At 54.2% G+C, this 115,343-nt stretch carries 108 protein-coding genes, 4 tRNA genes and 1 riboswitch (2 of these 113 only partly in view); of the genes, 29 read left to right on the top strand and 83 right to left on the bottom strand.

Annotation, left to right across the window (positions count from 1 at the left end; all coding sequences use genetic code 11):
- The 14 genes from LDN04_RS12520 to LDN04_RS12455 all read left to right on the top strand — a co-directional run.
- Window positions 1-147, top strand: the 3' portion of a protein-coding gene (locus tag LDN04_RS12520; RefSeq protein ID WP_223911022.1) for a Wzz/FepE/Etk N-terminal domain-containing protein. The gene continues 1,032 nt to the left of window position 1, outside the view; 147 of the gene's 1,179 nt are visible here — the last part of the coding sequence; its start codon lies off the left edge, out of view; its stop codon occupies window positions 145-147.
- A gap of 92 nt (window positions 148-239) precedes the next feature.
- Entirely contained in the window at window positions 240-1,544 is a 1,305-nt protein-coding gene (locus LDN04_RS12515; RefSeq protein WP_223911019.1) for an oligosaccharide flippase family protein, read from the top strand.
- Window positions 1,545-2,558 carry a bifunctional 2-polyprenyl-6-hydroxyphenol methylase/3-demethylubiquinol 3-O-methyltransferase UbiG gene (locus LDN04_RS12510; RefSeq protein ID WP_223911016.1) on the top strand — a complete coding sequence of 338 codons (1,014 nt, stop codon included), beginning with the start codon at window positions 1,545-1,547 and terminating at the stop codon, window positions 2,556-2,558.
- A 4-nt stretch (window positions 2,559-2,562) separates the two neighbouring features.
- Entirely contained in the window at window positions 2,563-3,516 is a 954-nt protein-coding gene (locus tag LDN04_RS12505; RefSeq protein ID WP_223911014.1) for a class I SAM-dependent methyltransferase, read from the top strand.
- Complete coding sequence (locus LDN04_RS12500) at window positions 3,464-4,495, top strand: glycosyltransferase family 2 protein (RefSeq protein WP_223911012.1); 1,032 nt, start codon at window positions 3,464-3,466, stop codon at window positions 4,493-4,495. The genes LDN04_RS12505 and LDN04_RS12500 overlap by 53 nt, the downstream gene beginning before the upstream one ends.
- 17 nt (window positions 4,496-4,512) lie before the next feature.
- Window positions 4,513-6,024 carry a hypothetical protein gene (locus LDN04_RS12495; protein WP_223911010.1) on the top strand — a complete coding sequence of 504 codons (1,512 nt, stop codon included), beginning with the start codon at window positions 4,513-4,515 and terminating at the stop codon, window positions 6,022-6,024.
- Between the two features lie 58 nt (window positions 6,025-6,082).
- Window positions 6,083-6,880, top strand: coding sequence for an FkbM family methyltransferase (locus LDN04_RS12490; protein WP_223911008.1), 798 nt, complete (start codon window positions 6,083-6,085; stop codon window positions 6,878-6,880).
- Between the two features lie 18 nt (window positions 6,881-6,898).
- The gene (locus tag LDN04_RS12485) at window positions 6,899-7,996 is read left to right on the top strand and encodes a glycosyltransferase family 9 protein (RefSeq protein WP_223911006.1); all 1,098 of its coding nucleotides are present in this window, start codon (window positions 6,899-6,901) and stop codon (window positions 7,994-7,996) included.
- Window positions 7,993-9,741 (top strand): hypothetical protein, encoded by a 1,749-nt coding sequence (locus tag LDN04_RS12480; RefSeq protein ID WP_223911004.1) that lies wholly within the window; start codon window positions 7,993-7,995, stop codon window positions 9,739-9,741. The genes LDN04_RS12485 and LDN04_RS12480 overlap by 4 nt, the downstream gene beginning before the upstream one ends.
- Window positions 9,742-9,835: 94 nt before the next feature.
- Window positions 9,836-10,396, top strand: coding sequence for a hypothetical protein (locus LDN04_RS12475; RefSeq protein ID WP_223911001.1), 561 nt, complete (start codon window positions 9,836-9,838; stop codon window positions 10,394-10,396).
- On the top strand, window positions 10,393-11,511 hold the full coding sequence (locus tag LDN04_RS12470) for a glycosyltransferase (RefSeq protein WP_223910998.1): 1,119 nt from the start codon (window positions 10,393-10,395) through the stop codon (window positions 11,509-11,511). The genes LDN04_RS12475 and LDN04_RS12470 overlap by 4 nt, the downstream gene beginning before the upstream one ends.
- Before the next feature lie 100 nt (window positions 11,512-11,611).
- On the top strand, window positions 11,612-12,370 hold the full coding sequence (locus LDN04_RS12465) for a methyltransferase domain-containing protein (RefSeq protein WP_223910994.1): 759 nt from the start codon (window positions 11,612-11,614) through the stop codon (window positions 12,368-12,370).
- A 78-nt stretch (window positions 12,371-12,448) separates the two neighbouring features.
- Entirely contained in the window at window positions 12,449-13,222 is a 774-nt protein-coding gene (locus LDN04_RS12460) for a glycosyltransferase family 2 protein (RefSeq protein ID WP_223910990.1), read from the top strand.
- Between the two features lie 64 nt (window positions 13,223-13,286).
- Window positions 13,287-14,918, top strand: coding sequence for a capsule assembly Wzi family protein (locus tag LDN04_RS12455; RefSeq protein WP_223910987.1), 1,632 nt, complete (start codon window positions 13,287-13,289; stop codon window positions 14,916-14,918).
- A gap of 124 nt (window positions 14,919-15,042) precedes the next feature.
- On the opposite strand, the gene LDN04_RS12450 is transcribed toward LDN04_RS12455, so the two are convergent.
- The 13 genes from LDN04_RS12450 to iorA form a co-directional block, all read right to left on the bottom strand.
- Window positions 15,043-16,323: a hypothetical protein gene (locus LDN04_RS12450; RefSeq protein WP_223910984.1), complete on the bottom strand. Its 1,281-nt coding sequence runs from the start codon at window positions 16,321-16,323 to the stop codon at window positions 15,043-15,045.
- Window positions 16,324-16,390: 67 nt separating this feature from the next.
- Window positions 16,391-16,467, bottom strand: a riboswitch (cyclic di-GMP riboswitch).
- A gap of 275 nt (window positions 16,468-16,742) precedes the next feature.
- The gene (locus LDN04_RS12445; RefSeq protein WP_223910981.1) at window positions 16,743-19,001 is read right to left on the bottom strand and encodes a fibronectin type III domain-containing protein; all 2,259 of its coding nucleotides are present in this window, start codon (window positions 18,999-19,001) and stop codon (window positions 16,743-16,745) included.
- A 316-nt stretch (window positions 19,002-19,317) separates the two neighbouring features.
- Window positions 19,318-20,625, bottom strand: coding sequence for a phenylacetate--CoA ligase family protein (locus tag LDN04_RS12440; RefSeq protein WP_223910978.1), 1,308 nt, complete (start codon window positions 20,623-20,625; stop codon window positions 19,318-19,320).
- A gap of 57 nt (window positions 20,626-20,682) precedes the next feature.
- The gene (locus tag LDN04_RS12435; protein ID WP_223910976.1) at window positions 20,683-21,426 is read right to left on the bottom strand and encodes an ABC transporter ATP-binding protein; all 744 of its coding nucleotides are present in this window, start codon (window positions 21,424-21,426) and stop codon (window positions 20,683-20,685) included.
- A gap of 84 nt (window positions 21,427-21,510) precedes the next feature.
- Window positions 21,511-22,263, bottom strand: a complete 753-nt coding sequence (locus LDN04_RS12430; protein ID WP_223910972.1) for an ABC transporter ATP-binding protein — start codon at window positions 22,261-22,263, stop codon at window positions 21,511-21,513.
- Window positions 22,264-22,267: 4 nt separating this feature from the next.
- On the bottom strand, window positions 22,268-23,221 hold the full coding sequence (locus LDN04_RS12425) for a branched-chain amino acid ABC transporter permease (RefSeq protein ID WP_223910969.1): 954 nt from the start codon (window positions 23,219-23,221) through the stop codon (window positions 22,268-22,270).
- A gap of 82 nt (window positions 23,222-23,303) precedes the next feature.
- Entirely contained in the window at window positions 23,304-24,188 is an 885-nt protein-coding gene (locus tag LDN04_RS12420; RefSeq protein ID WP_223910966.1) for a branched-chain amino acid ABC transporter permease, read from the bottom strand.
- Between the two features lie 2 nt (window positions 24,189-24,190).
- Window positions 24,191-25,330, bottom strand: coding sequence for an ABC transporter substrate-binding protein (locus tag LDN04_RS12415; RefSeq protein WP_223913388.1), 1,140 nt, complete (start codon window positions 25,328-25,330; stop codon window positions 24,191-24,193).
- Between the two features lie 53 nt (window positions 25,331-25,383).
- The gene (locus LDN04_RS12410; protein ID WP_223910963.1) at window positions 25,384-26,523 is read right to left on the bottom strand and encodes an ABC transporter substrate-binding protein; all 1,140 of its coding nucleotides are present in this window, start codon (window positions 26,521-26,523) and stop codon (window positions 25,384-25,386) included.
- An 85-nt stretch (window positions 26,524-26,608) separates the two neighbouring features.
- On the bottom strand, window positions 26,609-27,040 hold the full coding sequence (locus tag LDN04_RS12405; protein WP_223910960.1) for an ACT domain-containing protein: 432 nt from the start codon (window positions 27,038-27,040) through the stop codon (window positions 26,609-26,611).
- Between the two features lie 65 nt (window positions 27,041-27,105).
- The gene (locus tag LDN04_RS12400; RefSeq protein ID WP_223910958.1) at window positions 27,106-28,410 is read right to left on the bottom strand and encodes a phenylacetate--CoA ligase family protein; all 1,305 of its coding nucleotides are present in this window, start codon (window positions 28,408-28,410) and stop codon (window positions 27,106-27,108) included.
- 104 nt (window positions 28,411-28,514) lie between these two features.
- Window positions 28,515-29,093 (bottom strand): indolepyruvate oxidoreductase subunit beta, encoded by a 579-nt coding sequence (locus LDN04_RS12395; protein ID WP_223910955.1) that lies wholly within the window; start codon window positions 29,091-29,093, stop codon window positions 28,515-28,517.
- The gene (iorA, locus tag LDN04_RS12390; RefSeq protein ID WP_223910952.1) at window positions 29,090-30,844 is read right to left on the bottom strand and encodes an indolepyruvate ferredoxin oxidoreductase subunit alpha; all 1,755 of its coding nucleotides are present in this window, start codon (window positions 30,842-30,844) and stop codon (window positions 29,090-29,092) included. The genes LDN04_RS12395 and iorA overlap by 4 nt, the downstream gene beginning before the upstream one ends.
- 264 nt (window positions 30,845-31,108) lie before the next feature.
- On the opposite strand from iorA, the gene LDN04_RS12385 reads away from it, so the two are divergent.
- A complete protein-coding gene (locus LDN04_RS12385) occupies window positions 31,109-31,426 on the top strand; it encodes a cytochrome C (protein WP_223910948.1) in 318 nt (105 codons plus the stop codon).
- A 39-nt stretch (window positions 31,427-31,465) separates the two neighbouring features.
- Here the strand turns inward: LDN04_RS12385 and LDN04_RS12380 are convergent, their stop codons facing one another.
- The 9 genes from LDN04_RS12380 to LDN04_RS12340 all read right to left on the bottom strand — a co-directional run bounded on the left by LDN04_RS12380 (window position 31,466) and on the right by LDN04_RS12340 (window position 40,111).
- A complete protein-coding gene (locus LDN04_RS12380) occupies window positions 31,466-32,386 on the bottom strand; it encodes an exopolyphosphatase (RefSeq protein WP_223910945.1) in 921 nt (306 codons plus the stop codon).
- Window positions 32,361-34,061, bottom strand: coding sequence for a Na/Pi cotransporter family protein (locus tag LDN04_RS12375; protein WP_223910942.1), 1,701 nt, complete (start codon window positions 34,059-34,061; stop codon window positions 32,361-32,363). Before LDN04_RS12375 ends, LDN04_RS12380 begins: the two co-directional genes overlap by 26 nt.
- 18 nt (window positions 34,062-34,079) lie before the next feature.
- Window positions 34,080-34,724, bottom strand: a complete 645-nt coding sequence (locus LDN04_RS12370; protein WP_223910938.1) for a hypothetical protein — start codon at window positions 34,722-34,724, stop codon at window positions 34,080-34,082.
- A gap of 29 nt (window positions 34,725-34,753) precedes the next feature.
- Window positions 34,754-35,119 (bottom strand): hypothetical protein, encoded by a 366-nt coding sequence (locus tag LDN04_RS12365; protein WP_223910935.1) that lies wholly within the window; start codon window positions 35,117-35,119, stop codon window positions 34,754-34,756.
- A gap of 104 nt (window positions 35,120-35,223) precedes the next feature.
- Window positions 35,224-36,804 carry an OmpA family protein gene (locus LDN04_RS12360; RefSeq protein WP_223910932.1) on the bottom strand — a complete coding sequence of 527 codons (1,581 nt, stop codon included), beginning with the start codon at window positions 36,802-36,804 and terminating at the stop codon, window positions 35,224-35,226.
- 154 nt (window positions 36,805-36,958) lie between these two features.
- On the bottom strand, window positions 36,959-37,234 hold the full coding sequence (locus tag LDN04_RS12355; protein WP_223910929.1) for an HU family DNA-binding protein: 276 nt from the start codon (window positions 37,232-37,234) through the stop codon (window positions 36,959-36,961).
- A 99-nt stretch (window positions 37,235-37,333) separates the two neighbouring features.
- Complete coding sequence (locus LDN04_RS12350; RefSeq protein WP_223910926.1) at window positions 37,334-38,353, bottom strand: lipopolysaccharide assembly protein LapB; 1,020 nt, start codon at window positions 38,351-38,353, stop codon at window positions 37,334-37,336.
- A gap of 41 nt (window positions 38,354-38,394) precedes the next feature.
- Window positions 38,395-39,720: a 23S rRNA (uracil(1939)-C(5))-methyltransferase RlmD gene (rlmD, locus tag LDN04_RS12345; RefSeq protein WP_223910923.1), complete on the bottom strand. Its 1,326-nt coding sequence runs from the start codon at window positions 39,718-39,720 to the stop codon at window positions 38,395-38,397.
- On the bottom strand, window positions 39,713-40,111 hold the full coding sequence (locus LDN04_RS12340; RefSeq protein WP_223910920.1) for a hypothetical protein: 399 nt from the start codon (window positions 40,109-40,111) through the stop codon (window positions 39,713-39,715). The genes rlmD and LDN04_RS12340 overlap by 8 nt, the downstream gene beginning before the upstream one ends.
- 188 nt (window positions 40,112-40,299) lie before the next feature.
- On the opposite strand from LDN04_RS12340, the gene infA reads away from it, so the two are divergent.
- Window positions 40,300-40,518: a translation initiation factor IF-1 gene (gene infA / locus LDN04_RS12335; protein ID WP_041974344.1), complete on the top strand. Its 219-nt coding sequence runs from the start codon at window positions 40,300-40,302 to the stop codon at window positions 40,516-40,518.
- 70 nt (window positions 40,519-40,588) lie between these two features.
- On the opposite strand, the gene LDN04_RS12330 is transcribed toward infA, so the two are convergent.
- The 13 genes from LDN04_RS12330 to LDN04_RS12270 form a co-directional block, all read right to left on the bottom strand.
- On the bottom strand, window positions 40,589-41,647 hold the full coding sequence (locus tag LDN04_RS12330) for a chemotaxis response regulator protein-glutamate methylesterase (RefSeq protein WP_223910916.1): 1,059 nt from the start codon (window positions 41,645-41,647) through the stop codon (window positions 40,589-40,591).
- A complete protein-coding gene (locus LDN04_RS12325; protein ID WP_223910913.1) occupies window positions 41,644-42,498 on the bottom strand; it encodes a protein-glutamate O-methyltransferase CheR in 855 nt (284 codons plus the stop codon). The genes LDN04_RS12330 and LDN04_RS12325 overlap by 4 nt, the downstream gene beginning before the upstream one ends.
- Window positions 42,498-44,315 carry a HEAT repeat domain-containing protein gene (locus tag LDN04_RS12320; RefSeq protein WP_223910911.1) on the bottom strand — a complete coding sequence of 606 codons (1,818 nt, stop codon included), beginning with the start codon at window positions 44,313-44,315 and terminating at the stop codon, window positions 42,498-42,500. The genes LDN04_RS12325 and LDN04_RS12320 overlap by 1 nt, the downstream gene beginning before the upstream one ends.
- Window positions 44,299-45,201, bottom strand: a complete 903-nt coding sequence (locus LDN04_RS12315; protein WP_223910909.1) for a protein-glutamate O-methyltransferase CheR — start codon at window positions 45,199-45,201, stop codon at window positions 44,299-44,301. Before LDN04_RS12315 ends, LDN04_RS12320 begins: the two co-directional genes overlap by 17 nt.
- A gap of 64 nt (window positions 45,202-45,265) precedes the next feature.
- A complete protein-coding gene (locus tag LDN04_RS12310; protein ID WP_223910906.1) occupies window positions 45,266-47,980 on the bottom strand; it encodes a Cache 3/Cache 2 fusion domain-containing protein in 2,715 nt (904 codons plus the stop codon).
- Window positions 47,981-48,078: 98 nt separating this feature from the next.
- Window positions 48,079-50,385: a methyl-accepting chemotaxis protein gene (locus LDN04_RS12305; RefSeq protein ID WP_223910903.1), complete on the bottom strand. Its 2,307-nt coding sequence runs from the start codon at window positions 50,383-50,385 to the stop codon at window positions 48,079-48,081.
- 47 nt (window positions 50,386-50,432) lie between these two features.
- Window positions 50,433-50,993: a chemotaxis protein CheW gene (locus tag LDN04_RS12300; protein WP_223910900.1), complete on the bottom strand. Its 561-nt coding sequence runs from the start codon at window positions 50,991-50,993 to the stop codon at window positions 50,433-50,435.
- Complete coding sequence (locus LDN04_RS12295; protein ID WP_223910897.1) at window positions 50,980-52,647, bottom strand: chemotaxis protein CheA; 1,668 nt, start codon at window positions 52,645-52,647, stop codon at window positions 50,980-50,982. The genes LDN04_RS12300 and LDN04_RS12295 overlap by 14 nt, the downstream gene beginning before the upstream one ends.
- Before the next feature lie 12 nt (window positions 52,648-52,659).
- Window positions 52,660-53,058 (bottom strand): response regulator, encoded by a 399-nt coding sequence (locus tag LDN04_RS12290; protein WP_223910894.1) that lies wholly within the window; start codon window positions 53,056-53,058, stop codon window positions 52,660-52,662.
- 38 nt (window positions 53,059-53,096) lie between these two features.
- A complete protein-coding gene (locus tag LDN04_RS12285) occupies window positions 53,097-53,471 on the bottom strand; it encodes a response regulator (RefSeq protein WP_223910891.1) in 375 nt (124 codons plus the stop codon).
- A gap of 280 nt (window positions 53,472-53,751) precedes the next feature.
- Window positions 53,752-55,101, bottom strand: coding sequence for a sigma-54 dependent transcriptional regulator (locus tag LDN04_RS12280; protein WP_223910888.1), 1,350 nt, complete (start codon window positions 55,099-55,101; stop codon window positions 53,752-53,754).
- Window positions 55,098-56,420: a PAS domain-containing sensor histidine kinase gene (locus LDN04_RS12275; RefSeq protein WP_223910886.1), complete on the bottom strand. Its 1,323-nt coding sequence runs from the start codon at window positions 56,418-56,420 to the stop codon at window positions 55,098-55,100. The genes LDN04_RS12280 and LDN04_RS12275 overlap by 4 nt, the downstream gene beginning before the upstream one ends.
- Window positions 56,421-56,435: 15 nt before the next feature.
- Window positions 56,436-57,095: a response regulator gene (locus LDN04_RS12270; RefSeq protein ID WP_223910883.1), complete on the bottom strand. Its 660-nt coding sequence runs from the start codon at window positions 57,093-57,095 to the stop codon at window positions 56,436-56,438.
- A 221-nt stretch (window positions 57,096-57,316) separates the two neighbouring features.
- Here LDN04_RS12270 and efp point away from each other — a divergent pair, with 221 nt between their 5' ends.
- Both efp and epmA read left to right on the top strand, forming a co-directional pair.
- Window positions 57,317-57,880: an elongation factor P gene (gene efp, locus LDN04_RS12265; RefSeq protein ID WP_223910880.1), complete on the top strand. Its 564-nt coding sequence runs from the start codon at window positions 57,317-57,319 to the stop codon at window positions 57,878-57,880.
- A 3-nt stretch (window positions 57,881-57,883) separates the two neighbouring features.
- Entirely contained in the window at window positions 57,884-58,807 is a 924-nt protein-coding gene (epmA, locus tag LDN04_RS12260; protein WP_223910878.1) for an EF-P lysine aminoacylase EpmA, read from the top strand.
- 33 nt (window positions 58,808-58,840) lie between these two features.
- On the opposite strand, the gene LDN04_RS12255 is transcribed toward epmA, so the two are convergent.
- From LDN04_RS12255 to rimI, 4 genes are read right to left on the bottom strand one after another with little or no spacing between them, the layout of a single operon-like run.
- A complete protein-coding gene (locus tag LDN04_RS12255; protein ID WP_223910875.1) occupies window positions 58,841-59,881 on the bottom strand; it encodes a KamA family radical SAM protein in 1,041 nt (346 codons plus the stop codon).
- A 4-nt stretch (window positions 59,882-59,885) separates the two neighbouring features.
- Complete coding sequence (locus tag LDN04_RS12250) at window positions 59,886-60,803, bottom strand: dihydroorotate dehydrogenase (RefSeq protein ID WP_223910872.1); 918 nt, start codon at window positions 60,801-60,803, stop codon at window positions 59,886-59,888.
- A gap of 25 nt (window positions 60,804-60,828) precedes the next feature.
- On the bottom strand, window positions 60,829-61,653 hold the full coding sequence (locus LDN04_RS12245) for a dihydroorotate dehydrogenase electron transfer subunit (protein WP_223910869.1): 825 nt from the start codon (window positions 61,651-61,653) through the stop codon (window positions 60,829-60,831).
- On the bottom strand, window positions 61,650-62,123 hold the full coding sequence (gene rimI, locus LDN04_RS12240; RefSeq protein ID WP_223910866.1) for a ribosomal protein S18-alanine N-acetyltransferase: 474 nt from the start codon (window positions 62,121-62,123) through the stop codon (window positions 61,650-61,652). Before rimI ends, LDN04_RS12245 begins: the two co-directional genes overlap by 4 nt.
- Before the next feature lie 121 nt (window positions 62,124-62,244).
- On the opposite strand from rimI, the gene purM reads away from it, so the two are divergent.
- Both purM and purN read left to right on the top strand, forming a co-directional pair.
- Window positions 62,245-63,291 carry a phosphoribosylformylglycinamidine cyclo-ligase gene (purM, locus tag LDN04_RS12235; RefSeq protein ID WP_223910863.1) on the top strand — a complete coding sequence of 349 codons (1,047 nt, stop codon included), beginning with the start codon at window positions 62,245-62,247 and terminating at the stop codon, window positions 63,289-63,291.
- A gap of 11 nt (window positions 63,292-63,302) precedes the next feature.
- Window positions 63,303-63,959: a phosphoribosylglycinamide formyltransferase gene (purN, locus tag LDN04_RS12230; RefSeq protein WP_223910860.1), complete on the top strand. Its 657-nt coding sequence runs from the start codon at window positions 63,303-63,305 to the stop codon at window positions 63,957-63,959.
- A 24-nt stretch (window positions 63,960-63,983) separates the two neighbouring features.
- On the opposite strand, the gene LDN04_RS12225 is transcribed toward purN, so the two are convergent.
- The 9 genes from LDN04_RS12225 to LDN04_RS12185 form a co-directional block, all read right to left on the bottom strand.
- Complete coding sequence (locus LDN04_RS12225) at window positions 63,984-64,667, bottom strand: YkgJ family cysteine cluster protein (RefSeq protein WP_223910857.1); 684 nt, start codon at window positions 64,665-64,667, stop codon at window positions 63,984-63,986.
- 73 nt (window positions 64,668-64,740) lie between these two features.
- Window positions 64,741-65,289, bottom strand: coding sequence for an orotate phosphoribosyltransferase (gene pyrE, locus LDN04_RS12220; RefSeq protein ID WP_223910854.1), 549 nt, complete (start codon window positions 65,287-65,289; stop codon window positions 64,741-64,743).
- Window position 65,290: 1 nt separating this feature from the next.
- Complete coding sequence (gene purF / locus LDN04_RS12215) at window positions 65,291-66,703, bottom strand: amidophosphoribosyltransferase (protein WP_223910851.1); 1,413 nt, start codon at window positions 66,701-66,703, stop codon at window positions 65,291-65,293.
- An 83-nt stretch (window positions 66,704-66,786) separates the two neighbouring features.
- Window positions 66,787-67,614: a phosphoribosylformylglycinamidine synthase subunit PurQ gene (locus LDN04_RS12210; protein ID WP_223910848.1), complete on the bottom strand. Its 828-nt coding sequence runs from the start codon at window positions 67,612-67,614 to the stop codon at window positions 66,787-66,789.
- Between the two features lie 40 nt (window positions 67,615-67,654).
- A complete protein-coding gene (locus tag LDN04_RS12205) occupies window positions 67,655-70,645 on the bottom strand; it encodes a phosphoribosylformylglycinamidine synthase subunit PurS (RefSeq protein ID WP_223910845.1) in 2,991 nt (996 codons plus the stop codon).
- Window positions 70,645-71,727 (bottom strand): mechanosensitive ion channel family protein, encoded by a 1,083-nt coding sequence (locus tag LDN04_RS12200; protein WP_223910842.1) that lies wholly within the window; start codon window positions 71,725-71,727, stop codon window positions 70,645-70,647. Before LDN04_RS12200 ends, LDN04_RS12205 begins: the two co-directional genes overlap by 1 nt.
- Window positions 71,720-73,015, bottom strand: coding sequence for an adenylosuccinate lyase (purB, locus tag LDN04_RS12195; RefSeq protein ID WP_223910839.1), 1,296 nt, complete (start codon window positions 73,013-73,015; stop codon window positions 71,720-71,722). Before purB ends, LDN04_RS12200 begins: the two co-directional genes overlap by 8 nt.
- A 31-nt stretch (window positions 73,016-73,046) precedes the next feature.
- A complete protein-coding gene (locus LDN04_RS12190; RefSeq protein WP_223910836.1) occupies window positions 73,047-73,817 on the bottom strand; it encodes an MBL fold metallo-hydrolase in 771 nt (256 codons plus the stop codon).
- 157 nt (window positions 73,818-73,974) lie between these two features.
- Window positions 73,975-76,047: an ATP-binding protein gene (locus tag LDN04_RS12185; RefSeq protein ID WP_223910833.1), complete on the bottom strand. Its 2,073-nt coding sequence runs from the start codon at window positions 76,045-76,047 to the stop codon at window positions 73,975-73,977.
- 260 nt (window positions 76,048-76,307) lie between these two features.
- Here LDN04_RS12185 and gap point away from each other — a divergent pair, with 260 nt between their 5' ends.
- The 5 genes from gap (at window position 76,308) to LDN04_RS12160 (ending at window position 80,084) form a co-directional block, all read left to right on the top strand.
- Window positions 76,308-77,306, top strand: coding sequence for a type I glyceraldehyde-3-phosphate dehydrogenase (gene gap, locus LDN04_RS12180; RefSeq protein ID WP_223910829.1), 999 nt, complete (start codon window positions 76,308-76,310; stop codon window positions 77,304-77,306).
- A gap of 112 nt (window positions 77,307-77,418) precedes the next feature.
- Window positions 77,419-78,618 (top strand): phosphoglycerate kinase, encoded by a 1,200-nt coding sequence (gene pgk / locus LDN04_RS12175; protein ID WP_223910825.1) that lies wholly within the window; start codon window positions 77,419-77,421, stop codon window positions 78,616-78,618.
- Between the two features lie 73 nt (window positions 78,619-78,691).
- Entirely contained in the window at window positions 78,692-79,447 is a 756-nt protein-coding gene (tpiA, locus tag LDN04_RS12170) for a triose-phosphate isomerase (protein WP_223910822.1), read from the top strand.
- A gap of 70 nt (window positions 79,448-79,517) precedes the next feature.
- Window positions 79,518-79,919, top strand: a complete 402-nt coding sequence (gene secG / locus LDN04_RS12165) for a preprotein translocase subunit SecG (RefSeq protein ID WP_223910819.1) — start codon at window positions 79,518-79,520, stop codon at window positions 79,917-79,919.
- A 78-nt stretch (window positions 79,920-79,997) separates the two neighbouring features.
- Window positions 79,998-80,084 (top strand) — tRNA-Leu (locus tag LDN04_RS12160).
- Between the two features lie 94 nt (window positions 80,085-80,178).
- On the opposite strand, the gene LDN04_RS12155 is transcribed toward LDN04_RS12160, so the two are convergent.
- From LDN04_RS12155 to LDN04_RS12145, 3 genes are all read right to left on the bottom strand, one after another.
- Window positions 80,179-81,684 carry a TolC family protein gene (locus LDN04_RS12155; RefSeq protein ID WP_223910816.1) on the bottom strand — a complete coding sequence of 502 codons (1,506 nt, stop codon included), beginning with the start codon at window positions 81,682-81,684 and terminating at the stop codon, window positions 80,179-80,181.
- A gap of 284 nt (window positions 81,685-81,968) precedes the next feature.
- A complete protein-coding gene (locus LDN04_RS12150) occupies window positions 81,969-82,232 on the bottom strand; it encodes a hypothetical protein (protein ID WP_223910813.1) in 264 nt (87 codons plus the stop codon).
- Window positions 82,233-82,250: 18 nt separating this feature from the next.
- On the bottom strand, window positions 82,251-83,195 hold the full coding sequence (locus tag LDN04_RS12145; RefSeq protein ID WP_223910810.1) for a class 1 fructose-bisphosphatase: 945 nt from the start codon (window positions 83,193-83,195) through the stop codon (window positions 82,251-82,253).
- A 192-nt stretch (window positions 83,196-83,387) separates the two neighbouring features.
- On the opposite strand from LDN04_RS12145, the gene LDN04_RS12140 reads away from it, so the two are divergent.
- From LDN04_RS12140 to LDN04_RS12130, 3 genes are read left to right on the top strand one after another with little or no spacing between them, the layout of a single operon-like run.
- Window positions 83,388-83,807 (top strand): ubiquinol-cytochrome c reductase iron-sulfur subunit, encoded by a 420-nt coding sequence (locus tag LDN04_RS12140; RefSeq protein ID WP_223910808.1) that lies wholly within the window; start codon window positions 83,388-83,390, stop codon window positions 83,805-83,807.
- A 26-nt stretch (window positions 83,808-83,833) separates the two neighbouring features.
- Complete coding sequence (locus LDN04_RS12135; protein ID WP_223910806.1) at window positions 83,834-84,937, top strand: cytochrome bc complex cytochrome b subunit; 1,104 nt, start codon at window positions 83,834-83,836, stop codon at window positions 84,935-84,937.
- On the top strand, window positions 84,934-85,755 hold the full coding sequence (locus LDN04_RS12130) for a cytochrome c3 family protein (protein ID WP_223910803.1): 822 nt from the start codon (window positions 84,934-84,936) through the stop codon (window positions 85,753-85,755). The genes LDN04_RS12135 and LDN04_RS12130 overlap by 4 nt, the downstream gene beginning before the upstream one ends.
- A 78-nt stretch (window positions 85,756-85,833) precedes the next feature.
- On the opposite strand, the gene LDN04_RS12125 is transcribed toward LDN04_RS12130, so the two are convergent.
- The 24 genes from LDN04_RS12125 to LDN04_RS12015 form a co-directional block, all read right to left on the bottom strand.
- Window positions 85,834-87,582, bottom strand: a complete 1,749-nt coding sequence (locus LDN04_RS12125; protein WP_223910799.1) for a CBS domain-containing protein — start codon at window positions 87,580-87,582, stop codon at window positions 85,834-85,836.
- Between the two features lie 176 nt (window positions 87,583-87,758).
- Window positions 87,759-88,232, bottom strand: a complete 474-nt coding sequence (locus tag LDN04_RS12120) for a DUF3124 domain-containing protein (RefSeq protein ID WP_223913387.1) — start codon at window positions 88,230-88,232, stop codon at window positions 87,759-87,761.
- Window positions 88,233-88,384: 152 nt separating this feature from the next.
- Window positions 88,385-88,891: a glutaredoxin domain-containing protein gene (locus tag LDN04_RS12115; RefSeq protein WP_223910783.1), complete on the bottom strand. Its 507-nt coding sequence runs from the start codon at window positions 88,889-88,891 to the stop codon at window positions 88,385-88,387.
- A 650-nt stretch (window positions 88,892-89,541) separates the two neighbouring features.
- Entirely contained in the window at window positions 89,542-89,667 is a 126-nt protein-coding gene (locus LDN04_RS16845; RefSeq protein WP_255573406.1) for a hypothetical protein, read from the bottom strand.
- A gap of 63 nt (window positions 89,668-89,730) precedes the next feature.
- The gene (locus LDN04_RS12110) at window positions 89,731-90,396 is read right to left on the bottom strand and encodes an NAD-dependent epimerase/dehydratase family protein (RefSeq protein ID WP_223910780.1); all 666 of its coding nucleotides are present in this window, start codon (window positions 90,394-90,396) and stop codon (window positions 89,731-89,733) included.
- Window positions 90,397-90,449: 53 nt separating this feature from the next.
- Window positions 90,450-91,289, bottom strand: coding sequence for an SDR family NAD(P)-dependent oxidoreductase (locus tag LDN04_RS12105; protein WP_223910777.1), 840 nt, complete (start codon window positions 91,287-91,289; stop codon window positions 90,450-90,452).
- Between the two features lie 62 nt (window positions 91,290-91,351).
- Window positions 91,352-91,924 carry a TetR/AcrR family transcriptional regulator gene (locus tag LDN04_RS12100; protein ID WP_223910774.1) on the bottom strand — a complete coding sequence of 191 codons (573 nt, stop codon included), beginning with the start codon at window positions 91,922-91,924 and terminating at the stop codon, window positions 91,352-91,354.
- Window positions 91,925-92,592: 668 nt separating this feature from the next.
- Window positions 92,593-92,669: transfer RNA gene (locus tag LDN04_RS12095), tRNA-Arg, on the bottom strand.
- 101 nt (window positions 92,670-92,770) lie between these two features.
- The gene (locus LDN04_RS12090) at window positions 92,771-93,286 is read right to left on the bottom strand and encodes an adenine phosphoribosyltransferase (RefSeq protein ID WP_223910771.1); all 516 of its coding nucleotides are present in this window, start codon (window positions 93,284-93,286) and stop codon (window positions 92,771-92,773) included.
- 23 nt (window positions 93,287-93,309) lie between these two features.
- Window positions 93,310-94,296, bottom strand: a complete 987-nt coding sequence (locus LDN04_RS12085; RefSeq protein WP_223913386.1) for an RNA polymerase sigma factor RpoD/SigA — start codon at window positions 94,294-94,296, stop codon at window positions 93,310-93,312.
- A 142-nt stretch (window positions 94,297-94,438) separates the two neighbouring features.
- On the bottom strand, window positions 94,439-95,089 hold the full coding sequence (locus LDN04_RS12080; RefSeq protein WP_223913385.1) for a protein-L-isoaspartate(D-aspartate) O-methyltransferase: 651 nt from the start codon (window positions 95,087-95,089) through the stop codon (window positions 94,439-94,441).
- Between the two features lie 108 nt (window positions 95,090-95,197).
- Complete coding sequence (gene surE / locus LDN04_RS12075) at window positions 95,198-95,944, bottom strand: 5'/3'-nucleotidase SurE (RefSeq protein WP_223910768.1); 747 nt, start codon at window positions 95,942-95,944, stop codon at window positions 95,198-95,200.
- 67 nt (window positions 95,945-96,011) lie between these two features.
- Window positions 96,012-96,088: transfer RNA gene (locus tag LDN04_RS12070), tRNA-Pro, on the bottom strand.
- A gap of 25 nt (window positions 96,089-96,113) precedes the next feature.
- Window positions 96,114-96,464 carry a MerR family transcriptional regulator gene (locus tag LDN04_RS12065; RefSeq protein ID WP_223910764.1) on the bottom strand — a complete coding sequence of 117 codons (351 nt, stop codon included), beginning with the start codon at window positions 96,462-96,464 and terminating at the stop codon, window positions 96,114-96,116.
- 20 nt (window positions 96,465-96,484) lie between these two features.
- A complete protein-coding gene (locus LDN04_RS12060) occupies window positions 96,485-96,763 on the bottom strand; it encodes an integration host factor subunit alpha (protein WP_214175028.1) in 279 nt (92 codons plus the stop codon).
- A gap of 92 nt (window positions 96,764-96,855) precedes the next feature.
- On the bottom strand, window positions 96,856-99,261 hold the full coding sequence (gene pheT, locus LDN04_RS12055; RefSeq protein WP_223910761.1) for a phenylalanine--tRNA ligase subunit beta: 2,406 nt from the start codon (window positions 99,259-99,261) through the stop codon (window positions 96,856-96,858).
- Window positions 99,262-99,299: 38 nt separating this feature from the next.
- On the bottom strand, window positions 99,300-100,316 hold the full coding sequence (gene pheS, locus LDN04_RS12050) for a phenylalanine--tRNA ligase subunit alpha (protein ID WP_223910758.1): 1,017 nt from the start codon (window positions 100,314-100,316) through the stop codon (window positions 99,300-99,302).
- 76 nt (window positions 100,317-100,392) lie between these two features.
- Window positions 100,393-100,746 carry a 50S ribosomal protein L20 gene (rplT, locus tag LDN04_RS12045; RefSeq protein WP_223910755.1) on the bottom strand — a complete coding sequence of 118 codons (354 nt, stop codon included), beginning with the start codon at window positions 100,744-100,746 and terminating at the stop codon, window positions 100,393-100,395.
- Window positions 100,747-100,887: 141 nt separating this feature from the next.
- A complete protein-coding gene (rpmI, locus tag LDN04_RS12040; protein ID WP_223910752.1) occupies window positions 100,888-101,085 on the bottom strand; it encodes a 50S ribosomal protein L35 in 198 nt (65 codons plus the stop codon).
- 25 nt (window positions 101,086-101,110) lie between these two features.
- Window positions 101,111-101,635 carry a translation initiation factor IF-3 gene (gene infC / locus LDN04_RS12035; RefSeq protein ID WP_223913384.1) on the bottom strand — a complete coding sequence of 175 codons (525 nt, stop codon included), beginning with the start codon at window positions 101,633-101,635 and terminating at the stop codon, window positions 101,111-101,113.
- A gap of 11 nt (window positions 101,636-101,646) precedes the next feature.
- Window positions 101,647-103,557 carry a threonine--tRNA ligase gene (gene thrS / locus LDN04_RS12030; protein ID WP_223910749.1) on the bottom strand — a complete coding sequence of 637 codons (1,911 nt, stop codon included), beginning with the start codon at window positions 103,555-103,557 and terminating at the stop codon, window positions 101,647-101,649.
- Between the two features lie 72 nt (window positions 103,558-103,629).
- Window positions 103,630-103,704 (bottom strand) — tRNA-Val (locus tag LDN04_RS12025).
- A gap of 150 nt (window positions 103,705-103,854) precedes the next feature.
- Window positions 103,855-105,552 (bottom strand): NAD-dependent DNA ligase LigA, encoded by a 1,698-nt coding sequence (ligA, locus tag LDN04_RS12020; RefSeq protein ID WP_223910746.1) that lies wholly within the window; start codon window positions 105,550-105,552, stop codon window positions 103,855-103,857.
- Between the two features lie 157 nt (window positions 105,553-105,709).
- The gene (locus tag LDN04_RS12015) at window positions 105,710-106,498 is read right to left on the bottom strand and encodes a glycosyltransferase family 9 protein (protein WP_374045170.1); all 789 of its coding nucleotides are present in this window, start codon (window positions 106,496-106,498) and stop codon (window positions 105,710-105,712) included.
- A 12-nt stretch (window positions 106,499-106,510) separates the two neighbouring features.
- Between LDN04_RS12015 and LDN04_RS12010 the strand changes: the two genes are divergently transcribed.
- The gene (locus LDN04_RS12010; RefSeq protein WP_223913412.1) at window positions 106,511-106,807 is read left to right on the top strand and encodes a hypothetical protein; all 297 of its coding nucleotides are present in this window, start codon (window positions 106,511-106,513) and stop codon (window positions 106,805-106,807) included.
- Between the two features lie 117 nt (window positions 106,808-106,924).
- Here LDN04_RS12010 and LDN04_RS12005 read toward each other — a convergent pair whose 3' ends face one another.
- From LDN04_RS12005 to LDN04_RS11970, 8 genes are all read right to left on the bottom strand, one after another.
- The gene (locus tag LDN04_RS12005) at window positions 106,925-108,082 is read right to left on the bottom strand and encodes a glycosyltransferase family 1 protein (RefSeq protein WP_223910742.1); all 1,158 of its coding nucleotides are present in this window, start codon (window positions 108,080-108,082) and stop codon (window positions 106,925-106,927) included.
- Window positions 108,066-108,812: a class I SAM-dependent methyltransferase gene (locus LDN04_RS12000; RefSeq protein WP_223910739.1), complete on the bottom strand. Its 747-nt coding sequence runs from the start codon at window positions 108,810-108,812 to the stop codon at window positions 108,066-108,068. Before LDN04_RS12000 ends, LDN04_RS12005 begins: the two co-directional genes overlap by 17 nt.
- 53 nt (window positions 108,813-108,865) lie before the next feature.
- A complete protein-coding gene (locus LDN04_RS11995; protein WP_223910736.1) occupies window positions 108,866-109,825 on the bottom strand; it encodes a glycosyltransferase family A protein in 960 nt (319 codons plus the stop codon).
- The gene (locus LDN04_RS11990) at window positions 109,822-111,258 is read right to left on the bottom strand and encodes a DUF6056 family protein (protein WP_223910733.1); all 1,437 of its coding nucleotides are present in this window, start codon (window positions 111,256-111,258) and stop codon (window positions 109,822-109,824) included. The genes LDN04_RS11995 and LDN04_RS11990 overlap by 4 nt, the downstream gene beginning before the upstream one ends.
- 151 nt (window positions 111,259-111,409) lie before the next feature.
- Window positions 111,410-112,249 (bottom strand): bifunctional 2-polyprenyl-6-hydroxyphenol methylase/3-demethylubiquinol 3-O-methyltransferase UbiG, encoded by an 840-nt coding sequence (locus LDN04_RS11985; RefSeq protein WP_223910731.1) that lies wholly within the window; start codon window positions 112,247-112,249, stop codon window positions 111,410-111,412.
- A gap of 10 nt (window positions 112,250-112,259) precedes the next feature.
- Complete coding sequence (locus LDN04_RS11980) at window positions 112,260-113,486, bottom strand: glycosyltransferase family 4 protein (RefSeq protein WP_223910728.1); 1,227 nt, start codon at window positions 113,484-113,486, stop codon at window positions 112,260-112,262.
- A gap of 13 nt (window positions 113,487-113,499) precedes the next feature.
- A complete protein-coding gene (locus LDN04_RS11975; protein ID WP_223910725.1) occupies window positions 113,500-114,510 on the bottom strand; it encodes a glycosyltransferase family 2 protein in 1,011 nt (336 codons plus the stop codon).
- Window positions 114,511-114,570: 60 nt separating this feature from the next.
- Window positions 114,571-115,343, bottom strand: the 3' portion of a protein-coding gene (locus tag LDN04_RS11970; protein ID WP_223910721.1) for a glycosyltransferase. It continues 154 nt past the right edge of the window; only the last 773 of its 927 coding nucleotides appear in the window; the start codon falls outside the window, past its right edge; the stop codon is at window positions 114,571-114,573.

Raw genomic sequence — 115,343 nt, 5'->3', positions numbered from 1 at the left:
CCGAACCGGTTGAACTTGATTGCCACTACAGCTTTCATGAGCTTCTTTTTAGCCATCCTCGCGGCTTTCTTTATGGAGTATCGTAATAAAACTATTAATGACCCCGGAAACAGAGAAAAGCTCGACCTATTAAAAAATTACGTATAGATCCGAGTATGTAGAGGCACAATAGCTCTTGCAGATTGGTAAGGCGCCTTTTTATAACCTTCCTATATTTTACAGGGTTCACACGCAAACCCATGATTTTCACTCACGCGATTAAAAATTCCGGTGTATATGCAACCATAAAATCTCTGCTTGCAGACAGACGGATCAGATCTGGACTTTTTTGGAACTTATTGACAACTATCGCGGGACGCTCTGCCGGACTCATTATTTCGATCATCATTTCAAGAGCGCTTGGCAAAGAGTCGTTTGGCGAATTCAGCATTATCCAGAGTACGATCCTGACCTTTGGTGTCTTTGCCGGTTTTGGCGCCGGTCTGACAGCGACAAAACATGTTGCCGAGACATTCCGGACCGATCCTACCCGCACGGGAAGAATTCTTGCCCTGGCAATCATTCTTGCAATTGCCTTTGGCAGCTTGATGACGGTAACACTGCTGCTCGGTTCTTCGTTGATAGCGACACATATTCTATCGGCACCGCATTTGACGACCTTCTTGCAGGTAGCCTCAATCAGCCTTGTGGCAAGCTCATTGAGTGGTGCCCAAAGCGGAGCGCTGGCCGGCTTCGAAGCGTTCCAGGGGCTGTCCAAGGTAAATATTTATTCAGGCATTGTCAGCATACTTACCGTTACAGCCGGTGTCACGCTGAACGGCATGACGGGAGCGTTGTGGGGTTACAACATAGCCGCAGTCATTTCCTGCTATCTGGGCGCACGCGCTCTGGGCGTAGTAACCAGGGACAAGGGAATCATGCCTGATTACCGTAACAGTGTGCGTGAATGGTCCGTTCTCTGGCGGTTCAGCTTGCCGACCATGCTGGCTAACACCCTGGTTACGCCAGCTGCATGGGCATGCAATGCAATGTTGGTGAATCAACCGGGCGGCTTCTCCGAGATGGCCACCTACAATATTGTTACCCAGTGGCGACAATTACTGCTCTTTTTACCCGGCATCGCGGCACAGGTCTTTCTCCCGATCATGTCATCACGCACATCGAGCGACCGGCAAGAATCCGCTAAATTGCTTTACCTGAAAACAAATATCATCATCGCGGTGCCTTTTTTAATGGGTATGACGGTTTTGAGTCCGCTCATCATGGCTCTCTATGGGAAAAGTTACATGGCCCAGTGGCCGGTGTTTGTTGTAGTACAGTTGGCAACGTTTGCACAGATCATACAGGCACCCGTTATAACATCGTGGACAGCGGACGGTCGCATGTGGACCAATCTCCTTGCAAACGGTTTCTGGGGTGTTGCCCTGGTCATTTTGAGCTGGATGTTGATCGAGCTGGGGGCGCTAGGTCTCGGGTTGGCGCTACTGATAAGCTTCCTGCTCTATTTTGTGGTAATTATGATACTAAATCGACGGAAGGCTTGAATGGCGCCAACGGCAAAGATGAGCGAGAATTGTTCCCTATGTGGACATGCTGTTCATGTAGTCACGGAATCCGCGCCTGGTTATCAGGAAGGCCCAAAATACACCATCTACGAATGCGAAGGCTGTTTCTCCTCTTTTGCATCTCCACTCGCAGTCGAAGATGCTATCTATGGACATATTTACGATAACATCCAACATGTGCCGGGTTATAACCGCTACTATCACTATGCCCATGAAGTGCTCAACCAGAAACGGGCGCTGGATTATTTGAGCCGACAGGAAGAATCCTACTGGGCGGTGGCCCGACACCTCCGGGAAAGAAGGAATGCTGAGGGGAGACTTACTATTCTTGAGGTTGGCTGCGGCATGGGGTACTTTACCTACGCTCTGTCCCAAGATGGCTTCAGCGTCACTGGGGTCGACATCTCTCCCCAGGCAGTGGCCTGGGCGCTTGAGAACTACGGCCCCTACTATGCCAACAAAACGCTGGAAGAACTAAAGGCTCAATCACAGCGGTATGATGCGATAATAATGAACCAGCTGATCGAGCACCTACCTGACGTCCATGCATTCATTTCCGAGGTCCTATCGCTTCTTACGCCGAATGGCGAGCTAATCGTTACGACTCCGAATAAATCTGCGTATCCCGATGGGACCTGGGAGACAGAACTGCCGCCCGTGCATCTCTGGTGGTTTGGCGAGGAAGCCATGAAATGTCTGGCAAAACGGCACAACTGTACTATTGCATTTGTCGACTTTGAACCGTTTTATACTACCTTTTACCGGCGGAAAATACCGGGTAGCCCCCTACTCAGCAGACAATCGATCTTCGACGCAGATGGTAAGTTATCCGTCAGTCAATGCCTACGGCCCGTCACTCCTTTACAGAGAATTATGGAACAATCAGGCTTCCTGGCTTTACTTCGCAAGATCAGGTCGGTTATGGTCACAAATGACAGATGGCTTGGTGCACAGGGGCCGATTTGCGCAGCCGTGCTGCGGCCCATAAGGTAGCGTTATGGATGCCTGCAGGGTTTGCGGCAATACGCAGAATAATCAGCGTCATGTTTTTCAGGAGAAATACTTTGGCCTGGGGGATGAGTTTGAGTACATCGAGTGCAGCGTGTGCAGGAGCCTTTCGATTGTCGACTTGCCGGATAATATGGAGCGCTATTATCCGGAAACATATTATTCCTATACAGTAAGGACTTACAACCGGCTCTACGGATACCTTAAGGGCAAGCGGGACCTCTACTACCTGGGGCAGCCTGGCATTGTCGGTTATTTCCTTTCCAGGATTCTTCCAGCGCCGCCATACATCGAATGGTTGCAAAATCTGTCATTACCCTTTGGCGCCAGTATTCTTGAGGTCGGCAGTGGCGGTGGAGCTCTTGTTGTCAATCTCCAGGGGGCCGGTTTTCTGGCAACCGGTATTGACCCGTATATCAGGAAATCGCTCACCTTCCCCAACGGCGCACGGGTATTAAAGCAGTCGCTTGAGGAAACCAGCGGTAGTTACGACTGTATCATGCTGCATCATTGCCTGGAACATATGGCTGCACCACGGGACGCCTTCGGTCATTTCAGCAGGTTACTGAAACCGGGCGGAAAACTATTGGTCAGGGTCCCATTGGCAGGTTCCCATGCTTGGCTAACATACGGGAGGAATTGGTTCCAACTGGACGCCCCGCGCCATTTCGTAATATTTTCCGAAGAAGGTCTGTGCAGACTGGCTGCGGAGCAGGGATACGAAACCAGCAAGATCGTCTACGACTCCACAGCAAGCCAATTCTGGGCAAGCGAACAATACGTGCGCGACATAACATTGGCTAGTGAGAGATCACATGCCGTTCACCCGGAGAAGTCGATATTTTCTGTGGAACAGATTGCGGAATATAGCAGGCAGGCAGCGTTACTGAATGCGCGACATGCTGGAGACCAGGCGTCGTATTATTTTCACAAGGTTGCTTAACATGAACATGCAATCAGCCAAAACAACTCGGACGGTCGGTGTCGTGCTGGTCAACTGGAACGGAGCGGAGCTTACGATCCCCTGTATTGAGTCGCTTTATGCCGGGACCGTCAAACCTGACCGCATCGTTGTCGTGGACAATGCATCACGCGATCATTCGGTTGCTCTCATCGCGGACAGGTTCCCCGACCTCGAGCTCATCCGTAACCAGGAGAATGCCGGCTTTACCGGGGCCAACAACATCGGCATCAGCAGGCTCATGTCATCCGGCTGCGATTACATCTGGATATTGAACAACGACACAACGATCGACGAAAATTGTTTGTCAACTCTGAAGAGCTATATGGACATTCATCCCGATGTGTCCGCCTGCTCCGGCAAGATTCTGTATGCAGAGACTGACAGACTTATCTGGTACGCCGGTGCAACGTATAGCACGTGGACGTTTCAAAGCCGGCACCGGGGTGAGGGGGAAGAGGATGCTGGACAGTATGATATGATCGAAGATGTACCCTTTATCTCGGGGTGTTGCATGTTTGTCCGTCGGGCTGCTATTGAGCGCATTGGCTTGTTCGACAACCATTTTTTTGCATACGGCGAAGACAGCGACTGGTGCATTCGTGCCCAAAAAGAAAAATTACGGCTGCATTACCTGCCCCAGGCTGTCATCCGGCATCATCTTTCGGCTACGGTGAACAAACTGAAAAATCAAAAAACACGGGGTACAACTTCCCCATTCAGCATATACATAACCAGCCGCAACAGGCTGTACCTGATACGTAAACATTCGACAAATGTCCTCCAGACATGCATTGCGTCTTTGGCTGTTGTTGCAGGTCTGGCTTATCATGCTGCAGGGTTGCTGGCTCTCGGCCGGTTCGAAAAAATTGGCGCCCTGGTCATGGCTGTTTACGATGGCATTACTGCACCGCTTGGCGCAGCAGGTAATCATACCTTTATGCCACGCTACTTACGGTGAATACTAATGGCACCGGTATGAATGATTATCAACTGATAAAAAACAATCTGGAATTCAGCCGGGGCGTGGATGAATTAGCCCAACCCTGGGTTTTCCGCTGGTACATTATTGCCTTTTGCTTCGCACCGGCATTCCTGATTCTGTTCCTGGGCAGAATCGCCGATGATGCAAACTTCCTGGTGCTTTCCGGTCAGTACGCTCTTGCCTACGGGACGTATCTTGCCCTCTTCCAACTGAGAGACAAACCCCTTCTTAACCCCATTCAGGCAGTTGTTTTGCTGTTTCATTGGTGGTTCGCCGTCGGTCCGAGCCTGGCGGTCTTTTTCGCAGTGAAGAGAAGTGATCCGGATATGCTTTCAAGGTACGTAGCTTCAGGTGGTGAAGCGCTCTGGGTCGTTGCGCTTGGCATACAAGTATATGCATTCAGCGCAAATAGAACGATGCACTGGTGCCGCGGCAGAATCAACCACGCATCCTTTCTCATGCCCGACGGACTTCTCTACCGGCAGAAGACCCTGCTTGCCTACTGGCTTGTCGGTGGGGTACTGGCACTCGTTATTGCCGTTCTTGCGCGATTTGGGATCGTCGGCAATCAGACCATCAGCTATCTTGGCGGGACAGTCAGTGAGAACTGGTTTGTCTCGGCCCTTGAGGCTATAGGCGCAATTGCGATTTTTGCAACAGTCGGCGTCATGGGTTATCTTGCAGGGCCTGTTCTACCGCATACTCTCAAATTCAAGATGATTGCGGTTGGCTTGATAATTTTCAACACTATCACCGCATTTACTTCCGGTTGGAAAGGCGCGATTGTTCAAGGATTCGCTCTCATTTTCATCGTCATGTTTGTCTGGAGACAGAAGGTACCGTACATCCTTGTCGCCGTTCTTGCCCTATCCTACCTCTTTATCATCGAGCCATTCGTCAACAACATGCGATACGTGGCAGAAATTGCAAAAATATCAACAACGGAAGAGCGTGCCGAATTATTTAAAATAGGGCTGGACAGTGGCATAGTGATGGATGAGATGAGAGATCATGAAGTGAACATCGAGTCGCCGTTCAGAGGAATATTTCTATTAGCTAATGGTATTGCTGAGGAGAGTTCGTTGTTTAACGGGCCATGGGACAACACCATTTCCGAGGGGATGCTGTCTCTTGTGCCGCGTGCGATCTACCCCGACAAACCGGACATGAACATGGGCAACTTCTTCGGCCGCTATCTCGGGGCAGTCGATCCTGACGATTATATGACGAATATGGGGGTCAGCATTCCCTTCGAATTTGTGGGGAATTATGGCTATATGGCAGGCATCCTGTCGTTTGGACTCATTGGTATAGTATGGACACTGTTTTGCGTTTGGCTGCTTTCTGCGGATCGTCTGGCCACGCATCCGCTGGCGCCGCTGTGCATCATCTTTGCATTGGGACTGGAAGCGAGTGTGGGTCAATTCCTGGCTAAATTCCGGGATTTGCCGCTTGTTTTCGGTGCTGCCTTTATTGTGTGGATCGCACTGAAAAAGCGCTTATAAATTGACTGGCAGCATACTTCAAACAAGACATGGTCTTGGTAGGGAAAAGGTTAATGTAATGAGCATTGCAACTAAAATATCAGGCTTGAGAGCTATGATGGCTTTTACCAATAGATGGCAGCTGATAGTGAATCGATTGCTGTTTCGCTGCACCGAGGACTTGTATGTAATGAACGATACCAGGTTTATCGTAGACTATGCAGGAGGTGATGCTACCGGTACAAGAGAATGCATCGTCTCGGACATGTACCGACAGTATTTACCCGTTATCAAGTTGACTGGGGATATCACGTTATTGGATATAGGTGCCAACGGAGGCGGTTTCCCTCTACTTTTTAAAATAGAAGGGTATGAATTCAAAAAGATTGTTTGTGTTGAAATGAATCCTAATACGTTCAATCGTCTTAGATATAACATATTTTCAAATTTCAACTGTACTTGTGAATGTATAAATGTTGCATTAACAAATTCAGTTGGCACAATCGATTTGCTGCTTGGTGCCGGAAGTACATCCGATTCAATATACCAAGGAGAACAGCCTGTTAACGGTAAAAAAATAAAATATAAAATACCTACGGTGACCTTGGATACTTTATTTGAAGCGCAATTTGTTTCTGTAGTAGATATTTTGAAAATGGACATAGAAGGCGCGGAATACGACGTATTGTTACATAAAGGATGTGATAATCTATCCATGGTTAGGTATTTAGTGATGGAAATCCATGATAATCCAAAAATCCAGAAAGGTCTTTTAATCGATAAAATCAATTCACTTGGATTTACAGAGTTGCTCGCGGACAGTAAAAAGTATACGGATGTCTATTGTTTTGCGAATAAACTTCACGTCAATGGTTAACATCTTTAGAGCAAAAGCATGTCTTATAGAAAAATATTGATTTACCATATCGGATCTCTCGGCGACACGCTAGTTGCGTTGCCCGCTTTTAAGGCTGTTCGTGATAATTACCCGCATGCCCGTATTACCTTGCTTACGGATATCCAAAACGGGGAAAAGCGTGTGCAGTGCGAAGAAATCCTGCGGGGGAGCGACCTGGTAGATGAATATATTTATTACCTCTATGACCGCTCATTTCTTGGCAAGGCCTTGCGTTCAATTCGAATGATCGAACTGCTTGTTCTGTTGAGGAGACAAAGGTTTGATGCCTTGATGTACTTATTCCCATCGGGAGCTAATAATCCTCGACTTAAACGTGATAGATTATTTTTCAAGAGTGCCGGGATAAAGAACATTTTCGGCATGTCAGGCTTTGTTATGAAACAGCAAAGCGTTCTTAGTCATCCACTGCCGATGGTTACGCATGTAAGCGACCAGTTGCTGGCTCGACTTGCTGACTCAGGGTTAGTAGTGCCCGCTTCAGGAGAAAGTGGCAGATATTTAAATATATCTGCCAGCGAGAGGGCTGCGGTTGACAGGTTTGCAAAGAATGAACCGGCAGACGGAGGACGTACGTGGATCGCGATCGGTCCAGGATCAAAAATGCCGGCGAAGGTCTGGCCGAAAGAACGATTCAAGGAGCTCGTGCAGCGATTGATTGATACCCATGATGTCTGGCCGGTTGTTTTTGGCGGGCCCGAAGATGCCGCCATAGGGCAGGAATTGATCTCCCAATGGGGACGCGGGTATGTAGCAGCCGGAAACCTCGGTGTTCGCGAAGCACTGGCTGCTTTGGAGCGATGCGCTTTGTATATAGGGAATGACACCGGCACATTACATATGGCGGTGTCCGTTGGTGTGAAGTGCATCGGTCTTTATTCAGCGCGGGATTATCCCGGATTATGGTATCCCTACGGACCGGGCCATACGGTGTTCAGATATTCATTGCCATGCGAAGGATGCATGAAGGAGATCTGCATTGATAACAAGATGGCCTGTATTCTGTCTATTGGCGTTGACGAGGTCTATGAAGCTGCGGTCGGCTATTTTCCTGCCAGGAAAGGGCTTACCGTATGAGAAATAGCCTGTTCGCGTTTAACACCGACTTCAGAGGAGCAGCAATGATCGATGGGGCGTTCCGCCGGAGACTTACTCTCGTTGCCATGGTCTGTCTTTCTATATTGTGCCAGTATGGTGAACTGCATGCGGAAACTGGCTGGGTTGACGTCCGCGATCATAAGGGCGATCTCACTGCCGCGGTAACTGCCGCGCGGGGGAGAAAGATACTGATTTCCATCCCCACGAACACCATTAATGGATCGCTTAATCTGCCTGCAGACGTCCAGATAGAGGTTGTTCAGGGTGGTGTGATCGTGCTGGCCCCGTCGGCCACAATTACGATCAGCGGTCCCTTTTCAGCAGGTCTGCACCAGGTGTTCCGGGGAGGAGGACGGACTCTATTCGGAGCGGGCAGTCTGAAAGAAGTATACCCCGAATGGTGGGGGGTAGCGGGAAAGAACGACGAAAATGCGATCAATGCCGCCATTGATGCAGTCAGTGCCGGCGATGTAGTTCTGACCAGAACCTATTACATCGAGAGCGCTCCCGTTAAGATGAAATCAGGCATCACCCTTAAGGGAGCAGGTCGTGCGATATCGTCTGCTGGTATCGGCGCCATCCTGTATAATCGCCGGGCGAGCGGTGCAGCACTATTCATCGGTGAGTACGTAAAACACATCACTATCGAGAACATCGGTTTTTGTGCGGCAACAACGAAGGCCGGTCAATATGGGATTGAGATGGCTGGCGACGCACCGCGGTATTCCAAGGACATGCTGATCAAGGCAAATGATTTTTATCGACTCGATAAGGGTATCTATGCACATGAGCTTACCTATGCGAACGGATGGGAGTGCGACCACGTAGAGGTCAGCCAGAATGTGTTCAACGAATGCAACATCGACATCCATCTCGTCTCGCAGAACACCGACTTCTGGAGGATAGCGAACAATAGCTTTAACTACCTAGATACAGGCGTTTATCTTGAACGGTCGGGGACTGTTTCGCTCGACACAAATGCCGGGGGCGGCGTGAGCGGCAAGCCCGATAATACGTTCGTCAAAATACACATTTTTGGCCCGCTTACCATGATCAATAACCAGGCCGAACAGACGGATTGGTTCCTGCGCAATACGGCGGACACCGGCAATCCTTACCCGATCAACATGCTCGGGAACTCGGCAAATGCTCCGTGCAAGATAATCGGGGGGGGGCTCATTATAAACAGCATGGGCAATTTCTTCAGTGAAGACGTCATTATCGACTCAGGGAACACCAACATTACCTCTACGCAGGACAGTTTTGTTAAAGGGAAGAAATTCGTACTCAAGAACTACAGCCAGATCGCGTCTCTTACTTCGGGGGCGACTATCAAAAACCGCGTGAACGCGGCGGATGACCAGACCGCCAATAGCGTAAGGGAGATGCCGATAGCCACGACCAGGGACACACAGGTGGCTTATCTTAAGCCATGGAATGTACGTGGAGAGCACCTCATCCTCTATAAGGTCCACTATTATTACCGTGTCGTCAAGGCTGCCACGGACGTGAGGCTGCATCTTGAGTATAACGATGGCACGGGACATCAGGACATCGACCTTGTCCCGAGTGGAATGAAGGGGGTGGGGTCCTATGCGGGAAACGATGTAACCATCGGGGCAACGAGCGGGACGGGAACGGGAGGCGGCATCGCGTTAAAGGTCAAGGCAGGATCTCCGAATCAGGTGTATATATCCGCAACGATCGAACCGATAACCTATTAGCCTTCCGGTTGGATGTTTTAACCTGGATTCACACGACAGGATTATTATGACTCTATTAGAGAGATACGGACTTAGCGGGATTGTCAGATTGGCAATGGATGTGCTGATTACTCGTATTGATGCAATGCTCTATTGGAAGAACAAAATAAGAATTATACGACGTCCCGTATATATCCGTGGCAAGAAGTATATTGCATTAGGGAATAACTTCACTTCGGGCGTTGGCATGCGCCTGGATGCCTTTTCGATTCATGGAAAAGTGTGTCTTGAGATTGGAGATAATGTAGAAGTTAACGACTATGTCCATATTGGCGCAACCAACTCCGTAAAAATCGGTAATAATGTGCTCATTGCGAGCAAAGTGTTTATCTCTGACCACAGTCATGGTTTCTATGGTCTCAACGATCGCCACGATAGCCCCCTAACGATCCCTAAAGATCGAGAGCTTTCGTTTTCATCGGTGACCATTGAAGACAATGTGTGGATCGGTGAGTTTGTTTCCGTGTTGCCGGGTGTTACCATCGGAAGCGGATCAATCATAGGAACGATGTCGGTCGTCACAAAGAGTATTCCCGCAAATTCCATCGCTGTCGGTTCACCTGCAAAGGTGGTCAAATGCTATAACTTTGAAACAGCCAAGTGGGAATCTGTATGAAAAAAACCATCGTGGTGTCGGCCGTTAATTTTTTTGAAGGCGGTCCTTTAACCATACTGAAAGAATGCCTCGAATATCTATCTGAAAATATGTCGGATCACTATAGAATCATCGCGTTGGTACATGATAAATCCTTACTGAATGTATGCAATATTGAATATGTGGACTATAAGAAATCGAGAAAAAACTGGGCTTATCGCCTGTATTATGAATATATCCACTTCTTTTTCGTATCACGTCGCCTAAAGCCGTATCTATGGCTATCATTGCACGACATCACTCCTAATGTAGACGCCGACATCCGTGCGGTTTATTGCCATAACCCGTCTCCGTTCTATCCATTTTCACTTCGTTCCTTCTTGTTTAGTTATCAAGTAGCCCTTTTCAGCCTGTTTTATAAGTATCTTTACCGCATAAATATTCGCAAAAACACCTTCGTTATTGTTCAACAGAATTGGATCAGGGATGCATTTCAAAAGATGTACGGTATCAGAAATGTGGTGGTAGCGTACCCGAGTGCACAGCAGATTACATCTGCCCCTTCCTGCCCGGCAAATAACGCCAAAACAATTTTTTTCTATCCGGCCTTTCCCCGGGTCTTCAAGAATATCGAGACAGTGGCTGAAGCTGCAAAGCTACTGTATGTTCAGGGTCGGACAGACTTTGAGGTTATCTTGACGGTCAATGGAGAAGAAAACAAATATGCACGCCATGTCGTTGCCAACTACAAAGATATTCCGACGATTTCTTTCGTTGGGCTCAAATCGAGAGACGAAGTCATCACAATGTATCGACAGGTCGATGCGCTGATCTTTTCCTCCAAGCTGGAAACATGGGGACTGCCGATCAGTGAGTTCAAAGCATTCAACAAGCCGATGCTGCTGCCTGATCTGCCCTATGCCCACGAAACGATCGGCGATTTCGACCAGGTGAAATTCTACGATCCGGATGATTCTCTCCAGCTTGCGGCCTGCATGCAGGGGTTCATGGACCGGTTGCTTGTCTACGACGGGAATCGCAGGGTGGAGGTGCAAGAGCCGTTTGCCCAAGACTGGAAGCAGTTGTTCGATTTGCTGTTGGGAGGAAAACTGATGGCCAATGCTCCAAATGCTTGATTCGTTCTGAACTATCAATCGCCGGAATACCAGAGCTTCTTTTATCCCTATGCCAGAGTTACAACTTTTAGGGATTTGCAAGTGAGGAAAGGATTGTGTAATGATCACCCGGTTACAGTTGGGCACTTCACGGCTTGAGAATCTAAAACCGGAAATCCGCAAAATATTCCTTGATAAGAGCTGGCTCCACTTTGGTGATCCGGAAAACGAGAGGGTAACTTCAAGGGGGTATACCCTTTCCTATCTTTGTGAGGTCTTCAAGAGAAACAGCTTGTCCTTCATAATGACAAAAGCGTTTCAACTGCTAATCGGCAAGAGGAACAAGACGTCTGACTGGAATGCAAAGATCAATGATCTCTATAGTGCAACCAACTTCAGGGAGTTCTATTATACTAAGGGAGACCGTCTGCCTTTCGATGACAATTCCCTGGATTTCATCTATTCGGAACATTTTTTTGAGCACCTGTTCTTCGATGAGGCGTTATCCTTAATGCAGGAATGTTATCGAGTCCTCAAGCCGTTCGGGGTCATCAGGACATGCGTACCCGATGCGGACCTGCGAACGTATGAATTGCCCGAGGATGTGGGTTTCCCTGACTCAAAATTGCCATTTAACGATCCCGGCAAGCACAAGACGCGCTGGTCGGTATATTCCTTTGGAGAACTGCTCAGATTCGCCGGGTTTGAACCAATCCCTCTGCGTTACTGCGACAAGTTGGGCCAGTATATAAAGAACGATCCGTCATCGATTCCGGACAGCTATAAACAGTGCCCTGAGCAAGAGCTTATTTCAGACCTGAGTTATATAGACAGAATAGACTCCTTGATCGTGGATGGACTCAAAAAAACAGCACTTTGATACATGTTCCCTTGCCTGCCATCGCAAGGCATTCCGGAAAAATGATAATGATTCATGGTATTGCGGAGTGGGGATACAATGCTCGACTGCACAGCTTCAATTGTTGTTTATAACAACCGGCCTGACATGCTCAGAAGAGCAGTAGAGAGTATATTGTCGTGCTCATTGGATATTGAACTTCACATTGTGGATAACTCACCAACGCAAGAGCTGAAGCATTATGTAAACGACTTGCCGGTTAAATACCATTTTTATGGTTGTAACGCAGGTTATGGTCGAGGGCATAACAAGGCGATTCAAGAATGTTCCGAAAGCAGATATCACGTTGTAATTAATCCGGATGTCATAGCCCCATCTACAGCCATAGAATCACTCTTTTCTTTCATGGACCAGAATCCGGACATAGGTATCGTCTGTCCCAAGATATTGAACGAAGATGGAACGATTCAGTTTTTGAACAAAAGGTATCCCAATGTGTTTGACCTAGTTGCCCGTCGCTTCATACCTCAGGCGATGCATCGCTTCGTGCGGCGCAGACTTGATCGCTACGAGATGAAAGATGTGGGTTATGAGGAAATTTGTGAGGTAGAGTTCCTATCCGGCAGTTTCATGTTCTGTCGTACCGAGGCACTTGAGGCGGTTGGCGGTTTCGATGACCGATACTTCATGTATTTGGAGGATGCGGATTTAAGTAGAAAGATCCAACAGGCCGGCTACCGGACCGTCTACTATCCCAAGACCGCCATAACTCACTTATGGGAACGGGCTTCATACAAAAGCATGGAAATGACATTGGTCCACATACGAAGTGCTATTGTGTATTTCAACAAGTGGGGCTGGAAATTTTTTTGAGATGTACACGACTCTGGTCAACGTAGACATATCTCAGCCTTAAGGGCCATGAGGAAGGAATTGCATGAGTTACCTTCGCCAACCACTGATTATCGCATTGACCGTGGCCATAATTACAACTGCCTGCTGCATCGATGATTGTGCCGCCCTTTCTTCTACCAATATTTCCCTGGACAGCCCACTCTATGCTTATCTGGACAAGCTGGCCGGCATGGGACTGATTCACTCGGATGTCAGGGGAATCAAGCCCTATTCGAAGGCCGAAGCCACGCGACTCCTTCTGGAAGCCGAAGGGAATGTTCAGGCGCATGGTGACGCACCGGTTTTCGCCGTCGACCTGATTGAGAGGGGACGGGAACTGCTCAAGCGCGAGGTGGCCCTGAAGCAGGAACCCGCGAAAGAAGCTCCGCTGTTCGATTTCAACCCCGCGTCATCTGTCCTTCTCCGCTACGTCTATCTCGACGGCAAACCACGCAGTTATGAGCGGCAGGTCCATGACCCCGGAAACGACGGTGTATTCGGCATCGGCCAGGGTCTGCGGCCAGCATACCCCTACCCTTCCCCTGTCCAGCTCCATGGCACGGAAGGCACGCCACTTTTCGAGAACAACGATGGCGTCGTCTACCGCAAAGGGAACAACGGTGAGGTGCGGTGGGCTGCCGAGGGGTATGTGCTGGACAAGATGGCGGCGCTCCTGGAGCCATCGTTGCTGATTACCCGGTCCGATGCAACTCTGAGGCTCAACCGGGGATACCTCAAGGTGGGGGGGCAAAGCCTGGAACTGGAAGTGGGGAGGGACGAAAACTGGCTGGGGTTGGGATACCGGGGGGCGATAACCCTGACCAATAATGCCCGTAACCTCGATTTCGTAAAATTGTCGAGCCCCGAGCCGTTTCGCGTCGACTGGCTGTCGTGGCTCGGAGACATGAAGTATGCTTTCATTTTTTCACGGCTGGACAGAACTTTTGTCGACGGGCAGGAACATCAGCCGTGGTTCTATGCCCTGAAGCTCAGTATGAAGCCGACTGAGAACTTTGAAATCGGATTGAATCTGGGGAGGATGCAGGGGGGACCCGGTACGGATAACAGCCTGTCTGCCTGGATGAAAGGGCTCGTGGGTGGAACGTCTTCGGATAATTCGAAGGCTAATGCCGGTTTCGAGGCCCGTTACCGCATTCCGTGGCTGCGCAACACCGAACTGTACGGAGAGCTTTCCGGTTGCGATGCCGCTACGTTCTGGCCCATCGTGGAGAGCTACCTTGCCGGCGTCCATATCCCCATGCTGACGGCAGACGGCAGGAACGAATTCCGTTTCGAATATTTCAGAGGTAACAATATCCTCTATTGGAGCGACAAGAACAAGTTTCCGGAAGGGTTTCTCTACCACAACATGACCTTCGGTCACTCACAGGGGGGTGCTGTTGAAGATTATTTCTTCCGCTACGCCCACTGGTTCGATGCGAGGAACAACGTGGCACTTGAATATTTCTTCACGGAACGCGGCACATTCGGCCTGCTACCCGGGCAGGCAGTGGAGAGGAAGAACGCGGGGAGAGTATTCTGGACAGTGCCGGTGTACGGCGATTTTGACGCCCAGATGATGTACGGGGTGGAACACATCGATAATATGGACCTGGTGGGGAACCAGGATCGTACAAATCATCTGGCGAAGTTCGAACTCCGCTACCGGTACTGAAATTAAGACGACCTGCCCGGAGGACTAACGGAGCAGAGTTTTAGTACTACATAAAAAACAGGGTGTGCTGCAAACGCAACACACCCTGTACTTGTTAAGCAGTTTTCAACTATTCAACTAAAGCTTACCATTTCCCCGCTACCGGAGTTCCGGTACCGAAGCTGTAAGTGACGTCGGTCGGCGTTCCATTCCAGGTACCGTCGCCATTCAGGTCAAGATACCATACCCCGTTGTTGAAGGTACCGATCTCCGTTTTGCCGTCCGCGTTCCAGTCGCCTGTCACCGGCAACGCTCCATTAAAGCCGAAGTAGTACTGACGGTCAGCAGAGGGGCCGTCCCATACCTTGTTGTTGTTATAATCGAGGTACCAGACGCCGTTCACATACACGCCGATCTTTGTCGTGCCATCTCCGGTCCAGTCGCCGGTTACGGGAACGGCACCCGCGAGACCATCCCCGAAGGTATAGAGTCCGTCAACCGTTTCACCGTCCCAGACACCATTGCCGTTAAGATCGAGGTACCATTTACCGTTAACATACACGCCGACCTTGGTGGTACCGGTTCCGGTCCAGTCGCCGGTTACGGGAACCGCCCCGGCGAGTCCGGCGCCGAAAATAATGTTTTTGTCAGACGGCGCGCCATCCCAGACACCATTGCCGTTCAGGTCGAGATACCATGTCCCCTTGTCGAAAACGCCGATTTTGGAAGTGCCGCTCCCGTTCCAGTCGCCTGTTACCGGAATCGCACCAGGGAAGCCGAAGACCAGTTGCCGATCAGTGGTCGAGCCGTCCCACGCGCCATTGCCATTCCCATCGAGGAACCATGTTCCATTGTTGAAGACCCCGATCTTTGCAGGAGTAATCACTGTGCCTACGGTAAAGGCGTTGGTGCTGACGATCTCTTGTCCGTGGTCAGGGTTGTTTGCATCGGGGGTCCAGCGGGAGCCGAAGGTGGCAGTGGCAATGTCATACTGATTGCCGTACCAGGAGACGTTCCAGGTATAGGTACCGGGCGTCGTCGGCGCCGGGGCAGTCAGGGTAATCGGGAAACTTGCGCCACCGCCTTCTCCGGTAGGTCCGGTGCTTCGTGCCTTCTCTACCATGTTTTGATCATAGAGAATCGCGCGCACCCATCCGGAACGGTAGCCGCCGTTGATGGTGACGCTTACCGTCTCTCCGGGGGCATAGGTTGTCTTGTTTGTCACGCCGGTCAGGTTGATTCCGGTTTTTGCGCTGCTTGAGTGGACACCGTGTGCATGACACCCCGCGCAGGTAGTAGGTGTCGTACCATGGCACCCTGAGCAGTTGGTGGAATACAGGGTGGACGTCGCATCGGCTTTCGGAATCCAGGTAAACAATGCGGCAAGGGCGAACGAAAAACAAAAAAACGCTGCTATCTTCCTCATTTTTTCTCCTTTTTCTCGCAGATAGCGGACACAAAAAAGCCGGGTCCGAACATCTGGTTTGAGATATTTCGGTAACCCGGCTGTCTCGGTGAGACCCTGTGGGCTTTCCGCCCTATCCTCGCGGATAGTTTAGTATTATCGTGTATCTAGTGATGATTTTGTAGACAATGTAAGTAGTGCTACCTTACTCGTTCCACAAAATAATTTCAAGAAAAAAACATTTGAATAACACTAATAAAACAGATTCTATATGAATCTGCCACTGCAACAGGTTACCGTCGCCAGGCAGGCTTCGCGTTACAAACGAGCGTCGGGTAATGAAGTCGGAGGAAAGTTAAGAGGTGGGATGGACAATAAAGATGCTGCCGGAAGGGGCCTGGGAGGACCCGCTTCCGGCAGTGTAATGCAGACGGAGGAGATCAGAGGATGCTGGCAATCGCCTGGATCTGGGCAGGAGTCAGAAATGACAGGAATCCCATCCCACCGATATTAGAGTTGATCGCAGCCTGTATCTGGGCTGCGGTCCTGCCCGGCAGCGCGGATGGCGGTCCATGGCAGCCTGAACAGTTTGTGTTATACAGGGTCAGTCCATCCAGGGCCGGTGCAGCAGTCGTAGCCGAAACCTGGGCCGACGGTGCACTTTCACCGACAGCATTCACGGCTGTAACCACGTAATAGTAAGTGGTCGATGCGGCAAGACCGGTCTGGATATAGGGTGACGTAACACCGGTTATTTTGGTTCCCGTAGCGGGAGTTACTCCCGATGTGGTTGACCAGTAGATATTATATGATGTTGCACCGGTGACTACAGCCCAGGAAACGGTCACCTGGTTTGTTCCTCCCACAGCAGTGACACCTGTCGGCGCGGCCGGCGGCTGAGGCGCTGCGGCAGTGGTTGCCGAAGCCTGGGCGGAGGGGGCGCTTTCGCCGGCGGCGTTAACCGCCGTAACGACGTAGTAGTACGTTGTCGATGCAGTCCGTCCCGTTTGCATATAGGGAGAGGTTGCGTTGGCAATCAGTGTACCGGTAAGAGGAGTTACCCCTGTGGTCGTTGACCAGTAGATGTTGTACGAGGTCGCGCCGGTGACGGGACTCCAGGTAATGGTCACTTGGCCGGTACCGCCGACGGCGGTTACCCCGGTCGGCGCCGGCAACACCGCGGCTGAAGCTGTGGTCGCCGAAACCTGGGCCGAGGGAGCGCTTTCTCCGGCGGCATTAACTGCTGTGACGACATAGTAGTATGCAGTAGCAGCGGTCAGGCCGGTCTGTACATAGGGGGACGCAGCACCGGTTATTTTGGTTCCCGTAGCAGGGGTCACTCCCGAGGTCGTTGACCAGTAAATATTATATGATGTCGCACCGGCAACGGCAGCCCAGGAGACAGTCACCTGGTTGGCCCCGCCGACAGCTGACACTCCGATGGGAGCCGCCGGTACGGTCGGAGCACTGGTCGGTATCGCAGAAACCTGGGCCGACGGAGCGCTCTCGCCAACGCTGTTTACCGCTGTCACCACGTAATAATAGGTGGTGCCGGCGGTCAGCCCTGTCTGCACGTAGGGAGAAGTTGCATTGGCTATTTTGGTCCCTGTGGCCGGGGTTACCCCTGCAGTCGTCGACCAGTAGATGTTGTACGATGTCGCTCCGCTGACGCCATTCCAGGAGACAGTCACCTGGTTCATGCCGGCGACGGCACTGACGACAGGGGCGGCGGGAACGGTCGTCGGGACGACGGCACCCTCGATGGTTATTTTACTCGCGATCAGGACACCGTTGGCGAACACGCCTTCCACTTCCACCTTCACACCGTTGGCAATCCCGGCAAGGGAAAGAGTCCCTGCGTTGACGAGTGTGCCACCCACCATGAACGTGGTGCCCGAAAGGTTCCGGACGTACCCTTCCACATCCATATGATTCCTGGTCCCCCCCTCGGTCTCGATCCCATCATTGTATGATGAGACGCTTGTCGCCTTGAGGGTTGTACTGCTAAACGCCAACAGTTTCCCCTCGGCCTTAACGAACGAGCCTGCCACGGTTCCGGCCGGCAGGGTCAGACCGGTAGCATCGACAGTCATCCCCCCAATGGTAAATACAGCCCCATTCATGGTGCCTATGGTCCCCTTCAGTTCAACGGTCGTCGTCTGCGTCCAATCGGGCGTATGACGCTCGATGCGGGTCGCCTGAATTGAGCCGTCCGCATTGGTAAACCCGCTCACCTGGACCATCTGCCCCGGGAGGACACTGCTTGTCCCCTGTGTCGGGAAGTTGTCGAAGACGGTCGACGAATCGAATTTGACCGTCTGCCCCAGAACCGTCATGGTGCCGGCAGTTCCATCAAAGGAAGCTATCGGTCCCGTCAGGTTATCGGCAAACGTGACGCTGGTCGCCTTGGCGTGGGTACTGTCACTTAATGTCCCCTTGACGGTCACGACCATGCCGACTTTAAGACCGCCAGCGGAATCATCAGGATTTTCCATGGTGACGGTGGTGCCGGTGGTATCGTATTCGACCCCGTTGACAAAGATGCTCCCCAGCTTGGTAATGGCCCCTTTGCTGACCACCTGGGTACTGGCGGCTGGGGCCGTGCCGCCTCCGCCTCCGCCGCCGCAACCGGCCATGGCCATCACCGATATCGCGAGTACGGCAACAAACAGCTGATACAACAGTACGCACTTTTTCATTTCATCCTCCTTGCCCGATGGTTGTGAAGCGAATCGACTTCTGCAGACTGCTCGGGTTGACGCAGTGGGGCAAACCTTATGAAATGATAGCAACCTATTCGGGAAGCGAAGGTGGGCGTCTGTCTGTTTTTACCGTCGGATGTTCAGGAAGAATTTAAGAGGTGTCACCGGAAGAGGTGGTACGACGTGGTCCTACGAGGATGGTGAAGGGTTTGCAAACGCAGAACTGGCTCGGCGTAACCAGGTTCACCAGGTGGAATCGGCAGAGCGGACATCCGTTATATGGCAGAATCAGAAATTGTCAGTAACTTTTCGGTCACAGCGTCCGTTTGTCGATCACCCGGTCAGCCTTCCCTTCATGGCGCGGAATGCTGTTCGGCTCCACCAGTTTGACCGTGGCACTGACCCCCAGGGTCGATTCGATCCGTTTTTCAATCGTCTCCAGGAACGTTTTCTGTTTTTTCATCTCGTCGAAGAAGATATTTTCCGTTACCTCGATGCGCACTTCGAGAATATCAAGCGCCCCCTGCCGATCCACTACCAGTTGGTAATGGGGCTCGCACCCTTCGATGGCGAAGAGGACCTCCTCGATCTGGGACGGGAAGACGTTGACCCCTTTGATGATGAGCATGTCGTCGGAACGCCCCATGGTTTTCTTCATCCTCACCATGGTTCTGCCACAACTGCACGGAGTATAGTCGAGAGAGGTGATGTCCCGGGTACGGTAGCGGATCATGGGAAATGCTTCCTTGTTGATGGTGGTGAGGACCAGTTCACCGACGCTCCCCGGAGGGAGGATCTGGCAGGTCTCCGGGTCGATGATTTCGGGGATGAAGGCATCCTCGAAGATATGCATGCCGCACTTTTCCTGGCACTCTCCGGCAACCCCCGGGCCAATGACCTCCGACAACCCGTAGTTGTCCGTTGCGCTGATATGGAGACGCTCCTCGATCTCGCGGCGCATGGCGTCGGACCAAGGCTCGCCGCCGAACAGACCGATCTTGAGAGAAAGCGTTTTAGGATCGATCCCCATCTTCTCCATCCGGTCCGCGAGCGTAATGGCGTAACTGGGGGTACAGACGAGAGCGGTTGATCGGTAATCCTGCATGATCATGATCTGTTTTTCGGTATTGCCGGAACTCATGGGGATGACCGAGGCACCGATGGTCTCGGCAGCGTAATGAAGCCCGAAGGCACCGGTGAACAGGCCGTAGCCGAAGGCGATCTGCACCACGTCGTCGTGGGTCACACCGGCTGCGGTCATGAACCGGGCGACCAGGTTCGACCAGGTCTTGATGTCATGGCGCGTATAGCCGACCACCGTCGGTTTGCCCGTGGTGCCGGAGGATGAATGAATGCGCACCACTTCACGCAGGGGGACGGCGAACATGCCATAGGGGTAGTTGAGACGCAGGTCCTCCTTGGTGGTGAAGGGGAGTTTCCGAAGATCGTCAAGGGACTGCACGTCCTCGGGGACAATCCCCAACTCGTTGAACTTGTTCCGGTAACAGGTGACATTTTTGTAGGCACGGTTAAGGGTTGCCTGCAAACGCTCCAGCTGGAGTTGAGCCAGGTCTTCCCGCGGCATGCACTCGTATTCGGCTTCCCAGATCAGTTGCTGCATATGTGTACCTCACGAAATTAAGTTACTCGTGCCTCGTGTCATCCATTGCCTACAGTATCATCGTTCCCACACTTCTTTTTTGTCCCTGCCGAGATAGGCACGCTGTACTTCCTTATTTTCCAGCAACTCAGAAGCACTTCCTTCGAGTATCACTTTACCTGTTTCCAGCACGTATCCACGGTCCGCCATCTTCAAGGCTGCTTTTGCATTCTGCTCCACAAGGAGCACGGTTGTTCCCTTTTCCCGGCGCAGCTTGTCGATTACTCCGAAGATCTCCTGTACCACCAGCGGTGCGAGTCCCATGGAGGGTTCGTCGAGAAGAAGCAGTTTCGGCCTTGCCATGAGTGCCCTGCCGATGGCCAGCATCTGTTGTTCGCCCCCGGACAGAGTCCCGGCCATCTGGCGGCGGCGCTCCTTCAGGCGCGGAAAGAGGGTGTATATCTCCTCCAGGTCGTGGCGGATAGCCCCCCTCCCCTCCCGGGCACGGAAACGGAGATAGGCACCGAGTTCCAGATTGTCTTCCACCGACAGCGGCTTGAATACCTGCCTGCCTTCCGGTACCTGAGAGATGCCGAGGCTGACAACCCGGTCGGGGGGCAATCCCTGGATTGGGGTGCCGGCAAAGTGTATCTCTCCCCCTTTCACCGGCGTCACGGCCGAGATGGAGTTGAGAATAGTGGTTTTCCCCGCACCGTTGGCACCGATGAGAGTCACGATCTCACCCGCGGTAAGGTGGAGAGAGATGTTCTTCAGGGCGTGAACCTGCCCGTAGAAGGTATTGATGTTCGTTATCTTGAGCATAAATCCGTTCAATGTTCAATGTTCAATGTTCGATGTTTCAAGTAGTTAACTTGGAACCTTGAACGTAGAACGTTGAACCAGTTTTCAGCCTTCTCCCAAGTATGCCGCGATCACTGCCTGATTCTCCTGGATTTCCCGCGGTGTACCCTCGGCCAGCTTCTCGCCGAGATTGAGCACCAGGATGCGGTCGCACACATCCATAACCAGTTCCATATCATGTTCAACCAGCACAACGGTGGTGCCCGCCTCCCGGATCTTCCGGATGAGGGTTGCGAGATCCTGAGTTTCGCGGCTATTGAGCCCAGCGGCCGGTTCGTCCATGAACATTATCTGCGGTTCCGAAGCCAAGGCACGGGCGATTTCCAGAAGGCGTCCCTTGCCAAAGGGGAGGCTGTCGGCACGCTGGTCGGCAAGGTCGCTTATGCCGCAAAAATCGAGCCAGTGGCGGGCGGATTCCGTTATCCGTTTTTCCTCGACCACGTGCCACGGGAGCTTGAACGAGCAGGAGAATATACCGCAGCCGCTTTTCGTATGGAGCCCCACCTTGACGTTTTCCAGAACGGTCATCTGGCCGAATAGCTCAATGTTCTGGAATGTGCGCACGATTCCGAGCCGCGCGAGCCGTTCGGGGGGGAATCCCGAAATATTCTTGTCTTTCAGGAGAATCTGTCCGGATGTCTGCCGGTAGATTCCGCTTATGATGTTGAACAGGGTGGTCTTACCCGCGCCGTTGGGCCCGATGACGCCGGTTATCTCCCCCTGCCGGAGGGTAAAGGAAACGTCCAGCAGGGCGGTGAGGCCGCCGAAAACCTGGGTGATTGACCGTATCTCCAGCATCTCCCTACCCTTCCTGCTTTCCGGCAGGCCGGAGTCTGGCCAGAAGGCCCGGAATGCCCCGTACGAGCCCGCCAGGGAGATACATGGTCATGAGAATCAGAATGAGTCCGTAGATGATGATGTCGTAATCCTGGAATGTTCGCAGCGCTTCCGGGAGGATGGTCAGGATGAAGGCACCGATGAGGGAACCGTAGATGCTCCCCAGTCCCCCGATGATTACCATGGTGACGAGTTCGATGGAAAAATTGAACCCGAAGGACGTGGGAGATATGAACCCCATGGTGTGGGCGTAGAGACTGCCGGCAATGGTGGAGATACAGGCGGAAAGGGCAAAAATCTGAACCTTCAGGAGTCGGGCATTGACTCCCATGACACGTGCGGCGACCTCCGAATCGTGGATTGCCCGCAGTGCCCGCCCGATGCGGGAGTTGGCGAGGTTTACCGACAGAAGGATGGTTCCGAGGGTAAACAGCCAGATGAGGCCGTAGTTCTTCAGGTCATTGTCGAAGGTCAGGCCTCCCACCTTCAAATTCGGTATGCCGGAAAGGCCCGATGGGCCACCCGTCAGGTTTACCGCTTCGTTAAATACGATAAAGAATATGATGCCGAGGCCGAGGGTAGCCATGGCCAGGTAGTGACCCTTCAGTTTCAGGATCGGGAACCCGACGGCGAAGGCCAGTAAGGTAACGGCCGCAGCTGCAGTTGCCATGGCAATCCAGGGGTTGATGCCGTAAGTGGAGGTCAGGATCCCCGATGCATACGCGCCCAGTCCGAAGAAACCGGCGTGCCCGAGGGATATCTGGCCGGCAAAACCGAGAAGAAGATTCAGTGCAACCGCCAGCATGGTGTGGATGCCGACGAAAATCAGAACATTCAGCAGATAGCTTCCGGAAAGAAGCACGGGGAGAATGGCTGCCAGCAGGGCAAGTATAAGGAGTTTTAACAGTTCGCGCTTCACGATACCTCTGCAAGTCGGGCTAGGGACTTCAGGTAAAAGGTCACTTTTTACCCTCACTCCTCACCATTCACTTTTACGGGGGTTACACCCTTTCCGTTTCGGCTTTTTTGAAGAGCCCCTGGGGACGGATAAAAAGGATCAGGAGCAGTATGACAAAGGCTATGGCATCCTTGTACCCCGAGGAGATCAGGCCGGCACCAAGCGATTCCAGTATACCCAGGAGGAGCCCGCCGAGCACTGTACCGAATCCGCTGCTCATGCCGCCGATGATGGCGGCGCAGAACCCCTTGAGACCGAGCATGATGCCTACGTCGTAAGCGGTCATGGTCAGGGGGGCGATAATGATGCCCGCCAGGGATCCCATGGCAGAGCTGATGATAAAGGAAAACAGGACCATCCGCCGCACGTCGATACCGATAAGACTGGCAGCACGACTGTTGTAGGAGCAGGCCCGCATCGCCTTGCCGCTGATGGTATAGTTGAAGAAAAGCTTGCTGCCGCCGATGACGACAAAGGTGACGGCAAATATCCAGAGGTGCTGCGGCAGGAGGGATGCGCCAAATACCACAATCGGCACATCCCCGCTGAACCCCGGCAGGGCGTGGGTGTTCTTGTCCCAGCCAAGCATGGCGATGCCGCGGATCAGGATACTGCCGCCGATGGTTATGATAACCAGGCTCAGGGGAGTAGCCGATTTGAGAGGTCTGATGGCCAGCCGTTCGAACACCACCCCCACAACGGTGGTGAGGAGAATGGCTCCGGGGATTGCCATCGCCAGGGGGAGCCCAGCCACGCCCAGGAGTGACAGGGTAAACATCCCCCCCAGCATGACAAACTCCCCCTGGGCAAAGTTAATAATGCCAGTGGCATTGTAGATAATTGCGAAACCCAGGCCGATCAGGGCATAGATCGCACCGGTGGCAAAACCGGAAAAGAGATACTGGGTCAGTTGGTCAAAAATCGGCATCGTTACTCGATTCCGGGTTGTCTGACGAGCGACCAGTCCCTCTTCTTGATCTCGACGAGGACGAAAGCGTCCTTGGTCAACCCGGCATGATCGGTTGTCGAGAAATTGAAAACCCCTCCGATCCCCGGGAAATTGGTCGTCTTTTCCAAGGCGTCACGAATAGCGGCAGGTTTATCGCCACCACGCTCTATTGCCCCCTTCAGCAGCATGACGGCATCCCAGGCGTGACCACCGAAATGATCCCCTTCGACTTTGAAATGCTTCTGATAATCCTTGACAAAGGCGATGAGCGACTTTTTCTGCTTGTCATGGTGGGGCAGCACATCGGAGACGATCACCCGACCGGACGGCAGGATAATGCCCTCGGCGGCGTCCCCGGCAAGCTCGATGAACTTTTTGGAGGAAACACCATGACTCATGAAGAGAGGCAGTTTTATACCCAACTGTTTGACATTGCGGGCGACAACCGCGGGGCCAGGGTTGGTCCCCCAGCAGACAATAGCCTGGGCCTGGCTGGAACGGACCTTGGTCAACTGGGGAGTCATGTCCGTATCCTTAGGATTGTACGTGTCATCGACAACGATCTGAATGCCGAATTTCGCCGCATTGGCCTTGAGCTGCTCCCGTCCCGAGGAACCGAAGCCGTCGGAGACTGTCAGGATGGCAACTTTTGTTATCTTCTTTTTGTTCAGATAGTCGAAGATCTTCTCAACTGCGAGGCTGTCGTTCTGGGCCGTCTTGAATACCCATTTCTTCACCGGTTCGGTAATCTTGCTACCGGCGGCGCAGGAAACGAGCGGGATGCCGGCCCGCTGCACGTCCTCGATAACCGCCATGGTATCACCGGTCGTGCTGGGGCCGATAATGGCCACGACCTTGTCGTTCTTGATCAGCTTGTTCACCAGCTGCTTGGCCTTGGTGCTGTCCCCCTGGGTGTCGTAGGCGATCAGCTGCAGCTTGCGCCCCTTGATCCCGCCGGCGGCGTTGATCTCGTCGACTACCATCTGGGCTGTATTACGTTCCGGTTCCCCCAGAAATGAGGCAGGGCCGGTAATGGCGAACAGGCCGCCGATCTTGATCGGTTCTGCAGCAAAGACCACCGAACCGCCGATAAGGATTGTTGCGAGGACTGCAACGAACATCCCCGGAATTGATCTCAGATTCATGACGTTCTCCCGTGAAAATGTTGAAATGATTACTTGGCCAGTTCCCAGTCCCCTTTGGTGATGCGGACCATCTCGAAGGCGGAGAGGTCAAGGCCGTTGTGGTCGGTGTGGGACATGTTGAAGACACCGGAGATACCCACCAGTTTCTTGCCCTGTTCAATACTGGCGCGAATCTGCTCGGGAGTGGTCGCCCCTTTCCTTATCGCTTCCGTGATCATCAGGAACGCGTCATAGGCATAGCCGCCAAAGGTGGATGCCTCCACATTGTACGCCTTGCGGTAGGCGTTGTCATACTCCCTGAGCACTTTCTGCTGCGGGTCGGAATGTTTCAGCTTATCGTAGATGGCCAGTTTTCCAGCGGGGAGCAGGACCCCTTCGGCATTGTCGGCGCCAGCCAGCTCGATGTATTTCTTGGAGGCGACACCATGGCTCTGGTAAAGCGGTATTTTTATTCCCAGCTGCTTGACGTTACGGGTTACCACGGCGGGACCGGGGTTGGTCCCCCAGCAGATGATGGCATCGGGCTTCGCCCCTTTGATTTTGGTCAACTGGGGGGTCATGTCCGTATCCTTAGGCCCGTAGACTTCATCAGCCACAATCGCAAAACCCTTCTGCTTTGCCAGGGTCTTCAACTGCTCGCGGCCGGAGGAGCCGAAGGCGTCGGACACGGTCAAAAGAGCGATGTTTTTCTGTTTTTTTGCGGCCATGTAGTTGAATATCTTTTCTGCTGCCACATGGTCGTTTGCGGGGGTCTTGAAGACCCATTTCTTCACCGGCTCAGTGATCTTGATGCCGGCCGCGCAGGAGACAAGGGGGATGCCAGCCTTTTCCACATCCTCTATGATGGCCATGGTGTCACCGGTGGTGCTGGGACCGACAATGGCCACGACCTTGTCGTTCTTGATCAGCTTGTTCACCAACTGTTTGGCCTTGGTGCTGTCCCCCTGGGTGTCGTAGACTACCAGTTCGATCTTCGTCCCCTTGATCCCACCCTTGCCGTTGATCTCTTTGACGAGCATTTCCAGGGTATTCTTCTCGGGTTCGCCGAGGAACGAAGCGGGACCGGTCACTGAGAACAGGGCGCCGATTCTGACCGTTCCGGCAGCCAGCGCCAGGCCGGCATGCATCATTGTCACGCAACCAACCATTACCGCAATAAGCTTTTTCATCCTGTCCCCCTTAGAAAAAAGTTCAAAGTTCAAAGTTCCGGGTTTACCGGTCCCCAGTCCCCGGTCCCGGATTTCCAAAGCAGGTTCACATCCCGTAGAGACGTTCGCCTTCCAGTACATTAAAGCCCTTTGCCAGCAAGGTTGTTATTGCCCGATCGGTTTCGTCGAAACGGAAAATGATCACCGCGTTCTCGCCACACCGCTCCACAAAAGCGTACATGTACTCGACGTTGATGTTCTCACCATCCAGTGTCTGCAGTATCAGGGAGAGACCGCCAGGCCGGTCGGGCACTTCTACCGCAACCACGTCGGTCTTGCTGACAGTGAATCCTTTCTCCTTGAGGACTGACTGGGCCTTCTCCCGATCATTGACGATGAGTCTCAGGATGCCGAAGTCAGAGGTGTCGGCCAGGGACAGCGCACGGATATTGACCCCCGCTTCCCCAAGGATACGAGTGACTTCCGCCAGACGACCCGATTTGTTTTCGATGAAGATGGATATCTGCTCTACGTGCATGGTGTTCTCCTTCGTAGGGGCGATCCTTGTGACCGCACGTTAGATAGGCGATGTCGAGATTCGCCCTACACCAGTTTCCGGTTGTCGATCACCCGCGTAGCCTTACCTTCGCTCCGCTGAATGGTTTTGGGTTCCACAAGCTTGACCCGGGAGGTGACTCCCAGCATATCCTTGATCTCTTTCTCGATACTACGGGAAAGTGCCTGGAGTACTTTGATCTCGTCGGAGAAGAGCCGTTCGTCGACCTCGACATGCACTTCCAGGGTGTCCAGATTGTCCTGACGGTCGACAATGAGCAGGTAGTGGGGCTCCACCCCTTCGATTCCGACCAGAATCGATTCTATCTGCGACGGGAAGACGTTGACGCCGCGAATGATGATCATGTCATCGCTGCGACCGCTCAACCGGGCGAGGCGGGCATGGGTACGTCCGCAGGCGCACGGTTCGTAGGTAATACTCGTGATGTCCCGCGTCCGGTAGCGAACAAGGGGGATTCCCTGCTTGGTGATGGTCGTGATGACCAGTTCCCCTTTTACCCCTTCCGGCACTACCTCGCACGTCTCGGGATCGATGATCTCCGGGATGAAGTGGTCTTCCCAGATATGGAGCCCCGATTTTGCCACGTAACATTCCTGGGCCACGCCGGGGCCCATGATTTCGGACAGGCCGTAGATATCGAGGGCCGTGAGGTTAAGTTTTTCCTCGATCTCCGCCCGCATCGCCTCGGACCAGGGCTCTGCACCGAAAATGCCGATCCGTAGCTTGAGGTTCCTGAAATCGACCCCTTCGGACTTGGCCTCTTCGGCCAAGAAAAGGGCATAGGAGGGGGTGCAGGTGAGAACCGTGGAACCGAAGTCCTGCATGATCATGATCTGACGCTTGGTATTACCGCCGGAGATGGGAATGACCGAGGCCCCCAGACGCTCGGCTCCGTAATGGGCTCCGAGCCCTCCCGTGAAGAGCCCGTAACCATAGGCATTGTGGATGATGTCACCCTTGTGGGCACCGGCGGTCACGAAGGTTCGGGCCATGAGTTCGGTCCAGGTCTCGATATCCTTCTGGGTATACCCTACCACCGTCGGTTTGCCGGTCGTCCCCGAGGAAGCATGGATGCGGACGATCTCCTCCAGGGGTGCCGCAAACAGGCCGTAAGGATAACTGTCGCGCATGTTCTGCTTGGTGGTGAAGGGGAGACGCTGCAGATCGTGGAGGGACCGGACGTCATCCGGACGGATACCGGCACGGTCGAGGGCAGTCCGGTAAAAGGGGACATTGGCGTACACTCGCGCCAGCATCGATTGCAGCCGCTTCAACTGGAGCGCCTCCAACGCCGGACGCGGGAGCGTTTCGAACTCTTCGTTGAACATCATGGCGATCACTCCTCACCCTTCTTTTATTCCGATTCCAGATCAAGGATGATATCAAGGCGGCGAGGATTGAGGTTCCGAGGCAGCGCCTTGATATGGAATTGGAATTACAGGTTTCTACCGAGCATGAATGCCTTCCGGTTCACTTCCAGCGCCTTTTTCGGCACCAGTTTCTCCAAGGCTTTGAGCCAGTAATCTTCGGCGATATCGATCCGTTTAGAAACAGCTCCCAACAGAACCGTGTTGGCGACACGGGGATTTCCTGCGTCCATGGCAAGTTGCTGGCCATCCACCAGCAGCAAGTCGGGGAATTCCGTTCTGATCCGATCTGCAAGCCCCTCGGGATAGGTTTCCTGTCCCATCAGCACCGACGGAGGTGGGATGCGCAGGTCATTGGCAACGACCTTTCCCCCTTTCTTCAGGAGGGGAAGTGCCCGGCAGGTCTCCATCAGTTCGAAACCGAAAAGAATGTCCCCCTCCCCTTCGGGAACGATGGGGGAAAACACCTCCCTGCCGTAGCGAACATGGGAAACAACGCTCCCCCCCCGTTGGGACATGCCGTGGATTTCGCTCTTTTTTACGTCAAATCCCGCCAGCATGAAGGTTTCGGACAGAATCTCCGAGGCGAGCAGGATACCCTGCCCCCCCACGCCGACGAGGAGGATATTGGTGATTTGGCCGCTCATTTTGACCTCCCGATGGCGTCGAATTTACACAACTGGCGGCAGACATCACAGCCGGTGCAAAGAAGCGGGTCGATGAACGCCTTCCCCTGCTTCCCTTCCCCGGGCTGCCATTCGATGGCAGGGCAACCGATCTTGAGGCAGGCGCGGCACCCGGTGCACTGTTCCGCATCCACCTGGTACACCGGGCCTTTTGTGAAGACCCCTTCCCGCTTGATCAGAACGCATGGCTTGTCGGTGATGATGACCGATGGCTCAGGTCGTGCCATCTCCTCCTTAAGTACCCGTTTGGTTTCCTCCAGGTCGAGAGGATTGACGACCCGGATATGTTTTACCCCGAGTGCCTTGCAAAGGAGGGGAAAGTCGATCCGTTGGGCAGGCTCGTCCGTAAGGGTAAAGCCCGATGCAGGGTTTTCCTGGCGCCCCGTCATGGCAGTGATCCGGTTGTCGAGAATGACCACCGTCGCCGGCGCATTGTTGTAGACCATGTCCATGAGACCGTTGATGCCGGTGTGCAGGAACGTCGAATCTCCGATGACAGCAACTACCTTCTTCCGCTCCTCCTCACTCACGACCTTTACCACGCCGGTGGCGGTGCCGATGGAGGCCCCCATGCAGACACAGGTATCCATGGCTGAAAGGGGGGGCATGAAGCCGAGGGTGTAACAACCGATGTCGCCGGTGACGTAAGCCTTGAGCTGGTTGAGGGCAAAGAAGACGCCGCGATGGGGACAGCCGGGGCACATGTTAGGGGGGCGTCCCGGAAGTTTCTCAACAACGGAGTTTTCGACACCCGGCAGGCCGAAGGCTTTCCGGATGCGCCCCGGTGTCAGTTCACCGCAGAGGGAGAAAATTTCCTTGCCGGTGACGGCAATCCCCATGGCCTTGACCTGTTCCTCGATGAAGGGGTCGAGTTCCTCCACCACGTAGAGAGTGTCGACCTGTGCTGCGAATTTGCGGATGAGATCGCGGGGCAAGGGGTGGACCATCCCCAGCTTGAGGGTCGAGGCGTCGGGGAGAACCTCGCGTACATACTGGTAGCACACGCCAGAGGTGATGATCCCTATGCTCGTGTCCCGCAGTTCCAGACGGTTGATGGCAAGGGTCGATCCATCTCGTGACAGTTTTGCCATCCGCTCCTCGACGAGGGGGTGACGGACCTTGGCATTACCGGGAAGCATGACCAGTTTGGCGGAATTTCTCACGAGTCTCGGCTCGGGGAGGCCGGTCACCGGCTCATCGAGCTCGACTATGGACTTGCCGTGGGAGATACGGGTGGTGCTCCGGAGTATCACTGGCGTGTCATACCGTTCTGAAAGTTCAAAGGCGAGACGGGTGAATTCCTTGCATTCCCGTGAATCGGAAGGCTCCAACAGGGGGACCTTTGCAAACTTGGCGTAGTTGCGGCTGTCCTGCTCGTTCTGGGAAGAATGCATCTCCGGGTCGTCGGCCACCACCAGCAGCAGGCCGCCGTTGACCCCGGTGTAAGAAAGGGTGAAGAGCGGGTCGGCAGCCACGTTGACCCCGACGTGTTTCATGGCAACCAGTGCCCTACCGCCACCGAAAGAGGCGCCGATTGCAACTTCGAGGGCAACTTTTTCGTTGGGCGCCCAGGAGGCGTCGATTTCCTTGTACTGGATGATGGTCTCGAGAATTTCGGTGGAGGGTGTGCCGGGGTAGGCGCTTGCGACTTTGACACCCGCTTCGTGGGCACCGCGGGCTATGGCCTCGTTGCCGGAAAGAATTTCATGCATGGGATACGGTCCTTGGAATCGAGAGTAACTGTGTGATTACCGGCAGACAGGCGGTGCGGGGATTATCGGAAGCGCCAGCGGGACAGCAACTGCACGGAAAAAACAGGGAACTGGTCCCCGTAACGGTGCCGAAACTATACAAAATACGGGCTGTTATGTCAACTGCTTTGTAGAACGGGTTTCTAAATCAGGATAGCGGCAAAGGGTTGACAGGTGCGGATTTTCAGATACTCTTCAACGAAACGTCACATGAGGGAGGAACCCATGAAAAAGCGATCCTGGATAACCGCATTTCTGATGTCTGCTGCCGTTGCTGCACAGGCGGCAGATGGTCCCACACTGGAACGGGGGAGGGAGTTGTTCGAGAGTACGAAACTCGGAACCAATGGCAAAAGCTGCGCAAGCTGCCATCCCGGTGGACGGAAACTGGAGTGGGCAGCGACCTTCGACGACGGGAAACTGGCCGGTATTGCAAACAAGTGCATCGAAAAGGCGCTCAAGGGGAAACCCCTCGATTCCGCAGGAATCGACATGCAATCCCTTCTCATGTACATGAAGACCTTTGCCGGGCCAGGGAATTAGGCAGGTGAAAACAGAAAGGGGGAACTGTCGCTCCCCCTTTTATTGCTCGTGCACCGACATCAGAACCCCTTCCAGCAGTCCGAAATCGCTCACTTTCATCCGGTCGAAACAGAACAGTTCCATGGTCCTGAGAGTGAGAAGGCAACCGGCAATGATCAGGTCTTCCCTCCCCTTTTCCATGCCGGGCACCATGAGCCGCTCCGCCGGTGACAAGGGGAGCAGCTGTTGGAAGATGGAACTGATTTCCGCCCGGGTCAGGACGTGGTTGTTCACCCGGCGATAGTCGTAGTCGACCATCCCCATACTAATTGCAGCAAGGGTCGTGGCCGTGCCAGCGGTCCCCACGAGCACCGCCTTGTCCAGATGATCCAATAGCGACCGCCTCTCCATTTCCCCTCGCAGTGTTGCCAGTTCACGATCGATCTTGTCGGTCATAGCACCGCTCTCCCCCTTCCCCTCGGTGAGCCTGACCACGCCGAGGGGAAGACTCCGGGTAAACAACGCCGTTTCTCCATGGGACAGGGTATATTCGGTGCTCCCCCCTCCCACGTCGAAGACGAAAAGCGATGCCGGACGCTCGTCGATTCCTGCCAGGACGCCCCGCAGGGTAAGACGCCCCTCTTCTTCACCGTCGATTACATCAAGTTTGATTCCTGTAGTGTCAAAGACCTCACGGCAGAAGTCCGGGCCATTGATGGCATCCCGTACGGCACTGGTCGCCACGGCTCGCGACCGTTGCACGTCGTGGCGTCTCATCTCGGTGGCAAAGTCGCGGAGTGCTGCCAAGGTACGCGACCGTGCTTCGTTCGAAATACCTGATTCGCGGGTGAAGCCGCCACCGAGGCGCGTTATCTGCCGACTGATGTATACCGGTTGCACGGTGCCGTCGGGCTGAAGTCTCCCGATGAGGAGCCGGGCGGTATTCGTTCCCAGGTCAATGGCTGCCAGAAGATGCTGCATCGAAAAACTCCCGTTCACTTTTGAGTATCTGTATACAGGCATCGGCGATTTTCGTGAAACCTCCCACGATGTCACTGTAGATCAAACCTGCCATAACCGTGCAATCCCCGTCGGTAAGACGTTTGATGTGGTTATCAAGCATAGTGCCCTGGAGCTGGGTTACCTTGTCGCGAAGATCGATACCAGTCGTCAGACCATTGCCTGTCGCCTCCGGCACGGAGGCGACGGCACTATTCACCAGGTCACCGACGACCGCGGCAAGGTTACGCAATTCCGTCATGGCAGATGCGGAAAAGATGATCTTGTCCTCCTTCTTACGGCGGAGATAATCGAGCACCGCCTCGTTCTGGTCACCGATATGTTCAAGGCTGCTGATTATCTGGAGCAGAAGCGATATGTCGCTAAACGTGTCCCGTCCCACGGACTGCTTCGACAGGGATACGAGGAAATTGGAAATGTCGCGCTGCAGGACATCGAGGGCTTCTTCTTTCTGCCTGATCCGCATCGTCCGTCGTGCATCGTATTTGTAAAACTGCTTGACTACATCCTCGAACATGGATTCGGCAATTGCCGCCATGCGCCTGGTTTCGTTCTTTGCCTGCAGGAGAGCTATGGATGGGGTGTTGAGAATACGGGTATCTATGAACTTCGGACGGGGTTCGTAATCGAGCCCCCCCTCGACGCCGGGGAGGATACGACCGGCGGACCGGGCAAAAAACCCGAGAAGTGGAAGAAAAACCAGGACGCTGAAAACGCTAAAGATCGTATGGGCATTGGCAAGGTGACGCGCTATGTTAGGGCGGCTGAGTGCAGAGTGCGGGTCAGCGTTGCCGATGATGGAGACGGTAAATTCCGCTTCACCGGGGGAAAGGGCATGAATCACCTTAAGGAATAGAGGGAACCCGATGAGAACTAGGATAATGGCCACGACATTGATGAGGCAGTAGATGATGGCACTGCGCCTGGCGGCTATTGTGCCACCGATGGTTGAAACCAGGGTTATGAGGGAGGTACCGAGCACCTCGCCGATGACCATTGCGACGCCGCTTTCGAATCCTATGAGTCCACTGCCGGCAAGGGCAATGACAATTCCGATAACTGCACTGCCGGACTGGATGAGAAAGGTCAGGAGTGCACCAAGCAAAACGGAACTGATATGCCAGCTGAACAGGGGGTGCTGTATCCCCTCGAACAGAGCGCTCTGCTTGACGGGAGCAAAGCCCGATTCCATGAGCTGGAGGCCAAAGAATATAAGTCCCGCACCAAGCAGCAACTCCCCTACGTAGACGACACGTCTCCGCTTACAGAAATATTTCAGGAGTACGCCAAGGGCAATTGCCGGCAGAGCGATCTGGGAAATTTTGAAGGCAATGAACTGGATAGCGAGGGTTGTGCCGATGCCGGTCCCCATAAGGACGCCGAGGGCCTGGTACACGGAGAGCAGGCCGGCATTGAGAAGTCCGACGATGATAATGGAGGCGGCGCTGCTGGACTGAAGCAGGGAGGCGAGGCAGCTCCCCATGAGAGCTGCGGTAAGGCGATTGCCGGTGATTTTTTCCAGGGTCTGGCGTAGCCGTTCCCCTGCGATCCTCTGCAAACCCTCGGACATGGACTTCATTCCGAGGATGAACAGACCGAGCCCCCCCAGTGCTTGCCAGAGAAACGTCAGAGGCATCGGTATAACTCTCCCAGATTACTTGCTGATTTTGAACGGAAACGTGAAATCGGGTACGGCTGAACGGGAGGTCCCCTTCTTGAACACGAGCAGTTTTACACCCTGAACAGTGGAGAGATCGATCTTGAAGTAGACGAGGCCGGCCACCTTGGCTTTCGGAATGATGGACTCACCGCTCAAAGCCTTGGTGTAGATATCCTGGGGATAGAGATCGTAGAAATAGGGAGCACTGGAGTTAAATGTATTGTAGGACGAGGATTTCTCGTAGTCTTCCAGGTAGTAGAAGCCCACATAGGGATAGGGAATCAGGTAGTAGGAATCTTTGGAGAGGATTTCCTTGACTTTCTCGGGGGTAAGGGGGAGATACTGGCGGTTATCATTGTCCAGAAGAACGAACGAGTCATTCCCGAAACTCACTTCGTGGTCGGTACGGTTGTCGATAAGCACCGAAAATGCCGATACCGTCCCCTCCAAATTATAGTTGCGCAGATCGACGTCGGATGCTTTTACCGTGATCAACACTCCATCCTTGTCAATAGCCTGGGAGTTTTCAGCGGTGTTTATGACTCCCGCCCCTGCCTGCTCGGGAAGGACCTTCAAGGAGGAGCACCCACCCAGAATCGTCGCCACTATCATTCCCATGAAAAAAGCGGAAATTTTCATTTTTTGTGACCTCCCGGAGAGTAAGCCCCTCACTTAGCAGAGACTGATGAGTCGAAATCACGTTTGCTGTCGGTGATATTTCGTGGCAGATCGAGATTTTCCTCAACGAACTGCTTCGGGCAGACATATATGCGGACAGTCCGTCCCTTGTCCGAATCGGCAGCGGTGGCAAGGTAGACATCGAGGTCGATAGTATGCCGGGAAGCCAGATATATCTGCACGTTCTTGGCAAGCATGAGCGAGTTGGAGAGTGACTCTTCCGCGTTTCTGTCGGTACCATCGTGGCCTTCAATGCGGAGCAGTCTATCCTTGCCAACTGTTCGGAGTTTTGGTGCCATGGCATCCAGCGCTTTTTTGGCTCTTACATCGAGCCCCTTGGCTGTTGTTACACGCACCGTCCCTACCGGCCGACAATCCGTCATGACGCCACGGTCTTCAGACCGGACAACAGTGGGGCACGTCATGAGGCCAATAACAACCGGAACAAGTACCCGTTGCATCATTTTCCCTTGGGAACCAGAAACAGTATTTCAAAGCGGCGGTTGATCCGGCGCCCTTCCGTGGTCACGTTGTCGGCGAGGAGCTTTGTCTTCCCCATCCCCTTGACGAACAACATTCTGGGGTCAATTCCTTCCCGGGTAATCAGATAGTTTGCCACGGCAATGGCGCGCTTAAGAGAAAGGTCCATATTGTACTTGTCGGAGCCAACACTGTCGGTGTGGCCGTCAATCCTGACATATGCTGTCTTTTTGTCGGCGCGGATCTGCTCCGCAACCTCGGAGAGAGACCTCTTCACCTCGTCGGACAGGTCCATCTGTCCAAATTCGAACATGACATCGGGGAACCGGAATTTACGATAGACATTCACGGTTTCCGGAAGCTTCGGCGTACCACCGGAAAGGACCTCGACTTTCTCTCCCCTGACCTCTACGGCTAGAAGGGGGGTTTGCCCTTCCACCTGATCGCTGTTCGTCGTGACAACTTCCTGGGGTGTGACGCGCACTTCCTCCTTGCGCGGAGAAACGGGAACCTGCTGGGTTAGAACCGGCATGGTCTGCAATACGGGCATGACGGGTAGTGATGCTTGTGCTCGTTGGGGCTGCGGGGGAATCACTACCTGACCAAACGGCTTGATCACAATCTCTTCGCGGTCGGGATCGACGGGTAATTCGAGTTTGCTAACCGGCGTCACGGCCGTGGATTTCAGTAGCAGTGAAGAAATGGGCGCGATTTTGGCCACCTTCGCCGTTTCCAGGGGTTTTGCCTCTGGTTCCTGCACCAGGCGAGGCACCGGCTTTATATAGGTGCCAACACCCTGACAGGTTGTGAAACCGACGATAGCGCGCCAGTCCGGACCCACTGAATTGACCCGCGATCCAGCACCGGCATTGAAGGTAAGATGGGGTGAAACGTAATACTGGAAACCGACCAGACCCTCTACGGGGGCGTCTTTCGAGGAGGTGCCCGATTTACTGTTCTGGCTGCCGGTCAGTTCCACGGTGAGCTTGGTCCTGGACGTGGGGGAAAACTCGATGCCCCCTCCGAAAAGAATCTGATTATCAGATGTTTTTCCCGGTTGACTGCCCGGCGAAAGATAACCGCCATAACCGTGTACGGCAAACCGCGAAGTGATGAACGATGCGATCAACCTTCCCCCGACGTCCGTGACTCCGTTAATGACAGGATCGTCCGATACGTGACGCATGGCGAAGAAATCGGTTGCCACTTTGAAATTCGCGTTCCGCTTACCGTAGAGACGAAGCTTGGTCCCCAGGTTGGCGGTTCCCTTGTTTGCCAACTCCTGTTGATCGTTGAACAGAAGATTGGGATATGAACCGTAGACCTCCCAGAACGAGCCGATACCAAGAGTCAAGGCGGCTGGCATGACCACGGCGTGCTTGCCAGAATCCTTATTCTTGCTCAGGTCTCCCCACAACCCGATGCACAGGTTGCCGGAATCGAGTGTGTCGGCTGACGGTACGGTGATTAAGCCGGACACGCCACTTTGCGTGGGGTTGGCAAACGCACACGATGCGGACAAGAGAACCGCACCTATGCTAATAAAAAGAATTTTTTTCATGAAGTTGTCGATCTGCCTAGATGTTTTCTGCTTACTGTTAGCAGATTGCGAAGGAGAGTTCAAGGAGTTTTAGCACACTAATTTTAATTAACCGCACACGTTGGAGAAACGTTTTATGATGAATCGACGGGATGCACATTGATTGATATTTAAGTTATTCGGCAACCCTTTCTTTCAGTTCCTTACCAACCTTGAAAAACGGCAGTTTTTTGGGGCTTACGGCAATGGCTTCACCGGTTTTCGGGTTTCTCCCCGTATAGGCCTTGTATTCCTTGACGACAAAACTGCCAAATCCACGGATTTCGATCCGTTCATCCGCCAGCATGGCAGACGACATCGAATCGAATATGGTGTTGATTATTTCTTCCGCTTTTTTGAAAGAAATGTTCTTCTTAACCGCCAGCGCCTCGATGAGTTCAGACTTATTCATATACCCTCCCGGTAGTATCTCCACCGGCACCAGGAATCTCCCTGCGTGACCGGTCCGTGAACTGAGGCGGGACCGTATCACGCGGATCGGTCTCGTTTTTCAGCAGCAGCCCTTCAGATATTTCTTGAACAGGAACTCAGCCTCGTCGCTGCGCCCCTGACTTTCCAGAAGCGGCACCAGCCTTTCCGCCGCAATTCGTGCCGTACCCGGCGATGCCAGGAGTTCGGTATAACAGTCGATGGATCTATCGACTGCTCCCATACTCTGATAGACATCACCTTGCAGGGTTCGCGCCTGGTCAGACAGGAACCCTTCCAGCACCATATGGTCCAGTACCCCCAGTGCTTCCTGAAAGCGTCCGGCATCCACATAGAGCTGAGCCAGCGCCAACCAGCAGAGAGGATTTGTCCCGTTCAACTCCAGAGCACGCTGCAGATGCAACTCGCAGCGTGCTAAATCTCCCTGCCGATAATGGATAAGAGAAATTTCATAGTGATAAATATCGTTTTCACCTGCTTCATTGAGTTCCTGAAACAGGCTTAACGCACTGTCATCGTTCTCTCCGTGTGCGGACAGGTATGCGCATGCAAATTTCTCTCCCAAAACCATATATCGCTGATGCAACTCTCCGGGGAGCGTCTGTACCGCCAGAAAAAATCTGTCTGCCGGCGAAAGGTGTTCTTCGCTAACATCGCTATTTTCAACTGTTTTATGAGAAATGCCATTGCAACTGGCACACCCTGGAGAAGTTTCGGCGACAATGGCAGCCGGGCTGTTCACCGTCATATGCTGGAGTAATATTTCAGCCTTTTCCCTAGCGGTTACGTCTTCTGCCAGATGCATGACCAGCTGAATGTGTTCATGTGCTTTGACCATATTGCCGCTCTGGATGGCGTGTTCCGCCTCAGCCAGATTAACAAACCCCAATCTGTTTCCCGCCAGGGCAATTTTACTTTTGACGTCCGCTATCAGCGCGGCATTATCCACAGTCTCACCGCCCATTTTAGCAAGGGCCTCGTTAAAAGCGGTGCGAGCATCGGCGTAGTGTTCGGCAGCCAGGTACTTTTCACCCTCGCTAATATAGTATCGATAATCCCTCTTGAAAAACCTGCCAAACATTTCGCACCACCTTTCTGCCAATGCATTGCAGCACTATTGTGCTATTTCGTGCACGGCTCGAACAATGTAACACTTTCTATATGATACGTCTGGGGAAACATATCGATGGGCCGGCTCTTCGTGACGGTATAACCGTGGGCACGCAGGAGACCAATATCCCTGGCAAGGGTCGCAGGGTCGCAGGAGACGTAGGCTATGGCACGGGGAGACAACGCGTGCAAATGGGCAATTATGTCGGCCGCACCGGACCGGGGTGGGTCAAGCAGTACGAGGTCAAAGGATTCACCGGCAGCAACCAGGGCCTGGATACCGGCCATGGCCGCCTGGCATCGAAATAGGGCATTGTCGATCCCGTTGGCCAAGGCATTCCAGCGCGCGTCGTCAATGGAGGGTTCATATTCCTCGATGCCGACAACACTGGACACGTAACGGGCAAGGGGAAGGGAAAAGTTGCCGTTGCCACAGTAAATATCCAGCAACCGCTCCGTACCGCTCGGCGCGAGCCATGCCGCCACGGTGGAAAGGAGTGCCAGGTTCTGACGGTAATTTACCTGGGAAAAACCTCCCCTACTGAACGACAGAACCGTCTCCGGGAGGTCCGGCAAAAACCCGGACGGAACCCTGTAGGAGAGCTTTTCGATCCCTGCCACACGAGTAAGGGTCGATTTTCTGCCTGACTGGAGAAAGATGCCTGCGGCTGACGGGAGCATGGACAGTCGTTGAACGAGGAAATCATGGAGTTCGGCAGGATGGTCGCCTATGAAGTGGAAAATAAGAATTGCCAAGCCATCGTCGCCTACTGCAATGTCGATCTGTGGGAGCCTGTCGGCTGACGGAAATTCCCGCAGGAGCAGGCGCAGTTCGGTGATGAGGCGGTTGATGACGGGATCGGCAATGGCGCATTTCCCGGGAATGGCAACGACGTAGTGGGTGCCACCACGGTAGAAGCCCATGTGTAATGTGCCTGCCGCAAGTCGCAGCTTGAGTTGTACCCGGGAGCGATACCCATAGGGATTTGGCGCTGCGAGCGCCGGCAGGATCACGCCACGCTCCACCTTCCCCCCCCTCCAGAGGAGATCGGCAAAAATGTCCCCCTTGGCAGCAATCTGGGCAGGGTATTCCAGGTGCTGCCAGTTGCAACCGCCGCACGAGCCGAAAACCGGGCAGGGTGGTGGTGCCCTGAGGGTGGATGGCTGAAGCAGTTCGAGAACCTCGCCTTCGAGGTAGGAGCGTTTCGCCTTGGTTATCCTGATACGCGCTTCGTCTCCAGGGGCCGTGAACGGCACGAAGCAGGCCTGGCCGTCCAGCCGGCCGAGTCCGGCTCCTCCGAAGGTCAATTTCTCGATGGCAAGTAACGCCTCACGCATCGGCTTTTGAGGGAGGGATTGCGAGTCGTGTTCCCTTTCGCTGGGATTTTCTCAATTCGCCAACCACAAGTTTTTTAGGAAACTCAGGGGCGGCGAAATAGGGAAGAGAATGGCCGATGAAGTTATTGATAAGTTTTTCCCTGACGTGCTCTATTTCGCTGGCTGGTACGCCCATCTGCTCGACGTCGCGACGATAAGACACCGCATCTCCCAGGATGCGGCGTGCATCGTCAAATGCCTGCCGATCGGTAAAGTATGCGTCAAGAAGTTGCACGGTACAGGAAAATTCCAGCCCAACCTTGTAGAAATCGCCATAATAGTGACGGGTGTGATCGAATACGTAGACGGTAAGACCGTTGGCAAGGGGGATACTCCTGAGGAGTTCAGTCATGAAACCACGTCCTTTCCACTGAATGTCCGTGGAAAATAATACGGTTTGCCTCTGCTTGTAAAGGGTTTTTCCCCGGAAAACACAGCTCTTGCAGATTAATTCCGGCTTGCAATTTTATCCGAATACTTGTAGAGTGGCGAAGTTTGAGAGGACTTTACGGACACACTATCACGCGAGGAGCACTATAAATGAGTAAAGAAGAAGCTATTGAAGTTGAAGGAACGGTCATAGAGCCCCTTCCCAATGCCATGTTCCGGGTAAAACTTGAAAACGATCACATCGTGCTGGCCCACATTTCCGGCAAGATGCGAAAATACTTCATCAAGATCCTTCCCGGTGACAAGGTCACCGTTGAACTTTCACCCTACGACTTGTCGAGAGGGCGCATCACCTATCGCGTAAAATAACCCGCCAACCCCACCGGCTTACGGTGCCCAACGACGAAAGGCGCGTTGGGCATTTGTCCAGGCAACTCCCTCACACCATATCCATCAACGTCATTGCCACCTTGTGCAATGGCACTACGGTGGCCGATTTCACCGTTTCCAGTACAGCCTTCGGCATACCGAACACGATGGCCGATTCCTCCGATTCCACCACAATCCGCCCCCCTACCCCGGCCAGCGCGGCAGCGCCGACCGCTCCATCTCTTCCCATCCCCGTGAGAACCGCAGCCAGGCATTTTTCGCCACAGGCTGCAGCAGCCGTTTCCAGCAATGTGTCGACCGACGGCCTGTGGAGAGCCCCCTTGGGCTCCAGGTCAAGCTTTGCCCGTAACACGCCACCCTCCCTGGTCACCTTGAGGTGCTGGCCTGCCGGTGCAAGGTAGGCGGTACCCCTCACGAGAGATTCACCATTCTCCGCTTCCTTCACGTTGAGGGCACAGAGTCTATCGAGCCTTTCCGCAAGCGAGGCAGTAAATCCCACCGGCATATGCTGGACGATGAGTATGGGACAGGGAAACCCGGCGGGAAGAGCGGTCAAAACCTGCTGTAGCGCGGGGGGACCACCGGTAGAAGTGCCTATGAGGACGAGTTCCGTCCCGGCCGAGGCGACATGTGGACGGCTAGAGCGCTCAGACCGGATTTCCCGCGGGGACGCTTGCAACTTGCGCAACTCGACCTTCGCGGCAACCATTATTTTGGCGACAAGCTCGTTGGTGATCCCCGTTATATCCATGGGACCGCCAGCCGCCGACTTGTCGATGAAATCGACCGCCCCAAGTTCAAGGGCTCTCAGGGTGTTCTCTCCTCCTTTTTCCGTCAGGGAACTGAGCATGATCACCGGCGTCGGGCATTCCGCCATGATCCGTTCCAGGGCCGATAAACCGTCCAGTATCGGCATCCTTATGTCGAGAGTCACTACGTCAGGGCGGAGCTTCTTAACCAGTCTGATGGCCATTTCTCCGTCGGACGCGACATCGACAATCTGGATGAGAGGGTGATTATCGAGCATCCTTATGAGCGCCCGCCTGACAAAGGCCGAGTCATCGACGACCAGTACCTGGATTTTTTGTTGCTCTCTGGAAGAGTTCATCTGTCCCTCATTTTGTAGATAACGGCTCCGGGGAAGCGAAGCGGTTCGTAAATCTTAGTGATTCTGGCCAGTGATTCGGAGTGACCGAGAAAAAGATACCCATCGGGGCGGAGTGCCCGGGCGAAACCCTCGACCGTTTTTTGCACGGTGCTGTCATTGAAATAGATGATAACATTGCGGCAGAAGATGATGTCGAGGGAATCTTCGGCAAAGTGGTCCCCGAATTCGAGGAGATTCCCCTGACGGAAACTGGTTATGCGCTGCAGCACTTCCTTGACACGATAGCAGTCACCCTCTTTTCTGAAATAGCGCTCCAGCAGTTGGGGTGGAGTTACGGAAAGAGCCCGACCGCCATAGAGCCCCGCCTCGGCCTTGGCAATGACAGCCGGGTCGATATCTATACCGACAATCTGCACATCCCACTCCCAGACGAACTGCCCCGACTCCAGGAGCAGCATGGCCAGGGTATAGGCCTCTTCCCCGCTGGAACATCCGGCTGAAACAATCCGTATGCGCCGGTCCTTTTGCCGCATTCTGTTTTCTTTCAGAAAGGAAAGTATGGAGTCGGAAAAGACCTTGAGTTGTGCGTCCTCCCGGAAAAAGTAGGTTTCATTGTTCGTCAGCAACGAGATGAAATTGAGATGCTCCGTCCTGTTATCGGGGGAGAACTTCAGGTGATAATAATAATCGGCAATGGTGCCAAGGTGCAAATCATCGAGACGGGGCGCGAGTTTAATCGCCAGAGAGCCCGCCTTGTTTTCGTCCAGGACCAGGCCGAAGCGTTCATTGACGAACTCCTGGATAAGCCGGAATTCCTCCGGATTCATGGCACTCTTGGTAGGAAGTGTCATTACCGTTCCGTTTCCCGGTCAAGCCCCGATTTGACGACCATTGCAGCATGACGCACATCCGGATCTGGATCGTTGTCGTGCAGACGGGAAAGTACGGGCAAAACCGACGAATCGTGGCAGTTCCAGAATGCGTGGATTACGGCAAGCCTTATGGCGGGATGGGAATCGTTCGCTAGTTCGCCCAAAACGGGTATGCTTGATTTCGAACCATATCTGCCGACGAGGTCAATGACCCGTTCGCGCACCTCCAGCGAACCTTTTCCTGCATAAGCGTGAAGTTCAGGCAATGCCGTTTCCCCGAGTGCCAGGAGGGCATCGAACGCCCCGCGACCGACTTCCTTGTCGCACAGCAAATTCACCAGAGGGACGACGGCTTTCATGCTCCCCAGTTTCCCCAGTCCGGCAACAGCGTTTTTGCGTACAAGAACGTCAGTATCGACAAGTGCTGCCAGCAAACAATCCACGGCTTCATCACCACCAATACCCGTCAGCAATTTCAGCGCTTCAATCCTTACGCTCCAGTGGGGATCGTTAACCGCACGGAAAACCGCTGGGAGCGCCTCGCCAGGGTCGAGGCTGGTCAACGCCTGCAGGGTAAGGCGGCGCATGTCAGGGTCCGGGTGATTTGCAAATGGTCTAAGGCCATTTCCGGCAATGTGACCGCAGGGCGTTGCCGCCGCAAGCGCATGTACAATGGCGAATTCCACATGTCGCGGGTTATCGAACCTTTCCAGCAAAGCAAGTAGGGCCTCGACAGCATCGCTTGTCCCTTTCCGACCCAATGCATCGATAATTGCCTGCTCAAGACTCGCGCCAGCGGAGTGAGCCCGATTCAGCACCACTTCGAGAGGTACCCCTGAGTCCAAATCCGCAAGGGAGGCCTGTACTTGTACGTTATTCACGATGCCTGGGCCGACACCTTGCTCACCACCGACGATCGCACCCGCAGAGATCGAACTGTCGGCCGGTGGGTTATGAATCCCATCGCGTAAATCCAGGAGGGCTCGCGCCGCTGTTGCAGTCGCCTCATCTTCAGCTCCGGCAAGTTGGCGCAGTTTCTCCACAACTGTCACCGGCTCCAGCGACTGGTGCAACGTGAAAGCACCCGCTCCCCTTTCCGCTTCACCGGTACAGATGGAATAAATGGCCCGTACAGCCGCTGCGGATCGTAAAGACGACGCTGTCGTAAGGAGAGCAACAAGGGATGGCACTGCCCGAGGGTCTCCTATGGTTGCCAGCGCCTCAATGGCCGGTTCACCCAGCATTTCGTCGTTCACCAGCGGCAACAGGTAGGGAACTGCCCGATTGTCACGCATTTCGCGGATGGCGGCCAAAGCGGGATACTGTTGCCAGAAGTCTTCCCTGAGAAGCTTGAGCAGCGGCAGCAGGGCCGAACGGTCGCCGATTCTCCCGAGCGCTTCGGCAGCGCCATGCCGAACATTGGCATCGGGGTCATTGAGTGCGGCGATAAGAGGCTCTACAGCATCCCGGCTGGCAATGTCACCCAGCATGACCGTGCTGAAATTGCGGACTTCTTCGTCCTTGTCATGCAGCAGCTCAACGAGCCGGGGGACTGATTGCCGGCCGAAATGAACCAGCACTTCCATGGCTCCGTTACGCAGGTCGGCAAGAGCATTGTTCCGGACGCCATGTTCCAGTGTGGGATAGATGGTATCGAAATCACGGAGCAGGAGCATGTCGAGAGCTTCCTGTTTGCACCCCTTCGATTCGTCTCCGACGAGGAGGAGGAGTTCGATCACCGGCCGACCCTCCAGGATTGCAACGTTGGAACGGAACCGATCAGACAGCTTGGTCATGCGCGTTGGACCCCGTTTTTCGATAAATTAGGCAACCGGCTTCACGAACCGGCGTGAAGTCATGCCTGAACAGATGGAGCGGCTCTGCATCACCGGTGAGCAGGTATCCGCCGGGGGCAATGATACGATACAGAGAATTTACCAATTGCTGCTGACAGGCCGATGAAAAATATATCATGACATTTCGACAGAGGACAATATCAAAGGCGCCCGCTGGAAGCGTATCGCCTCCACCATCACTTTGCATGACATCGTTGAGATTGAGGTGCATGAATCTGATAAGCCGCCTGACATCCTCCCTGAAGGTAGCTCCGTCATCGGAAGCATCCATATATTTTTTTTGCAACATCTTAGGGATTCCCTTCAGGCGGGCAGTCTCGTAGGAGCCGCGCCTGGCGATTTCAAGGCAGCTTTCGCTCAGGTCACCGGCCACGATGTCGATTTCCCACGCCCGGGGATAGCGCAGCCCTTCAAGAACCGTCATGGCAACGGTATATGGCTCTTCACCCGTGGAGCACCCGGCACTGAGGATCCGGAGCCGCATGTCGTTCAACTGCCCCGGTTGCTCGCCCGTTGCAAACCGGCGGAAACTGGCACTCCCCCTCTCCTCTTCGAGAGCCGGCAGGATATGGTCGCGCAGATAGTCGAACTGGCGCGGGTTGCGAAAGAAGCAGGTTTCGTTAGTGGTGATTAGGTCGAGGAGCACTACTTCCTCGGAGTGGGAGTTGAGCAGGATGTCCCTGTATGCTGACATGTCCGGCAACGCAAGTGCATCCACACGCTGCTGCAGCTTGCTTCCCAGCAGGCTACGCTTGTGTCCGGAGAAACAGAGACGGGTTCTCTCCTGTACATACTGCCGAATTTCATCGAATACTGCATCAGCCATGGGCTACCTTTTTGGGTACATCTTTAGATATCTCCCGATGGAGTGTTACCATCGGGAGATTGTATCATGCCACCTTGAACTCGGCGACCATGCCGGCCAGGTCGACTGCCTGCTGGGACAGGTTCTGGGCCGAACGGGAAAGCTGTTCCACCGAGGCCAGGTTTTCCCGGGAGCTGTCGCTGATGCTTTCCACCGCCTGCACCACCATCTCCCCGCCCTTCTTCTGCTCCGCCGTGGCGTTGGCCACCGTCAGGGTCATGGCGTTCATGCTGTTGATCGCCTCCACGATCTGCCGCGCCGACAGCGCCTGCTCCCGGGTGGCGATGTTCACCTGCTGGGTCACGTTGTTCATGTTCTCCACCGCAATCCGGATCTGCTTGCTCCCCTGGGCTTGCTCTCGGGTCGCTCCCGTTACCTCCTGGGTGACGGTGTTCATCCGCTCCACGGCAATCCGGATCTGCTTCCCGCCCTGGGCCTGCTCACGTGCCGCATTGGCCACCTGGGCCGTGGACAGGGTCATTCGCTCCACCGACTTCAGCACCTGCCCGGAGGCGTTGGCCTGTTCACCCGTCATCAGGGATATGTCGGACATGAGAGTGCTCGTCTTTTCTATGCTCTTGACGATGTTCGCCAGGGCGTTACCCGCCACGCCGGACAGCTCCATGGAGGAACGGGCTTCCTGGGCCGCCAGTTCGCCGTACTTCACCGAGTCGCCGGTGTCGGCCTGGACCTGCTTGATTACCTCGCCGATCTCCTTGGTTGCGTTGACGCTCCGCTCCGCCAGCTTTCTTACCTCTTCCGCGACTACCGCAAAACCCCGGCCCGCGTCTCCAGCCCGCGCCGCCTCGATGGCCGCGTTCAGCGCCAGGAGGTTCGTCTGGTCAGCAATCTCGTTGATCACCTTGACGATGCTGCCGATCTCCTCGGAGCGTTTCCCCAGGTTGGCGATGGAGGCGGCCGTCTTCTCGATGACGTTCCCCACGCGTTCCATGGCCATCAGCGCCTGCTGCACCGCCTCCTGTCCCGCCGAGCCTTCCTTGGCCGCAGCCTTGGCCACATCATCCGCAGCGGTAACGTTCTTGGCCGACTCCCGGATGGAAACGGCCAGCTGTTCGATGATAGCCGCCGTGTCGGTCGCCACCTGCTGCAGTTCCTGGGTGTTCCCCGCCACCTGGTCGATGGAGACGGTCATCTGCTCGATGGTGGAGGAGGTCTCGGATACGGACGACGCCAGCTCTTCGGCGCTCTGGGCCACCCGGTCGATGGAAACCGTCATCTGCTCGATGGTGGCCGAGGTCTCGGCAACCGACGACGCCATCACTTCGGCACTCTTGGATACCTGCTCGCTGGACGCCCCCAGTTCCTGCACCGACGAGGAAACCTCGTCCACGTTGGAGGCCAGGGAGTCTGCGTTGGCTGCCACGGTCTGGATGGAGGCCGCCATCTGCACCATGGTCGCCGATGTTTCCTCCGCAGCCGACGCCTGGCTGCTGGCTGCACGGTTCAGTTGCTCAGAACCGCCGGATATCTCGTTGGCCGCCGATGCCACCTGGTCAGACGTGGAGCGTATCCGGCCGATCATGCTCCGCAGACTGACGACCATCTGATTAAGGGCATTGCTGAGCGTCCCTATTTCATCGTTACTCTGCACTTGAATGGAATTAGTGAGGTCACCCCCTGCCACCATGCTTGCAAAGTCAACCGCACTCCGGAGAGGCTTGATAACCATGCGAGTTGCGGCATAATTCAAAATCCCTATCATGATCAAGATGATAAGAATGGTCGCGGCAAAGAGGACGACATACAACGTGCGCACATCCGCAGATAGCTCTTCCTCGTAAGCGCCCGCTGCAATCACCATTTTCCAGTCATCAAACGCCGTGTATACCACCATCTTTTCACGTGGGGTCGACTCCCCCTTGTTCTGCCAGTAGTAATGGGTCACTCCTTCACGGTTCTTGAGAATCTCCTTGATGAATTCGCGCCCATCCGCGGCCTTGGAGTCGAGGATGTTTTTCCCCTCTTCAAACGGGTGAATAACCAGCGTCCCCTGCTGTTCACCCTGGTCGGCATTCAAGGCGTAGATATAGCCGGTCTTGCCGATCTTGATCTCCTTGATCTGTTCTTTCATGAATTTCAATGCATCTGTCGTATCCATGCCGACGAACAGCAGTCCGATGATCATGCCGCCGCCATCCTTGATCGGCACATATTTTGTCGAATAGTCCCGGCCAAAGAGATTGGCGCGGCCGAGGTAACTTTCCCCTTTCATGACAAAACCATAGGCAGGATGGTTCTTGCCGAGCATGGTTCCTATCGCCCGCGAACCATCCTGCTTTTTTACCGACGTGGTGATCCGAACGAAGTCGTCACCTGTTTTCGCAAACACCGTCGCTACCGCGCCGGTCATCTTCGTAAAACGGTCTATCGTATCAAAATCCATATTGAGTACGCTGGTGCCATGCAGCAGCACCGGGGTATCTACCGTTCCTATTTTCACTGTACGGCGGGTGTCAAGCTGAAACCTCTCGGGGAAATAGGACGTGAATACGTTTGCAAATTTTTCCGTACTTTGGGTGACACTGTGGTCATACACTTCAAGCATGCTTTTAACTAGATTCACCTGGCGCTTGAGATCGGTGATTGCATTTTTCTCCAGCATATTGCCAGTATACGTGCCGATATAGGTGGAGAATATACTGAGTAAAACAAGTACCAGCAAGGCTTCGGCAACGACCAGTTTCTTTCCGAGCGACCAGTTCATGATTCTCGTTTTCATATCAATTCCTTTCTGTAAGGAATAACCGATTGAATCACATTACCAATTAATGCGGGATTCCACTGCTCAGCAAAGAAACTGTATTTCCTCCTTTGGCGTCATGCCACCTTGAACTCCGCCACCATGCCGGCCAGGTCGATCGCCTGCTGGGACAGGTTTTGGGCCGAACGGGAAAGCTGTTCCACCGACGAGAGGTTTTCCCGGGAACTGTCGCTGATGGTCTCCACCGCCTGTACCACCATCTCCCCACCCTTCTTCTGTTCTGCAGTCGCATTGGCTACCGACATGGTCATGCTGTTCATGCTGTTGACCGCCTCCACGATCTGCCGCGCCGATAACGCCTGCTCCTTAGTGGCGATGCTTACCTGCTGGGTCACGTTGTTCATGTTCTCCACCGCTATCCGAATCTGCTTGCTCCCTAACGTCTGTTCCCTGGTCGCTCCCGTCACTTCCTGGGTGACAGTGTTCATCCGCTCCACGGCGATCCGGATCTGCTTCCCGCCCTGGGCCTGTTCACGTGCCGCATTGGCCACCTGGGCCGTCGCCTGGGTCATCCGCTCCACCGACTTCAGCACCTGCCCGGAGGCGTTGGCTTGTTCATTGGTCATCAGGGATATCTCGGACATGAGATTGCTCGTCTGCTCGATGCTCTTGACGATATTCGCCAACGCGTTCCCCGCCGCACCGGACAGTTCCATGGAGGAACGGGCTTCCTGGGCCGCCAGTTCGCCGTACTTCACCGAGTCCCCGGTGTCGGCCTGGACCTGCTTGATTACTTCGCCGATCTCCTTGGTGGCGTTGACGCTCCGCTCCGCCAGCTTTCTTACCTCTTCCGCGACCACAGCAAAGCCCCGGCCCGCATCCCCCGCCCGCGCCGCCTCGATGGCCGCGTTCAGCGCCAGGAGGTTCGTCTGGTCGGCAATCTCGTTGATCACCTTGACGATGCTGCCGATCTCCTCGGAGCGTTTCCCCAGGTTGGCGATGGAGGCGGCGGTCTTGTCGATGACGCTTCCCACCCGCTCCATGGCCGCCAGCGCCTGCTGCACCGCTTCCTGACCCGCCGAGCCTTCCTTGGCCGCAGCCTTGGCCACATCGTCCGCCGACTCTATGTTCTTGGCCGATTCCCGGATGGAGATGGCCAGCTGCTCGACGGTTGCTGCTGTGTCGGTCGCCACCTGCTGCAGTTCCTGGGTGTTCCCCGCCACCTGGTCGATGGAGACGGTCATCTGCTCAATGGTGGAGGAGGTCTCGGATACGGACGACGCCAGTTCTTCGGCGCTCTGGGCCACCCGGTCGATGGAGACCGTCATCTGCTCGATGGTGGCCGAGGTCTCGGCAACCGACGACGCCATCACTTCGGCACTCTTGGATACCTGCTCACTGGAGGCTCCCAGTTCCTGCACCGACGAGGAAACCTCGTCCACGTTGGAGGCTAGGGAATCGGCGTTGGCCGCCACGGTCTGGATGGAGGCCGCCATCTGCACCATGGTCGCCGATGTTTCCTCCGCAGCCGACGCCTGGCTGTGCGCGGCACGATTCAACTGGACGGAACCGCTGGATATCTCGTTCGCCGCCGATGCCACCTGGTCCGACGTGGAACGTATCCGCCCGATCATGCTCCGCAGACTGTCCGCCATCTTGTCCATGGCGGCCAGCAGCTGTCCCACCTCATCGCGGGTAGTGGCCTCTATGGTGACGGTCAGATCGCCATCAGCAATTTTGTTGGCGACTCCCAAGGCCGTATTGACCGGCGTTGTAATACTCCGCGTGATGACCACGCCGAGGATAACGCAGAGAATTATGGCCACAACGATGCAGACGGTGAGTATAGTAAATGTACGCGCAGCCAGCGCCCTGAAGTGTGGCTCGGTGTCATCCATCCGCTTGTTGGCTTCATCGGACATGTCTTTGACTGCTGCTTCCAGGCGGTGCATCTCGTCCTTGTACTGGGTGATCGCCTTGTTCGCCTCCTCGGGGGTCTTTATGCGGCCAGCAAGGATTTCATCGTGAGTCTTATCAAACCCTTTTACATAATCCGCGATATCGGCTTTCATCGCTTTCATCGTTTCCTTTTCCTTAGGAAGTACGACAATTTTATCGAGATCTGCCATACGGGTATTCAGATGCTCGAGCTGTTCCCGCCACTTCTTGTCGTATTCTGCCACCTTATCCGGCTGGGTGATATTGAGATACATATCCTTCTCGTAGCGCCTGAGCCCGACGACATTGGCCCGGGCCCGTGCGGCATGCTCGGATATGGAGGCATCCCCCCTGAGAATGTCGATTGTCTTCTCCGTGCTGGTCCTGACCCCCCAGAACCCCGCCCCACCCACCACGAGCATGAGCAGAAGCATCAAGGCAAACCCGAATGTCAACCGTCCACCGATTTTCATGTTCTTAAGCATGGCACTGTGTCTCCTTTTTCAATCCTGCAATATTAGGTATCAACAGGTTAATTCCCGTCAGTCAGCAGAAGTGCCCGGTTCAGGTCGAGAATGATGATCAGCCGTCCCTCCAGCTTCCCGACACCTTTGATGTAGTTCTGGTCCAGGGTGATCGCCTCCTCCGGTATCTCTTCGATAATGGCCGATGATATCTTGATCACCTGGGAGACCGCATCCACCAGCATCCCGAGGCGCTTCCCCTTCAGCTCGATGACGATGATCCGCTGGGCATCCGTAGTCTCCCCAGCCGCCATCCGGAACCGGCTCCGCAGGTCCACCACCGGGATGATCTTTCCCCGCAGGTTGATAACTCCCCGCACATGGACGGGTGCACCGGGAACCGGTGTTATGTCCGTCGCCCGGATAATTTCCTGGACGCTGCTGATATCGACCCCGTACTCCTCGCGCCCCAGGCTGAAGGTGACCAGGTGATGGAGTTGTTCCTCCTGCTGCGCCGCAACAGCTGTGGCGGTTGCATCCAGTTCCTGCTGGGCCTTTCCCACGAACTGGGACAGGATATCCTCCGCCAGCCCCGATTGGGGGAGTGTTATCTCGCTATTCTCCGGCATGTGTTCCTCCTCTCCTGGTTTTCACTATGAGTGATGCGATATCGAGTATCAGGGCCACCCGGCCGTCACCCAGGACGGTTCCCCCGGAAATGCCCGGCAGTTCTCCCAGATATTCGTCCATCCCCTTGATGACCACTTCCTGCTGACCGATGAGCCGGTCCACCACCAGGCCACCCCGCTTTTCGCCGGTGCCGACCACCACTACATACTCTTCAACCTCGCTCCTGGTTCGCCCAAGACCGAAGAAACGATCGAGACGAATAACCGGCAAGAGCCTCTCCCGCAATTGGATGATCTCGCCGTCGGACACCTGATGTATTTCGTCGTTAGCAATCTTGATGCTCTCCAGGACACCGGAAAGCGGAATGGCAAAGGTTTCCCCTGCCACCTCGATCATGAGGGCGTTGATGATGGCCAGGGTCAGGGGGAGCTTGATGGTGAAGGTAGTCCCCTTTCCCGGCGTGCTGTCGATATCGATCAGCCCGTTGAAGGAGTTGACCGTGTTCTTGACCACGTCGAGACCGATCCCCCGGCCGGAGGTTTCGGTCACTTCCTTACTGGTGGAAAACCCGGGGAGAAAGAGCAGTTGCATGGCATCGTAATCATCCATGGAACTGGCCTGTTCACTGTCGATCAGCCCCTTGTTCAACGCCTGCTTCCGCACCTTGTCCGCATCGATCCCGCCCCCGTCGTCCTTGACGGCGATGATGATATGGCTGCTCTCGTGCCGTGCCGACAGGTGGATGGTACCGGCGGCAGGTTTCTTCTGTTTGCGCCGTGCCGACGGCTTTTCGATGCCGTGGTCCACTGCGTTGCGGATCAGGTGGAGAAGCGGTTCGCCGATCTCGTCGATGACGGTCTTGTCCAGTTCAGTCCCTTCGCCCTCGAACTCGAGCTTGATCTCCTTGCCATGCTGTAGGGAAAGGTCGCGCACCAGGCGGGTAAAGCGCTGGAAAACCACCTTGACCGGCAGCATCCGCGCTTTCATAATCGCCTCGCGCAGGTCGCCGGCGCTCTTGCCGATCATCTGGCTCGCCTCGGTGAAGGATTCAAGGAGCTGACGGTCCTGTACCGTTTCTCTTACCCGTTTCTCCAGCGTGAGCAGGGCGGTCCGGTGAATCACCAGTTCCCCTACCAGGTTCAGCAACTCATCGAGCTTTTCGAAATTTACCCGCAGGGTGGTGGACTTCTGTGTGATATACGCGAAATCATCCTTTTTCACGGCAGGAAGTGGCGCAGAACTTGACTCGGCATCATCGCCGGCAAGAGCGTAATCAAGCACCATGATTTCATCGGTAAAATCCAGCTGCTCCCGGGGATTGGCGGAAAGCCGGCGCAGGGTCTCCCGCAACAGGTTGATGGCACCGTAGAAGATCTCGAAGAACGAAGCCGGCAGCGGCGTAGTACGCTCCGAAACCGTCTTGAGCACGCTTTCCAGCTTATGAACGTACTGCTGCACCGGCGTGAGCCCGATCATCCCCGAATTCCCCTTCAGGGTATGGAGATTGCCGAGGAGCAGGGTCGTGATCGATCGGTCGGGAGACTCGCCACCGCGCCGCTCAAGCTCCAGAAGCCCTGCTTCCACGGCCTCCAGATGGGTTGACGCATCTTCCAGGTACTCTTCGAGCAAAATAGATATATCAATAGTCTCCAACGTATCCCCCAACTATGCTTTGGATGTCTGCGCAGGCACGGCGCCCGGGATGATTTGTTCGATCAACGTGTAGAGGTCCGGAGGTGAAAACGGTTTCTTGAGATACCCCTTAGCACCCAGCTTGAGGGCACGAATGGTATCGTCCTCCTTCCCTTCGGTGCTGATGACGATTATGGGAAGTCGACGCTGAATCCCGAGAGCGGTGGCTTTCTCGAGAAACTGTACTCCGTTCATGACCGGCATGTTGATGTCGAGCAGAATAAGCTGAATATCGTCCTGTCGTGCGAGTTCATCCAGCGCCTCCTGCCCGTTCATCGCATCGGCAATCTCGCACGCGTACCGTGACAGTACCAGGCGGTACATTTGATGGATAAGGGCCGAATCATCAACCACAAGAACTTTTTTGAGCATATATTCCTCACTTGCTATTGATAGTATTCAATCCGCAATCAATGTTTAATCGGGATACCGATTCCCTCGACTTTTGACAGGAGGTCCTGAATATCCACGGGCTTTCTGAAAAAATGCAACGCCCCGCGCTCATAGGCAAGGGACTCGATCTCGGCAGTGCCATAGCCGGTCATGATAATCACTTCGGTAGAATACCGGTCTTTTATGAACTTCAGCAATTCAAGCCCCTCGATGCCGTTCACACCCGACATCCGGATATCGGCGATGACAAGGTCGAAATGGGTGTTTGCCAGCGCCTCTTCGGCCTGTTCTATCTCGTTGCAGGTTATGACTTCCACTCCTTCAGTCTTCAACGCATAGGAAAGGCTGAGAAGTATGGATTGTTCGTCGTCAACGATGAGAATTTTTTTCATGATTATCGATGCTCCCCCTTAATGAAAAATAAAATACGTTAACGAAAAAGCACACAACATGCCAAATATCAATCATTCAACTATGTCTAATAGATTCGACTTGTTATGCAGTAGCGCATATGATGCGTCCAACATGCTGTACGGATTTCGTACAGTTTACGGGAGCGTGCGGGCAAGAGATGCTGGTTGAAGGAGTTTCAGAAAACAAAGCGCGGCGGGAAGTTGCGATTGCAGCATTGGCAAAAAATCCCTGCTGTCCGATTTTCGGACATGTGCAGATTCAGGACAGTGGAGAAATTTTTTTAAGCTTGGCGAGGAGGGTTGAGCGACTTATGCCGAGTATGGAAGCGGTACGGGAATGATTGTCGTTGGTGGCATGGAGAACCTGCCTGATATACTCTTCTTCGACCTGGCAGAGTGGGCGCAGGTTACCGGTTTCACCAGGAGATTTCTCAACTGGGTGCAATCCCCGGATATCGGACGGGAGATGTTCGGGAGCAATAGGACCGCTCCCCGCAAGGATAAGAGCCCGTTCGATGACGTTGCGCAACTCACGGACGTTGCCAGGCCACATGTATACCAGCAGCAGATCCTCTACAACCGGGTCAAGCCGCGTGTAGCTCCTTCCCATGGAGTCCCCGACGAGACGAACGTAATAGTCAGCCAACAGAAGAATGTCGCGTCCCCGCTCACGGAGGGAAGGCAACTTGATCGGGAGCACGTTTATCCGGTAGTAGAGATCTTCCCGAAACTTTCCTTCTCTGACAAGCAGGGGAAGATCGCGGTTCGTGGCTGCCATGAATCGCGCACTGCTCTTGAGGTCGTTTACGCCGCCGACACGGCGGAAGAATTGGGTATCGAGCACTTTGAGGAGTTTTGCCTGGATAGCAAGGGGCATTTCTCCCAGTTCGTCGAAAAAAATGGTTCCATCGGCCGCGATTTCAAAGAGCCCTTTCTTCAGCGTCTTTGCATCGGTAAAGGCTCCCTTCTCATGGCCGAACAGTTCTGATTCCAGGAGGGTCTCCGACAGGGATGCACAATTGATCTCCACCAACGGTCCGGAAACCTGGCTCAGTTCATGGATCGATCTGGCGACCAGTTCTTTGCCGCTTCCCGATTCTCCCATGATGAGTACCGGCGTCGTGGGATTCTGGGCAAGAAGTTTCACGAGGCGCTGTACCCTGATTATTTGCGGCGATTCTCCGATGGTGGGGGTGCTGTGCGCCCTTCGCCGGTCCAGTCGCTGGGCATGTGCGGTTTCACGTGAAGACTGCTGCAGTGCCTCGACGCCGTCAAGAATCATCCCCACCTGATCGAGATCGAGAGGCTTGGCAAAATAATACTCAGCGCCGTGCTTCATGGCATGCACCGCCTTGTCCAGTTCAACACTATCCGCCATCATCATGACCCGCGTCCCTGCGGCCTGATCGGTCAAAGGCGTGATGAGCCGCACTCCCTCCGCGTCGAGGAGCTGCTGGTCAACAAAGGCCACCGTGGGAGAAAAATCCTTTGCCAGCCTCATCCCCCCAGAGCCCGTATCCGCAGTAACGACCTCGTACCCCCGATCGCGCAGGAAACCACATAATTGTACACGAGTCCGGTCGGCACGATCTATAACCAGTGCTCTCATGCCGCCCTCCCCTGCAGGGGAAGCTCGATTATGAACGTTGCCCCTCTTTCAGTATTGTTGTGGGCTGTCAGGGTACCATTGTGCGACTCGATGATGGTTCTGCTGATACTCAGCCCCAGTCCCGCGCCGTGCTTCTTCGTCGTAAAAAAGACGTCGAACAGCTTTTCCATGATTTCGTCGGGAATCCCGACTCCCGAGTCGGAGACCACTATCTGTGTCCCCTTCCGATCGGCAACGAGCGTTACGTCGACGCTGCCCCCCCCGGGTGTCGCCTCGATGGCATTTTTCAGAACATTCAGAAGCACCTGCTCGATTTTCTCCTGATCCCCATCCACCATTACCCGCTGCTCGGTCAAGTTTGAACGTATAGTCACTCCCCGATCGGCAGCAAATGGTGCGTTAATCAGGAGTGTTTCTTCGATCATCTGTTTCAACGGGAACAGCTGCCGATTCAGTTTCGGCTCCCGGGAGCAGAAGAGCAGGTCGTCCACCATGCGATTGAGTCTGCCCGCCTCTTTCAGGAGGGAGTCCATCAACTCTTTCTGGGGAGGAGTCAGGTCAAGCTCCTTTGACAATATCTGTCCGACGGCGGTCATCCCAAAGAGAGGATTACGGATTTCGTGGGCAACCCGCGCCACGACCTCACCCATAGTCGCCAGCCGCTCCTTGATTCTCAAGTTGCGGCGAATGGTAATGATTTCAGTAAGGTCTACGAAGGAAACGATATGTCCGGTAACTGTTCTGTCGGGAGACTTAAGGTCGAACCTTCGGAACCCTACGATTATGTCGGATATGTCGTAATGGAGCGGCACCTCACCCGCATCCCTACCGGTACGGACCGCATCGCACAGGCCCGGAGCGATGTCCGCCAGGTTTCGACCGATCATATCCTCCAGACTTGATTTGAAGAAATCAAGGACGTAGGGGTTAGCCAGCTTGATCAAGCATTCATGGTCAGTAACGAGAATGCCGCTCTGCATGTTGGTCAGGACCGATTCGACAAAGGTCTTCCGTTCCTGTAATTCCAGATAGGCTATTGAAAGTTCCTGCTCTGCACGCAGGCTCTCCAACATTTCACCGAGGAGAGGCTTAGTGACAAAAAAGTACAAGGTGGGAACGAGGATGATGGTGAGGAGAAAAACGTCGACGAATGCTTGCTCTGCAGGTTGCAGCGAGGAGAAAAAAAGATGGAGAACCAGCATGATTGCAGCTTCGGCAAACAGGATGATCGCAATGACCGAGATGAAAATCTTCCACAGGGATGCATGTCTGCCATCCGTCGTGATTGTAAAGGTATGGGGTTCCTTCTGTTCAGTCATCCAGTAGACCTTTGGTCAGAGGTTGTGCAGATCGATCATGCTGATATCGTGGCGATAATTGGTGGTGACCGCTTCGGTGGCCTTGGCCATCCGCTCCGTAATCAGCCGGATGCGCCCCAACTCCTGCTGAATTCCCGTAAGTGCCTGCTGAACTGACTCGGATGATGTGGATGTTTCTTTCTGCAGAAGATGGAGATAGGCGAAAACCGTCGTCAGTGGATTGTTTATCTCGTGACTGAGCGCAACCGCCATCTCCCGAAAGACGTTCAGACGTTCAAGTTCTACCTCTTGCCGCCGCGCCTTGCGGGAAGCTAAATGGACCTTGACCCTTGCCAGCAGTTCGTGCAACGAAAACGGCTTCACCACGTAATCTTCCGCACCGGCGTCGAATCCGCGGACCCGCTCCGATTCCGCATCCATGGTGGTGATGAATATGACCGGAATGTCCCGTGTCGTTTCATTGTCCTTCAGTTCCCGGCAGACGGCGAATCCGTCCATGTCGGGCAGGCGCACGTCAAGCAGGATGAGATCCGGCACGACCTGCTTCACCGCCACGATTCCCGATCTGCCGTCCTCCCTGAATGTGAGTTCGTAGCTCCCGACAAGGATATCCCTCACCAGCATCTGGGTTACCTTGCTGTCGTCTATGACGAGAATCTTCTCCAATGCCTGCATCAAAGGCGCTCCGTGAAATTCAAAATTGCTTAATCCTAACCGGGTTCAATCAGGGTTGTCAACTGCTATTTGCCCGTAAATCAACGGGAAATGGGGAAGCTTTGACGCAGGAATAAAGCCAAGCCATACTTCACGGACAGCCGCATTTTTTACTTAACAAACGCGCGTATTTAGTGTAAATATTACGGGTTTATATTTCTCGACAAAAGGATCAACCACCAATGTATACCGTTGCAGACCTGAGAAAAGGATTGAAAGTCACCCTGGATGGTGACCCCTACCTCGTCATAGCCTTTGATTTCGCCAAGCCCGGCAAGGGGCAGGCCCTCTACCGCACCAAACTGCGCAACATGATCTCAGGTGTCATCCTGGACAGGACCTACCGTTCGGGCGAAACCTTCGAACCGGCCAGCCTTGAGGAGCGGAAGATGCAATACCTCTACAAGGAGGATGACCACTACTGCTTCATGGACAATCAGACCTACGAGCAGGTACACGTGAGCGAGGCTGCCATGGGAGACGCCAAGAACTACCTGATCGACAACCTTCCGGTCAGCATCCTCCTGTTCAAGGAGAAGGCAATCGGTGTCGAGATCCCCAATTTCGTGAACCTGAGGGTGACCCAGACCGACCCGTGGGCGAAGGGAGACACCTCGGGAAGCGACTCCAAACCGGCGACGGTCGAGTCCGGTTACGTGTTGCGCGTCCCCCCTTTCATCGAAGAGGGAGAACTGATCACCATCGATACTCGGACCGGGGAATATTCTACGCGAGTAAAAGGATAGTCCATGGATGACAACTGGACTCTGGCGGCCCGGCGTAACGCGCTCATCGCCAGGGCGACCATTATCCAGGAAATCAGGCGGTTCTTTATTGAAGGGGGGTATCTCGAAGTGGAGACCCCCCTTCGCATTCCTGCACCCGCTCCTGAAGCCCACATCGATGCCATTCCGGCGGGCAATTGGTTCCTCCAGACATCGCCCGAACTCTGCATGAAGCGCATGCTGGCGGCCGGCTATGAACGGTTGTTCCAGATATGCCACTGCTGGCGTGCCGGAGAACGTGGCAGTCACCATCTCTCCGAATTTACCATGCTGGAGTGGTACCGGGCTAATTCCGATTACCTTGATATCATGGTCGACTGCGAGGGTCTGATCCGGACTCTGGTGTCTGGCGCGGGGCGGGGGACATCCATCACTTTTCGAGGGATGACCACCGATGTCGGGGGGGAATGGGAGCGGCTGACGGTGGAGGAGGCATTTGATCGCTACAGTGAAACGTCCATGGAGGAAGCTCTTGCCCTTGACCGGTTCGACGAGATCATGGTGGAGTCAATCGAGCCGAAGCTGGGAATGGAGCGACCCACGTTCATTCATGACTATCCCGCCTCCCGCGGCGCCCTGGCGCGCCTGAAAGCCGACGACGACAGCGTGGCGGAACGGTTCGAACTCTACATCGGTGGACTGGAGCTGGCCAATGCCTTTTCGGAACTGAACGACCCCATTGAACAGCGCAGAAGATTCGAGCAGGAGACCGCATACCGGGAAGAGTTGCGACGGCAGGCTTATCCCCTCCCTGAACCGTTTCTTGGTGAGCTTGCATCAATGCCCCCATCTGCAGGGATCGCCCTGGGCGTTGACCGGCTCGCCATGGTGCTCCTCAACGCGGGGCGGATAGACGACGTGGTGGCCTTCACACCGGATGAGCTGTGAATCTGTTAAAGGTGAATAGTAAGTGGTGAAAAGCTATCTGCCTGAATCCGTATCCTCATATTCAATAATCTCACCCTGGTAGTTCCGCAGCAGCAATCTGTTCCCCCTCCATTCCCCATTGTCGGGAACAAGGGGAACCTTCCCCTTCCCCCCCGGCAGATCGATGACGTAATAGGGGGTTGCCAACCCCGATGTGTGTCCCCGCAGACCTTCCATCACCTCAAGACCCCGTCGCACGCTGGTACGGAAATGACCGGTTCCCCGCACGAGATCGAGCTGATGAATGTAGTAAGGGCGCACCCGCATGGCAAGAAGCCCCTGCATGAGCTTTTTCATTACGCCCGGTTCGTCATTGACCCCCTGGAGCAGCACCGTCTGGTTCCCCAGGGGAATGCCGGCATCGGCCAGCCTCCTACAGGCGATCGTCGACTGGGGTGTGAGCTCGCGGGGATGGTTGAAGTGGGTATTGAGGTAGAGAGGGTGGAAGCGCTTGAGGAGACGGCAGAGCCTGGGTGTGATGCGCGACGGAAGAGTCACCGGTACCCGGCTGCCGATCCGGATCATCTCCACGTTGGACAGTGAACGCAGCCGGGCCAGCAGGTCGGCCAGCTCATCGTCGGGGAGCAGAAACGGATCCCCTCCCGACAGGATGACGTCCCGGATGGCAGGAGTTTCGGCAATATAGTCAAGGGCTGCAGAAAGGTCAATCTTCTGGGAACCGCAGCCGACCTGGCGCTTGCGCATGCAGAAGCGGCAGTACATAGCGCAGGCATTGGAAACCAGGAGTACCACCCGGTCGGGGTAACGGTGGATAAGACCGGGAACCGGGCTCAGGGATTCTTCGTTGAGCGGGTCGGGATCCTGCAGGTCATCGTGTAGTTCCCGTGGGTCGGGGATGCACTGACGCCAGATTGGGTCGCCAGGCGCCTCGATGAGGGAGAAGTAATGGGGGGTGATCCGGAGGGGATAGCGGGCGACCACTCCCCGCAGCGGTTCCACGTCCACACCGAACCGTTCGGCAATCTCACCCGGCTCGGTGATGGCGGCCGCCAGCTGTTTTTGCCAGGCTTCCATTATCTCAGGACCGGAGGGCGCCGATCAGCTCCTTGACATCAGCGATCCCCTGCTCAACCAAATAGCGCTCCATATCCCGGGCTATGGTCTGGGCCGCGGTCGGATCGAGGAAATTGGCGGTACCCACCTGGACGGCGGTCGCTCCAGCCAGCATGAACTCCAGAGCGTCGGTGGCGGACATGATGCCACCGATGCCAATGATAGGGAGTTGCACCGCCCGTGCCACCTGCCAGACCATGCGGAGTGCCACCGGCTTGATGGCCGGACCCGACAGGCCGCCGGTGATGTTGGCGAGGACCGGCTTCCGTTTGGCAAGATCGATGGCCATGCCGGTGAGGGTATTGATGAGGGAAAGGGCGTCTGCCCCCGCATCGGCGCAGGCGTTGGCCATGACCACCACGTCGGTGACGTTGGGGGAGAGCTTGACGATGACCGGCTTGATGGTTGCGTCCCGAACCATTTTCACCACCTCGTAGGCGGCTGCCGGGTCGGTACCGAACACAATCCCCCCCTGCTTCACGTTGGGACAGGAGATGTTTACCTCCAGACCAGCGACTTCGGGAATCCGGTCGAGCCGTCCCGCCAGTTCGCCATACTCCTCCAGGGTGTTGCCATAGACGTTGACGATGACCGGGGTGGATATGGTGCGCAGGAACGGCACCTTGTCGGCGATGAAGGCGTCGATCCCAACGTTCTGAAGGCCGATGGCGTTGAGCATTCCCCCCGGTGTCTCCACGATGCGCGGCGTCGCGTTCCCCGCCTTGGGTCGTAGTGAAAGACCTTTGGTGATAATGGCCCCGATACTTTCCAGGTCCATGTAACGGGCGAATTCGGCACCGTAGCCGAACGTACCGGAGGCGGTCATCACCGGGTTCCTGAGTTTGATACCGGCTATTTCAACTGACAGATCGGGCGTGTTCATCGCAGCTCCTTGCTGAATCCTCGTCCTACAGACGCTGTTCCCATGAGAGTTCCGTGTAGTCGAACACCGGTCCATCCTTGCAGACGCAGCGGTAATCGGGGGTCACTTCGGCGTGGTTGCGTCCTTTCACCACGCAGCCGAGGCAAGCACCAACCCCGCAGGCCATGTAGGCTTCCAGGGAAACCTGGCAAGAGATTCCGGTCCTGCCGGCTATCTCCGCCACCGCCCGAAGCATGGGAAATGGTCCGCAGGCGTAAATGGTTTTTGCGCTGGTACCGTTGCCCAGGTATCGCTCCAGTACTTCGGTCACCAGACCCCGTTCCCCCAGGGTACCGTCGTCGGTGGAAACGTAGGTCTCCACCCCCAGTCGCTCGAATTCGGTGATGCAAAGGACGTCGTCCCGTCCCCGCCCTCCGGCAAACAGATGCACGCGGGATTCTTTCACCAGTTCCCTAGCCAGATAGTAGAGGGGAGCAAGACCTACACCGCCCCCGACCAATATCTTGTCTTCCGCCGCATCACCTGCCCCGAACCCCTTGCCAAGGGGGCCGAGCACCTCAAGCTGATCGCCGTGGTGGAACCCTGCCAGCATTGCAGTCCCCTTCCCCACCACCCGGTAAAGGATATCCAGGAACGGCTGCTGGACGTCGGGATACTCGGTAGCCATGACACCTACGTCAAAGATGCCGAAGGGGCGGCGCAACAGGGGATCAATGGAGGCGCTCACCCGCACCATGACGAACTGGCCGGGGGTTGACGCCGTCACGAAAAACTGCGGGGCTGTCAGGCGCAGCCGGAAGTAACCGGGCGAAACCTCAACGTTGGTAATGACCGTCGCTTTAAAATTCATACCCTGTCCTCATTGTCGAAGCGGTATTCCATCAGGATCGCGTCTTCGCCATTTTCGTAGTAGCGCTTGCGCAGGCCGGTCTCCGTAAAACCGAGCCGGTGGTAAAGGGAACGCGCGGCAGCATTGGAGGTGCGCACTTCCAGGGTGACAATTTCCGCACCTCCCAACCGGCAGTCTCCGAGCACCCGCTTAACCAGGAGTTCACCTATCCCCTGGCCGCGGCAGTCGGGGTGAACGGCCACATTATAGATGTGACCCTCGTCCAGAAGCAGCATGGGGCAGATGTAGCCGACCAGGCGACCGTCATGGTCGAAGGCGGCCAGGGGGAATGCATAGGGTGACGCAAGCTCGTCCAGGAAATGGGTTCTGCTCCAGGGGCGGGGGTACGAGACGTCTTCGATAGCCAGGACCTCGGGAAGGTCCTGCTCCTGCATCGGACAGATGGTGATATCGTGCGGTCCGTCGCTCATTTCCACGCATCATAAGCAAACGCCGGCAGGTTTGTAAACTCTTTTTTCGCGCCGAGAATCGGTTTGACTTTTCCCCGTCGTTGGGGTAATAAACTAACTTTACTTTAGCGGAGGAACCATCGTGAGCACCACGAAAACAACCTATAAAGACGCCGGTGTAGACATCGACGCCGGCAATACCTTTGTCAAAATGATCAAACCCCTGGTAAAAGCGACCACCCGCCCCGAGGTCCTCGCGGATATCGGCGGCTTCGGCGGTCTCTTTTCCCTCAATTCCGGCAAATACAAGAATCCCGTTCTCGTCTCCGGCACCGACGGTGTCGGCACCAAGCTCAAGCTCGCTTTCATGGCTGACCGTCATGATACCGTGGGAATCGACCTGGTGGCCATGTGCGTGAACGACATCATCGTCCAGGGGGCAGAACCGCTCTTTTTCCTCGATTATCTTGCCACGGGGAAACTGGACCCGGAAAAGGGGGCAGCCATTATCAAGGGTATCGCCGAGGGATGCGTGCAGGCAGGCTGCGCCCTGATCGGCGGGGAAACCGCGGAGATGCCGGGGTTTTACGCCGACGGCGAGTATGACATGGCCGGGTTCACGGTAGGAGTCGTGGAACGTGAAAACCTCATCGACGGTTCCAGCATCACCGTCGGTAACCGACTCATCGGTCTCGCGTCCAGCGGCCTGCACAGCAACGGTTACTCCCTGGCACGTAAGGTCATCTTCGACCGTATGGGACTCGGCATAAACGACCAACTCCCCGGTCTCGGCAGGAGCGTGGCGGACGAACTCCTCACCCCCACCCGCATCTACGTTAAGAGCATCCTCAACCTGCTCCGGGACTTCCAGATCAACGGCATCGCCCATATCACCGGCGGTGGCTTGCTGGAAAACATCCCCCGCGTCCTTCCCCATGGTTGCAAGGCGCTGCTCCATAGGAACAGCTGGCAGGTGCCGGCCCTCTTCCAACTCCTCCAGGAAGGGGGAAACATCGACGACGACGAACTGCTCCGCACCTTTAACTGCGGTATCGGAATGGTCCTGGCAGTTCCGGAGAATGACGCCGAAGAGGTCCTGATCCGACTCTCCGGCCTCAACGAGCACGCCGTTGTCATCGGTGAAGTGGCGAAATGCGAACCGGGCAAAGAATGTGTCGAGATGGTATAGGCGGGAACGGTATGGGACGACGTGTTAAACTTGGCGTGCTGGTTTCCGGAAGTGGCTCGAACCTGCAGTCGATCATCGACCGGATCGATGACGGGAACCTGACCGCCGATATCGCCTGCGTCATCAGCAACAACGCGGGAGCCTTCGGACTGGAGCGGGCCCGCCAGCATGCTATCCCCGCCCTGCACATCGATCACCGGCTGTTCGCCGGCCGTTCCGCCTATGACGCTGCCCTTGTGGAAACACTTCAGCATTATGGCGTCGAACTGGTCATTCTTGCCGGCTTCATGCGAATCATAACACCGGTGCTCATCGACGCCTTTCCCCTGGCCATCATGAACATACACCCCGCCATTCTCCCCGCCTTTCCCGGCCTGCACGCCCAGCGCCAGGCCCTTGATCACGGCGCTCGGTTATCGGGCTGCACCGTGCATTTCGTGGACGCCGGCACCGACACCGGCCCCATCGTCATCCAGGCTGCCGTTCCTGTTCATGATGACGATACGGAAGAAAGCCTCTCCGCCCGTATTCAAGTTGAAGAACACCGCATCTACCCGCGCGCCATCCAGCTTTATGCGGAAGGGCGTCTCTCCGTCGAAGGACGGCGGGTCGTCATCACCCCGCCCGCCCCAGCATCAACTACCAGCCTGGAAAATCCGGCAGTTTAAAGGTTGAGGAAGAGACAGTAGCCTTTATCTGTTCCCCCTCGTCCACCATCCGCGCCAGTCGAATCCCGTGAAATCCTGCAGCAGCGCCAACGGGATGAAGGTGTCCAGTTCGCTCACCCTCTTCCCCAGCAGTTTATCGGTAAATACCCGAAACAGGGAAAGTTCCGCCTCGAAATGACGTCGGAATTCCCACTGCAGTTCCGGCATCGACAGAGGATCGAGCCCGGCAAAATTCAGGGTACACCACTCGTCATGCATCACTTCGCCGGAACTGTCCAACAGCGGGATGCCGTGGAGACGGCAGGTCATGGGCCGGTGGTCGTACACCAGGCAACGCCCGTCGGCACCGAGGAGGAGACAGGGGGTCTCGTCGTCGTCGGGCATGAGTTCGTGCCACTCCTCCTCATGCCGGTAATTGAGAATGTACGGGGAGTCCAGATCCGGCCAGATAGCCCGCAGACGGTGCAGTTGCTTCCGCGCCTTGATCAGCGTAGTTTTCCGGACGGTAGAGGGAAGTCCATCGAACCCCTTTTTAAGATAACAGGCATCAAGCAGCGTGATGTCGAACAGAGACCGGCAGCATTCTGCACAGCCACGACGGCAGACAATGGCCTCAGGATGGGCATTATGACAGCGTCCGAACCATTCATCTACCTCCTGAAGAAGTAGACCATAACTCACTAATATATTGTCAATTGCTGTATCCATACTGTGTTAGTACCATAAAAAGAGGCGACCACGTTGGTCGCCTCTACTATACCTGTATCTATTCTCAACCTTATTACGCAAGGACCTCACTCTTGGTGAAGAGCGCCTTCAGCCAGTAGCCTTCCTTCTCGATGTTCTCCCGTCCACCCTCTTCCCGGTCCACCAGCGTAACGATACCGAGAACGGTAAGCCCTTCCTCTTCGGCCCTGCGCACCGCCTTCATGGAAGAGCCGCCGGTGGTGACCACGTCTTCAACGATCACTACTTTCGTCCCCTTGGGGAGATTCTTGCGTCCTTCGAGCCACTGGCCGGTACCGTGCCCCTTGGGCTCCTTGCGGATTATGAAGGCATGGAGCGGTTTCTTGTCCAGGAGCGCGGCGATGGAGGTGGCAGTGGCGATGGGGTCGGCACCCATGGTGATGCCACCTACCGCCTGCACGCCATCCACATCTTTTAACGCCTCGTAGAACAGCCTGCCGACCAGAAATCCCCCCTCGGCATGGAGGGTGGTCTGTTTACCGTCAAAGTAGAAATCGCTCTCCCGCCCCGATGCCAGCGTCACCTTCCGCTTCTCGTAGGACAGTTCCTTGATGATGCTCTTGAGTTTTTCCCGTTCCGTCATCTCATAACTCCTTTTCAAATAGTCCCAGCTGCGGCTCGGGCCGAAGCTGCGGGAATTTTATGGGATAATCGCCGGTAAAGCAGGCGCGGCAGTAACTGGTATTCTCCGTTCCGACCGCCTGAGCCAGCCCTGCCGGCGTCAGATACCCGAGGGAATCGGCAGTGATGTATCTCCTGATCTCGTCAACAGTGTGGGACGAGGAGATCAGTTCCTTCCGGTTGGGAGTGTCGATACCGTAGTAACAGGGGTAACTGGTGGGGGGCGAGGATATCAGGACGTGCACTTCGCTGGCCCCCGCATTGCGAACCATCTTGACGATCTTGCGCGACGTGGTGCCCCGCACGATGGAATCGTCGATGACGATCACCCGTTTCCCCCGGATGAGTTCCCGTACCGGGTTGAGCTTTATCTTGACGCCGAAATGGCGGATTGCCTGCTGGGGCTCGATGAACGTACGTCCCACGTAATGGTTACGGATGAGCCCGAGTTCGAAAGGAATGCCCGACTCTTCCGCGTACCCCATGGCCGCCGGCACGCCGGAATCGGGAACCGGGATGACCATATCCGCCTCAATACGGAATTCCCGGGCCAGTTGGCGTCCCAGCTCCTTGCGGACCAGATAGACATTCTTGCCAAAAATGGTGGAATCGGGGCGGGCAAAGTAGACGAATTCGAAGATACAGGGGGCAGGATCGACCTTTTTGAAGGGGAAATGGGAGGTCATGCCATTTTTCGTGATCTCGATAATTTCACCCGGTTCGATCTCCCGGATGAATTCAGCCTCGATCAGGTCGAGGGCACAGCTTTCGGAGGCAACCACGTAGGCGTTACCCAGCTTACCCAGACAGAGGGGGCGGTAGCCGTGGGGGTCGCGCGCCGCGATCATGCGGGTTTCCGTCTGGAAGAGGAGACAGTAGGCTCCCTTGATCCGCTGTAATGAGTCGGCGATCCGCTCCAGGAGCGAACTGGTCTTGGAAGTGGCAAGGAGATGGACAATGATCTCCGTATCCATGGTGGTCTGGAAGATCGACCCCCACGCCTCCAGTTCGTCCTTGATGATCTGCGCGTTGACAATGTTGCCGTTGTGGGCAACGGCAATGGAACCCCGGGAATAATCGACCATGATCGGCTGAACGTTCTTGATCACCGACGAACCGGTTGTGGAGTAGCGGACATGCCCGATCGCCCCCTCACCGGGGAGCTGCTTGAATATCTCCTGGTTGCCGAACACGTCGGCAACCAGCCCCATCCCCTTGTGGGCATGGAGACTGGCTCCATCGGACGAAACGATGCCGCAGGACTCCTGGCCGCGGTGCTGAAGCGCATAAAGCCCGAGGTAGGTCAGATTGGCCGCTTCAGGATGGCCGAAGATACCGAAAATTCCACATTCCTCTTCGGGACGGTACAGTTTCATTGCTCACTCCGTGTTGTTCGAGGAAAGAAACCAAATCTGACTCCTTCTGCAGTGCCAGATACGCTTCTTGCAAAAACCCCAGATTATATCAGGTTACTGCGCACATACTCCGCCGCATTCCGGAACAGGATCAGGCCGTCCCCTTCCTCGGGAAGCTCTTCCCTGGTCCAGCGGGGGTGGTTGGTCCGGTGCACGAACGCTTCGGGATGGGGCATGAGCCCCATAAGGAGGCCGCTTTCATCACAGATGGCCGCGATAGCATGCTCGGAGCCGTTGGGATTCTCCGGAAATGACATGGTCGGTTCCCCATAGTCCGGGCCGGAATACTTGAAAACAGCCAGGTTGTTCGCCTCGATACGCGCCATCACCTCGGCGGACGCAGCGACGAATTTTCCCTCGCCGTGCCGGATCGGGAGATATATTCCCCGGTCGATGTTGCGGGTGAAAATGCTGGGGGATGCCAGGTTGTTTTTCAGGTACACCCAACGGTCCTGGAACCGGCCGCAGTCATTGAACGTGAGGGTCGCCACCTGCTGCAGATGGTTGCCATCAAATGCCGGAAGAAGCCCCATTTTCACCATGAGCTGGAAGCCGTTGCAAACGCCAAGGATCGGCTTCCCCGCCTGTATGAAGCGGAGCAGCTGGTCGATGAGGTGTTCGCTCAGGTCGTCCACCCGGGCATACTTGAAGCGGTTGGCCTGAGCCTTGGCACTCCCCAGGTCGTCACCGTCGAGGAACCCGCCGGTCAGGTTGAGAAAATGGAAGTCATCTAGCCGCAGGTCACCGGAGAGAAGGTCGGATATGTGGGCGATGACCGCCTCGTCGAACCCCCCGAGCCGGCAGGCGTGCGCCGCCTCCACCTCGCAGTTGGTTCCGTTGCCGGTTATCACTATCGCTCTCGTTTTCGCCATAAATACTCCACTAGTTAAATCCCTGAACCACAAAGGATTATTACAGGTCCTGAAGCTTCCTTTGCCATGCTTCCTTGAGATCCGCGAGACCTGCCCTGATCACGGTGCCGCCGTCGATACCGGTTATGGTTAGAACAGGGTCGGCGGTAACGACACCGATCGCGGCGAAGCAGTTACCCCCCATGGTCGCCTCGAATGCGCCACGATTCTCGGGACGGACGGTGACCAGGTGGCGGGAGGCCGATTCGGCGAAGAGAAGTGCCACGTCGTTTCGCCCCGTATCGCCACCCTTCCAGAGTACCTGGGAAAGGGCGAGGTCCATGCCATAGCCACCGGCAAAGGCAGACTCCGCAGCAGCCACTGCCAGGCCGCCGTCGGAAAGGTCATGACAGGATGCCACCAGACCGGTCATGACCGCTTCGTGGTAAGCATGGTAGCGTTTGTAGGCTTTGATCGTATCGACCTGTGGCACCCGGTTGCCGACGAAACCCCTGAGGGCGAGGTATTCCGAAGCCCCCAGTTCGTCCCCCGTCTTGCCGAGCAGGTAGACGATATCGCCGGGACGCTTGACGTCCATGGTTACCGACTTGCGGGCATCCTCAATCCGGCCGATGACCGAAAAGAGCAGCGTGGGTGGAATGGATATCTTTACCGTCCCATCGTAGAAGTCGTTCTTCATGGAGTCCTTGCCGGAAATGAGCGGCAGGTTATAGGCCATGCAGACGTCGTAGAGCGCCTGGTTTGAACGCACCAGCTGTGCCATCTTGTAATCACCGTCGGGGGTCTTTTCCGACAGGACGGGGTCGCACCAGCAGAAGTTGTCGAGGCCGGCCACCATATCGAGAGCCCCTCCCACCGCCACATAGTTACGCAGGGCCTCATCGATGGCATTGGCGGTCATGTGGTAGGTGTCGATGTCGCTGTAGCGGGGACATATCCCGTGGGCGACCACCACCCCCTCGAAAGAATCGAGAACCGGCCGGACCACCGCGGCATCGGAGGGGCCGTCATTGGCCACGCCGGTGAACGGCTTGACCACGCTCCCCCCTTGCACCTCGTGGTCGTAGCGTCGCACCACCGACTCTTTCGAGCAGATGTTGAGGGCACCGAGAAGTTTCTTGAGGTCGGAGGTGTAATCCGACTGCACCTCGATAGGTGCTTCCTCGTGCCGGGGAGGAGTCCATTTGGCGGGGAGCTGCATGGGGGGAAGCCCCTCGTGCATGAAAGCCACCGGCAGATAGGCGACGGTTCGCTCGCCATGGAGGATATGGAAATACCCCGAGTCGGTGAATTCGCCGAGCACCGATACCTCCACGCCGAACCGCTTCGCCATCTCCGTGAACTCGCCGATCTTTGCCGGCGGCACGGCGAGGCTCATCCGTTCCTGGGCCTCGGAGATGAGGATTTCCCATGGGTTGAGACCGGCATACTTGAGGGGGGCCTTGGCCAGATCCATCCGGCAGCCGCCGCACTCTCCCGACATCTCCCCGATAGACGAAGAGAGACCGCCGGCCCCGTTGTCGGTGATGAAATTGTACAGCCCTTTGTCCCGCGCCCGGATAAGAAAGTCGAACATCCGCTTCTGGGTTATGGGGTCGCCGATCTGCACGGCGGATACGGGAGAGTTCTCGTTCAATTCCTCGGAGGAAAAGGTGGCGCCGTGGATGCCGTCCTTGCCGATCCTGCCGCCTGCCATGACGATCAGGTCCCCCGGTTCGATCTCTTTCTCGTGACTCGGTTTGCCGTTGATGGTGGCCGGCATGATCCCGGCCGTCCCGCAGAAGACGAGGGGCTTGCCGGCGAAGCGCTCGTCGAAGACCAGCGAGCCATTGACCGTCGGGATACCGCTCTTGTTGCCGCCATGCTCCACTCCTTCCACAACCCCTTCGTAAATGCGCCGGGGATGCAGCAGGCGGGACGGCAGCGGCTTGTCGTAGAACGGGTCGGCAAAACAGAAGACATCGGTGTTGAAAATAAGCTTCGCCCCCTGGCCGGTACCGAACGGGTCACGGTTGACGCCGACGATGCCGGTCAACGCACCGCCGTAGGGGTCCAGGGCCGATGGCGAGTTATGGGTTTCCACCTTGAACACCAGCGACCAGTCGTCGTTGAAGCGGATGACACCCGCGTTGTCCTTGAAGACCGAAAGGCAGAAGTCCCTGTCACCCAGTTTCTCCCGCACATCCTTCGTCGTACGCTGGATGAACGACTTGAAGAGGGATTTGATCTCCTGGCGGCTCCCTTTTTCGTCTTCATACTGGACAGTGCCAGCGAAAATCTTGTGTTTGCAGTGCTCCGACCAGGTCTGGGCCAGCGCCTCCAGTTCCACATCGGTCGGCCGCGGGCCGAGCCCCATCGTCTGCCGTGCCTCCCGAACTTGCGGGTCGCGGAAATGGGCCTGGATGATCTGCATCTCCTCCAGGGTCAGGGCAAGGACACCGTCTTTGCTGATCCGCATGAGTTCCTGATCGGAAACCTCGAGGTCGACTTCTCTGACCACGGTCTTTATTTCCCCCAGTACTTTCGGGACGAAGACGGATACGCCGTTCTGAGCGGTAAAAGTTGCCGCATCGAGGATGGTGTAGCGCTGGATGAGGGTATTGCAGAGGAGTCCCGTGGCGATACGCTCCACGTCGGCAAGGGTAAGCTTTCCGCTCAGGAGGTACTGCACCGAGGTGTAAACCCCTTCCCCTTCCCGGAACGGCCTGCCTGTCAGGTATTCAACCGCCTCCCGTGCGGTTCTTCCAACGTTGTCGGTGACGCCGGGGCGCAAACCGACCTCCACCAGATAATCGAAGCCTGCGGCTGCGGGGGTGTCGAGATGCCACTCCTGAATGACCTGGTCGCAAAAAGGACCTGCGGCCGCCTGCTGCAGCTCGGCGTCTCCCAGTTCGGCATCCACCGTATAGACATCGATGGTGCGCACCCGTTCCACCGGCAGGTGCAGAAAATGCTCTATTTCCCGCTTGATCCGCTCGCCGCGGGGGTCACGGACCTGCTCCCTGAGGGCTATTTCTATTCGTCTGGCCATTATTCTCCCTTTTCCATATGGACCGTCCGCGTCGGGAACGGTATGACGATCCCCCTGTCGCGGAAACGTTGCAGTATGAGCGAGTTGATCTTGTCGGAGGTGGCAAAGAGCTTGCCGTAATCGTCGACCCAGAAAAAGAGCGCCATATTGAGGGCACTGTCGCCGAAGGAGACGAAAAATGCCTCCGGGGCCGGATCACGGAGGACGTCCGAAACATCGAGGGCAATTCCCACGAGAAGCTGCTTTACCTGCTCCACATCGCTGCCGTAGGAGACGCCGAGCGACACCCGCCCCTTGGCGCGGATGTCGGGAAATGCCTGGTTGAGCAGAATGGTGTTGCAGAGGTCCGAGTTGGGGATGATGAGCAGCGTATTGTCGAGGGTCCTGATCTTGGTGCTCCGCAGTCCGATGTCCGCAACATCACCCATCTGGCCGCCGGAAAGCTGGATACGGTCCCCGATCCGGAACGGGCGGTCGATCATCAGGGTAAATCCGGAAATCACATGGGCAAGCGTGTCCTTGGCCGCCATTCCGATGGCCAGCGAGCCGATGCCGAGTGCGGTCACAAGGGAGAGGATATCGTAATTGAAGTGTTTGAGGGTGATGATGAGAGCCGTGCCGACGAGAAAGATGACAATGACTTTTTCCGCAAGGGGGATAAGCTGTCGGTCCAGTCCCTCTCTCCCCTTTTCCGCAAGGGTGGCGGCGTACCAGTTCATGATTTCATCGATGACGCGATAGGCGATATTGGTGAAGATGATGACATTGATTACGAATATGGTGCCGGAGGAGATTATCTGCACCTTTGCCGGGAGTTGCAGGTAGTGTACGGCATAGTAGGCACCGGTACAGACCACGAAGAGGGTCAGTGGCGGACTGATCCGCTCCAAAATCCGGTCGTCCAGGTCTGTTTTGGTCGCAGCGGTCAGCCGAGGCGCCACCGAAGCCAGAAAAAACCGGACAAGACAGGACAGGCCGTAGAAAAGCGTGAAGATGACAGCCGCTACGAGGATTTCCTTGAGCCAGTAAAGGTACAGCCCGTCGGACTCTTGCAGTCGATAGAAGTCGAGAATTCTATTCACCAAACACCCTCATGAAAATGGTATCCACATGCTTGAGATGGTAGCCAAGGTCGAAGGACTCGCGGATGTCCGACTCGGAGAGGAATCCCCGTACGTCCGGGTCGTTGAGAAGCTCTTCCTGAAGGTCCTTCTTCTGCTCCCAGACCTTCATGGCGTTGCGCTGGACCAGTTCGTAGGCCCGCTCCCGCGAAGCGCCGGCTGCCGCCAGCTTGAGCAGGACCCGCTGGGAATTGAAAAGTCCCCCCATGAGATTGAGGTTCTTCAGCATGTTGTCGGGATAGACCACCAGGTTGCCGATGAGGCCGATGGTACGGTTGAGCATGAAATCGATGAGGATGGTTGCATCGGGACCGATGATCCGCTCCACCGAGGAGTGGGAGATGTCGCGTTCATGCCAGAGGGGGACGTTCTCAAAGGCAGACACCGCATAGCCCCGTATGAGGCGGGCAAGACCGGTCAGGTTCTCGGAGAGGACCGGGTTGCGCTTGTGGGGCATGGCGGAAGACCCCTTTTGTCCCTTGCTGAAGAATTCTTCCGCCTCCAGCACCTCGGTCCGCTGCAGATGGCGGATCTCCACGGCAAATTTCTCAATGGAAGAAGCGATGATGGCCAGGGTGGAGAAGAACTCGGCGTGGCGGTCACGCTGGATCACCTGGGTCGAACAGGGAGCCGGCTTGAGTCCAGCCCGGGCGCAAACGTATTCCTCTACGCGGGGGTCGATATTGGCGAAGGTGCCGACCGCGCCGGAAATTTTGCCGTAGGAGACCGTCTCCCGGGCAGCCTCCATCCGCCGGAGGTTGCGCCGCATTTCGTCGTACCAGAGGGCCATCTTGATTCCGAAGGTGACCGGTTCGGCATGGATGCCATGGGAGCGGCCGATCATCGGGGTATTCCTGTGCTCGAAGGCGCGCTTTTTGATTGTTTCCATGAGCCGGCGGATGTCGTCGATGATGAGGTCGCTCGCCTCCTGGAGAAGCATGGCAAAGGAAGTGTCGAGCACGTCCGAGGAGGTAAGCCCCAGGTGGACGAAGCGGGAATCGTCGCCGATGTAGTCGGCCACCGACGTGAGGAACGCGATGACGTCGTGCTTGACGGTTTTTTCGATCTCGTCGATGCGGGGTACATCGAAGCTCGCCTTGGACTTGATTCTCTCCAGCGCGTCAGCCGGAATGTTTCCCAGTTCGACATGTGCCTCGCAGGCGTAGATCTCAACATCCAGCCATTTCTGATAGCGGTTCTGGGCTTCCCAGATGCGGGTCATTTCGGGACGGCTGTAGCGTTCTATCACGGTTCCTCTCCTTGTGCTGTTTTAAATAGCGTCATGCCGCCCAGATTTCACTGGGACGGGACTGTTCTCCCACGACGAGTCGGGGAGCACAGAGATTTTGTGAGCCTATCAGCTTCGTTGCCACGTCGAGTGCCACGGACGGATCATTATTAACTTCGGAAAGATGGGCAAGAAATACCGCTTCCAGTCGGGGATGGAGCAGATCACCGAGAAGTTCGGACGAATCATTGTTGGAAAGATGTCCATGCCGCGACTTGATGCGCTGCTTGAGATGCCATGGATAGGGACCATTGAGAAGCATCTCCTCGTCATGATTCGATTCGATAACCAACGCCCGGCACCCCTGAAGCTTGTCTTTCACGAGGCGTGTCGCGATGCCCAGATCGGTGGCCACACCTACCCTTCCGGCAGCAGCTTCGATGAGAAAGCCGACCGGGTCGCAGGCGTCGTGGGTAATGGGAAACGGATCAATGAGGATATCCCTGAACGTGAACTGATAACCCGCTTCGAACTCGATGACTTCGGTCTTCCGTAAAGAGGAGTGGATTTCCCGGCAGGTTGGATAACTGACTAACAGGGGGATCTTCAGCTTGCGAGCGAGAGTTCCGGCACCTCTGGTATGGTCAGTGTGCTCATGACTTACCAGGATGGCGTCAAGATCGCCACCTTCTACCCCTATTGCTGCAAGGCGATTCAGAACTTCAGTCGCAGAGAGCCCGCAATCGACAAGGATCTTGCTGGCGCCGGCAGCGATAAAAATGGCATTTCCCTTACTGCCACTGGCAAGCAGGCAAACCTGCACGACCCCTCCGATGAACTGACGACAGCTTTACATCATTAATCTCGCTCTTGCCGCAAACAACGCTGATTTAGCAGCAATCGGGCCACGGATGCGAATTAATGAGCCAGCCCATTTTTATACAGGAAACCGGGGGGAGATTCAAGGCTAATCTTGGGACTCAGCGGAGAAGATTCAGGTAGTCGAGGGTGGCATCTCCGACAACCGGATTGAGGGGAAGAAGTATATGAAACGTAGAGCCAGGGAAGGTTTCGGGGTTGCAGCCCGAGGATTCCACCCATATCTCGCCGCCATGCATCTCCACGATGCCTTTAGCTATGGCGAGACCGAGCCCGGCGCCTTTGGATTTGAAGGCCACTTTGCCCGTACTGTGCTCTTCGATGTTCCCGACCTCGTAGAACTTGTCGAATATGCGCAACTGGTCATCCCGGTCGATGCCGATACCGGTGTCTTCGATGATGATTTCTACATAGAGGTGACGTTCCTTGCCGATATTCACCACGGGAGCCTGCCCATCGCTGGAGCTCGGCTGCTTGCTCCTTAACAGAAACTTGGCACTAGTGGAAATAACCACCTTCCCCTCGTCGGGAGTAAACTTGATGGCATTCCCAAGAACATTGGAGAGGAGCTGCATGAGGCGGAGCCCGTCCCCTTTTATGGTCGGGATCGATTCGTCAAAGTTGATCACCAGTTCCTGTTTGCGCATGGAAAAGAAAAAACGCATTTCATTGAGGGAAGCTTCCACCAGCCGGTTCACGTTGACATCTTCAAGCTTCAGCTGAAGGCGCCGCTCGTCGATGAGAGAGACATCGACCATATCCTTGATGATATTGTCCAGACGCGCAGCGGCATTGGCGATATTCTCCACCATTTCGATTACCGTTTTGTCAGCCTTGTTGACCATGTCGGTCATGATAAGCTCGGAATACCCCATGATCACCGTGAGGGGGGTTTTCAGCTCGTGGGAAGCAAGACCGAGGAATGAGTCCTTCATTTTGTTGAGCTTAGCCAGATCCGCAGCGCTTTTCTCCAGGTTCTGCATGGTTTCCCGTTCCCTGGTCACATCCCGGAACGTGGCCTGAACGAGTTGTTCCCCGCCGCTTTTGACACTGCTCACGTGAATCCTGCCGACAACCTGGTATCCTTCCTTCCTGACCAGGTTCACTTCCACATCCGTCGGCCTGCCACTCAGTGAATCCTTGAAGTGCCTGTGCACCCGAGGGACGTCGTCGATACCGATGAGTAGCAGGAACTTGGTAAGCGGGAGCCCCACAAGCTCCTGGGCGGAATAACCGAAGAACTCCTCCGCCATTTTGTTGACTATTTTGAGTGTTTCGTCACCACCAACGACAACAATAGCATCACCCGAATCTTCCATAAGCGATTTGTAGAGTTCTTCTGAACGCTCTAATTCGAGGCTGAGGCTTTCCAACTTGAGGTAGGATGTGTGCAGTTTGTTGTGGGTGTTCTCCAGTTCCAAGTACCCTTTCTGAATCTCTTCCTCGCGATTTTTGAGGGATTCGGCCATGGAATTGACGTTTTTCGCCAGTTCATTGAATTCATAGATGGGGATTTCGTTGACACGGGTGCTCAAGTCACCATCGGATATTTTTTTCACACCCGAAAGAAGATTTGAAATCGGCTGCATGATGCTTCGTTTCACGAAGAGAACGACCAGTGAAAAGGAGAGTAAGAAGAATATCAGAAAAACGAATAGGGATCGAAGAATGCCGGCACTGACCCTGTCCGATACGACGCTTTGCTTGAAACCCACATGCACTTGGGCAACCGGTTTGCCATCGGGGGTATTGATGTGGGTTACCGTATCGAAATAGTGCGCATTCTGGCCGATGACATTGACCTGCCTGCCATCTTTGGAGATAAAATAATTATGAATCAGGTTGAGACGGAGGGACTTGAATTGAGGATCACTGAGGAAAAGAGGGGTTCCATCCATATCGGTAATGATGCAGTAGGCAATCTCGGTATTATCCTGCACATACTCCTGGCACTTTTCGGAAATACCCACCATGTCCTTGATATCAAGACCAAGCCCTAGGACCTTTTCCACATTACCTTTGAGTGAATTGCCGATGGTCGAACACCTGAGCACGAGCGAGTTCACATAATCACGGCGCGATCCCGCTATCCCCATGCCGGACTCGGCAAGGATAGTCAGGAACAGAATGATAAAGGAAAACAGGATGATCCGTTTTTCGAGGGAATTCTTCATGGATGAACGGCTGGCTCCACATCAGACCGAAGAATAAATGAAGAGGAATCTTAACATATATTTATGGTCAAATGACAACTAAATTTAACCAAACAATCGGTAAATTCGCAATATACTCTGGCATTTGACCATTTTCCCACCATGTCTTAAAAAATCTTGACGTAAAAAGCCCAATTTGTTTATTATGCATAGGTTATGCGTACCTGATTGTTTTAGTTGGCATTACGTGTCGATGCAAATACAAACAGAAGGAGGCAGTAATGGCTTTGAAAGTAGCAATCAACGGTTTCGGCAGGATCGGCAGGATGGTGTTCCGTGCAGCTCTCAAGGAAAAGAGCATTGAGATCGTCGCGATTAACGATCTAACTGATGCCAAAACCCTTGCCCACCTGTTAAAGTATGACTCCGTCCACGGCGTTCTGAATGCCAAGGTCGAAGCCAGAGGCGATGAACTGGTGGTTAACGGCAAGCCGATCAAGATACTTGCGGTCAGAAACCCGGAAGAGCTCCCCTGGAAAAAATTGAAAGTTGACGTGGTTCTCGAATCCACAGGGCTCTTCACCGCACGGGAGAAAGCCGAGCTCCACCTCAAGGCGGGCGCAAAAAAAGTCGTTATCTCCGCCCCCGCCACCGGCGAGGACATCACTATTGTCATGGGGGTCAACCACAACCTCTATGACCCCAAGAAACACTCTATCATCTCCAATGCCTCCTGCACCACCAACTGCCTTGCACCCGTAGCAAAGGTCCTCCATGAGACGTTCGGCATCGAAAAGGGGCTGGTGACCACTGTCCACTCCTACACCAACGACCAGAACATTCTCGACCTCCCCCACAAGGATCTGCGTCGCGCACGGGCAGCTGCAATGTCCATGATACCCACCACCACTGGTGCCGCCAAAGCCGTTTCGCTGGTGCTTCCCGAGCTGAAAGGGAAACTGGACGGCATGGCGATTCGCGTCCCGACCCCCAATGTGTCGGTCGTAGACCTGGTCGTCACCCTGAAGAAAAAGACCGACGCGGAAAAGGTAAACGCTGCCCTTAAGAAGGCCTCCAAGGGAGCGCTGAAAGGAATTCTCGGGTATGAGGAAGCGCCCCTCGTTTCCATCGATTTCAATGGCAACCCCCTTTCCTCCATTGTCGATGCCAGCTGCACCAAGGTTCTTGATGGCAACTTGGTCAAGGTCCTCTCCTGGTACGACAACGAGTCCGGCTTCTCCCAGCGGGTCATTGACCTCTTGAAACTCATCGGCGGATAAATTCCGCACTCATCAAAAGGGGGGGATTTTTCTCCCCCTTTCTTATTTATACCGTCAGCACAGATTCTGTAAGATTCACTCATATCCAGATTACATTCTTTCAGGAGGTACCATGTCGATTCGTTACCTTGATGAGATTGACAACCTGAGCGGGAAAAAAGTCTTCATGCGGGTTGACTTCAACGTCCCCCTCGACGAGCACCAGAACATTACCGAAGACACCCGTATCCGTGCCGTTCTCCCTTCTATCAATTACGCTCTGGATGCCAATGCCAAGGTTATCCTCGCCTCCCACCTCGGTCGCCCCAAAGGAGAGCGCAAGGTAAAGTATTCGATGGCCCCCGCGGCGAAGCGTCTGTCCCGACTACTGGACAAAGAGGTGAAACTCGCTCCCGACTGCATCGGCGACGAAGTGAAAGCCATGATAGACGCTATGCAGCCAGGCGACGTCCTCATGCTGGAAAATGTCCGTTTCTATGAAGGTGAAGAGAAAAACGATATGGATTTTGCCCGGGCCCTTGCCGATGGGTGCGAAATCTACATTAATGACGCGTTTGCCGTTTCCCACCGAGCCCACGCATCGGTGGAGGCGATTACCCGGTTTTTCCCCGTGGTAGCAGCGGGCTTCCTCATGAAGAACGAGATGAGTTATTTCGACAAGGCAATGAAGAATCCGATCCGCCCGCTCGTTGCCATCCTCGGTGGAGCGAAGGTGTCCGGTAAGCTGGAAGTGCTGGAAAATCTGCTGGGCAAGGTCGACAAGATCATCATCGGCGGTGGCATGGCCTTCACCTTTCTCAAGGCACTCGGCTACAATGTGGGGAAATCCCTCGTGGAAGAAGAGCTTCTGGATACCGCCGTACGGATTCTCGATCTCGCCCGCCAGCAGGGTACCAGGTTCTATCTTCCGGTCGACTGCGTTGCGGCAGATCAGTTCAAACCCGAAGCAGAAACAAAGGTGACACCGGTCCAGGAAATCCCTGAAGGGTGGATGGGGCTCGATATCGGTCCGGCCACGGTTACCCTCTTTACCCAGGCGTTACAGAATGCCAAGACCATCATCTGGAATGGCCCTATGGGCGTATTCGAAATGGATGCATTCTCCCGCGGTACCTTTGCCATGGTTTCCGCCGTTGCCAATGCCCATGCACTCACCATCGTCGGTGGCGGCGATACGGACTCGGCCGTGCACCGTGCCGGTGAATATGCCAAGATCAGCTACATTTCCACCGGTGGTGGTGCCTTCCTGGAACTTTTGGAAGGCAAAAAACTGCCGGGAATCAAAGTGCTGGAAGAAAACGGCCACAAATAGAAATGTCTCCAAAGGGGAGTAGTCCTGATCTGCTCCCCTTTTTCTTGTCTATGACTCACTTACGGGAGGAATCATGAGAAAGCCTGTGATTGCCGGCAACTGGAAGCTGTACAAGACTACGCCGGAAGCCCTTGAACTGGTTACCAGCCTCAAACCGCTTGTGGAGAATAACCAGGGTGTCGAAATTGTCGTTGCACCAGTATTCACCGTACTCGCGAGCATCAAGCAGCCCCTCGCCGGCTCCCCGATTAACCTGGCAGCCCAGAACTGCCACTGGGAGGAGGAAGGTGCTTTTACCGGTGAAGTCTCTCCCAAAATGCTGATCGACGCCGGTTGTTCCCATGTGATCATCGGTCATTCCGAGCGACGTCAATACTTTGGTGAAACCGATGCTACCGTCAACAGAAAGATGAAGGCTGCACTTAACGCCGGACTGACCGTACTCTTCTGTATCGGTGAAACCTTGGCCGAACGTGATGCGGAGCAGACGCTCGAAGTCCTGAAAACGCAGATATGCGGCGGTCTTGAAGGATTGAGTAACGAGCAACTCGCCAAGGTCGTCATTGCGTACGAACCGGTCTGGGCAATAGGAACGGGTAAAACCGCCACGAACGATCAGGCCCAGGATGCGCATTCATTCATTCGCGGTGTTGTGGGAGGGCTTTATGGTCCGGCAGCAGCCGACGCCATGAGGATTCTGTACGGTGGCAGCGTCAAGCCTGACAACATCAAGGGGCTCATGGCCCAGCCCGATATCGACGGCGCCTTGGTAGGCGGTGCGAGCCTGAAGGCCGATTCGTTTGCCGCCATTGTCAACTATCAGAACTAAAATTAGCTTTTAATTTCAGCTGTACTATGATAAAAAGAAAAGTCGCACATCATCGTAAGGGAAAGAACCTATGACCATTTTTCTTGTTATCATTCACGTCACCGTCTGCGTCGCTTTGATCGCCGTTGTACTGCTCCAGTCCGGCAAAGGGGCTGAGATGGGTGCTTCGTTCGGGGCCAGTGGAAGTCAGTCGGTGTTCGGCGCCGGGGGCGGCAGCACCTTCATGAGCAAGATGACCACCGGCGCTGCAATTATCTTCATGCTTACCTCGCTCGTACTGGCGTATCGTGGCGGCCATTCAGGCAGTTCCTCTATTATGTCCTCAAAAGCAGCCCAGAAAGCTGCTCCACAAGCCCCTGCGGCTCCGGCACAGACTCCCCAGCAGACCAAACAACCTTCTGTGCCCCCCGCACCCCAGGGTGCACCGCAAAATCCCCAAGGGGCCGTAGTACCGCAGACACCAAATAAATAATTTGCTCTTGACAGCGCCCTGCTCTAAATGGTATTAAAGACAACTCTTGACGAAGTGATGAATAAATAAAATTTGTTTGCGGTAGTGGCGGAATTGGTAGACGCACCAGCTTGAGGGGCTGGCGGGGGTTACCCCGTGATGGTTCGAGTCCATTCTACCGCACCAATGAAGAAAGGGGTTACGGTTTATCCGTAGCCCCTTTTCTGTTCTTTCACGCCGTTTAACTCACCAACCGAAGCGGCCGTCCCTCGAATTTCTACTACCTCGTTCTGTCATACAATCCATCGACCTCTTTATCACTGATGATGATCCCTTCCCGGTCCAGCAGTTCGCCGGTCGCCTTCCAGTACTGGTTCATGGCGGTATTGTAGTCGGTCAGAGCCTTGTTGTGGTTGCTGCGAGCCGTAGCAAGCGTGTTCTCCACATCGAGAACGTCCTTGATGGTGGCGAGTCCTACTTCGCTTCGGCGGATATAGGCGCGCAGATTCTCCTCTGCATAGGCCCGCGCCCGGTCCGTGACCTCAATCTGTTTATAGGAGGATGCCAGGGCACGAATTGCCGCTCGAACCTCATTGGCAATGGTCTCCTGCTGACTCTGGAGTTGGGTCTCCCCCTGGCTGACTTTGAGCTTGCTTTTGATATACGAGTTCTCTGCAGCGGTGTTGCCCAGCGGGTAGTCGAATTGGAGGGAAATGCTCCAGGCTGGGTAGTTTGCGCTTGATAGCCTGTCCATATCCCTCCCGTAACCGCTCCCCAGGCCATTGAGTCCGGCGCTTGCAACAAGATTCAGATTCGGCAGGGTATTGTTCTTTGCCACCCGCGCCTGTATCTCGCTGGTCTTTATCCCGGTTCGCGCTTCCTTGAGCTCAGGGCGGGCGGCCAGAGCCTTTTTGATCGCACCGTCCTCGCTGGTCTCGATTCGCTCACTACCAGGTTTGTCTGTGGGACGGATGACATCCTTGACATCAAGCTGAAGAAGCAGGCGGAGTACATCCGATTCGTCCTGTACCGACCGCTCGGCATCATTCAGGTCTTTTTCCCGGGATGCAACGCCAAACTCGGCGTTGAGCACCTCCATTGCCGGGAGTACACCCGCCTTGACCCGGGCCTTGGTATCGGAGAGGATTCTCTGGGCATCTTTGAGTGAAACCCGTTTGGACTCCAGGTCTTCGTAGTCATAATAAAGTTTGTAATACTCCGTCTTTACCTGAAGAACCGTCGCAAGAACCTGGCTCTGGTAGTGATAGACCGACCCCTCCTTTGTCCCTAGAGCAACGGCAATGCCGAGCTCGGTCGCATCCCGGCCAAAGTTTTTCAGGAGCGGTTGACTGACGTTCAGTGTCAACGCAGACTGCCAGTAACTGTCTTTTGCAATCGAAGACGGAGCGTTCGTAGTTGAATAATAATTTGAAAAATCAAGTCCTACAGTGGCACCGGTGGGAAACAGCTGGTTAATTCCCGGATCAACGGTAAATGTCTGTTGATGGAGTTTACCAATACCACCCGTTGTAATCGTGCTGACCGGAATGGAGCGCGTATCGGTGTACCCGGTGGTCAGAGTCAGGTGCGGATCGTAGATGCCCCTGTTGAAACGGACATCCGCCTCGTTCATGGCCGGAGTGTAGAGTTGTGCCCGCAAGTCCAGGTTCCGCTCCACCGCCAGCCGCAGCGCTTCCTTCAGCCCCAGGGGATATGACGTTTCGTCGGCTTCGACGACCCCACACATAAGCGCCAGACAGAGCACGGTGAGAATATACTTTTTCACGGTTTGTTCCTCCTCAAGAATCCGTTCAACCACTGCTCCGCTCCCCCTTCGGGAGAGGAGAGCGACTCCTCGTCAATCATCATGGTAACGATGAAACCTGCATGGTGCAGAAAATGAGCTGCACCACTTGCGCAGGAACTGCTGCTGCATCTCGAAACCAAAGGCAAACCCAAATTGGCTCCGTTGTCAAGCTCTTTTTCCGCGGGTGACTCCCATCAATGCACAAAAAATGGCCACCCTTTCCTGGGCAGCCATTTTCGCGTCACAAACCGCTGCACGTGTAGCTATTCTTCATCCTCTTCACCGAACTCATCCACGCCATAGGCCTCGTCGTACCCAAGGTCGTCAGCTCCTTCCACTTCATCGAGTTCATCAGCGAGAAACTGGTCGGGAGAGCGGTCGTCCTCCTCCCTAATTGCTTCGAATTTGGCGAGGATGTCCCCTTTGGTGCAATAGCGGCCATCTTTATGGGCACAAACATCCCTGTCGCACAGGTCGAAGAGCTGTATTTCGCTGCAAAGCCGTTGCGGAGCCTGTTCCTTTTCCATGGGGTCACCTCCCTGCACTCAGTTGCCGTTGGCGTATTCCATCGCCTTGCTCACATCTTCCGTACAGCCAATATAGATGGGCGCACGCTGGTCGAGGCTTTCCGGCTTGATGTCGAGGATCGCACGCTTGCCGTCGCTGGCTGCACCACCGGCATTCTCGATCAAATACGCCATGGGATTGAGTTCGAACAGCAGGCGCAGCTTGCCGTTTGGTGAACCATTGAGGGCGGGATACATGAAAATCCCCTTCCCCTTCAGCAGCACCTGGTTGATGTCCGGGACGAAGCCGCCCGAATAGCGTAGTTTTGCTCCCTTAGCTTCCAGGTAACGGATGAACTTCTCGTTCCCTTCACTGTACTTGTTTCGCAATCCGCCGGGTGAATAGATGTTCCCCTCCGGTTGCATGCGGATGTTTTCCCGGGTCAGGGTGAATTCCATCAGATGGTTCATGGTGAATTCGTGAACTCCGTCCCCCACCGAATAGACCATGGAAACTCGCGGCCCGTAGAGGATGTACATGGCTGCCACCTGTTTACGCCCTTCCTGGAGGAGGTCGCAGCCGGCGTATATGCCGACGATGGTTCCAACCGCCAGATTGACGTCCACCAGGGACGATCCGTCCAAGGGATCGTAGGCAACGGAATACATGCCGTCCGAGTCGGTTGTCACCTCGTAAATCTCGTCCATCTCCTCGGAGGCAATCTTGCAGACCACGCCGGAGTGGATCAGCCGCTTGCGCATGATGCGGTCCGAAAGAACGTCGAGAGCCAGCTGCTCCTCACCGTAAAGATTGGACGTACCCGCCACACCCAGGTCACCGGTCCGGACGGCGTTGATGACGTACTTGCTTGCCTCGGCTATCTCACAGATAAGATGAATCAGATTGTCCTCTATGTTCTTTGCGCGCAGGTGGCGCCTGAGATCTGTTTGAAACTTGGTCTTGCCCGGTTCGCTGTACGGCATCGTTAATCCCCCCTGATCAAATTTATAGTATGGATAAAGTTAATGTAAATGAACCGGCAACGCAAGCAAAAATTGCCGTAAATTCAGCTACTGACTTGACTTCATGCCCCTGCATGATATGCAATACAGGGACGGCAATTGGCCATTAGGCACTTCGCAGCTAACGCCAGACCTTTGAACCAGGGAGCACACATGGATGCACGCAGCAGAAGGAGATTTCTCGGTATATGCCTGGGAGGGGTTCTCGCAGGTGCAGGCGCAACAGTTCTCTATCCCCTTGTCAGCTATCTGGCGCCACGCAGAGGTAGTGGCGGGGGGAGCAAAGTCACTATCCCCGCCGCCGACGTGCCGGAAGGAGCGGCCAAGTTCTTCGAGTACAACGGAAAGACTGCCGTGGTAATCAGGCAGAAAAATGGCGCTTTGGTGGCGCTTTCTGCAGTCTGCACCCATCTTGGCTGTGTGGTGCAATGGCAAAAAGAAAAAGAAGAGTTCCTTTGCCCCTGCCATGGCGGCCGTTTCAACGCTGCCGGTCTGGTCCTCGGTGGGCCACCCCCCAAACCTCTCGAATCAATCCCCGTTGCTGCAGTCAATGGCATCATCACCGTTGGCTGAATTCTATTCATAACCGCGGAGGACGCATGAATCTCGCGAAGCGCATCTATAACTGGGTCGATGTTCGTGTCGGCGCCGGGGAGCTGGTGGAGAAGGAACTCACCGGCTACCTTCTCCCCACCAACATCAACGTCTGGTACTCCATGGGCAGCATCCTCCTGTTCATCTTCAGTATCCAGGTGGTGACCGGGATACTCCTTCTCATCTATTACGTCCCCGACGCCGACAAGGCATTCAAGAGCGTCACCTTCATCATGAACGATGTTCCCTTCGGCTGGCTGATCAGGATGTGCCACGCCGTCGGCTCCAACATGATGGTCCTCATTCTCCTCTTCCACATGCTGTCGGTCCTTTTCATGGGGAGCTACAAGAGCCCGCGGGAAATGAACTGGCTCTCCGGCTTCATACTCCTCACCATGGTCATGGGAATATCCCTCACCGGCTACCTTCTCCCCTGGAGCCAGCTCTCCTTCTGGGCCACCACCGTCGCGACCAACAGCGTCGGCGCCGTCCCAGTCGTTGGTTCGTACCTGGTGGAGTTTCTGCGTGGCGGCAAACTGGTCGGACCTCCGACGTTGGGGCGCTTTTTCGCCCTCCACGTGGCGGTCATCCCCGCTACCATTGCGGCCCTCATTGGCGCCCACCTTTTTTTCCTCCAGCGTACCGGAGTCTCCACCCCTCCCTTCGGTCTGAAGGATACGACAAACCGGTGGCAGGGTGACAGTTACCGCTACGAAAGCCATCCGGGAGGGATTCCGTTTTTGCCCCACTACACACTCCAGGACCTGACCTCCATTTCTGTCTACTGCGCCCTCTTCCTCGGCGTGGTTTTCTTCGATCCGTACATCTTCTTCCCTTCCACTGCGTTCATGCCGGCCGACCCCTTCCAGACCCCGGCCCATATCAAGCCCGAGTGGTACTTCCTCCCAAACTATCAGACCCTTAAACTCTTCCCCAGTGAATTTCTTGGTATCGCCGTACAGGGGGCCGCCATGACCTTCCTGGCACTTCTCCCCTTTATCGACCGGGGAACGGAAAAACATCCTCTGAAACGTCCCCTTTTCATGGCCTGCGCCACAGGGGGGATCATGCTCTATTTCGCTCTTATGATCTGGGGGCACTACTCATGAATCGTATCTTCCTGCTACCGGTTGAAGTGCCCTCTCTCCTTCGTTCAGCACTACTGCTCCTCTGCCTTCTTTCGCTCTCCTTGGTCGCGGTCGCACAGGAAACGGCGACTGTCTGCCTCCAGTGCCATTCTGCCCAAACCGGTCGGGGCGGAAAAGCTGTACAGCCTTGGAAAACGAGCATTCACGCTGCAAACGGTATCTCCTGCCATGACTGCCACGGCGGCGACCCCAAGGATGCGGCAAATGCCATGAGTCCCGCACGCGGATTCCTCGGCGTACCAAAGGAAACCGGTATACCCGCTTTCTGTGGCCGCTGCCACGTCGGTATCCGCGAAGACTACCTGCAGAGTGCCCACGGCCGGGCACTGGGCAAGGGGGGGCCGACCTGCGTCACGTGCCATGGTAGCCATGAGATCGAAAAAGTCACCCTGGAACTGATCAACGAAAAGAGTTGCAGTCGCTGCCACCCCTACGAGCGGGCGGCGAAAATCAAGGCTGCCATGGAGAAAACGGAACAGCAGATTGTGGGGATCGAGGGGCGGCTTGACCGTTTCAAGGGTGAAGGGGTTGATACTGAGACAGCCGACAAGAGTCTGTTCGCCATCAGGAATACCTACCACCGCCTGTTCCACGAGGTCAACACAGCCCGGGTCACGAGCGAGTCGTCGAAACTCCAGGGTGAACTGGCCAGGTTGGACCAGTCTCTGCAGAAGGTTGCAGAACAGCGTGCCAAAAGAAAAATCGCCGGAACGTTCGTTGTCGCCGGCGCACTTGTGGCAGCACTTCTCTTCCATTTAGTGCGCAAGACCTACGATTGATTTTACGTGTAAAAACGGACGGGGTCGATCGGCAATGCCGACGACCCCGATTTCTACCTAAACAAAGAAAATCCCGCCCTACCTTTTCTTTTGCAGTAACGTAAACCTTTGAAAGTTGTTTCTCCCCTGTTCTTTGACTCGGTACAGGGCTATATCGGCGTTTTTAAGCAAGGTCTCCTCATCCTCGCCGTCGTCGGGGAAATCGGCAATCCCGATGCTCGCGGTCACCTTAAAAGTATGGCCGTCGCAGACGAACGGCTTGCGGAATGCCTTAACGATTTTGCCCGCAATCAACTCCGCACTGGCTGCCAAAGCGATCGCCGGCAGAAGGAGCACAAACTCGTCCCCCCCCATCCGTGACACCGTATCGCTCTTGCGCAGGATGCTCAGCAACCGACCACTCACGGCCTTGAGCAGCAGGTCCCCCGTCCCGTGCCCCAGGGTATCGTTGATGTCCTTGAAGCGGTCAAGGTCAAGGATCATCAGTGCCCCTCTGGTGCCGTTTCGCTTCGATGCAGCCAAAGCCTGTGAAAGACGGTCGTTGAGCAGGACACGGTTGGGAAGCCCGGTCAGGGCATCGTGGTAGGCCAGATGGTGTATGGTCTTTTCCTGCTGTCGCCGTTCGGTGACATCATGGAGCATGAGCACGAACCCCACCAGTTTCTTCTGCTTGTCCAGGATACTTGATAGGCTGCCGTCGTAGTAACGGAAAACGCCGTTCCGGTTCATTTCAACGGGGAAGAAGTGCTTCCCCTTCTTTCGTACAATTTCCTGTGCCTTTAGAAGACGGGTCGGGGCAACCCCCTCCAGGGCATGCAGCTCCATGACAGTCCGGCCGATGGCATGGGGGGCATCACAGCCAAAGACTCTTTCCGCCACCGGATTGAAATATTTGATCCTTAATTCTTTGTCCGTAGCGACAATCGCCATGTCGATGGAGGAGCTGAGGATATTGTCTAGGTAGATGGTCTTGTCCAGGAGTTCCCGGGCAGTCTGCTGGAAAATGTCCTCTTTCTCCCGGATGATTTCCTTCAGCGATTCGATATATTTCCCTTCCAACCCTTTGATAATGTCTGACTGGGTGATGATTCCCTCGATCCTCCCCGCACCATCGACCACCAGTATCCGTCGGATCCTGTTCTGCCGCATGGATATGGCAACATTGTGGACGGTCGTTCCGACAGATACTGACACAACCGGGCTGCTCATGACCGTCCCCACCTGGATGGAATCCAGTGTCATGCCTTCGGCCACCAGCCTGACCACGTCCCGCTCTGTCATGATACCGACCGGGCAGTGGTCATCGACCACGACGACACAGCTGATACCCGGCCCCGCCATCCGTTCGAGAATCTGGGTGAGCGGCACGCCAGGGCCAACGGTCACCACTTTCCTCGTCATGACCTGTTCAACCTTCCGCATCTCCATAAAATACTCAAGGCCCAGAATATTGATCAGGTCAGACTGGCTCATCACCCCCAACAGCCTCCCTCCTTGATCAACCACTACGTGATGGCGGATTCGGTTGGAGAGCATAAGGTTGTATGCTTCGTAGACGTTCAGATTACCGTGAATTGTAACCACGGGACTGGTCATGAGATCACTGATCGGCTGGTTTCCGAGGGGAATTCGCCGGTTTGCCACCCTCACCAGGTCCCGCTCCGTAAAGATACCGAGCGGTTTCTTCTTGACCGCAACAACGAGACAACTTATCCGAAAGTTCGCCATGAGGGTCACTGCCTCAATCAGGGGCGTATCAGGAGAGACGGTAATGACTTCACGGGAAACTATTTGACTTATTAAGGTTTTATGTAACGTAATGGCCATCTTTCCCCGGACCTCAATTGGAAATATTCTGCGTTGTAAAGTCGTACAGAAGGTGGTGAAGGATCACATTGGATGCGAAGGGAACGCGTAAGAAACCGTGTATTTGTGTGCCAGAAAGGACGAAGGTGAGCTCGGTGGGAGAGCCTTGACCACCTTCACTGACATTCACTGATACTTTACCTGGCAGTGTCCCGGATTTCCTGCCCCGGGCTCACAAAGGAAATCCCCTGGCCCGATTTCATGCCGATCATCACGCACTCAACGATGGGGACATTCACTTCCCGGCTTGACGTCCATTTGACGATGAAATTTGCGCCTGCGCCGCCGACCGTGTCGTCTTCCGGGATATAAATCGATGTCGATTCCAGCGGCATCAGTGTCATTGGCTGCTGGTAATATTTTCTCACCAGCTTCCCCTTGGTGTCATAGTAATCGGCGGAAACGATGGTGATTGAATTGGACATGTCCGTATTCCGAATACTCAGCAACGTTGCCAGATTGAACGGGATTTTCCGGGGGGCGCTGAAAATATTGGAATAGACGGGCACATAGATTGTCTGCCCCTTGGCGAGCCGATAGTCTGATGCGGCAAGGGATATCCCGTTAAACGACAATATCAGGAGGATACTAACGAAAACACTGATGACCATTTTGACTGGCGGATACGTATAATTCACGACAACCTCCTCTGGGGTATAAATTAAACTGTGTCCACACACCACGTTTTACAACCACTACCGTCCGTATTTTTTAACAGCCCATTTTTCAATATTCAAGGGTTGATTCGATTATTCCGTTTTCCTCACCTGCTGTTATTCAGATAATATTCTAACGATTCCGGCGAAAAGCCGGACATCTTGTTCGATCCGATGATGATCAGCGGAACGCCACGACCGCCAAGCTCCTTGTGGCGCCGATTGGCAGCACTGTCCGTTTCAATATCGTATGCCACATAGGGGATCCCCTTGCTCGCCATGTAATTCTGCGCCTGCTTGCAGTAGCCGCACCAACTGGTGACGAACATCTCCACTGTACCGGTAAAGCGCTCTTTTTTAGGGTGTGCGGCTTGTGACGATGGGAGAGCAGCACTCCTGCCACTCCGTGCCGCAGGTTCCGGTTGAGAGGGAGGTGTTGGGGCGAAGTCTCCGTCGTTGTAGGTCTTCACTTTCTTGCGTTTCTTGGAGATGGGAGGAGGAGTGTCCTTGAAAGTCACCACGCCGTTTTCTTCAACCCATTGGTACATCTCGGCACTAACAGGCGCAAAGGTGAGAAGCAGGACAGCGATGGCGAATAACGTCCTTATGAACATTGATCCTCCTGAGAATACTGAGAAATTAATTGTCGAACGGTTCAAGCATGGCCAGACTAAGAACTTACATTTTTTTGCTTGTTGCGACAATAATCAATCAAGCGACAACTGAATCATATACAGGTTTTTATTAAAAGAGTCTATTTCAATTCTCTAGTCATAATCCATTTCGCCGGGACATTTTCTTAACACGTTGCAGGAGGTAATTCATGCCACGGCTGGCGATACGCTCCCCGAAACTGGCGGCAGGCCCGCTGCGGCGAGTATCCTGTTGACCATGTCCCAGAGGGGGATCGGTTCGCCGTTGGTGATGAAGTAGCAGTTGCCTGCAATGGTGGCGCCGGGAGTCAGCCGGTCGGCGGCGAGTCGCCGAGTATCAGGAGTTTGTGGCGAGGGCCGCCCGGTTGGTCTGTCATGCAGCCCCGGAATTTGTAGTCCCGTGCCAAATGTGCAGGGATGCGGAAGCGCTTGGAGCTACTATGATAGGCACCATCAGCGAGGATGGCAGGATAACATTGCAAGAGGTGCAGCCGGGAGGGGGTGCAAATATCAAAGGTAATACATAGTCAAGTATAGGCCGTGGCGAGTTCGTGGCGTGAGGGCGAAATATGGAGGGGCGACAGTTGGGGGACTGCCGCCCTTCTTGCGTTTCAGATATTCTTGAGGGTGACTTCTACAAACTCCCGCGTTAAAATATGAAGTTGCATCTTTTCTTTATTCTTCTCGTACCATTCAGCGGCTTCCAACTTGCCGGTAATCGCACGCCCTGCCCACATCCAGTCAGCTCCATTTCGAGGGCATAACACTTGACCATAAAACTGACTTGTGATGAATATTTCTTATTTTATGCAGGCATTGATGTCCCTGGCTTCTAACACTGCTTTTACGGCACCTTGTCGGGCTACTGATAGCATGGCTTGCCCAATGGATTCTGTCGTCAGAATCTCATTGGGCAGTACCGCACGCAATAACGGGAACACAAGTTTGAACATCGTGTAAAACAACCGGTACATTGGTGTCTTAGAACGTGCACCATGTAATGGCTGGATGATTCCAGGACGGAATAGATACACTGCTTTAAAGGGGAGTCGTAGCAGGTCATTCTCTGTTCTGCCCTTGACCCTTGCCCACATGGTTCGTCCTGATTCGGTGCTATCTGTGCCTGCACCTGACACATAGACAAAGGTCATCTGCGAATTTAACCGTGCCAAGGTTCGAGCGGCCAATAGTGGTAAATCATGATTTAATCGGCAATACTCGGCTTCTGTCAAACCTGCTGCGGAAGCACCAAGGCAGAAAAAACAGGCATCTAAGTTTTGCAGCTCTGACTCGATAGCGGTGTAATCGAATAAATCCGCATGCACCAGTTCTGTTAACTTCGGATGATGTTGACCAGTTGTCGAACGCCCCACGGTCAGCACTCTTTCAACATCCCGTGCAAGAAGGCATTCACGCAATACCCCCTGTCCAACCATGCCAGTTGCACCAAATATTATGATTTTCACACTATATCCTCGTTATTTGGGATGTTCGTTAAACTTCTTCATAATTTCAGCAGTTATTTTGGATTAGATTCAAATCCAACTGACTCACTCAAGCTACGCCACTTCGCATCAGAATCAGCAAGGTTCTTGGCACATGAATCTGCAACAAACACTGCATCAGTGCCTATAAGAAGGCGAAATGGTGGCTCTGGCATATCGATTAGTTCTACAATAACCTTTGCCACTTTTACAGGGTCACTCACCTCGTTACCAGCGATGGTTTTGAGAAAACCAACAAATGCTCCCACTGTCTGTTCGTATGGTTTGCTGATTGGAGGAATAGTCATAGATGTCCCCGCCCAATCGGTACGCATGCCGCCTGGTTCAAGAACTGTTACTTTAATTCCAAATGGAGCGACTTCTTGAGTGAGAACAGTTGAAAAACCACCAACAGCCCATTTTGCACTCTGATAACCTGCCAAACCAGGTGCTCCTGAACGACCACCTATTGACGAAACCTGTATTATGTGCCCTGAACCTTGCTGTCGCATCACAGGTAATACTGCTTTTGTCATATACACAACACCATAAAAGTTCGTATCGATTTGAGCCTTAAAATCATCAATAGTAACATCCTCGACGCTGGCAATATCACCGTATCCTGCATTGTTCACCAGGACATCAATTCGTCCAAAGGCTTCGACAGCAGCTTTTACTGCATTTGTAGCAGACTCTGGATTTGTAACATCAAGAGCAATTGTACGAACTTGGTCTCCGTATCGCTCAACCAAGTCTTGAAGCTGTTCCGGTTTACGTGCAGTGGCTACAACCATTTCCCCTGCTTCAAGTGCTACTTCTACAATGTTACGACCCAAACCACGTGAACTTCCTGTAACAAGCCATACTTTTGACATTTGTGACTCCTTTTATTGTTGCTATAGAGCGAGTACTCGCTCATTTATAAGCACAAAAAAAACTATGCGTTTACTATTGCACTCCAGAACGCCTCAAAACCGGCATTATTGAAGTATTCAGTTTGAGCAGGATTCCCAGCAATGAAATTCATTGTCGTATCAGCCAGCGACCCCATTATTGCAGATAAAAAACTGGTCGGATAATTACGCAAAAGTCCATTGGCAGTGCTTTCGCTAATCATATTGAAGATGTCTGCAAATGCTTCGCTACCTTGCGTCTTGGTTTGCTCACTTACCTTGTTTGACATACCCAGCTTTGCAAGCACTATCCGCTTCTGAGGATTGGCTACACCCCACTTAACATATGTATTCCAAGCATGTCTGATGCGATTCTGGACACTCTCTGTCTTTGGATAGTCTGACATCATGGACTCACGAAGCTCTTCCTTTATATACAAGTAAAGCTGGTTCAGCAGTTCATCCTTGTTGCTGAAATAAGTGAACAGGCTTCCTTCACCAACTCCAGCAATCTTGGCAATACGTGCTGTAGGCGCACTTACCCCATGTTCAGCTATTTCCTGGATAGCTGCGTTAAGAATTGCTTTTTGCTTGTCTTCACTTTTTGGGCGAGCCATAAAATATCCATTTCTTAACCGAGTACTTACTCAACTATAATTGACCGGAAAAGAAAATGCAAGGGGAAAATCTGTAAAGAGTGAATGGGGGGGAACTGGAAACTTTTGACTATAATACTGAACCTAGGACAAATAGGAATCTTACCTTGCGGCTACAACACCTTGGTCGCTTTCGCAGGAACGCTGGTCGGTTTCACAGTGGATGACCGGTCGCCTTCACATCAGTTCCTTTAGTCGGATTCACCGGAATAGCCAGTTTGTCAAGTACCCGTGTCAAAAGTACCATTTTCACCCTTAGACATCGGCACATAAAGAGAGCTACATCCGATTGACATGCCACCGTATGTATAATACTACTACGCACGATGGAATCACGACGTTCTGAGGGTTTTTAATGGAAAGAGATGAATGGCTTGAACCTATTCGCAAGGAAAACTATCTTGTCAGCGCTACGCTCATTGTCAATGGGAGCGATAGGCAAACGCAACATCGAGCGGGACTCTTCTACAATATGAATATCTTCGCCCTCTTTTCGACAGGTAAGGTGACATAGAAAAACCCCCTAAAAAGCCAGAATGTTCGCGATAAATTCGCAATCCGGATTTCTAGGAGGTTTCGAGAAAAAAAGTACCAGCAAGTCTATACATTTGCCATACTTTTATTGGGTTTGGCGTCCCCGAGACGATTCGAACGTCCGGCCCCTTCCTTAGGAGGGAAGTGCTCTATCCTGCTGAGCTACGGGGACATGAGTGCTCATTTATACCCCACCCTCCCCTGCTTTTCAAGCCTAAAAGCCGTGATCCGGGACTCGGGGTTGGGGCCGATAAAAATTGCCCGTTGTCCGCTTCAAAATTTCAATAGAGAGAATACCTTGCCGGCGGGGAGCTTTTTCCGGCCATCCAGAAACTCCAGTTCGGCCATGAAGCAGCATTCGACAATCTCCCCCCCCATGCTGTTCACCATGTCCACAACCGCCCCCATTGTCCCACCGGTAGCAAGGAGATCGTCGGCGATGAGGATACGCTCCCCCTTTTTGATGGCGTCGGTATGCATCTCAAGAGTGTCGGTTCCGTATTCCAGATCGTAGGTTTTCTTGAAAGTCTCGGCGGGGAGTTTGCCCGGTTTGCGGACGAGAACGATTCCCGCGTTCAGTTTGTAAGCAAGGGCAGCGCCGATGATGAAGCCCCGGGCCTCGACCCCCACCACCTTGTCAATCCGCTGTCCCACGTAACGGTTCGCTATGGAGTCGATCATCCGCTGGTATGATTTGGCATCAGACAGCAGTGTGGTGATGTCCTTGAAGATGATCCCCTTTTTGGGAAAGTCGGGGATGTCGCGGATAATGTTCTTCAGATCGTCCATGTAAATCTACTCCTTGCTAAAGATTATTCCGTACGCCGCGGCAGTTCGTGGGATTCAACGATTTTGCGCAGCTTTTCCAGTGATTTTGCCTCGATCTGGCGGATTCGCTCGCGGGTGACGCCAAAACTGCGGCCGATGGTATCGAGGGTCTGGGGTTCCTTGTCGTCCAGGCCGAACCGGAGGGTAAGTATCTTTTTTTCGCTCTCCGAAAGGGTTTCGAACCAGGCACCGAGCAACTCGTACTTATTGAGATCCTCCAGGAGATCGGCCGGCGATACAGTGGAGGTATCCTCGATGGTATCGATAAGGAAGTAGTCGTTATTCTCCCCCATGGGGCGCTCGATAGAGTAGGTCTTCTTGAGGAGGACCATGAGTCGGCGCACATAGGCTGAGTTCACGTTCATGGCAGTGGAGACTTCCTTGATGGAGGGCTCTCGGTTCATGCTCTGCACCAGTTCTCTGGTCACCCGTAGCATCTTGTTGATGTCGTCGGAGACATGGACCGGCAGGCGGATGGTACGGGACTGATTAACCAGGGCCCGTTCGATGGACTGGCGGATCCACCAGGTGGCGTAGGTGGAGAATCGGCACTCCTTGGAGAGTTTGAACCGCTCAACCGCCTTGATCAGCCCCATGTTCCCTTCTTCAATCAGGTCGAGGAAGGGAAGACCGCGATTGATGTATCGCTTGGCAATCTTCACCACGAGCCGAAGGTTGGACTCGATCATCTTGTCCCGGGCGGCCTTCTCCCCCTTGGCAATACGCCCGGCAAGTTCCTTCTCCTCGTCGGCGGTGAGGAGCCGGGTGCGTTGGATTTCACGGAGATAAAGCTTGATAGCGTCGTCGAAGTGCTCCTCGACGACCTTTACCACTTCTTCCTCCGCCGCCTCTTCCTCTTCGGCTTCCTCCTCCGCTTCGGCCTCGGCAAATTCGAGGGGGTCTGGTTCCGCCTCCAGCAAATCGTCCTCCGGTTCCAGCGACCCTTCCGTTACCTGTTCGGCATCTTCCATCAATTCGCTCTTTTTCATTGCGCTCCCTTGCCCGGTGCTGGTTCTCACACCACTTCTCCGGGTAGTTCCTTCAACAATGACGGTATGTCCACCTTTATACGATTCAAAACTCTTCAGTCCCGCAGTCGCGGTCACTATACGGTTATTCTTCGCTGAGCCAGCCGCATTTCCCGACCAGCTTGACGAAACGGCAACCGACAGACTCTTCCCGGGTAATCGTCCCGTCGGTGTTGCGCGTGACACGTACGAGTACCTGCTCGTACTGACTGCCAACGGGGATGACAAGCCGGCCGCCAGGAGCCAACTGTTCCACAAGGGATTGAGGAACGTCCGGCGCGCCGGCGGTAACCATGATGGCATCGAAGGGTGCCTCCCCTTCCCACCCACCACTACCGTCGTCTATCTTCAGGTTGATGGTGAGATAGCCGAGGGTGTCGAGCACCTTGCGGGCCCGGAGGGCAAGTGGGCGGATCCGCTCCACGGTATAGACCCGTCCAGCCGTCTCGGCAAGAACCGCCGCCTGGTAGCCAGAACCGGTACCGATCTCCAGCACCTTTTCCGTTCCTTTCAGGTGCAGCAGTTCGGTCATGAGAGCCACCATGAAGGGCTGGGAGATAGTCTGTTTCTCGCCGATGGGGAGAGGAGAGTCGCTGTAGGCCTGGGCCGCCATCGCCTCTTCCACGAACAGATGGCGCGGTACCTTGAGCATTGCCTCGATGACGCGCCGGTCGGTTATCCCCCGCCCGACGATCTGGCTCTCCACCATCCGTTTTCTGGCTATGTCGAAATTGATCAACGTCGTTCTCCCCCGCGGCGGGACTATATCAAATGGTGCAAGAAATGTCCAGTTCTAGAACCGGTGAATCCAGGACTCGAAGCGGGTTTGGTTCTGAGTTGCGAGTCACCCCATATTCCATGCTTCGATGGAGGCAAAAGACGCATAGTTGGTGAGGTCAAGATGTAATGGAGTGACGGATATGTGGCGGCGGGAGATAGCAGCGTAATCGCTCCCCGGAATGTCGAGGAAGTTGAGCTCGACGGTACCAATCCAGTAATAATTCCGTCCCCTTGGATCGACCTTGTCGATAATCATACCTTCGTAGCGCCGTTTCCCCTGGCTGGTGACGAGAGGTGATTGAATCTGGTCAGAGGGGAGATCGGGGACGTTGACGTTGAGGAAGGTGTCAGTCGGCAATCCGTGCCGATGGATATGGCGAGCAAGCCGGGCGGCGAATGCGCCCGCTGCGGCATAATTGGCACCCTCACCGTCTGTGGCGAGGGAGACGGCAAAAGCTGGTATCCCCATGAGGGTCGCTTCCAGCGCGGCGGAAACAGTTCCCGAGTAGGTGATGTCCTCCCCCAGGTTTGCCCCCCGGTTGATACCCGAGACGACGAGATCGGGCTTGAACGGGAGAAGAGAGTGGATGCCGAGATTTACGCAGTCGGTGGGGGTGCCGTCGATGGCAAAGCGGTCATTACCGAGGGGTGTGGCCCGAAGCGGGTGGTGGAGCGTCAAGGCATGACCAACGGCACTCCGTTCCCGATCCGGCGCGACCACCCCCACCCGTCCGACTTCTGCCAGTGCATCCGCCAGGGCGACGATCCCCGGTGCATTGATACCGTCGTCGTTGGTGACCAGGATGTTCATGGGAACCTCGTGACTCTTTACAAAAACAAAGGGCCTGCAAATCACTCTGCAAACCCTTTGTCGGTTATGGTCGGGGCGACTGGATTCGAACCAGCGACCACTAGACCCCCAGTCTAGTGCGCTACCAGGCTGCGCTACGCCCCGAAATATGTATCTGTCTGTCCGGAATTTACAGAATTTTTCTCAACTGCTCAAGTTCCGTTCTGATCTCCCTGAGCAGTTTCCGAGCCTCTTCATCGGTCGCGCTCGCCGACTCCCCCCCCAACAAACCGGATCTGGTAAGGGCCAGTCTCTTCCGCGCCCCTTCTATGGTCAATTTCTCGACATACAGCAATCGCTTGATGTCCTGGATGAGAACCAGGTTCTCCTGACTGTAGAGGCGCTGTCCGCTGCGGCTTTTTCGCGGCTGCAGCATCCCGAACTCAGTTTCCCAGAACCGAAGCACCGACGGCCTGAGCGAGGTTATGGCCGCCACTTCGCCAATCCGGTAATACAGTTTATCGGGACTGACGGCTGGCATCCTTCCCCCTCCGCCGAACGCTACTTGTCGTTGATGGAGGCCTTGAGGACCTGGCTTGGCTTGAAGGTGAGTATTCTGCGGGCGGCGATAATGATTTCGTCGCCGGTCTGGGGGTTTCTGCCGCGACGGTCGGCCTTCTCCTTCACGACGAAGTTGCCGAAGCCGGCGATCTTTATCTTGTCCCCGCTTTCCAGGGTATCCTTGATTATGTCAAAAACAAGCTCCACCAGTTCGGCCGATTCCTTCTTGGAGAAACCAACTTTTTCGTAGATCTTTTCAACTATATCAGCTTTAGTCATAACTACCTCAATACATTGAATAATCACCGCCCTGGCTCAGCAGACAACGAGGTTGGTTTATACCATAGCGGATGAAGATAATCAACTCATTTTTACCGCACCGTAATATTTAATTTGCCGACCAATGCGTCTATAACGCGCTGGTGCATGCGGGTCACCTCGTCATCGGTGAGGGTTCGTTCCGGAGAACGGTAGCGAACACGGATGGCAAGACTCTTCTGCCCGACGGGAACGTGTTCCCCTTTGTAGAGATCAAAGATTGCAACGGATTCGATTTCCTTGAGGCGAAGACCCCGAACACAGTCCAGCACCTGCACAGCAGGTATCCCCTCTGCCAGCAGCATTGCTATATCACGGGCAACATCCGGATAGCGGGAGGGAGCCTGGACTTCGGTCCGTTCCTTGCCATGCCCGATCAGCCGGTTGAAATCGAGTTCCAGATAGTAGACTGGCTGGGAAAGACCGAAGTTATCCTGCACATCCGGGTGGATTTCACCCAGGGAGCCGACCGGTTTCCCCCCCACAAGGACCGTGCAGCATTTACCCGGGTGATAGAAGGGTTCCGGATTTTCCGACACATACTCCACCGACGGAACAAGCAGGGAAAAGAGAAGGTTTTCAACGATACCTTTGGCATCGTAGAAATCCACCTGTTCGTTCCCCTGGCACCACCCTTCAGGCTCCCGCCTGCCAGTCATGATAGCCGCGATATGGAGGGGCTCGGCGGGAAGCTCCTCGCCGGGACGAGGGTGGTAGACGCGGCGCATCTCGAAAAGGCGCAGGTTAAGCTCGCGATGACTGATATTGGCAGCAGCGGTCTCCAGGAGACTCGGCAACAGAGTAGTGCGCATGACCGATTGCTCAGCCACCAAGGGGTTGCGGAGTTTAATCGCAGCGCGACGTTGGTCGTCCGACGCCAGTTGGAGCCGGTCATATGCTTCGGGTGCGATGAAGCTGAAGTTGATCACCTCGTTGAACCCCTGTGACACCAGCAGCGAACGCGCCTCCTTCTCCAGCCGCTGGGCACGGGGGGGGCGGTCGGAAAAGACCCTCGCCTTGGGCATGGTGACCGGGATGTTCTCGAATCCGTGGAGCCGGGCGACTTCCTCGATCAGGTCGATTTCCCGCTCAATGTCGACCCGGAAGGAAGGAACGGTAACCGCCATAGCCTCGGGCCCAGTCTGTACAACATCGAACTCAAGGTTACGGAAGATGGTGGCAACTTCGTCCGTCGTGAGTGCAATGCCGAGCATCCGGTTTATCCGGTCAAGCCGAGCCATGATGGTCCGCTGGGGGACCGGCTCCGGGTGCACATCGATGAGGCCCCGGGCAATGGTCCCGCCGGCCAGTTCGGCAATGAGCGCCGCCGCCCGGTCCAGGGCGCGGGTCAGGATAGCGATATCCGCTCCACGCTCGAAGCGATGGGACGACTCGGTATGGAGACCGAGTCGCTTGCTCGTCAACCTGATGGCTGTGGGATTAAAATAGGCGCTCTCCAGCAGGATGTTGGTGGTATTGTCCTTGATCTCGGAATTCTCCCCTCCCATTATGCCGGCAAGGGCGACACCTCGGGTTGCATCGCGGATGGTGAGATCATTGGCAGTGAGTGTCCGCTCTTGGCCGTCTAGGGTGGTGAATTTCTCCCCCTCCCCTGCCCGCCTCACGATGATTTTGCCTCCCGCGAGTAGATCGAAATCGAAGGCATGAAGAGGATGTCCGTATTCGAGAAGAACATAGTTGGTTACGTCCACCACGTTATTAATTGAACGCATCCCCACGGCATTGAGCCGGTTGACCAGCCAACGGGGAGAGGGAGCTATCCGGCAACCATCGATATAGCGAGCCGTGTAACGCGGGCAAAACTGCGGGTCCTCGATGACCACGCTGGCCCTGTCGGCGACGAGAGCTCCGTTGTCCACAAGGGTGAATTCAGGATGACGAATCTGTTTACCAAGTTTGGCGGCGATCTCCCGGGCAATGCCGATCACACTCAGACAGTCGGCCCGGTTGGGAGTCAGCCCGATTTCGAAGATGGTATCCTTGAGCCCGAGGGCGGTAAAGACGGGAATGCCAAGGGGAAGATCGGCAGGGAGGATCATGATCCCAGCCGATTCGTCGGCCAGTCCCAATTCCTTTTCAGAGCAGAGCATTCCGCAGGATTCCTCCCCGCGGATCTTGGAACGCTTGATCCTGAAGTCGCCGGGAAGGGTGGCACCAATCTGGGCCAGAGCGACCTTGTCGCCTGCCGTGAAGTTCTGTGCACCACAGACGATGTTCAATACCTCCCTGCCATTGTTAACACGGCAGAGGGAGAGCTTGTCTGCATTGGGGTGTTGAGCCCGCTCTTCCACCACGGCCACCACTACGTCGTCCATTCCCTCGCCGCAGGGGGTCACCCCTTCCACTTCGAGACCGAGCATGGTCAGAAGATCGGCCAGCTGCGATGGAGGAAGTTCCAGGTCAACGAATTCCTTGAGCCAGTTATAAGTAACTATCATTGATTCACGCTCTTATCCATGATTTATTAAAGTAAAACTTAAAACTGTCGCAAAAAACGGAGGTCATTCTCGAACAGGAGCCGCATGTCGCCGATTCCGTACTTGAGCATGGCGATCCGTTCGATTCCCATCCCGAAGGCGAAACCGGAGACAGACTCCGGATCGTACTGCACATGCCGGAAAACTTCCGGATCGACCATACCGGCCCCCAGAATCTCCAGCCAGCCGGTGTTCTTACAGACCCGGCACCCTTTCCCTTTGCAAATGACGCAGGCAATGTCCACCTCGGCCGATGGTTCGGTGAAGGGAAAGAAGCTCGGGCGGAGACGGACACCGATACCAGAACCGAACAGCTGTTTAACAAAGATGGTGAGGATTCCCTTCAGGTCGCCGAAGGTTATCCCCTTATCAACCATGAGTCCCTCTACCTGGTGAAACATGGGAGAGTGGGTGGCATCCGAATCGCAGCGATAGACGGTACCGGGGGCGATGATCCGCACGGGGGGAGCGTGCTTGAGCATGGTTCGAATCTGGACCGGCGAAGTATGGGTCCGGAGAAGAATATTGTCGTCAACGAAGAAGGTATCCTGCATGTCCCGGGCAGGATGGTCCTTGGGAAAATTGAGGGCCTCAAAATTATAGTAATCAAGTTCGATTTCTGGTCCTTCTGCCACTTGAAAACCGAGGCCGGCAAAGATGTCGGCTATTTCCTCGGTAACGAGGGTAACCGGGTGCCGCGTCCCCATGGGGCGCTGGCGACCGGGCATGGTCACATCGAGACGCTCCGACTGAAGGCGCAGGGCCTTGCTCCGGCTGCGTACCGTCGCCAGCGTAGCGGCAAGAAGTTCTTCAAGCTGGTCTCGTACCGTGTTGACCACTTGGCCGATAAGGGGACGTTCTTCCGGGGACAGGGCGCCAATCCCCTTCATGACCGCGGTCAGTTCCCCCTTCTTCCCAAGGTACCTGACCCGCAGTTCCTGGACGGCATCTTCGCTTCCGGCCTGTGCAAGATCGGCAGTGGCCTGCTGAAGTAGCGCTTCAAGTTTATCCTTCATGGATGACAACCTTCTGATAAAAAAAAGAAATGGATACTGCTATCCCATTTCCTTTTTTATCCATCGATGTTTTCAGTTAGATATTGGCCTTGGCCAAGCCGGCTATCTCCGCGAAGCCGCGGGGGTCTGACACCGCCAGGTCAGCCAACACCTTCCGGTCGATTTCGACCTTAGCCTGCTTGAGGCCGAAGATGAGTTTACTGTAAGACAGTCCGTTGACCCGGGACGCCGCATTGATCCGGGTGATCCAGAGAGCACGGAAATCACGTTTCTTGACACGGCGGTCGCGAAATGCGTAATTGAGTGCCCGGTCCACCGCTTCAGTGGCGCTCCTGAAAAGTTTGCTCCGCGCACCGCGGTACCCCTTTGCCAGCTTGAGTACCTTGTTTCTTCTCTGTCTCGCTTTAAAACCTCGTTTAACCCTTGGCATACGTTACTCCTTTGGTTGGTATTTGCCGGATCCGCAAGGGGAGACGTTTCCTCACGGTTCGCGGACTTAAAACGGTGAAAAGTGAATGGCGAAAAGTTAAAAGAGATCCTTTTCACTTTTTACCTTTTACTTTTCACTGTGCTACATGTACGGAATGAGCCGGGCGATATTCTTGTGGTCAACCGCCTCGATAACAGCACTCTTGCGCAGGTTACGTTTCCGCTTGCGTGTCTTACTCGTCAGAATATGGCTGGTGAAGGCGTGGCTCCGCTTGATCTTGCCGGAACCGGTTTTTTTGAAGCGCTTGGCGGCGCCCCTGTTGGTCTTGATCTTTGGCATGCTATTCTCCTTACAGGTCGTTATCCTATTTAGTCACTTTCATTTTAGGGGCGACGATCATGAACATGCTTCGTCCTTCCATCTTCGCCCTGACTTCGATAATCGCAATATCCTCAAGTTCGGTGATAAATCGCTCCAGCGCCCTCTGCCCAAGTTCCATGTGGGTGATTTCCCGACCACGGAACACTACGGTGATCTTGGCCTTGTTCCCCTCTTCCAGGAAACGGCGGACGTGTTTGATCTTGAATGCAAGGTCATGGTCGTCGGTCTTGGGGCGGAGTTTCACTTCCTTGACCTGGACATGCACCTGCTTCTTCTTGGCTTCCTGAAGTTTTTTACTCTGCTGGTATTTGAACTTGCCGAAGTCCATGATCCGGCAGACCGGCGGCACCGCAGTCGGCGACACCTCTACCAGGTCAAGCTGCTGGGTTTCCGCAAGCGTCAGTGCCTCCTGAATGGTCAGGATGCCGAGCTGCTCGCTGTCAGCCCCTATTACCCGGACTTCTCTGGCCCGTATGGCCTGATTGATGTTAACGGTCGGCTTAGCTATGGTGCCACCTCCTAGTGGAAACTCGCCACTTCGCGGGCAAGATATTCAGCAAATGCAGCCGGCTCCATCGGTGAAAGGTTGCTGCCGTCCCGGAACCGTGGGGTTACCGTGCCGTTTTCAACCTCTTTGTCACCGATGACCAGCATGTAAGGAATCTTCTGCAGTTGTGCCTCGCGGATCTTGAAGCCGAGCTTCTCGTTACGGAAATCCTTCTGAACCCTGATACCGGCGCCGCGCAGAGTATCGAACACTTGCTGGGCATAGGGCACCTGGTTCTCGGTGACCGTCAGGACCGTCGCTTGAACCGGCGACAGCCAGACGGGGAAATTTCCGGCAAAATGCTCGATGAGTACGCCGATGAAACGCTCGATGGAACCGAGGATGACACGGTGCACCATAACGGGACGCTTCTTTTCGCCGTCCGCGTCGATGTAGGTAAGGTCAAAGCGCTCGGGGAGCGTAAAATCGCACTGGATTGTAGCACACTGCCATCTCCTGTCAAGGGAGTCGCGCAGCTTGATGTCTATTTTGGGACCGTAAAATGCGCCGTCACCCTCATTGATCTCATAGGGACGCCCCGAATCCTTCAACGCACCGAGCAGGGCATTGGTGGCGCGCTCCCAGTCCTCGTCCGAGCCGATGGATTTTTCAGGACGGGTGGAGAGTTCCATCTCGAACTCGAAACCGAATACCCCCATGACATCCTGCACGAAGGAGATGACCCCCTTGATCTCTCCGTCCAGTTGCTCCGGGGTGCAGAGGATATGGGCATCGTCCTGAGTGAAACAGCGCACGCGTAAAAGGCCGTGCAGCACACCGGCCCTCTCGTGGCGGTGGACCGTCCCCAGCTCGAAGAACCTCAGGGGAAGGTCGCGGTAGCTGCGCAGGTGTGACTTGTAGATCATCATGTGGGAGAGGCAGTTCATAGGCTTGATGCCGAACGACTGCTCGTCCACTTCGGTGAAGTACATGTTTTCGCGGTAGTTGTCGTAGTGGCCGGAACGCTGCCACAACTCGGTCTTGAGAATCTGAGGGCCGACGACGATGTCGTAGCCACGCTTCAGGTGTTCCCGGCGCTCAAAGTCCTCGATAATGGTCCGAAGCATTGCTCCCTTCGGATGCCAGATGGCAAACCCGGCGCCAACTTCGTCATTGAAGGAAAAGAGATCCAGCTCACGACCAAGCTTCCGGTGGTCACGACGCTTCGCCTCTTCCAGCCGGGCCAGATACTCATCCAACTGTTTCTTGTCGGGGAACGCTGTACCGTATACCCGTTGCAGCATCTTGCGTTTCTCGTCACCACGCCAATAAGCCCCCGCTATGGAGGTCACCTTGAACGCCTTACACCACGAGGTAGAGGGCAGGTGGGGGCCACGACACAAATCGGCAAATTCCCCCTGGCGATAGAGAGAAACATGATCGACACCGAGGTCTTCGATCAACTCGACCTTGTAATCCTCCCCCATCTCCCGGAACAGCTTGACCGCATCGGCACTCGACAGCTCTTGGCGTTCGATCTTCAGGCCGGCCTTTGCCAGCTCTTCCATCTTCTTCTCGATCTTTTCCAGGTCTTCCGGCGTGAAGGGGTGATCAACGTCAAAATCGTAATAGAAGCCGGTCTCGATAGCGGGACCGATGGTGACCTTTGCCTCCGGGAAAATGCTCTTCACCGCTTGGGCCATGAGGTGGGAGGTGGAGTGGCGGATGATCTCCAGGGCCTCCGGGCTCTTGTCGGTGATGATCTCAACCCGGGCGCCGTCAAGCAGCCTGGCGCTCAGATCGACGAGGGAACCGTCAATCCTGCCGGCAATGGCGGCCTTGGCCAGACCGCTCCCGATGGCAGCGGCAAGGTCATGCACCGTTGCCCCTTCGGGGAGAGTCCGCGCGGAACCATCGGGAAGTGTTACGCTGATGTCAGCCATATACGGCCCCTTAACAGAAAGAGGCATCGAACATCGATGCCCCTGTCGGATCAACCTGCGGCATGGTTTTTCTGGTAGGCGCGGGCGGTTTCGAACCGCCGACCCCTAGCGTGTCGAGCTAGTGCTCTACCCCTGAGCTACGCGCCTCCGTGAAAACTCTGTTTAAATACCAATTCACACCGGGAAAGTCAAGGTTTTTATTGGCCCTCGCGTTTTTTCTTCCCTCACCGGCGCTGCAACCACGAGTTCAACCAACAGGACCATCTCGTCCACGATGATATCGATCATGCAGCGGCGTTACCGGGCCTCTCCGGAGAAGGCCAGAATACCCTGTTCTCGAAATTTTGTCAGCAGATCTTTTCCTCCCGGTGAATGGAAAAAACTGCGGATGTTTTTCACCGCTCGGGCATCGGCGGCGGAAAGGACATCCAGCTGTTCCTGTCCAGCAGCCAGCAGCGCATCCAGGGAAGAAAACTGTCGTGCCAGACGCTGGACCGTCTTCTGTCCGACACCGGAAATCCCCAGGGCGGCAACCAGGCGAAAAGGGTCCGGACGACCGGATGCACGAATTGTCGCCGCCAGACGCCGCGCCGTTTCCGTACCAAAACCGGGCACGGCGGTCATTGCCTCCGCTTTCAGCCGATAGATGGAGGGGAGGTCGTCGACCAGTCCGGCTTCAACCAGCTTTTCCAGGCGTTTGCGCCCCAGCCCCTCAATGTTCAGCCCCGACTTAGAGGCAAAATAGGTCGCCTTGGCTAGAAACTGATCCCGACAACCGGGCGAATCGTGCAGGCAAGCATCAATGGCAGGTTCCGGCACCGGTAGCGGTGTCGCTCCAGAATTTGCATCGCGTGGAGCTCGCCCTACCACCTCCAGTACCTGGGGAATGACATCTCCCACCAATGCAATGATCACCTGATCCCCGGCCGCAATATCCAGCCGGGAAATCTCGGCATCGTTGTGCAGCGAAGCCCGGCTGACCTGCACGCCACCGAGACGCACTGGCACAATTTCGGCAACGGGCGTACGCCGACCCGTGCGACCGACCGTCCAGCGGATTTCGCGCACCAGGGTCCGGGCCGTTACCGGCGGGAATTTCCATGCAGCGGCCCAGAAAGGCGCCCTTCCCCCTTCTCCTAACCGCTGCCGCAGAGACAAATCATCCACCTTCACCACAATCCCGTCCATGGAAAATGGCTGTTGGTCACGATTCACCAGGTACGACTGATACACGGCCCTGACTTCGGCAAAGGTCCGTACCTGCCGGGTGTGATCGGAAACGACGGGAAAGCCCCAATCTGACAGCAACTGCAATGCCGCCCGGTCGGAACGCGGGCCTTCATCCCTCGAACCGGCAGTCACCAACTCAAAAGGGAACAGGCGAAGAACTGCCAGCAGAGCTGGATCGGGTTTTTGTGCCAGCAATGCCCCCGCAGCCAGATGGCGCGGCGTGGCATACGTTTCCAGTGTCGTTCCCTCCCCGGAATTCTGCAGAAGCCGACGATCCGCATAGACTTCGCCACGAACCACCACCCGTTCGGGAAACGGACTGGTCAACAGGAGGGGAATCCCCTGGATTTCTCGAACCCGCTCTGTCACCTCCTCGCCGAATCGGCCATCCCCACGCGTTGATGCCGAAATCAGCCGGCCGGCATCATACACCAGTTCCACCGGTAATCCGTCCACCTTGGGCTGGACCAGCAACAGCTCACCGGCTGCCGCTACCCGTTTCAGCAGCGCCAAAATCGTCTCCGGGCCAGTGGCGGACGACAAACTGAGCATGGGACGTTCATGCTGCACCGTGCGTGCTTCACCACCCACTCCGCCGCCCACCGTCCTGGTCGGTGAATCCGCGGCAGTCAACGCAGGAAAACACTCCTCCAGCCGAACCAGCTCAGCAAACAGCCGGTCATACTCCGCATCACTAATAACCGGTTGCGCTTTCTCGTAATACAGTTGATTGTGGTAACGGATGTCGTTTGCCAGAGCGGCCATCCGTTGACTGGCAGCGGAGGAGGAAATCTCCGGGCAGGCACGGGAATGTGCAGGGGGGGAGAGCCATAATAACGGGAAAATTACCAGAAGAACCGTAAGGAGGTGGCGCGCTTTCCTACTGATAAACGCATAGAGTGGACAGGCATTTGTGCATGGGCTAGTCGTGTCCATGGTCATGGGAGATGTCCTTGCCTTCGGATCCTTCCTGATCCTCCCCCCTGCTCCGTCCAACCATCACGAGTTCAACTGCCTGTATCACCTCGTCCACGGTGATGTCGGCCATGCAGCGGGCGTTAATGGAACATTTCGAGGTATAGCCGAATTTCGTGCAAGGCGAGCAGGGAAGCCCCTTATTGAGCACGATATGCGACGGACCGCGTGGCGCCCATTTCCGGACAATACCCGGACCGAACAGTGAAACTGTAGGTTTCCCGAGCCCGACAGCAAGATGAAGCACCCCGGAATCTCCGCTCACCAGCAACCTACCGCGGGCAATCACCGCAGCAGTTTCCAACAGGGAAGTTTTACCTGCCAGATTAACTCCACGGCGTCCAGCCAGAATCCGTTCCCCAACCGCTGCATCTTCCCCACCTCCAACCGCTACCACGGACACCCCCCGCTCATTCAGCAGTGCAGCAACTGCTGCAAATCTCTCCTCTGACCAGCGGCGCTCAGGGATGCTGGCTCCGGGGAAAATAGTCACAAAAGAATTCCCGCTCAGTACCTCTAGAAGTTTATCAGCCTGTCTTCGGGCAACTTCCGGCACAGTCAGGAAAGACACTGGCACGGGCACATCAGACATAAGACCCAGAGGGCCGAGAAGATGGGAAAAACTGTCGGCCTCGTAATCGTCATGGGAATAGGGAACCGGATGAGAAAAGAGTTTTTTGCGCCCATTGGTGGCAAACCCGATTGACCAAGGCGCGGAGACAATACGGGCAACCACCGCAGATAGACGATGCCACTGCTCCGCATCGATCACCACGTCATACCGGCTTCGGATAGCCGACAGCAACTCGCCAGGTCTGTCGTAGTGAAGTATCTCATCTATGGCTGGGCACAAGGTAAAGACGGCTCCATTGCGCTTCTCAGCCAGAACAGTTATCCGCGCATCGGGATACATATCTTTCAAAGCAAGAATCGCAGGAACCAGCAGGACAGCATCGCCTATACCGCCGGGACGAATGAGGAGAAAGTTGCGGGGGGAGGAAAGCGGTCGTACCTGAGCGCTGGGGAGACAGGCCGTTACTATTGAACCAATCACGCGATCTATGTATTTTAAGTTTTTTATATTCAATAGCGAATGTAAACCTGTTCCTTCCCTCCAACCCTTTCACAAATCTTTTTACACCCTCTACTTATGATCCAGCTCTTAGATCATTGTTTCATCTCTAACACGACGATAGACTGCTAGTGTGTTTTTCGCGGTAATCTCCCATTGAAACTTCGCGGCTTGCAATAACCCTTCCTGTCGAATTTTCTCCCGTGTCTCGTCATTACTCCAGACCGAGGAAATCTTTTCTGCTATGTCTTCAGCGTTGAGAGGGTCAAAGTATACCGCTGCCTTTCCACCAACTTCAGGCAGCGAACTATTTTGTGAACAAACAACCGGACATCCAGACGCCATAGCCTCAATAACAGGGAGTCCGAACCCTTCAAAAAGAGATGGGAACACCATGAGCCTTGCCAAATTGTAAAGTTGAGGAATAACATTCTGCGGAAGATAGCCAAGCCACCTGACCTTCGCCTCGAGTCTCAGCCTTTTGATAGTTTCATTTACATCCCGGTGGGCATTCTTCTGTGCCCCGGTTAACAACAATTCCCCATCGAAACTGCCTTGGTTTATAAGCAGCTTTAGTGCCTCTAAAAGACGTACGTGGTTTTTGTGAGGCCAGGTAGCTGCCGGATAAAACATAAAGGGACGCTCGAGGCTAAACGTTGTAATTGTCTTTGACAAAGATGCCGGTTCCCTGACATAAAATTCATTTCCACATCCTGAATAGACGACATGGACCTTTAGAGGGCTAATGTCGTATTTTTCTACAAGACAATTTTTGGCATGAGCTGATACCGCTATGACCGCATTTGCCTCCTGTACCGATGATTGGTAAGTCTTGCGTCTCTGCCTTAACTCCTTATGGGAAAAGAATTCTGGAAAATATTCCTGCTGCATGTCATGAAAGGTTAGAACCGAAGGATAAGAAAGACCGGCAGGATTCAATATAGTCAAGGGGTGATGCATAACATCTACTTCAATACCGGCAAGTTCACGGACAAGAATATCATACCCGGCCGTTCTTAGGAGCGCCCCGCGCAGCATACCTTTAAGGCTGTATTTTTGGTAGGCAACGGTTTTCAAGTGGAAGTTGTCCGCCTCCAGTAGCAGACTTGAAGCGGCCGAATCATCACAGAGGACAAGATAGTGATTTTCCGTGTCTGCACATTGAAGTGCCGTGAGCAGATTAATGATATAGGTTTCTACGCCACCGCATCCCGGCGAGTATCCAATAAGATTAAGTGCGATTCGCATCCACGACCCTTTTGCTGTTTCGCATTATTTCGTAATCGGAAGACAAAAGAGAACTTCTGCGATGCAGCAACGCTGTAATTCCACATAGGAACGGATTTGTGACAAACTTGAAGAGCAAATTTGGCATATTTTTTCTGCAAAAGAGATGGAGATTGTTACCGTTGCTCTTCATAATTAATCCACTCGACTCTGCAAGTATCTGCAGCGATTTTCTGCTAAAGAACGAAACATGCTGGCCGTGTTCTAGGCCGTAATACCACCATGCATCAAGCCTAGGCGGATTCTCAGGTAACAATTGGGTTGTAAAAAGTATGTTTTCTGAAAGATTATTCAGCTCAGAAAGGGTCTGCACAGGATCAACCAGATGCTCAAACAACTCAGCAGCGGTCAATAGTTCATACCTCAAACCGCTACCCATATCTGCTGAAAACCCCTCTGCAAAGATATTCAGGCAGAATTTGTCATACCAGTACCAATCGTATCCCGCATCACGCATCAATCTGGTAAAGAGCCCTGTCCCACCTCCGTAGTCAAGGAACTTGCCGTTTGAGTCAAATAAATAAAAAACGACGGAACGCGCTATGTTCGCAAACCATATGTTTCTGCCCACCAAGCCCAGATCAGTTACATTTATTGCCGTGCTATTCGCCTCGTCCAGCCAGATCGGATTATCTGCAAACAGAAAACCACACGATAAACAGCGTAGGAAATGCCCTTCATACTTACCCAATATCACAGCACTGTCGAAATGTTCCGCGCAACCAGAACAGATAGGGCACCGCATCAAATATGCCTCCGGAATCTATTGATGATTCGGTCAGTCATGGTAGGGGTACGAAACATGGTTTTCCCCGTGTAGTCATCCGCTTCAGAATCTACCTCTATAACTGAAGGATGACATAACGGAAAAGCAATTGACTCAGTCTCCATTGATGCATATCTATTCGGGACTGGTGTATGAGTGGCCCCTGGGCCAAATCCTATATTGGAAACCAAGTTTACAGATGGTATTACTGACAGCATTCGATTCTTCCAGCAGGATAAGGTCCAGCGACAGTCCCACGTGTCAATTTCGCCGGCATAGACCCTATCGAGTACATCTGTCCAGTAAGTCGTCTCCTTCTTACCGGAAAGAATATTCTCAAGCAACTTACTTTTTCTGAGGTCTGGCCAGTCGGTCATTTCATTGTCATGCGACTCCCATGCTCGTTTCCAAGAAGCCCATCCCCAAATATGGTTATAACGGGAAAAATAATAACTGTACGGTAATTGACAACGATTGAATTGAAAATTCGCTCCACAAATTTGAGCGATTTGTGACTCGTTACGGTAATACTCCAGCAGTTCACTACAATACCTAAAAAATGACGGATGAGGGAGGCAATCATCTTCAAGAATAATTGCCTCATCAACTTCTTGGAATACCCAGTCCAAACCACTTGAAACCCGTCGCATACAGCCAAGATTTTCAGAGGAGTAGTTGGTAAGAACCTGACAGTCCCAGTCCACAGACTCAATAATTGCCCTGGTCTCACGACAGCGCTCCACTTCTCCCTGATTAAGGGGGCGGGGGCCATCAGCAACGACCAGTAGTTGTCGAGGACGAACGGCACGAACTGCTTCAAAAACCTGGTGTGTCGTTTCAGGACGGTTAAAGATCATGAGTACAACTGGTGTCTTCAGATCCCATGAGAGTCGTCCCACATATGTTGTTTCATTATTTCGGAAACGCTTCTCTCTCATTGTACCGACCGAATTCTTCTCAGGATGATTGAACTTTTCCCATAGTAATCGGCGTAACTCTGGTTAATCCAGTCCCTATTTACAAAATAAATGTCCGAGAAAAAGAGGCTTTTCGGAACATATTTCAAAACATCAACTTCACAGTCGGGTTTCGGATCTGCCTTTATCTGGGCATACCTCTGCCGCAATTCCCGATCGAAGCGGTAGCTTCTTCCGCTAACCAAATCACCGGCGACCATAACAAGATTCGAATGCCCGAGACTGAGGAGGAAAAGCGTGTAGGCAACAAGGAGTGGCACCACGAAAGCCATCCGCAGGCCGCCGATAACATCAAAGACTCGCGGGTCGAAGCGCACAGTGATCACCACAACATTGAAAAGCCAGACCACGAGAAATAAAAGGTAGATCAAGTTCACCACTCGGTCCGGAGGATTAATGCCCATGCTCCAGTAAGGGGGAAAGTAACAGCCGAAAATAAAGAGAAGGAGCAACGCGGAGGAAATAACCGGGTGCACCCCCCTGCCGAGACCCTGCAACGAAGGCATGCGACGGGTAGCCATCGCCACTAGCAGAGTCAGCACCATGACATGTGGAGTGCCGAGCCAGAGCTTCAGCGATGAGAGGGTTGCGGCCCCTGACTGAATCATCGACTGCAGTATATTTCGACTCCCAGGGTAGCTCCCCAGGCGCACAGCATTCCCCGGTGCCAGGAGCGCGAAGCAACTCCCCAGAAGGACAGCAGCCAGAATGAGCAGCAAATGGCGGTTGACTATATGTCCCTGACGATAATCCAAGAAGAGGAAAAACACTACCATAGGGATCAATACTGCCAAGATAATCTCATTGGTTCCGGGCAGACAAAGCCCGAGAACGACACCGCTCCAGGTGAGCAATGATCCTCCATCCTCCCCGCGCTTCAGAATGCGGATCATAACCATCAAGAGGAGGAACAGCAGGATTGTTCCCGCAAGATAGGTGATAGTCCCTGTCATCCAGTAAATACCTGAACGAATATCAGGCATCTGGTCGAGATAGACGAAGAGAAGCGCGAGAACAAACAGGAAACTTTGCTGTAGGGAGAGGTGGCCAGTTGTGATTTCCTCGAGAACGAATATAAGGGTACCAAAGAGCGTGGTATAGAGCAGAAAAGGGAGCAATTTGTAACCCCACAATTGACCGTAGACCATGGGGTTTACCAGTAATAGACTGGTGGAAAAGTAGCGCCCTGTTACATTGTTGAACCAGAAAATGAAGGAATCGGCAAAACCCTTGTCCCTGGAAATTGCTGAGTAGATATAGTCGTCTGTCCAGGGATGCGCAAAAAGTGCGTTTATTAGGAAAATGGCCACTCCCCCTGCGAGGAAGAGGGCCAGAGCCGATTCAAGCTTCTTTGTAGCTAAAAATGTTCTCAATAAAGCACTCCATTCGAACAAAACAGAAACTCGCCGCCAGGTCTATCTGGGCGAGCCACTTCAAGGCCAAAATCACGTTACAGGGTGACGATCATTACCGATTCCTCTTAAAGTAAAAGATCATCATCATTTTAGATTTCAATTTAAAATTTGAGGGGCGGTGTGGCTCCTGTCACCGCGTTGCGTCAGAAAAATGAAAGTCCGCATTAACCGCTGCTACCTTGCGGGCTAGCAGAGTCTGATTCGACCTCAACTTGGGAAACAGGGCATACGCTAGCCGAGCTGGAAGGCTAGCATGATGTGTGGTAAAAAACTCGTGGCTTACTATTGAAAAACCACTCAGGTCAAGCATCTCCCGCAATTCAGCAGCTGTGTATTCACGCCAGTGAATACCCACGACCATATTACTCTTTTTGGTAAGCTGTTCCGCAAAATCGGTGACCGGGTTATGAATCGAGCGACCAGCGAGCAGTTTTGCCCTGTTCACCAGTGATGCCTGGTTAGGCAGTGACAGATATAGGTAGCCATCCGCTGAAAGAATCCTGTTAACCTCAGCCATGACAGGCAATGGGTTAAAATTAAGATGCTCCAGAGTCTCACACATAATTGCCAGCGTTAAGGTGCCTGATTGAACAGGTATGAGATAGTCACGCAGGTTGGCGGCAATAGTGGCAACACCATCGTGCAGGTAACGTTTGCTCAGCCTCATATTTGACATGAATTCAGGTATATCTAGAACGGTAACGTCAAAACCGATTCGTGCCAGCGTGCTGCTCACTACTCCGAGAAACCCACCTATTTCCAAAATACGAACCTCATGGGGCTTGAGATGAAGTGAATCAACAAGCTGGACAATATCTTTCAGGGTGCGTTGGTATGATTGCCTGGAGTGTTCAAGGTAAGCCGACTCCCCATCGCCATCACCTATTGACAGCAGGTCAACGGGGCAGGCATGCAGTTCCCGGATGACATCATTCAAAATGAGACTATAATCAACGGTGTTATGAATCATGCGTCCTCTGTCAATAACCTATACCAATATGGCAGAAAGCCAGGTAACGGTCAATAATCGCATTGGTTTCAAAGTATTGACGCGAATAGCGACAGGCCGAATCCCCCATCTTCTTGCAGAATTCGACATTTAGAAACTGTTCTGCTGTAGAGCAAAGACTGTTAATATCATGACAGGGGACGCAGAAACCGTTAAGACCATCAACTATAATTTCTCCTGTTCCTCCCACCCGGAAAACCACCATTGGCACGCCACACAGATTAGCCTCAAGGATGGACATGCCGAAACTCTCAATAAGGGTTGGTGAAACACCAAAACTACAGGCTTTTATCAATGCCAGATTGCTGGCATAATCCAAATGTCCTGGCGAGAATACGCGAACATTCTGGGGAAGACCATGAAGCACCTCCATGAGTTCCTTTGATATCCCTCCAGACAGATAGAAACCCAGCTTACCACGGTAGATACCTGCCAGACTTCTGATGATCTGCGCCACATAACATGCTCCCTTCAACCTGCTTCCTGCTGAGGGTATGTATACCAGGGGTGCTTCTATAGGCAGGCCAAGTTCAGCCCGCACATCATTTTTGGATATTTCGTCAACAAACATTAAATCAACCGGATTGTGAATCATCGTAACAGGGCCGTCGAAGTGAAACGTTTCCCTGAAAACGCCCTCCATGTACCGTGACGGTGCAATCACACCATCAACTTTTTTCAGAACACGTTGTTCAAGAGAAATGGCATCATGTATATCAACAGGACAGTAATCTCCTAAAGCCAAATCTTTGTTGAATCGAGACGGGTTATGGTGTGTCACCAGTGTTAGCCGTGCATTTCCTTTGTCGAGAAAAAGTCCAGGGGCACCATGGTCAGGAATAATAATATGCTCCGGATTAAGATGGCGGAGTGTCTTATTAAGTTGGCGTACACCAGGTATCGATGCAATAATATCATTCAACTGGTAGGCCTGCCGGCACGACCCGCGAAATTTCAAATATATGGAGCAACTTAGAGACAAAAATGATCTCAGCGTGGAAGAAGCCCCAAAACGGATGATGTCAGATTCTGATATGTCGTTCCCTTGTTCGTTGAAGGTTAAAAGAATAGCGTCGAGGCCACGGTGTTTGAAACAACGATAGAGCTGATAATGTGCGTTCGCAACACCACCAGCGCCTGAAGGCGGGGCAGAAGGGGCAATTATTACAACTCGTTCTTGTTTATGTGGCGGACTCATAGATGTGCCCTCATTATACCTTGCGCAAAAGAGCACGTATCAAAAATATAAATCTATGATGAAGGGGAATTTGCAGTGTATTACATAACCGAGACTGAAAGCAGAACCTATAGGCATCAAATCCGAGCGTTGTTGATAAGAGGCATGTCTGATACCATCTGCGAGCAATAATTCTTTCAAAAGCTTTTTGGGGAAATAGCCCACTTGCAACATTTGCGAGAACCAGCTTCGAAAGCCAATCATGTGCATTTTGCAAAGTTTGCAAATCTGCTGAAACGCGCCACATCGACAATGCTGAATGAAGGGCCAATTCATCGTCAACGGGTTCAATTCCCAATTTGTTTAACAACCGCATTCTGACTTTGTCTGCAGATGCCTGCTGGGTGGCAGCTTCACAAAAACCTATATTTTGATCATGCAAACGATATTTAAGAAGCACTTTGCCAATATTTGCAAACGAGCAAGTATCGACTAAACGACCCCATAATTCATAATCTTCGGCGTGTGGAAAATCAGCTGAATAACATATGGCAAGATCATCAAATAATGATTTTCTGAACATTATGGTTGGATGGTAAAGAACCGATTCAAACAATAAGCTACATTTTATTTCGTCATCATCACATGGCGGTGACCACACTGCTTTGGGTTTAGAACCAAAAGATTCAAGCCATGTACCACAGATACCGACAGATGGATTTGTATCCATAAAATATACCTGACGTTCCAGTCGGTCAGGCATACAGATATCATCAGCATCCATACGAGCAATATATTTACCCTTAGCCTCCCCTATCCCTCGGTTCAACGCAGCAACTATCCCCAAGTTAGAGTTGCTGCGTATCACCCGAATCCGTCGGTCGGAAAATGCCTTCACTATGGCGGCGCTACCATCGGTTGAGCCATCGTCAATGATGAGTAATTCAAAATCACTGTACGTCTGGGAAAGGATGCTCGAAATAGCTTCGGCTACGAAAGCTTCAGCATTGTAAACCGGCATGCATACTGTTACTTTCGGCGGCATAATGATAGTTACCTAGTTGCGTTATCTTTCAAATATTAAATTGCAAATTTCACGGCAACTTTATAATTTCCTGATTTTACTTCGTACAGTCAACAGCAACGACACAATAAAATTATTTATTATCTTATTTTTAATAGCTACAAATCGTTGATGTTCATCCGATAGCCGTTGGTGTTCATCTTTCAAATCCGAGTAATCAAAAAGAGCCTTTATCGTTTCGAATGGCAGCGCTTTTATACTGCCAAGTTCGGGACAAACTTCTAAATAAACTTCATTTAGAAAAGAACCGGACGGCGGCATGATTGATTTAGGAATCAGATCTCTTCGGATAAATTCGTTCCAAAGATGCACTGACAGTGAACCATCCACTCTAGATTTGCACCAATCAGTCCAGGCAGGATCAAACATTCTGCGAAATTGTGAGTAATGAATCGGGTAGAAAAATATTTCCGGCTCAACCAGATGACGCAGATTTAATTCATTTATAACTCTCGTGATAAGGGTCGGCCCTATTGCTCCCCAATCAAATTCTGTTCCCACATTCTCTATTTCATCAAGTATCTTATTAGTCAAACAGGAATAGTCCAGGTAGAGAACACCACAAGCAATAACATCAGGACTCTGGAATCCTGCAGATACCTTTATGTCTTTAGCACTTAAAATTTGTACAAACTGACTTGACGATGCTAAACACAATACGTCAGTGTCAAACCACCACCCACCTTTTTTTCTTATAACTTGATATCTAAATACATCCGAAAAAGCCGCGAGGTTAGCTTTCATACCAGCCTGAGTGTACTTACTCAGATCAGAGGCCGGCAATATCTCGGATG

The sequence above is a fragment of the Geobacter sp. AOG1 genome (assembly GCF_019972315.1).
GTDB lineage: Bacteria > Desulfobacterota > Desulfuromonadia > Geobacterales > Geobacteraceae > Geomobilimonas.
Note: the sequence above shows the minus strand (reverse complement) of the source record. Positions and strands in the feature narration are given on the sequence as shown.

Bases quoted from the DNA above. Each gene is read 5' to 3' on its own strand.
- LDN04_RS12445 (WP_223910981.1), bottom strand. From the start codon at position 19,001: ATGAAAAAGTGCGTACTGTTGTATCAGCTGTTTGTTGCCGTACTCGCG.
- LDN04_RS12515 (WP_223911019.1), top strand. From the start codon at position 240: ATGATTTTCACTCACGCGATTAAAAATTCCGGTGTATATGCAACCATA.
- LDN04_RS12430 (WP_223910972.1), bottom strand. From the start codon at position 22,263: ATGCTGGAGATACGGTCAATCACCCAGGTTTTCGGCGGCCTCACCGCC.
- purF (WP_223910851.1), bottom strand. From the start codon at position 66,703: ATGAAACTGTACCGTCCCGAAGAGGAATGTGGAATTTTCGGTATCTTC.
- LDN04_RS12245 (WP_223910869.1), bottom strand. From the start codon at position 61,653: ATGAATTTTAAAGCGACGGTCATTACCAACGTTGAGGTTTCGCCCGGT.
- efp (WP_223910880.1), top strand. From the start codon at position 57,317: ATGTATACCGTTGCAGACCTGAGAAAAGGATTGAAAGTCACCCTGGAT.
- LDN04_RS12120 (WP_223913387.1), bottom strand. From the start codon at position 88,232: ATGGTCATCAGTGTTTTCGTTAGTATCCTCCTGATATTGTCGTTTAAC.
- LDN04_RS12185 (WP_223910833.1), bottom strand. From the start codon at position 76,047: ATGAAGAATTCCCTCGAAAAACGGATCATCCTGTTTTCCTTTATCATT.
- LDN04_RS12400 (WP_223910958.1), bottom strand. From the start codon at position 28,410: ATGATGTTCAACGAAGAGTTCGAAACGCTCCCGCGTCCGGCGTTGGAG.
- LDN04_RS12300 (WP_223910900.1), bottom strand. From the start codon at position 50,993: ATGCCGGAGAATAGCGAGATAACACTCCCCCAATCGGGGCTGGCGGAG.
- LDN04_RS12355 (WP_223910929.1), bottom strand. From the start codon at position 37,234: ATGAATAAGTCTGAACTCATCGAGGCGCTGGCGGTTAAGAAGAACATT.
- LDN04_RS11995 (WP_223910736.1), bottom strand. From the start codon at position 109,825: ATGAGAGAGAAGCGTTTCCGAAATAATGAAACAACATATGTGGGACGA.
- LDN04_RS12385 (WP_223910948.1), top strand. From the start codon at position 31,109: ATGAAAAAGCGATCCTGGATAACCGCATTTCTGATGTCTGCTGCCGTT.
- rpmI (WP_223910752.1), bottom strand. From the start codon at position 101,085: ATGCCAAAGATCAAGACCAACAGGGGCGCCGCCAAGCGCTTCAAAAAA.
- pheS (WP_223910758.1), bottom strand. From the start codon at position 100,316: ATGAAGGATAAACTTGAAGCGCTACTTCAGCAGGCCACTGCCGATCTT.
- LDN04_RS12010 (WP_223913412.1), top strand. From the start codon at position 106,511: ATGCCACTGCTCCGCATCGATCACCACGTCATACCGGCTTCGGATAGC.
- LDN04_RS12405 (WP_223910960.1), bottom strand. From the start codon at position 27,040: ATGCACGTAGAGCAGATATCCATCTTCATCGAAAACAAATCGGGTCGT.
- LDN04_RS12270 (WP_223910883.1), bottom strand. From the start codon at position 57,095: ATGCAGGCATTGGAGAAGATTCTCGTCATAGACGACAGCAAGGTAACC.
- LDN04_RS12375 (WP_223910942.1), bottom strand. From the start codon at position 34,061: ATGCCTCTGACGTTTCTCTGGCAAGCACTGGGGGGGCTCGGTCTGTTC.
- LDN04_RS12410 (WP_223910963.1), bottom strand. From the start codon at position 26,523: ATGAAAAAGCTTATTGCGGTAATGGTTGGTTGCGTGACAATGATGCAT.
- LDN04_RS12480 (WP_223911004.1), top strand. From the start codon at position 7,993: ATGAGAAATAGCCTGTTCGCGTTTAACACCGACTTCAGAGGAGCAGCA.
- LDN04_RS12150 (WP_223910813.1), bottom strand. From the start codon at position 82,232: ATGGAAAAGGAACAGGCTCCGCAACGGCTTTGCAGCGAAATACAGCTC.
- LDN04_RS12465 (WP_223910994.1), top strand. From the start codon at position 11,612: ATGATCACCCGGTTACAGTTGGGCACTTCACGGCTTGAGAATCTAAAA.
- LDN04_RS11980 (WP_223910728.1), bottom strand. From the start codon at position 113,486: ATGAGTCCGCCACATAAACAAGAACGAGTTGTAATAATTGCCCCTTCT.
- thrS (WP_223910749.1), bottom strand. From the start codon at position 103,557: ATGGCTGACATCAGCGTAACACTTCCCGATGGTTCCGCGCGGACTCTC.
- LDN04_RS11985 (WP_223910731.1), bottom strand. From the start codon at position 112,249: ATGATTCATAACACCGTTGATTATAGTCTCATTTTGAATGATGTCATC.
- LDN04_RS12115 (WP_223910783.1), bottom strand. From the start codon at position 88,891: ATGTTCATAAGGACGTTATTCGCCATCGCTGTCCTGCTTCTCACCTTT.
- LDN04_RS12135 (WP_223910806.1), top strand. From the start codon at position 83,834: ATGAATCTCGCGAAGCGCATCTATAACTGGGTCGATGTTCGTGTCGGC.
- LDN04_RS12495 (WP_223911010.1), top strand. From the start codon at position 4,513: ATGAATGATTATCAACTGATAAAAAACAATCTGGAATTCAGCCGGGGC.
- LDN04_RS12470 (WP_223910998.1), top strand. From the start codon at position 10,393: ATGAAAAAAACCATCGTGGTGTCGGCCGTTAATTTTTTTGAAGGCGGT.
- LDN04_RS12505 (WP_223911014.1), top strand. From the start codon at position 2,563: ATGGATGCCTGCAGGGTTTGCGGCAATACGCAGAATAATCAGCGTCAT.
- LDN04_RS12395 (WP_223910955.1), bottom strand. From the start codon at position 29,093: ATGAGCGGCCAAATCACCAATATCCTCCTCGTCGGCGTGGGGGGGCAG.
- LDN04_RS12455 (WP_223910987.1), top strand. From the start codon at position 13,287: ATGAGTTACCTTCGCCAACCACTGATTATCGCATTGACCGTGGCCATA.
- LDN04_RS12085 (WP_223913386.1), bottom strand. From the start codon at position 94,296: ATGGAAGATGCCGAACAGGTAACGGAAGGGTCGCTGGAACCGGAGGAC.
- tpiA (WP_223910822.1), top strand. From the start codon at position 78,692: ATGAGAAAGCCTGTGATTGCCGGCAACTGGAAGCTGTACAAGACTACG.
- LDN04_RS12065 (WP_223910764.1), bottom strand. From the start codon at position 96,464: ATGCCAGCCGTCAGTCCCGATAAACTGTATTACCGGATTGGCGAAGTG.
- LDN04_RS12145 (WP_223910810.1), bottom strand. From the start codon at position 83,195: ATGCCGTACAGCGAACCGGGCAAGACCAAGTTTCAAACAGATCTCAGG.
- LDN04_RS12440 (WP_223910978.1), bottom strand. From the start codon at position 20,625: ATGCAGCAACTGATCTGGGAAGCCGAATACGAGTGCATGCCGCGGGAA.
- LDN04_RS12420 (WP_223910966.1), bottom strand. From the start codon at position 24,188: ATGCCGATTTTTGACCAACTGACCCAGTATCTCTTTTCCGGTTTTGCC.
- ligA (WP_223910746.1), bottom strand. From the start codon at position 105,552: ATGGCCGCTCTGGCAAACGACATCCGTTACCACAATCAACTGTATTAC.
- LDN04_RS12485 (WP_223911006.1), top strand. From the start codon at position 6,899: ATGTCTTATAGAAAAATATTGATTTACCATATCGGATCTCTCGGCGAC.
- infA (WP_041974344.1), top strand. From the start codon at position 40,300: ATGAGTAAAGAAGAAGCTATTGAAGTTGAAGGAACGGTCATAGAGCCC.
- LDN04_RS12130 (WP_223910803.1), top strand. From the start codon at position 84,934: ATGAATCGTATCTTCCTGCTACCGGTTGAAGTGCCCTCTCTCCTTCGT.
- LDN04_RS16845 (WP_255573406.1), bottom strand. From the start codon at position 89,667: ATGTGGGCAGGGCGTGCGATTACCGGCAAGTTGGAAGCCGCTGAATGG.
- epmA (WP_223910878.1), top strand. From the start codon at position 57,884: ATGGATGACAACTGGACTCTGGCGGCCCGGCGTAACGCGCTCATCGCC.
- rimI (WP_223910866.1), bottom strand. From the start codon at position 62,123: ATGAGCGACGGACCGCACGATATCACCATCTGTCCGATGCAGGAGCAG.
- LDN04_RS12370 (WP_223910938.1), bottom strand. From the start codon at position 34,724: ATGAAAATTTCCGCTTTTTTCATGGGAATGATAGTGGCGACGATTCTG.
- LDN04_RS12275 (WP_223910886.1), bottom strand. From the start codon at position 56,420: ATGACTGAACAGAAGGAACCCCATACCTTTACAATCACGACGGATGGC.
- LDN04_RS12435 (WP_223910976.1), bottom strand. From the start codon at position 21,426: ATGCTCAAGATAACGAACATCAATACCTTCTACGGGCAGGTTCACGCC.
- LDN04_RS12490 (WP_223911008.1), top strand. From the start codon at position 6,083: ATGAGCATTGCAACTAAAATATCAGGCTTGAGAGCTATGATGGCTTTT.
- LDN04_RS12210 (WP_223910848.1), bottom strand. From the start codon at position 67,614: ATGGCGAAAACGAGAGCGATAGTGATAACCGGCAACGGAACCAACTGC.
- LDN04_RS12500 (WP_223911012.1), top strand. From the start codon at position 3,464: ATGCGCGACATGCTGGAGACCAGGCGTCGTATTATTTTCACAAGGTTG.
- LDN04_RS12305 (WP_223910903.1), bottom strand. From the start codon at position 50,385: ATGCTTAAGAACATGAAAATCGGTGGACGGTTGACATTCGGGTTTGCC.
- LDN04_RS12090 (WP_223910771.1), bottom strand. From the start codon at position 93,286: ATGGACGATCTGAAGAACATTATCCGCGACATCCCCGACTTTCCCAAA.
- LDN04_RS12450 (WP_223910984.1), bottom strand. From the start codon at position 16,323: ATGAGGAAGATAGCAGCGTTTTTTTGTTTTTCGTTCGCCCTTGCCGCA.
- LDN04_RS12005 (WP_223910742.1), bottom strand. From the start codon at position 108,082: ATGCGAATCGCACTTAATCTTATTGGATACTCGCCGGGATGCGGTGGC.
- LDN04_RS12255 (WP_223910875.1), bottom strand. From the start codon at position 59,881: ATGGAAGCCTGGCAAAAACAGCTGGCGGCCGCCATCACCGAGCCGGGT.
- LDN04_RS12060 (WP_214175028.1), bottom strand. From the start codon at position 96,763: ATGACTAAAGCTGATATAGTTGAAAAGATCTACGAAAAAGTTGGTTTC.
- LDN04_RS12360 (WP_223910932.1), bottom strand. From the start codon at position 36,804: ATGAAAAAAATTCTTTTTATTAGCATAGGTGCGGTTCTCTTGTCCGCA.
- LDN04_RS12100 (WP_223910774.1), bottom strand. From the start codon at position 91,924: ATGGCTCGCCCAAAAAGTGAAGACAAGCAAAAAGCAATTCTTAACGCA.
- LDN04_RS12315 (WP_223910909.1), bottom strand. From the start codon at position 45,201: ATGGCTGATGCAGTATTCGATGAAATTCGGCAGTATGTACAGGAGAGA.
- secG (WP_223910819.1), top strand. From the start codon at position 79,518: ATGACCATTTTTCTTGTTATCATTCACGTCACCGTCTGCGTCGCTTTG.
- pheT (WP_223910761.1), bottom strand. From the start codon at position 99,261: ATGATAGTTACTTATAACTGGCTCAAGGAATTCGTTGACCTGGAACTT.
- LDN04_RS12350 (WP_223910926.1), bottom strand. From the start codon at position 38,353: ATGTTTGGCAGGTTTTTCAAGAGGGATTATCGATACTATATTAGCGAG.
- LDN04_RS12460 (WP_223910990.1), top strand. From the start codon at position 12,449: ATGCTCGACTGCACAGCTTCAATTGTTGTTTATAACAACCGGCCTGAC.
- LDN04_RS12380 (WP_223910945.1), bottom strand. From the start codon at position 32,386: ATGCAGCATCTTCTGGCAGCCATTGACCTGGGAACGAATACCGCCCGG.
- purN (WP_223910860.1), top strand. From the start codon at position 63,303: ATGGGACGACGTGTTAAACTTGGCGTGCTGGTTTCCGGAAGTGGCTCG.
- LDN04_RS12280 (WP_223910888.1), bottom strand. From the start codon at position 55,101: ATGAGAGCACTGGTTATAGATCGTGCCGACCGGACTCGTGTACAATTA.
- LDN04_RS12310 (WP_223910906.1), bottom strand. From the start codon at position 47,980: ATGAAAACGAGAATCATGAACTGGTCGCTCGGAAAGAAACTGGTCGTT.
- rlmD (WP_223910923.1), bottom strand. From the start codon at position 39,720: ATGCGTGAGGCGTTACTTGCCATCGAGAAATTGACCTTCGGAGGAGCC.
- LDN04_RS12340 (WP_223910920.1), bottom strand. From the start codon at position 40,111: ATGACTGAACTCCTCAGGAGTATCCCCCTTGCCAACGGTCTTACCGTC.
- LDN04_RS12290 (WP_223910894.1), bottom strand. From the start codon at position 53,058: ATGCTCAAAAAAGTTCTTGTGGTTGATGATTCGGCCCTTATCCATCAA.
- LDN04_RS12250 (WP_223910872.1), bottom strand. From the start codon at position 60,803: ATGAACACGCCCGATCTGTCAGTTGAAATAGCCGGTATCAAACTCAGG.
- LDN04_RS12225 (WP_223910857.1), bottom strand. From the start codon at position 64,667: ATGGATACAGCAATTGACAATATATTAGTGAGTTATGGTCTACTTCTT.
- LDN04_RS11975 (WP_223910725.1), bottom strand. From the start codon at position 114,510: ATGCCGCCGAAAGTAACAGTATGCATGCCGGTTTACAATGCTGAAGCT.
- surE (WP_223910768.1), bottom strand. From the start codon at position 95,944: ATGAACATCCTGGTCACCAACGACGACGGTATCAATGCACCGGGGATC.
- LDN04_RS12205 (WP_223910845.1), bottom strand. From the start codon at position 70,645: ATGGCCAGACGAATAGAAATAGCCCTCAGGGAGCAGGTCCGTGACCCC.
- rplT (WP_223910755.1), bottom strand. From the start codon at position 100,746: ATGCCAAGGGTTAAACGAGGTTTTAAAGCGAGACAGAGAAGAAACAAG.
- LDN04_RS12330 (WP_223910916.1), bottom strand. From the start codon at position 41,647: ATGAACTCTTCCAGAGAGCAACAAAAAATCCAGGTACTGGTCGTCGAT.
- LDN04_RS12510 (WP_223911016.1), top strand. From the start codon at position 1,545: ATGGCGCCAACGGCAAAGATGAGCGAGAATTGTTCCCTATGTGGACAT.
- gap (WP_223910829.1), top strand. From the start codon at position 76,308: ATGGCTTTGAAAGTAGCAATCAACGGTTTCGGCAGGATCGGCAGGATG.
- LDN04_RS12325 (WP_223910913.1), bottom strand. From the start codon at position 42,498: ATGACACTTCCTACCAAGAGTGCCATGAATCCGGAGGAATTCCGGCTT.
- LDN04_RS12125 (WP_223910799.1), bottom strand. From the start codon at position 87,582: ATGGCCATTACGTTACATAAAACCTTAATAAGTCAAATAGTTTCCCGT.
- LDN04_RS12140 (WP_223910808.1), top strand. From the start codon at position 83,388: ATGGATGCACGCAGCAGAAGGAGATTTCTCGGTATATGCCTGGGAGGG.
- LDN04_RS12105 (WP_223910777.1), bottom strand. From the start codon at position 91,289: ATGTCAAAAGTATGGCTTGTTACAGGAAGTTCACGTGGTTTGGGTCGT.
- LDN04_RS12285 (WP_223910891.1), bottom strand. From the start codon at position 53,471: ATGAAAAAAATTCTCATCGTTGACGACGAACAATCCATACTTCTCAGC.
- pgk (WP_223910825.1), top strand. From the start codon at position 77,419: ATGTCGATTCGTTACCTTGATGAGATTGACAACCTGAGCGGGAAAAAA.
- pyrE (WP_223910854.1), bottom strand. From the start codon at position 65,289: ATGACGGAACGGGAAAAACTCAAGAGCATCATCAAGGAACTGTCCTAC.
- iorA (WP_223910952.1), bottom strand. From the start codon at position 30,844: ATGCATGAAATTCTTTCCGGCAACGAGGCCATAGCCCGCGGTGCCCAC.
- LDN04_RS12415 (WP_223913388.1), bottom strand. From the start codon at position 25,330: ATGTTCGTTGCAGTCCTCGCAACAATCCTTATCGGCGGTTCGGTGGTC.
- LDN04_RS12475 (WP_223911001.1), top strand. From the start codon at position 9,836: ATGGATGTGCTGATTACTCGTATTGATGCAATGCTCTATTGGAAGAAC.
- LDN04_RS12320 (WP_223910911.1), bottom strand. From the start codon at position 44,315: ATGACCAAGCTGTCTGATCGGTTCCGTTCCAACGTTGCAATCCTGGAG.